The sequence below is a fragment of the Streptomyces sp. R11 genome (assembly GCF_041051905.1).
Classification (GTDB): domain Bacteria; phylum Actinomycetota; class Actinomycetes; order Streptomycetales; family Streptomycetaceae; genus Streptomyces.
Window position 1 is genome coordinate 3250084 of record NZ_CP163432.1, and the last position, 113495, is coordinate 3363578.

The following is a 113495-nucleotide window of genomic DNA, read 5'->3' on the forward strand; positions in this document are numbered from 1 at the left end:
TCGAAAACGAGTGCCGGAGCCGGTCCGAGGCGGCGGCGAGGTCGAAGGCGTCCTGTCCGGGGCGAAGCTTGAGCCGCAGGACCAGGCCGGTACGAGTCGGTCGGAGCCGGAGGATACGCGGTGAACGGGACTCCGGAAACGGTCGGTTGGTGGCACGAGCCAGGGCGAGCCGCCACCGCGCCGGTGGAACGGTCAGCCCGCACGCGTCCATGACCGAGCCGTACCGGACCAGGACCCGCACCACGGCCAGCAGGACCCCGAAGGTCAACCAGTACCAGGCGGGGCGCCGCCACCGCAGGAGACCCACGGCGGCGACGACCAGCACCAGAGTGACCGTGAAGGCGGTCATGATCAGGCCGCCTTAGGCCCTGCGGCGGCGTCGGCGAGCGAGGTGACCGCGACCGCGCGGAACGCGATGCCGTGCCGCTTCTGGCCGTTGAAGTCGTTCTCCCAGGGCCGCGCGATCAGACCGGTGAGCGCGACCGGCGTGCCCATGGACAGCTCACCGGTGATGCCGGGCTCCGGGACGGTGACGGACAGGATCTCCACCTCCTCGTTGGCCGCGAACATCACGTCGACCGTCATCAGCTTCGCCCCGGTCTCCATGTCGGTCGCGACCTCACCGGTCCGACGGTCACGGACCTTGACCTGCGGGGACTTGGCGACCATCACGACCGCACCGGCGGTGTCGACAGGGATCTGACGCACAGAGATCACTCCTCTATAGATGCTGAACTCCGTCACTCATGTACATGAGTGACATGAAGAAGAGTGCATCACTCCTGTACATGAGTCAACCCGCCGCGAAGAAGAACTCGCGACGGGTTGCGGGAAGTTGAGAGGGCGTCAGTCGGAGGCAGGGATCCGATACTCGAAAACGAACTGGTCAGCGGCCATTAGCGTGTCGCACACCTCGACCACGAGACCCTCGGTCGTACGGGCCTCACGGATCAGGTGAACCACCGGCGCACCCGGGCTCAACGCCAGCTCCGAGGCTTCCGCCTTGGAGGCCGGCCGCGCTTGCAGCGTCTCGACGAACTCCGCGAACTCATGCCCGTGGTCTTCGAGTCGGGCGTAGATGCCACCACCGCCGGGGTTCTCGGCGAACAGCTCCGGGATCTCCTTCACGACTTCCCAGGGGAGGTAGGAGGTGGCGGTCTCGACCGGAGTGCCGTTGCGGAAGTAGAGGCGCCGGCGGGCCAGCACCTGCGAGCCGGCGGGGACGCCCAGGCGTTCGGCGGCATCGTCGGGCGCCTCCATGGGCCCGATGTAGAGGACGCTGACCTTGGCGGTGGCGCCGGACTGAGCGGATTCGGCGATGTAAGCCGCCTGTCCTCCCTGCCGGAGCGAGCGCCGGAAGCGGTCAGAGGACCGGTGCCGCACGGGAGGCCGGTTCTTCACGATCGAGCCCTTGCCGTGCCGGGTCTCGACCAGCCCACTCGCCCGCACCTCGACCATGGCCTTACGGATCGTCCCGCCGGACACGCCGTAGCGGTCCACCAGCTCAGACTCACTCGGCACCATGTCACCAGGCTTCAGGACACCTGTCCGGATCTGCTGCACGATCTCGTCCGCGATCTGCACATACCGAGGCCCGGACCCGCCCCCGCCAGCCACAGTTCCCATAGTCCTTCTCTGCCTCCTAAGCTCCTCTACATGAGTCAACCACAGGAAGCGACGCCGTCTCCCCTGCACTCCGTGTCCGTGGCCGGAGTGGTGGTGCGCGAGGACGGGCGCCTCCTGGCGATCCGTCGGGCCGACAACGGCACCTGGGAGCTCCCCGGCGGTATCCTCGAACTCGACGAGACCCCCGAGGCCGGCGTAGCCCGCGAGGTCCTGGAGGAGACGGGTATCCGCGTCGAGGTGGACGAACTAACCGGTGTCTACAAGAACTTGACCCGCGGCATCGTGGCCCTGGTCTTCCGCTGCAAGCCCTCCGGTGGCACCGAACGCACCTCAAGCGAGTCCACGGCCGTCTCCTGGCTCACGCCCGAGGAAGTCAGCGCGCGCATGTCCGAGGTCTTCGCAGTCAGGCTCTTGGACGCCTTGGACGGCAACGGCCCCCACGTACGCAGCCACGACGGGAAGCACCTCATCCCAGCGGGATAAAACCTTCTCTCCTTCATCAAGGCGGCTCGCTCCGCTCACCGCGCGGCCCGGCCCCCGGCCGGGCCTGCGCTCCTGCCTTCGTCCCGCTCCAGCCCGGCCGGCGCCCGTACCGCGCGCACAGCAATCAGCCGCCGCTTGCCGGAGAGGAGATACGTCGTGGCTGGGGCGGTCGGCTCCACGGCTTTAGCCACCTCCCCGGTCCGGGTCCCGCGTCGAGCAAGACCAGGGGGCCACTCGTGCACATTGCGGGCAGGTCCAAAGCCTGCCCGAGTTGCCAACCAGCGTACGGCCCCTGATCATGCTCGACCCCAGACCGGGCAGGCCACCGGCCAAACCCATTCCGCCGACCTACAGCACCGGGCCTACCTCATATAGCCGTCCGTTCCTCCAGGGCTATGCACGCGGCGTCCAGTTGCGATCTCCACATTGCAGTCGTGTAGTGGAAGGTGAGGTACTCAGCACATACTCAGCGTGGTGAGGAAAGTGTCGACGACTCCAGCAGTATCCGTCCTCTGGGGGATTCCTGGAACGGCAGAGTCAGAGCGCCTGCTGCCGTCCACTACGCCAGAGTTCGTGGGCTTCCTCAGACAAAAGGGTGTGACGACGCTGGCACCCGACTTTAGCCCCGCACAGCTCGCCGCCCCTAAGGGCGTCTGGGTTCTGCCTATTCTGGAAGCCGCGAACCATCTCTCAATTGCCGTTCTAGGTGGCTTCATAGTCGAATTCATCAAGCAATCAGTGAAGACCGCCAGGCAGCCGAAAGCAATTCAAACCGTCAGAATAGCGATCAATCGACAAAGGGCCGACGGTACCATACAGCAGATACGTATTGAGAAGCCTCCCGACGACGCTATTACTTGGCTAGCCGAACTGGACAAGATACTTGACGATTGACGAGCCGCTGAGAATCAATGCACTGCTTGTCGGAGTTTCCGGACCAGGCCTAAGCGGTGCACAAGAGGATGTCGCATCGATTGAAACAGTCATCACGGGCGCGGCGCCAGAGGTTGAAATTAAGCACCTTACAGAAGATGACGCAAAGATACCTGCAATAAACCGCAACATTCGATCCCTCTCCGAGAATATCTCCGGATTGAACCTCTTCTACTTTAGCGGACACGGCACCAAGACAAGGGCGGAGATATTCCTGGAAACTTGGGATGGAGAGCCAGGAAATGAGGGAATCCCGCTTTATCTTCTCGTGCGTGAGATGTCGACAGCTACCGGGGCGTGGCTAGCTATTCTGGATTGCTGCCACTCCACCCCGAAAGTGTTGTTTGGTCGGGATGACCTTCGCGCGGAAATCGAGACTGCGCTGGCTCAGTATGGCGGTAGCCGCGCTGTTCTCGCCGCGTGTGGCCCTCAGGGCGAAGCACTAGAACTGGGCGGACAAAGCCCATTCACCGAAGCCATTGTGCAGGGCCTCCGCGGATCCGCCGCAAATGCACGTGGGGCCGTCACGCTTGGCGCTCTATACGAATACGTTGAAGCCGATCTAAAGAGTCACGAACTGCCGCGCCCCGTTCTTAGGGGCGACCTAGCTGACAGCTTCATTATCGGAGTTGGACTTCCACCGCGTGGCACAGAGCCCCTGCATACCGAATCGAAGGAAAAGCTCCTGGAAGAGGCCACCAGGTACGCCTCCGCATTGCGATCACACTTGACGGTGCCCGCGAGTAAGTGGAAGCAAGAAGGCTGGCTTGCAGCTGAGCGCGGCCTGAAACCTATAGCACGATGGTTCAAGAGGCAGTCATCGGAACACGGTGAGCTTCTGGGTGAGGAGGCGTTCATCCAGGCAAGGACAGAAGTGAAACAAGCTGTGGCTCAACTTGCGCGGGTTTATTCCGGGGTCAGGACGCCACATGGAACCATTGGAGAACAAATCGGCAAGGGCGGCTTCGGCACCGTATGGACTTTGACTACAGAAGAAGAGAGCACAGCCTCACGCGCTATAAAGATTTACCATGCGGATGAAATAGCCGAGATGGGTAAATCTGTCGAAAATAGCAAGGTTCAGCGCTTCCATCGCGGGTTCCGCGCCATGGAGCAACTCAAGCATGATGGCATAGTTCACGTTGTCACTTACACTGAAATCCCGCCGGCCATCATAATGGAGCTTATCGACGGGATGAATTTGCGCACCCATTTGCGGGAATATGGGACGTTTGGCCCCGTCGAGGAACGCATACGGATACTCTCCAGTATCTCGGATATTCTGCAATACGCTCATTCGCAGGGCATAGTGCACCGCGACATTAAGCCAGAGAACGTTCTCCTTGCCCAGCGGGATGGCGCTTTTGTCCCAGTGCTGACAGATTTCGATTTGGCATGGTTCCCAACGGCTACGGAGCTTACTGGCGATGCCGTGATCGGCCACAAGGAGTACGCCGCTCCAGAGCAGATAAATGTTGCCGATACAGGACGTGCGCGCGACGAACGAGTCGATGTCTATGCGTTCGGGCAGCTGCTTTATTTCCTGCTCACAGAAGCCGACCCTAAACAGCGCAACACTCTAGGGAACGTCCGCTATATGGCTGATAAACTATCAAGAGATGGCATATCGGAGGGTGCACGTGCTTCGATAGTCGAAATATATTCGACAGCCACCCATATGGAGAAAAAGGCTCGCTTCGGACACATGTGGGAGATAAGCAAGAGGTTGCGTGAACTGTCACTAGAGCGAGAAGAGGGGTCGGCGAGTATTAGTTTCAGAACCTTCTGTGGTCAAGTCTGCGCGCGTGCAAAGATCAAGGTGCTGGACATGCCTGAAGCGTGGAAAGTGATGGGCGAGAGCTCTACTGGTCGAACGACAGTAGAAATGATTTCCCGTTGCGATCGAGAGGCTCCGCAACCCTGTGTTGTGCAAGCTCGATTCAAGGTTTTCGATCTTCCTGGACAAGTCGTTGCACGCAACTCTCACGTAGCAAAGAAGAAGGCCAACATGCGCAGAGTAGAAGCCATGGAAGCAGCGGACCCTGAAGTGTCTTCAGTGGTCATCGGCAAGGGGTACCGCCTCGCTGAGTTGCGGACCGAGGTCCCAGAATTGTCGCTTACCGAGGCCGAGAAACTAGGCAGGAGAATGCAAGCGGTCGTCTCGGCCGGCGAGCGGGTGTGAGCTTGGAGGCCACCTTGATCATGGGCCTGCGATGGCCGGCTCTCGGTGGCTGTCCGGGCGAGCCGTCCGTACTAGCCGCGATGGGACACTTTCTGACATCTGCCGTCCCCGCCGCCTGACGGCCCTGCCTGCCTTGCGGCAGGGGGGCACTCGACCTTACGTGCGAGCGGGGCACCGGGGTAGTGCCCACCGCGGTCAGCCCGAGCCTTCCTGCGCTCCACTAGTTGGTGTCTCGGGCGGCGACGCCGGATCACTCGCGCTTTCTTCGGCTGGTGTCTGCGGAGATAGCGACGGAGCCACACCAAAGGCTGCTCGGATTTTTGTTCCAACTCCGGCGGCTGTGGCATTACCAGCTTCGGCAACTACTGGGGTAACGAACTTAACGAGAAAAATCCCCCCGATGTAAGCTCCAAGCAGCGCTGGAATACTACTGCCGCCCCACGTGACCCCAATGCCGATAGCGGAGGCCTGCTCCGCGGCATTTCTCAAGGGCACCCATGCCGAGGGCGGGGAATTGAAGCTCGGCACCAAGGCCTCGCCGCTATACAACAGATCAACGAGTTGGCGCTCCCGGTCTGACGAAAGGCCACCGTGCACGTCTGAAGTCAGCGAGATGAAGAAGTCGATTGCTTCGCTCGTACTCTCGAATACACGAACACTATTCTGAATAGAGGTAGCCGATTCCCTAGGGAACGGCAAACGGCCCGCGTCGGCCGCGATCCTCGCACGCTGAATCTTTTCCGCTTCTGCATGGGATAGTCGACCATCCGAGCCACTTATCTCCAGGACGCCCGAGAAATGATCACCAAAGCTTGGGAAATCAACGTCGACACGTAGTGTCACAGATCGGCGAGGTGCGACGACTCCTCGCCAACCCAGAACGGCTGCGGCTCGCCGCAAAGCCTCCCGATCGGATACGCCACGAGCGGGTCCGGGCACTGCACGAGAGGTCGCCTCTCGTTCTGCTCGGCTAGACCGCCCGAAAAACGGTTCCGACATGCATCCCCCTTGCCTGACACAGCGCAGAGCTGCGAGCTCCCCATCAGGAGCGCCCTCGTGCTGGGAGGAACATCATGCCCATCCATTCCTGACGCCACCAGGTACCCGCTGACTGCGCGCGGGCATACCGGATGCCGGAGCCCATTGTGACGCGCAGGCCGTCACTCGTACATGCCTTCCATGACCTCTCCGTACGCGTGCTCTACTCGCCGAGCCCAGGCCATGCCGCCCTCTTCCGCTGGCAGCGGCTCGTCCCGTACGAAGGCCCCCAAGCAGTCCAAGGCGTGATCACAAAGCGCGCTCAGGATAGTGACCGATCCTCCGAGCTGCGGCTCAGTGACGTCGGACCACGCCAGGAACTCGGCGACCTGGGTGAGCCGGAGCCGGAACTCACGGTCCCGAATCCGTAGCAGGATCGGTTCCAGCTTGCTGACCTGATCCTGGAGGGACTTCTCCCATCGCTGGATGCGCTGATGCCCTTCGGTCTCACCCTCAGGCGGTCGCCCCCGCACATGCTGCTTGATCTGGAAGAACATCTGGATAACTGAGTCTGCTGCAGCGTCCACCCGCTGTGACACCACGAGCTCGCGGGCCGCCTTAGCCTGGTGCCTCTGTGCCGAGATCGACGCCCAAATGGAGAGCCCACCGCCGAGCGCGGTGCCACCCAGTCCGAAGATTGCCCCGACCCATACCCCCGCATCCACGGCGCCATCATGCCTCTGGGACCAGCCCTCATGACGCTGATCCCGTCAACTGCCTCGTAAACGCAGCCAAGCTTGGTCAACCGCGAGATGAAGAGGTCGTGCCAGACCCGTGCCAGGTTGTGCGGGGAACCACGGGGAACACTGGGGTATCGAGCGGCAGTTCACTAGGGCGCCAGCGCCCTTGGACGCAGGTCAGCAGAGGGACCCGGGCCAGAAGAGCCGAGCTTCCCAAGCTGCCGTCTCCAGAAAGTCCTGCCCACCGCCCTCAGAGTGTCCTACCGTTGTCGATCATGGATCCGATCAGCTGTGGGAACCCGCTGGGCCGCAGCAGCTGCCCCGGCTGCTTGCCGTGCTGTCGGCCTGGATATGACCCCTGCAACAGATGCTGGCGAGTTACGGAGTCGCGCACATGACCGAGCGGACTATCTATCTTGACCCTGATCCACGTAACTGGCGCTCCAGGAAGATCCATGTCCGGGCTTCCCGTTGGTACGCCGCCGTCGAGCTCAACCGTGATGGATACGTCGGCGCAGCGAACTCGCTGGGATACGACCCTGAGTTGCCCACCGCTTACGTAGAGGCCGTCGACAGAGCACGTGACGCTTTTATCGACCGCATCTGGTACGACGGCTACCCGGGCGACTTCTCTTGGGGAAGCGGCCCGAGTTGGGTCACCTTGTTCGTTCCGTTCCCACATGTCGAGGCCACCATCGAGGCCCTGCGTGTCGCCGAGTTGGACAATAAATACAGCAGACTTCACGCACTCGCCGACCGACTGGCACTCCCCGTCGATGACTGGCTCGCGCCTGGTGAGCGGGAGCTGATCCGTGGCATCGACTTTGACGCGCCGCCTGGCGCATTTCTGAGGTTTCTGCGGGGCAAAGCCAAAGGCCGTGGAGTGCGTCTCAATGGTCGGGCGACCGCCGGAAGCGTGTGGGTTCGTCCGACGCTGTCGCCCGTCGAAAAGCAGATACGGGAGCGGTATCCCGACAGGTACCCAGGGTGGGTGGACCGCTGGACGGGGTATGTCGAGCCGGAGGATGCGCCCATCCGGCCCTGGGTGGGAGGCCAAGACCAGGACCTCAGTTACGGCGCAACACCTGTTCAGTTCCGCACGGTGGAGTTGGCGAGCCGCGAAAAGTGCCCCTGTGGGATGAGCCTGCGAGAGACCTGGGGCAACGGTAAGGGGCACACCACCCACCACGCGGCGTGGGCTTTCGGCGTCACGGTCCCCAAGAACCTGGAGTGGTGGGGCGACCTGGCCGTCGTGACATCGCAGTCCCCCATCGTGTGGCGGAGGCTCGCTTACCAAGTGGGGCGGATACCCCAGAAGGAGAACGGCTACGACTTCAACTCCTGGTCCCACCTTGGTGAGCCTGAATCGACCCCGGACAACGTGCGGGCGTACCTGTTGAAGGCGAACGGGTACGTCATCGGCTACCTCAACGCCCACGACACCAGCCAGCACCGCCGCTGGGATCTCATCGACGGGTCGCGGTACGGCAACGAGGACGACACTCTGCGCCCGCGTATCGGCCTCGTCTGGGTTGCGGATGTCTATCGCCGGCAGGGCATCGGCGCCAAGCTCGTGCAGAATCTCGCCGACGACTTCGGATGCCAGGTTGCCGATGTGTCCTGGTCGACCCCAATCAGCGACGCCGGCCAGCGCCTCGCACGGCGGCTCTCGCCCGAGGGCATCTGGGTCAGTTGACCCGCCGGGAGCCTTCCGCACCGCCAATCGGCCGGGAGCATCTGTCAGACGTCATGTCTGCTGGCGAGCCACCGCCGTCCGTCTCAGTTTCCGTCTCATTCAAGGCCGTTCACGACCGTTCAGCCGAGAATCCGAGCCATGACCATGCCGACTCCCAGCCGCCCATGAACGCAGGTGAACGCCCCCCAACAACGCCCATCACCCCACCACCTCAGTTGGAAAGCGTGTTGGCGGGTGTGCAGGAGCGCGAAGCACGGCGACCTGCAGTACTCCGCGAGAGGCTTGGAGGAGTCGCACCCAATGCCGGCGATGAAGCCCACCACAGCCCTTCGCTGCGCTAGAAGTCTTCCGTGCGTAGTCTCCTGCAAGGGCTCATCGAGAGCCGAGCGTGGCGGGTCGCTCGGGTCGTGGCCTACGCCCTGGCGGGCCTTATCGGCGTGGGGATCTTCGTCGTCCTCCCGGTCATAGCCCAACTCAGTGGGTGGAACGATGATGACGAAGATCTGCCCGTCAGTTCTGCAACTCCAACCGCCACGTACAGGCCAGTGCGCTGGACTTATCAGGGCTACGAATGCGCAGACGGGTGGCCGTCAGACTCCATCGGCCGCCGAGGAGCTTGTAGCCATCACGGGGGTGTCGTCTCCGTGTTTGAAGGAGACGACGGAACTGTCCTCCGGTGCGGGAACGACGAGCACGCACCTCGCCCAGACGAACAACAGCAGCAGCTCGAAGACTATGGGCGCGTGGTCTGTGTGTTCAGGTGACACGGGGTTCTAACGCGTGCGGTTACGGCCGCACCACAAGCGCACCAGATCCAGCGGGGAACAGCGGGGAATCACGGTGAAAGCAGCCCGGCCTGAGGAGACTGCCCCCTGACCGTTCGCCCAGGTCAGCGCCCAAGCGAGCTTCAAATGCCCGCAGCTTCCCAGGCTGATGGCTCAGGCAGTATGCTCACGGACCGGCCGTCCTGGCTTCTCCCGCCGACGACACCGCGACAGCATGGCTGAGGTCTGTGGGAATGCGGCGAGGCACACGCGCGCCTGCTCGGTCGGCAAACTCGCCATCGTGGCTGACTGTCGTCGGTTCAGGTGTCCACGGTGCACACCGTGCAGTCCGACTGAGGCCACGACTCTGCGCTGCGTGATTCTGCAATCTACTTCTTGATCAGAAGAGTGGCCGTTGGATAGGCTCCCCCGATACGGTGTGTGACGCTTGGGGAACATCCTGTGTGCAGCCACCGGTGCAGGGGGTGGGTTGTGCCTGACTCGATAGCCGTGCCGACGGGTGTCCAGCCAATCAGCTTCGACGTGCACGCAGTCCGCGGGGGAAGCCCCGGCGGAGCTCGCGACGACTTCGAAACGATGATCGCTCAGCTTGCCGCCGCGACGACTCCAAACGTACGATCCGTCGCTGCCAACCCGGGCGACTGGGGTATCGACGCTTTCGCCGGAAACCTCGGCGGAGCAATCACAGTGTGGCAGTCCAAGTACTTCATGCCGGTCACCACCAAGAAGCACGTACAGCAGGTCGAAGACTCACTCGACAACGTGCTGAAGGCAGCCGTGAAGAACGGCCACACCATCGCCAGCTGGATTCTGTGCATCCCCTCCAGCATGGACGGCCCCATGACGGCATGGTGGGACACGTGGACGAAAGCGAGGGAGAAGGAACACAGCCTCGTCATCCAGCTCTGGGACGAGACCGCCCTCCGGAAGAAGCTGCTTAGCCCCGAGGGCGACGACGTGCGTCGCGGCTTCTACGAGACGTACGCTCAGGCCGCCCCCGCCCCTGTGGAGCAGCTTCGGCTGGTACTCGAAGTCGAGGACGACAAGGCAGCCGCCCTTGGCTCCGCCTTGTTCATTCGGCAGATGACCGAGGCCGGCCACGTGGAGCTGGACTCGGCCAAGAGGCAGTTCTTCAACGCCGATCTGGTGGCTCGCGAGATCGCGCACAAGGATGTTCCGGCGGAGGTGGCGGCGCTCAGTTCCGCCGATGCGACGCTCCACGGGCTATGGGAGATGCAATTCAACGAATGCGCGGCCGAGGACGCGCTTCGGGTTCTCCATACCCGTGTCTGGCGGGATGTCCGCAACGAGCACGACAAACTGCCGAAGTCGCTCCGCCTGGAGCTGGTGCACAGCTGGGGGCTGGTCCACCGGCTCGTGGACAACCGCAAGGCGGGCTGGGTCAAACACTGGCGGCAGATCGCCGCCGAGCACTCCGACGGCTGACCGCCGTTGCCTGTCCTGTCAGACCTACGAGGAGTTCGCTGTGGAAGCACACCGGCCGGTGATGATGCCGGAGGACGAGGTGACCTTCCGGTTGGCGCAGCTGCTGCTTCTTCTCGACGCTGTCGCCGGACAGGATGCGAAGGGGGCGAGCCTGGAGCGCATCGGCTACTACGATTTCCTGTCGGCGAATCCCTTCCTCGTCGTCGATTCCGACGGTCGGGAGGGCAATATGCTCAGGCTGGCCGGGTTCGATCCGCAGGTGCTTTCGTACGCGTCCTCCTCGCAGCGCTTCACCAGCCGACGCGAGCGGATCCAGCACGACCTCGGACTGCTCGTGGCTTACGGGTGTTGCGAGGTCCACAACCGCAACGGCGCCTTCGCCTATTCGATCAGCAACCGCGGTCGGGAACTCGGGGCTCGCTTCACCGCCACCTACGCCGCGTCGTTCACCACTGCGGCGTCCATCGTCGTGCGTAGCCTCCGCAAGCTCAGCGACAAGGCGCTGCGGGAACAGACCGCACGGTGGCTGAGGCCGGATGGAGAGGGCGGTCCCGGTGCCGCGCTCCTCAGCGTGCTGGGTCCGGGACCGCAGGCACCTGACGTGCCCTGGGAGGGATGACCACCATGCAGCCTCTGCCTGGCATCCGGGTCCGGCGTCTGCGCCTTGCTGGCGTCAGCCGGAACTACGACGTCGATTTCACGCAGGACCAGCGGGTGCGGGGCCTCTCTGTGGTGGCCGGGGCATTCAGCTCGGGTAAGACCGCAGTGTTGGAGTTCATCGCCTACGGCCTCGGGGGGAAGCGCCATCCACGGCATCCTGAGGTGCTGCGGAAGGTCCGTTCCTGCCTTCTGGAAGTCGAGCTGTCCGGCGAACCGCACGTCATCGAGCGGCCCGTCGGGGAGCCGTCGAAGGTCGCCTACGTACGCCGGGGGACGCTGGACAGCCCGCCGCTCTCCAAGCCTGAGAGCAGGACCATCGAGCCGGCGGGAGCGCCCGAGAGCCTCTCCGCTCTGCTGCTGGGGCACTGCAAGCTCGAAGGCGTCCAGCTGCGGGAGGCCCCCTCCAGCCGTGAGTCCCGGACCGACCCCTTGAGCATCCGCGACCTCATGAACCTCGCGTTCCTGCCCAACGAGCGCATTGCCTCCAAGAACTTCCTGTTCGAGAACGAGTACATGAAGAAGCACAAGCTGAAGCAGGTTGTCGACGTCGTCTTCGGCGTTCACGACGACCGCGCGGTCGAGCTTGGGCAACGCATCAAGGAATTGGGTGCCCGACTCACCCAGGCACGCTCCGAACTCGCCGCAGCACGGGCGTTCGTCGACGAGCAGGACGTTCCCGCGGTTGGCGCGCTGATCGCTGAGCAGTACGAAGGCGAGCTGCGGGAGCTGACCGAGCAGCTACGGGCACTTGACGAGGCAGCGCAAGCCGGCACCACGTTCGCCGGGCGTCTGCGCCGCGAGCACCAGCAAGCTGCCCAGCGCGCCCGGCGCGCCGCTGGCGTGGTACGTGACTGCGAGACGCAACTCGCTCGGATGATGCCGCTGCGGGCGCAGTACGCGGACGACCTCGTCAAGCTCAATATGCTGGCCGAAGCGCAGCGCTTGTTCGACCCTCTCAGCGTCACGACCTGCCCGGCGTGCCTGAATCGGCTGCCCGCTCCCCCGTCGGTGGAGAACGGCTCGTGCAGTCTGTGCAGCCACGAGCTGCCCCAGGACAACGGGTACCTGACGCTCGGCACCGCCGCAGCCGAACACTCGTCGGATGAAGGGCGGCTGAATGTCGCGGCGGAGATCAGAGCCACCAAGGCCCGTTTGAAGGAGATCACTGCCTACGTTGAGGGCCTGGACAGCTCGCTCGCCACGTTGAAGCTCCAGGCAGAAGACGCCGCCATCGACGAAGAACGCGCCGCGGCCGCGGTCGACGAAGCCACTTCGCCCAGCGTCACCCCGTTCCTCGCCGCTCGCGACAGCCTCCAGCGCCGGCGCGAGGAAGTCCTCCGTCATCTCCAGCACGCCGAGAACGCGACGAAGCTTCAGGCTGGCCTGGAGAAGCGCGCCGCGCTCGTGGAGCGGCAGGAGGCACAGATCGAACGCCTGCGGGAGGAACGCGACCGGCTGGGAGATGCCGCACAGGACCGGGACCTGGTCGTCGGCCGAATCAGCGGCCGGTACAGCGAACTCTTGCGGCAGTGGCGCTACCCGAAACTCAGCCAGCCGATGATCGACACGAATCTGGTTCCTCACGTACGCGGCGACTCCTACCGCGAGGCGTCATCCGGCGCTCGAACGCTTCTGACCCTGGCCTGGCAGCTGGCCGTCTTCGAGGTGGCCGTCGAAACATCGGCCGCCCACCCCGGCTTCCTCATGATCGACAGCCCGCAGAAGAACCTGGGCCACGGCGCTACCCGGGACGCGGTAATCGCAGACGCGATCGCCATCGACGACTTCTACCGCCACCTGAGCAGCTGGCTGGCTGAACAGGGGGCGGGTGCCCAGGTGATCATCGTCGACAACAGTCCGCCCGTGCTCGTGGAAGAGAACGTCGTGGTCCGGTACAGCCGCAACGAGGACCGGCCCCCCTACGGGCTGATCGACGACGAGACCACTACAGACGAAGGCAGTCCCGAATAACCTCACCCCACCGGCGCGGGTCTGGCGCTGACCGGCCTCGTCGTGGCCGCCGCCAGGTACGTCGCCCACCTCACCGCCCAGCACCTCAACGCCTGCGCGAAGTTCGAGCACGCCGTGACCATGTGGTTCCTGGACCTGGACACGGACCTCTCCTCCCCGCTGTATCTGAACAGGGACGGGGATGAATGAGCCACGCAGGGCGACGGGGACGTCTTCGACGCCGAGCAGCCCAAGCCTTAGCCGTGGACTACTTGTGGACTAGCGAAGCGCAATCTCTCCGCTTCGAACCTCTGACCTGCCCGCACGTCTCGTGACGAAGGGGCCTCCGGAGCCGTTGCAGCGTCCGGCAAATGTTGTGGCACCACTGAGTACAGGTGAGCACCATAGGCGCATGACAGAAGAGTACGATCTGGGCGAACTCCCCGATGACGTAGTACACATGGGGCGCTTCTTCGAAGCCTCGTCCGCCTGGCCTGAGAGCGCCTGGTTCGGGCGCGCCATGGCGCTCCTTCACTTCGGCACGTACCGCGTTGATCGCTTTCCGTTCGAGGAGACCTTCGAGAATGATCTCGCTGCCGCAGCGGCACTGGCTCGAAGCTTCACCCAGCTGCGGGCGGCTTGGGTGGTCACGAGCCACGGCTTTCTAGCAGAGATGCGCAACTTGCTACGTTCGGTGTATGAGTCTGCCGGCCTTGCCAGAGTGTTGGCCAAGGACCCCAAGATGGCCGATCAGTGGCTTCGTGACGGCAAGTGGTTCCCTGACGTGCGTGTACGACAGTGGCTCAGCGACGTACGAGGGGACTCCGCGCATGAGGTTGAAAAGTACAAGAACTTTTACGCGGAAGCTTCGGCTTGGGCCCACCCGACGGCTGAGTCCTGCATGGGGCAGTTCACGGTAGAGGAAGATCATTTCTTCCTGAACTCCGCGATCGCATTCGACGAAGAGGCCTGTCGGCAAGCGGTCAGTCTGCTCGCATCCACAGCACTCTTCGCGTGCTTCGCCTTCCGTAACGCGGTTGTCAACGAGCGGGCCATCGACCCGGCCTGGCGAAGGGATCTGTATGACCTCGCCCGCGAGATGTCGGACGAGGCGATGCCCCACCTCGACCGAGACTGGGCCGCTGAGCAGGCTCACTACGACGCTGTCATGACTAACCTGCGTGATCGGCGCTACCTCAAAGGGCAGTTGCGCACCCATCCCAGGGCGTACGACAACCTCAAGCCTCAGGAGTCGAACCACCGTAGCTAGGGGCGTGTTCCCTCTTAATTGTCACGCCTGTGCGGTACTGCGGGCCAGATGCCTCTTGCAGCCGCCACTGCCGGGCAGGCCTGCCGGGTCAGCTGCGGAAACGGGAGAGCCAGGTGCCGCCGGCCCTCTGCTCGGGCACGGCCTGCTCCTGCTCCTGGTGCCCGTGCTCGGCCTGCTCAATTTGGACAACCGTGACGACCTCGCAGCAGGTCACCGCGTTGATCGCTTACAGAGTCGCAGGTCTGTAAGCCAGTCAACCACAGCCCTCCACAGTGGAGACATAGGTTAGGCGGCGGCCTTTTTGTCGGTAGGGGTTGTTCCTACGGAGGGCTAAGTCCCACACTCGCATGACGTGGGGGACAGCGGACTATGGGTTGCAGTGCTGACAGCTGCCACGGCGGTGCTCGCCAGCTGGGTTACGAGCCGCGGACATACGCGAGCTGCCCGATTACAGGCTGAGATTTCAGCGTCAGCTGAGGAGGGGATACGTCGGCGGGAAGTTCGGCGATCTTCTTACCTTGCCTTCCTCGAGCAAGCACACCTCATGGGTGTCGAGTATCGCCAGACTCCAGACATCCTGAGCGCTGAAGACCCGGAGCAGCGCCGGGCACGCCTCCAAGAACACCGAGCACGCTTACGTGAAGCCTTCGGTCCCTTCCGCCACACTTGTCAGGTTGCCACCGTCCACGCCTTGAGTGCTGAGGCGAGAATGGCATGCGACCGCGTCTTTGCCGCGTCCAGAACGGTGTATATGGCGCTGGGCGATATCGCGGAGGGTGTCACTGACGCCTCAGCGTTCCACTCAGCCCTCGATGTCTACTGGAACGCGGTCGACGAGCTGGGCGAAGCCGTGCGCCTCGAAGAGCCGTGATGAGGCGGGGTGTCAACGGCTCTGTCAGCGCAGCTTCGAATCCCACCTGGGGCGCCGATGCACGAGGCGGAGCGCCTCGGATCCGGGCCGAAGTGCCATCACTGTTGTGCTGGGTGAGCCGCCTTACGTCGGTCGATCCTTCTGAGGGTGCCTCTCTCGACGTAGGCACAGTGAACGGGGGGGGAGGGGAGGAACCTGGTACGAAACCGGGCTCCTCCCTCCGTCGGCAAGGAACGGAAGGTCGTTGCTGGCCGCTAAAACGCAGCCATCTCCTCAGAGGCAGTGAGGGTCGCTCACCGCTAGGAGGTCACCGCGGCTGGTCGCAACGCGAAGCACATCGCGCAAGGCCCCGGTCAGGTCCATGGCCAGTCGTCGCATGTCTTCCGAGGCCGTGCCCTGGTCGTCGAGCTTGTTCGACGCTTGCTCCAGCAGCTTGGCGGCCGTTCCCAGTTGCACGGCCTCGATGTTGTCCGCCAGGCGGGACATGTAGCCCTCCCCGTCGTCAGTGCTCAGGTAGCAGGGCTTGCCCTCCGGCCCCGACCATGGGAGGAGTCGAAGTTCGTTCGGTGCCGTCATCCTTGCGTCTGCCTCTCATCGGTCATGTGGTGGGTGGTGAAGACCGCGTCGACGCGGTCCCCCGGGAACACCAGAAGCGCGGCCTCGACGACTCGCCCGATGGCGTTGGTCGCGACGCGTGTGACAGCGAGGACTGCCACGGTGGAGCGGAGCCGGAGGGCCGTCGCTTCGTCCGGTGTCGGTGGGCGGGCACTTACCGTCTCCCGGACGGTTGGCGGCGGCGAGCTCAGGACGGCGAATCGCGTGGCCGTCTCCCGCCACGAGGACTCGTCGTCGAGCACGCCGGCCGGTGCCAGGTCGCGCGGGATGTAGATGCGGGCCAGCCCGTGCGGTGACTCTCCCTCGTGGCTGATGCAGAAGAACTCGGCGAGAGAGCTGCCTGTCGGCACCTTCAGCAAGGTCGCCAGATGCCCCGCTGCCGGAACCGTGCTGGTGCGAACCGTGACACTCAGGGCCGTTTCAGCGGCGGTCCACGGGTCCAGCGTCCCCCATCCCCCGACGTACACGATCTTCCGCGGTGGGCGGCGGACGAAGTTGCCCTTGCCGTGGATCTTCTCGACGAGGCCTTCGCCCTGGAGGAGCGCGAGGGCACTCCGCAGTGTCACCGTGCTTGCCTTGTATCGGTCGGCGAGGCCGGCCTCAGACGGCAGGCGGTCGCCGGGCTTGATGCCGCCTGTCGTGATTTGGTGCCGCAGATCGTCGGCGATCTCGTGATGGCGTGAGGGCACGGACCGGATCACCGCCTTCTCTGCATGCGAACGGCAGCGAGCCGGGTTCGCCTGTGCATGGTCAGCAGCTCGCCCGACTCGAAGAGGAGTTGCTTGGCGCCTTGAGGGAGCTGGAAGAGATCGCTCACCCGGCATGCTTGGCCACCGAGTTGGATGATGTCGCCACGTTGCACGGTGGTCGCGGTGACCTCGATGTTGGATGCCAGCGCGCCGCCGGGTGCCCAGCCGCTCACCGCTCTGCCTCCGTGGGCGTGGAGTGGTGGGACGCCGGGTGACACGGGCAGGCGCATGTCTCGTAGACAATCGGTACGTCTACCGGTGCGGGGGCCGGGGAGGACTCTTCGCAAGCAGGGTGTGTGCCGATACGGCAGGCGGTCGACCGGTAGGGAACGGCCGAGACCTCGACAGTGTAGGGCTGTTGGCGAGAAGGCATCAGCGCACCCCCGCGAGGAACAACCATGCTTCAGCGGGCAACTGAGGAGCGACTACCACCGCGCGCGGTCGTGCTCGTCGCTCCCAAGGGAGCAGGTACGGTCGGATGAGCGCGTTTTCCTCCCCCGCGAGCCGGTGACGGTGGTTCGCGGTATCGAGGGTCCGGCCCAGGACGGCCGTTGACGCGTCAGCAGACGCAGGGACAACGAGGGCGGCCGTCGGCCGGGACGACCGTAAGGGACGGCGGTGCCTGCCCTTAGGGAAGTACCGCGCTCTGGTGAGCGAGGCGGCGCGGCGGATACGGTTGAGCACGCTGCTCAGCTCCTATCGCTGATGGCTCGGTCCCCCGACATCGCCCGTCGTGGGGACCGCTTTGTGTACGACCGCCCAGAGGGTGCGGTCGTTCAGGCTGGTGGCGAGGAGCCCGAACCGATCGGCCTCAGCCACCACTTCCAGGACCTCCCGCCATAAGTCGGCGGAGAGCGATTCCGGCACCTCCGCTTCGACTGACGTGTACCGGTCGTGCTCCTCCACCCGCGTGGGAAGCCCGACGTCGGACAGCCGGGCAGCGATGGCCGCCGCGCTAACTCCCGAAGCGGGCACAGGGCAGCCTCCGTTAACCGGCGATCACTTTGAGTGAAGCTAGTTAACTAGGTTAGAGCTAGTGGACTAGATTTTCCATATGCCTGAGCAGCCGCCCTACCTCCGCATCGCTGACGAACTCCGGCGGCGGATCGCGGAGCACGTGCGGGAACCCGGGGACCGCCTGCCATCCCGCGCCCAGATCGGCCAGGAGTGCGGGGTGGGCGAGAACGTGGTCCGTCGGGCACAGGAGCTGCTGATCTCCCAGGGTGTGCTGGAGGGTCGCGCCGGGTCGGGCACTTACGTCTCCGAGCCCCGGCAACGGGTCCGGGTCGTCCGGTCGTCGGCGCGAGAGCGACCCGACGCTTCACCATTCCAGGCCGACATGAAAGCCGTGGGCAGGCAAGGGGATTGGGAGAGCCGGACCGAGGCCAAGGTGCCGGCTCCGGCAGACATCGCTGCGCGGCTCGGCATCACCGAGGGCGACCTGTGCGTCCGGACGACGTACGAGTTTCTGGCCGACGGCAGGCCGGTGCAGCTGTCGACGAGCTGGGAGCCGTACGACCTCACCGCCGGCACTCTCGTCGTCCTCCCCGAGGGAGGGCCGCACGCCGGGGCGGGTGTCGTGAACCGCATGGCCGCGATCGACATCACCGTCAGCCACGCCGTGGAGCAGCCGGAGCCGAGGCAGGCGACCGCCGAGGAGGCGTCACTTCTCGGTATCCAGAAGGCCGCGCTCGTGACGCACATCCGGCGGACGTACTACAGCGACGAGGGGCGGCCGGTGGAGACGGCAGACATCGTGGTGCCCGCCGCTCACTGCGAGATCGTCTACGAGATCCCTATCAACCGCTAGCAGGACAGCCCCGCGTCAGGTCGTAGCTCCTCCGCTCGTATCGTGACCGCATGCGCAACGAGCGGCACGATGAGCGGCTGTCGGACGAGGAGTTGGAGCTGTTCCTCCAGTACCTCCACAGATTCGCGAACCATGACCTTGATCTCTACGCCCTCATTCAGGTTGGAGACCCTGAGCACCCCGCCTACGTGTCCTTCAGCAGGACGCCTGAAGCGGGTGTCGACCCATCGGCCTACCGGAGGCCGTGAGCCAGCTCCGGGCCGTGTCGAATGTGTGTCGACGGCAGGTGACGAGCTGCCAGCGGAAGGGGTGGCTGCCCAGGTCAGTGGCCGACCCCCGGCGAACACACCAAGCGCCTTCTAAGCGCTTGGCCGCAGGTTCGAGTCCTGCCGGGGGCGCCCATGCTCCGCCCTCCTTCGGGAGGGCTTTTTGCTGTTCAGGGCGAGTGCGGCGACCCTGAAAGATCACCGGGTGCTCCCCCGAGGATCACAGAGAGGGTCCGGCACTGTCCGACTGTCACCGGGCCTCTGCGGGTGGCTGTGGTGAATACGCGGGGAAGTTCTCCAGACCCCGACTGTGCTGCTCGCTCAGGGGGCGTCGCGGAGCCATACCCAATTTGCTGCGCGGCTCCACCCTTGGAAGTGGGCCCCCGTGCGGGTCGGAGAGTCCGTCGCTCACACCGAAGGGAAGGCCAGGGTAGGGATGCGCCAGAGCGGCACGCGCCGGCGTGTCGATTCTGCGCCTGGATCCTCAGTCGGACGACCTCTCACCATGCGCAATGAAGGTGGCTCAGCTGCACTACAGAGCTGGGTACCCCGGATGCCGACCGCCTGCCGCTGAGCGTACTTGTCCGTTGCCAACAACCTCAGGACACAACCCCGCCCGGAACCGTGCTCGGAATCTCCCCTACGTAGGATCGTGCCAGTTAGAAAGGTCTACCCATGCCAGACAACACCTCGCCACTGTGGTGGCTCTTCGCCGTGCTCAGCGCGTTGATCTTCCTCGCCCTCTGGTACCCGGGCATGGTCAACAATCGACAGAAGGCGGTCATCTCGTGCGCTCCGCTGCTGAGCATTGTGGTGCTGTTCGGCTACAGCAGGGCGAACGATGAGTCGATCATCGAATGGCTTCCGATCTACTGCGCGATGATTCTGGGCTTCGCCCTAGCGGCCGTCGGGCACTGGAAGGCGCTGCGTACCTTCATGGCCTGGCGCGCGGAGAACCCCGGAAAGCCGGACAGTGAAGGGCCGAGTACGCCCTGGATGCTGCAGCTAGCCGTCACCCTTCCCGGGCTCTCGATCCCCGCATTTCTCTTGTTCAGGTGAGACGGTGGGCGCCCGGCCTGCGCCAGTCATCGACTGCAAGAACCCCTGCACAGGCTCAGAGGCCAAAGACGAAGGGGGCGCCTTGCGCTCGCAAGGCGCCCCCATCAAAAGCCCGGCTCAGTGGATGTGCATGGGGAGGTCCCCCCGAGCCTCGATTCGCTTCTTGAGGTCCGAAAGCTGCCCCGCGATGCACCGGGCGTAGGTGGCGAGCAGGACTGGGACGCTGTTACCCGCCCACTCCGCCACCTGCGCGGGCGGAATGCCGTCGTTGAGCCAGTTAGTCAGGCAAGTGTGACGTAGGTCGTACACCCGCTTGCCGAGCGGTGACGCGAACTCCTCCGGGTGAGCACTTCCGCGCGAGCGGTCCGCCAGGCCTGGCGGATGACGAGCCCGCGAGCATGATGCTGATCGTCATCGCCGTCGGCTACAGCGTGATCGCCGTCGCCAACAGCATGGCCATGGCCGCCCACGGCCGGCGCCGCGACTTCGGGGTCATGAAGTGCGCCGGCGGCACCGTCCGCCCGCTGCTGCTGGTCTCGGTCGGCGAGACGTCCCTGGTCATCGTCACCGGCGCCGCCCGCGGCATCCTGGTGACCCTGCCCCCGCTGGCGGGCATGCCTCCGGCCTCTCCCAGGCCATCTCGTCCGACGTGAGACTGCACCTCAGCACCGGCTACCCTCACCGTCGCCGTCACCGGCACCCTCGTGGCCGCCGTCCTCGCCGGACTCGCGGTCACCGCGAAGACGCTGCGCAGGCAGGCGGCGTGACAGACACACACCGCTGCTGAGCGGCGCAAGCGCGGTGGGAGGCGATGGCTGTGGCGGTTCCGGGCCTGCACACCCTCAACCTCGTCCCGGCGGTCGGCCAGGCCGCGCGACTCTCCGCGGCGGCCTCAGTCGACGACCGGCAAGTTGCCCAACGCCTCTCCAAGTTCGAGCTCGGTCGCGCCGCGGGACTGGAGGCCCTGCTTGAAGAGCTCAGCCGTACGCTGCGTGGCCTTCTCGCCCCGGACGAGTTGCTGGAACAGAGCGGCGTCTGCGCGCACTTCGGCGGGCGTGGGCAGGCTGATGGCGTTGATGGCCGACTTGGCGGCGATCAGGGCGTCGCGGGGGAAGCCACCGATCCGTGTGGCGATGCCTGCCACGAGCTCGTCGAGTTCGGCGTCGGGGACCGCACGGTTGACCCATCCGTAGCGTTCGGCGAGATCGGCGTCGAAGTCCGATGAGGTCAGTACGGCCTCGAGTGCTCGGCCGCGGCCCAGCAAACGGGTGAGGTGCTGAATCGCGCCCGCGCCCGGAGGTGTTCCGATTCCCACCTCCGGCTGGCTGAGGACGGCGTTCTCCCGCGCGGCGAAGCGCATGTCGCAAGCCAGGAGGAACTCACTGCCCGCTCCCCGGGCGCGGCCCCGCAGCTTGCCGATGGTGACGGCGGGGAGCCGGCTCAGCTTGCGGAACAGCATTCCCAGGGACGCGTCGCCGGGGCCGCCGGCCTTGGCGGCCTCCGCGGTGTACTCGGCGACTTTCGTCAGGTCGACGTGCGGGAAGAAGAAGTCGGCGTCCGCGCTGTCGAAGACCACCACGCGGGGGGCGGTCGGGTGGGACAGTTCGTCGAGCAGTGCGACCAGGTCCCGCACGACCTCGGGACCGATGAGGTTCATCGGCGGTGCGTTGAACGTTGCGGACAGGACGTTGCCGTCCAGCCTGGTGGTGATGGTTTCGTACGACGCGGTCATTCCGACATCCCCGTCCCGTCATCGCTCGTCCTGGCTCGGTAGCCCACAGCAGGTCACAACATATCGGGCTATTACGGTCAGCGCCGGTCACAGATCCGTGCCGCCGCTGACGTCGAGGTACTGGCCGGTGATCCAGCGAGCGGCGTCGGAGGCGAGGAACGCCACCACGTCCGCCACGTCGGCAGGCCGTCCGATCCGGTCGAAGACGGACCGTGCGGCCAGGGCGGCCCGCGCCTCGGGCGTCGTCCTGCGGCGGGCGTTCATGTCCGTCTCGATGAACCCGGGCCCGACCGTGTTGACGGTGATCCCGCGGCCACCGAGCTCCTTGGCAAGGCCCAGGGTCATCGTGGCCAGCGCGCCCTTGGACATCGCGTACGCGAGGGATTCGGGAAAGGCGCGCTGCGAGGCGAGCGAGGAGACGTTGATGATGCGCCCGCCGTCCCGCATCCGCGGCAGCGCGTTCTGCACGAGGAAGAACGGCGCCTTTGCGTTGACGGCGATCATGCGGTCGAAGATCTCGGGAGTGGCCTGACTCACCGGCCCCGAACCGCTGGTGCCCGCGTTGTTCACCAGGATGTCGAGCGAGCCTTCGGCGGCCGGCGCCGATTCACCCTCCTCCCCCTCGCCCTCCTCCCACGCGCCGTACCCCCGGTGCTCCTCCCGCTCCTTGCGCAACCCCGCGTCGAACGCCTCGAAGACGGCGCCGGCGTCCCCCGGCACCCCCAGCTCGGCCCCGAGCGCGAAGGCACGCCCGCCGTTGTGCCGTATCTCCTCGACGAGTTCCAGGGCGGCGGCCTCACTGCGGCCGTAGTGGACGCCGACCAGCGCCCCGTCCTGGGCGAGCCGCCCGGCGATGGCTCTGCCGATGCCCCGGCCGGCGCCGGTGACCAGTGCGATCTTGCCCGTCAATGCGCATGCGATGTTCACGAAGTTCCTGCCCCTACCCCTCAGCGGCCCAGGAACCGCCGATACCACGACGCGTGTTCCGCCATGCCCTGCGCGAAACCCACCCCGGGTTCCACCCCCGCGCCCGCCCAGAAGCCGTCGTCCGCGAACCAGTGGTCCACGGCGAGCATGTCGAGGTGGTGCAGTGCGCGCGGCTGCCCGTCGAGGCGGGCCCGCGCCTCGTCGATGTCGACGGGTACGCCCGGCAGGTGCGGGGCGAGGCGGTCGGCCACCGTGCCCAGCAGTTCCGAACAGGCCACCGGATCCGGGTGGTTGACGTGATGAACGCCGGCCAGGTCCCGGTCCGACAGGCCGGCGGCGACCACCGCGCGTCCCAACGCCCGTACGTCGACGATCGAGTGCCGGGCGGCGCCTCCCTTCAGCGCCGCCGACAGCAGCCCCATCAGGCCGACCAGGCCGGGCACCACCCATCGGTCGCCGGCGCCGAGCACAAGGTGCGGGCGCAGTACGACGCCGCCCGCGTCCAGCACATACCGCTCGGCGGCGGCACGGGCACGGCTGGTCGGCGAGGCCGGTGCGAGCGGCAACTCGCCCGCGAGCGCGCCGGTGAAGGGCCCTCGGCCGTACACGGCGGCCGTACTGACGTAGACGACGCGGGAGACACCGGCGCGGGCCGCTTCCTCGACGAGGGCTCGGCTGCCGTGGTCGTTGACGGCCTCGGTGAGCCGTATGTCGTCGCCTATGTGGGAGGCGCAGTGCAGTACGACGTCGACGCCGTCGCAGACACCCCGCAGCGACGGCGGATCGGCCAGGTCGGCCCGTACGACGTCCACGTCCGGCGCGGGGGCACCGTCAGGGAGGCCGCCCGGCGGCAGGCTCCCCGGGTCGCGCAGCAGGAGCCGGACCGGGGCCGACGTGTCGCGCTGCGACTCCCGGAGGGCGGTGACGACATGGCCTCCGACGAAGCCGCTGCCTCCGGTGACGAGGATGCGTGGTGACAAGGTGGACCCCTCCCGTGTGGACACGACCGCGGACAACGGATCCGCGCGCATGATCGCGTGCGTGATCAACGGTCGGTGACGGACCCGCCGCCGGTCAATCCGCCCTCGCGCCACCCGCCGTAGAGTCGGTCCGGTCCGTGCCCCGGCCATGGAGAGGAACCACCGTGCGGCTGCGCTGTGCTGTGCTCGACGACTTCCAGAACGTCGCGACCGAAGTCGCCGACTGGTCGCCCCTCGCGGACGACGTGGAGGTCGTCCAGTTCACGAGTCACTTCCCCGGCGAGGACGCTTTGGCCGAGGCCCTCGCCGACTTCGACATCGTGGTCACCCTGCGCGAACGCGTCCCCTTCCCCGCGTCCCTGATCGCCCGGCTCCCGCAGTTGAAGCTGCTGATCGCCTCCGGCATGCGCAACACGGTCATCGACTACGCCGCCGCCGAGGCGCACGGCGTCACCGTCTGCGGTACGGCGAGCTCCTCCACGCCGCCCGTCGAGCTCACCTGGGCCCTGCTGCTGGGCCTCGCCCGCGGCCTCGTGCAGGAGAGCAACACCCTGCGCTCGGGCGGCCCCTGGCAGCACACCGTCGGCGCCGACCTGCACGGCCGCCGGCTCGGCGTGCTCGGCCTGGGGAAGATCGGCAGCCGGGTGGCCCAGGTCGGCCTCGCCTTCGGGATGCACGTCAGCGCTTGGAGTCAGAACCTCACCAAGGAGTACGCGGACGAGGTCGGCGTCCACCTGGCCCCCTCCAAGGAGGTCCTGCTCGCCGACAGTGACTTCGTCTCCGTCCACCTCGCCCTGAGCGACCGCACCCGCGGCCTGGTCGGCCCCGACGAGATCGCCCTGCTCAAGCCAACGGCGTATGTGATCAACACCTCACGCGCGGCGATCGTCGACCAAGCCGCGCTGCTCTCCGCCCTGCACGAGGGCCGCATCGCGGGCGCCGGCATCGACGTCTTCGACACCGAGCCGCTCCCCGCCGACCACCCGATGCGCACCGCGCCGCGCCTGCTCGCCACACCCCATCTGGGCTATGTCTCGCAGGCCAACTACGCGACGTACTACGGCCAGGCGGTCGAGGACATCCAGGCGTACCTGGCGGGTTCACCGGTACGACGGCTGCCCTGACGGCCGCGGTCAGGCGATGCCGACCGCCGGGGTCTGCTCGGCCTCGGCCGGGCGCCGGTAGATCCCCTCGCTCCGGCGCAGGTGATGCAGGTCGACCAGGTAGCGCCGGAGCGTCACATGGTCGATGTCGTCGCTGTCCTCGCACCAGGCGCGCAGCTTGTCGTTGACGGTCCGCTCCGGGTATTCGACGCCCGGCTCGAAGGTCTGCTCGGCGATGTGCCGCAGCACCAGCTTCTTGCGGGTCCACCGCGCCGGCAGCCGGACCAGCCGCCCGTCCCGGACGAAGGTCCGCAGGACCATGTCGGTGGGCCCGTCGCCGGAGGCGGGGCCCGTGGCGGCCCCGTCGCCGTTCTCCCGCTGCGCCGCCGCCCGCGCGTACTCCTTGAACAGGCCGTACGCCACGCCCAGTTCCCCGGTGTCCCCGGCCGTCACCACGCCCTGCTCCCGCAGCCGCCGCAGCGACACGGCCGTCTCCTTCGCGGACAGCCCCGCCGCCAGGGCGACCTGCTCGGCGTCCTGCGCGCCCAGCGCCACGGCGGCGAAGGCGCGCACCCGGGTCTCTTCGGCGAACAGTCGGACCAGTTGTTCCGTCGGATCGGTTGCCATGTCCGGAGGCTAGTGGACACGGGCCGCGGGGCTGAGTGATTTTTCGGCGGGCCCGGGCGTCAGGCGTACCGGTAGATCTTGGACACGTCCTCCAGCTCGTCCGGGGTCACGTCCCAGGGCGGCAGCCGTTCGTCCCGGGCGACGATCCGGCGGTACTGCACGCTGTCCCGGCCGGGCGGCTTCGCCGGCAGATAGCGGTGTTTGCGGTGGCGCCGCTGCCAGCGCTGCCACTGCATGTCCACGAAGGCGTGGTGCAGCCAGAAGACGGGGTCGTTGACGGACGCGCCGCCGAGCATCGCGCCCCCGACCCAGCGGTGCACCCGGTTGTGGTTGCGCCAGGAGTCCCTGCCGCTGCCCCACCCCTCCAGCTTGTTGCGGAAGCCCTTGGTGACCGTCGAGTCCCAGGGGGCGACGTCGTAGACCGGGTCGTCGAGGGCCTGCTTCAGGTCGGCCTTGGTGGGCAGGGCCATCGGGTTGCGGGAGCGGCCCAGGTCCCGGGTGAGGAAGTCGCCGTCGGTGACGCTCGCCCGGATGGTCCAGTTCCCGGTCCGGTAGGCGAACGGCCCGGTCATCACCTGCCGGTCCCCGGGCCGCCCGTTGCCGCCGAGCAGTTCGTCGGTCCACGGCAGCGAGGTGGTCTTCCGGTCCCGGGTCCAGTCCCAGTACGGCACGGTCACCGAGGAGTCGACCCGCCGCAGCGCGTTCTCCAGATCCAGCACGAACCTGCGGTGCCAGGGCAGGAAGGAGGGCGCCATGTGAGCGGCGCGCAGACCCCGGTGACCGTCCCCGACGAAGTGCGCGATGTGCAGCCGTACGAACTCGTCGTACTCGCCGCGCCGTTTGATCTCCAGCAACGCCTCGACGAACCGCCGCCGCTCGATGCGCGTCAGCTTGGTCACGTTCTTACGCACGTACGCCATGCTGCGCCTCCCTGTGCGGATGTCCACCGCCGAACGGCCCGGGAGCCAGGTCACGCAGTCGCCCGCCGGACCCGAGTTCGTCGACGGCCGCGCGGGTCGCCTCCAGCGGGGTCCGGTACCAGCCGTAGTGGTCGACCATGCTCAGCCAGGTGCCGTCGGCACGGCGCATCAGGTGCAGCGGCCGGCCGTCCACGGTGACGTGCCAGGCGACGTCGAGGGCGGTGAGGCCGCCGAGCGACATGGGGGCGCCCTTGATATGGCGGCCGCGGTAGGTCTCGTCGAAGGCGGTGTCGGTGTCCGGCGGTCGCTCCGCGGACCGGGAGGGCCGGGAGGCGGTGACGACCGGGGCGAGCGCCACCGCGGCGGAGGCGAACAGCAGCCGCCCCAACTCCCGCCGTGTCCGCCCCTCCGGCCCGCTGCTCACCGCGGTGCCCGCCCCCTGCACCGCACCCACCGAGACCCCGTCTGCGCTGACGGCCATCGCTCACTCCTCGTACGGTTCGGCTGTTCGTACGAGTAACCGCGCAGGTCGCTCCGCGGTCACCACCGAAGCGCCCATACGGTGCAATGGTCAGCTCGTCCAGAAGTCCCACCAGCGGGTCAGGATCAGCATTCCGACGATGCCGATGTGCAGCACCGGAAGGACCCAGGTGAACTCGGCGAAGAAGGTCTTCACCGGGCCCGGCGCGGGCAGGAAGCCGTTGCGCACGGTGAAGGACGCCACGTACCAGAACAGCGGGATCGTCGCGAGCCAGGCCAGACAGCACCACAGGCACAGGGCGTTGATCCGGTACAGGGACTCGAACTGCAGCCAGGAGACGAACCCGACCCCGAAGAGACAGCCGGCCGCGAAGGTCAGCCAGTACCAGCGCGGGAAGGCCGCCCCGGCCAGCAGGCTGACACCGACGCAGATCACGATGGCGTAGGCCGCCAGGCCCAGCATCGGGTTGGGGAACCCGAAGGCCTCGGCCTGGTCGCTCTCCATCACGCTGCCGCAGGAGACGACGGGGTTCAGGCTGCAGCCGGGGACGAAGTCCGGGTTCTCCAGCAGCTTGAACTTGTCGAGGGTGATGACCCAGGAGGCCAGCAGCCCGGCCGCTCCGCAGAGCACCAGCAGCAGGGCGAACGCCCGGCTGCCGCCGACGGTCCGGCGCATCGGCCGCGCAGCGGCGCTTGAGTCAGGGGCCACCGCGCGACCTTATCCACGGCCCCCGCAGCGTTCCGGCGCACGCTCACCCGACCGGCCGACACCGCGCAGGGCCGTCCGCCCGAACGAGGGACGGGGACCGCGTCTCGATGTCGTCAGCGGTGGCCGGTGATCAGCAGGGGACGGTGATCAGCGGTAGACGCGGAGGTAGTCGACGTCGAAGGTGATCGGGGCCGGGTCACAGGGGGCCGCGTGGTACTGGCCGGCGCACAGCGACAGGTTGAGGATCGGATACGCCGACCAGGCGGGGCCGACGCCGGTGCCGTCGGCGAAGACGCGGTCGCCGTTGACGTACCACTCGACGCAGGTCGCGCCGAGGGCGGTGCCGATGGTCACCCACCTGCCGGGGCCGATCGCGTCGACATCGGTGTAGTACGTGGCGGCGTGGTTGACGTGGTTGGACAGCTCCAGCAGGTGCGGGTTGTCCGAGTGGTACTCGAAGCAGTCGACCTCGTTCTCGCCGTCCTTCCACGTCCACAGCGCCGGCCAGGCTCCGGTCCCGCAGGGCAGCCTGACGCGGGTCTCCATGTAGTCCCCGGCTCGCACCCGGAACTCCTCGGCGGAGTACTCGGTGGTGAGCAGGCCGGTGTGCCAGGCCTGTCGGCCGTTCTCCAGGGTGCGGCCGGCCGGTGTGGCGGTGAAGGTGGCCACGCCGTTCGAGACGGTCACGGCGCTGGTGGTGAGCCAGTCGAGCTTGTTGTCGTCGGGGTTGTGATCGCAGTAGCGGTAGGCGCTCGATCTGTCGCCGGTCCATCTGGCGCCCCAGGCGACCGGAGCGGTGAATTCCTCCGCCCAGATGAGCGACCTGCCCAGGGCCGCGGCCGGCGTGAAAACGTCGCTGTCGGTGGTCATGGCGGCGAGGGTAGGCCGCGGGACGTCCCGGACCGGACCGGCTCGACGAAGGTTCCGCTCGACAATTCCGAAATTCATCTTTTTGATAGCGCAGGCGGCCCAACCGGACCGTGGTCACCATACGATGAATTGATTCGCCGACCAGATGCCAATCCATCCGAATCCCGTTGCACATTCCATTCTTCACTCCACCGACTTTCATGCGTATGGAGTAACGCGTCGCTTTTGAAGCGCTGTTGGACTGCTATGTTCTCCAACCGTCGGATCAGAGGTACTTTCAAGCGAGGTGAATGATGAAGAAGGCAGTTTTCACCACTGCGGCTTTGGCCATCGGTGCGGGTCTTGTGGGTGGCTCGGCCGCCGCGGCGGTGGCCGCCGGAGGATCGGGAAGCCCTGCCGGGCCGCTCGGTCTCATGTCCCCGACCAAGGTGACGCCGGCGGTGGTGCCCGCGGCCGACACCGTGGCGCGTCTGGCGCGCGACGGCGGGATCGCCAAGGGCAGCGCATTCGACAAGAAGAACCCGGGTGGCATGTCCGGCGTATACCTGGACGGTATGGACCCGGACGCCGCCAAGCGGCCCACGATTCCGGTGAAGAACCCGGCCGGAAGCGGTACCGTCCAGGTCCGCCCGCTGCAGGCCCCGACCGCCTCCGGGCTCGGCACCTTGCTCCCCAAAAAGTGACGACCCGGCAACCTTACGAGTCGCCCGTACCGGCGAAAGCCGGCCCCGGAATTCTGAGACTCTGATCCGGTTCTCGACAGCCGGAGGCCTTCGGCGGCCCGGACATTCGGTCCGGACCGCAGCTCCATCTCCGCACCCGGCGGGCCCGCAGGCCCCCTGGCGCACGCGGACCAAGCGTCCCGGCCCACCGGCCCACCCCTTGCCGGTGGGCCGGACGCATGTCGGCAGCCCGTTCCGGACGCGCCATTCGGCAAACGATCCGAAGCATTTCACGGAAGACCGTGCGGATTCCCAATCGGCTCCCGGCGGGCACTCGGCATTGCGCCATCCGATGGAATCTAGCCGCGTTTGAATGTTCCCACCGTGACTTATGCGTGCATATACGGGTTTCCTTTTCGTAAGCGTGCGCAACCGTGAATTCAGGAAGGAACCAAGTTGCCCAAGAAGTTCGCGGTCATCACGGCCCTCGCCCTCAGCACCGTCGTCGGCAGCGCCGGCATTGCCTCTGCCGGCGGCTACCCGAGCAGCAACGGCGACACCACCACCGTCAAGGGCGGTAGCGGTTTCTCGTCGTCCCCGGTCGTCGTGAACGAGCCCCAGCAAGGCGTTCTCATCGCCAACGGCACCGTCGTCGACCTTCGCTGCGCCGTGCCGTGGTCCAACGGAGCCGTTCTCGCCGCCACGATCGCGCCGAACTCGAAGTACGTCGGCTGCAACACCGGCAAGATCGAGCAGGCCCGCAACTCCGTCCACAAGGGCGGCCTGCTGTTCTGACCCCTGCTCCGAGCAATTCGCAGCAGGTAAACACCAAGCGCAGCCCGGAAAGGCTCAGCTCATGCTTAACAAGGTTACGGCCATTTCCGCCCTCGCCGCGGGCATCGCCCTCGCGACCGGCGGCACCGCCGCGGCCGACAGCAACACCACCACCGTCAAGGGCGGCACCGGCTTCTCGTCGTCCCCGGTCGTCGTGAACGCGCCGCAGCAGGGTGTGCTCATCGTCAATGGCACTCTCGTCGACGCTCGCTGCGCCGTGCCGTGGTCGAACGGAGCCGTCCTCGCCGCCACGATCGCGCCGAACTCGAAGTACGTCGGCTGCAACACCGGCGAGATCCAGCAGGGCCGCAACGAGATCCACAACGGCGGCCTGCTGTTCTGACCCCTGCCGCGAACCATTCGCAGCAGGTAATCCTCAACGCAGCCCGGAAAGGCTCAATCATGCGTAACAAGGTTACGGCCATTTCCGCCATCGCCGCGGGCATCGTCCTCGCGACCGGTGGCACTGCGGCGGCCGACACTGACACCACCACCGTCAAGGGCGGTAGCGGCTTCTCGTCGTCCCCGGTCGTCGTCAACGACCCGCAGCAGGGTCTTGCCATCGTCAACGGCACCCTGATCGACGGTCGCTGCATCGCCCCGTGGTCGAACGGCGCCGTCCTCGCCGCGACGATCGCGCCGAACTCGAAGTACGTCGGCTGCAACACCGGCAAGGTCGAGCAGGCCCGCAACTCCGCGCACGTCGGCGGCTTCCTGTTCTGATCAGTGCTTCACCCATGGCGGTCCACCGGTGAGCCGGCGGGCCGCCATCGGCTTGCCCGCACCCTTTCCGGCGCAAGACCTTCTGATGCAAAACCGTGGGCCCTGTCTGCGTCAGCGTGCAGACAGGGCCCACGGTCAAGGAGCGCCGGCAAGGAGGAAAGAGCGCCCATTCAATTGGTCCAACGGAGTTGCCACGCCCCAGGTCACCCTGAATCGTCCGTTCGGCCCAATGGGAATTTGCGTTCCCGCGTACATGCCGAAGGGCCGGCTCCGCACTCGGAGCCGGCCCTTCGGCGTAAAGGAACGAATGGTCTACCTGATGCCTACCGGAGCGGAAGTCCACCGAGCAGCTGGCCGTCGACGGGGTTCGGCAGGGCACCGCCGATGACGGGGGTCTTCACGACGCCCTGCGACTTCATGCCCTTCTTGACGTTGTCCGCCGTGCGCTTCACGTTGTTCCCCACGTAGCCCGTCGGCACCTTGGCGGCCGAGGGGAGGCTGCGGGCGACCGTCTTCCCGTTGTCCACGAGGCCCGACGCCGGCATGTTCACCGCGGAAGCGGCGGGCACGGTGGCACCGGCGATGGCGAGGGAGCCGACGACGACGGCAGCAGCCTTCAGGTTCTTCATCATGTTCCTTTCCAGGAAAATCATCTTCGGTAACTCGCGTTCTCCTGGGCTAACGATGGCCACGCCGCAGGGGAAACTCTGCCGCCGCCAACTTCCGGGAACTCATACGAGACGACCGATCGACGACCGCCGCGCAACCGCAGCGGGTCCGAATGGGTGATCCCCTGCGAGAAACAACTCCGAAAACGTCATCATTCCAACACACTTGACTGCTTCTCGGATAAGTATGGATAAGTGGCTGGTGTTGCTCGTCTCTTTGGTCCAGTAAGCCACACGTCGTGTCGCTGGTTCGGACTCTTTTCCTCGGAAGGGCAGCCTCGGTCATGCGCATTACGCCGCACATCCTGCATGTGGCGCAGCCCGTCGAGGGCGGTGTCGCGCGGGTCGTGACGGACCTGGTGGCGGCTCAACTGGCCGCGGGGCTGCGGGTGACCGTGGCCTGTCCGCAGGGCGGCACCCTGACCGACGCCCTGCGCACGCTGGGCTGCACGGTGCGCCGCTGGGACGCGACGCGCTCTCCGGGGTACCGACTCCCGGCCGAGGTACGGCAGTTGGCCCGGCTGTGCCGTGACGTGCGGCCCGACCTGGTGCACGCGCACAGCGCGAAGGCGGGGCTAGCGGCAAGGCTCGCGGTGCGCGGCAGCCTGCCGACCGTATTCCAGCCGCACGCCTGGTCGTTCGAGGCCGCTGAAGGACTCGTCGCGCGCGTGGCGCTGGACTGGGAGCGGTTCGGGGCGCGTTGGGCGGCACGCGTGCTGTGTGTGAGCGAGGCCGAGCGGCTCACCGGGGTGCGGGCCGGCATCACCGCCCCGTGGCGGGTGGTTCCGAACGGGGTCGACACCCTCAGGTTCCGGCCTGAGGGAGACAGCGCACGGTCCGGGGCCGGCCCGCTGGTCGTGTGCGTGGGCCGGCTGTGCCGTCAGAAAGGGCAGGACGTGCTCCTGGCGGCCTGGCCCGAGGTGGTGCGGCAAGTGGCCGGCGCGCGGCTCGTGCTGGTCGGCGACGGCCCGGACGCGGACCGGCTGCGTGCAGCTGCGCCCGCGTCGGTGGAGTTCGCCGGCACGACGAGCGACACCGCGCTGTGGTACCGGGCCGCCGACGTCGTGGTCCTGCCGTCGCGCTGGGAGGGCATGGCGCTCGCCCCGCTGGAGGCGATGGCGTGTGCCCGGCCGGTCCTCGTCACGGACGTGGACGGAGCCGGCGAGAGCCTTCCGCCCGGACATCTGCCGTCCTGCCTGGTGCCGCCGGACGACCCGGCCGCACTGGCACGGGCGCTCACCGCGCTGCTGCTCGACGAGCCGCTGCGCGCGGCGCTGGGCGCCCAGGGCCGCGCGCATGTGCTCGCCGGCCACGATCTGCGGCACGCCACGGACGCCGTGAGCGACGTCTACCGCGAGCTGCTCGACCTCGTCACCGCGCAGGTCGTCGGACCCAACGAGGGCAGGAAGTGCATCACCACATGACCGCGGACAGCACCGTTGCCTCACCGGGGCAGCAGCGGGCGCCCGAGGGCGCCGTCACCGTCCTTGCCCCGCGCGGCTTCTCCGCCGGACGCCGGGGGCCCGCCGGACGGGAAGCCCGTAGTCCGCGCCGGACCTCCCGGGTGTCCCTGGGGCTCGTCGACGGCGGCGGCGTCCTGCTGGGGGCGCTGGTCCTGCCCGTGTCCCACAGGTCCCCGCTGGTCATCGCTCTGCTCGCCCTCGGTGTGGTCGTGCTGAACCGGCGGGCCGCACTGTACGACACCCTCGTCGTCCCCGGCGCGCTCGACGAACTGCCCGCCGTCTGTGGCCGGATCGCCGTCGGCTGGGCGGCCGTCGTCGCGCTCTCCCCGCTGCGCTCGCTCGCGCCTGCCGTACTGGTCACCGCCGTGGTCGTGCACTGCGCGGCGGCCTGTGCGGGCCGGGCGGCGGTGCACGGGTTCCGGCGCCGGGCACTGCGGCGCCGGCCCTCCCCCGCTCTGGTGGTCGGCCCCTTCGCGACGGCCCGACGGGTCTCGGCCGCGCTGCTGCGCCAACCCGACTGCGGAGTACGGCCGGTGGGTCTCGTCGCCGACGACCCGGAGTTCCTCGGCGAGACCGACGGCGAGCCCGAACTGCCGGTGCTGACCACGGCGCTGGAGGCGCGCCGGGCGGCGATCCAGAACGGGGTGGAGGAGGTGCTCGTGGTGGGCGCCGGCACCCGGGAGGAGAAGGCCGCCGTGCTGCGGGCGCTGGCCGCGTACGGATGCGTGCTGTGGGAGCTCGACGCGGACCCGGCGTCGTACGGACTCGGCGGACACCGCCCGGGGGCCGGGCAGTTGGCCGGGTTCTCGCGCAGGTTGCTGGGCTCGGGGCACGGGCCGCGGCGCGGGAGCGTGGGCAAGCGGGTGCTCGACGTGGTGCTGTCGGGGGCGCTGCTCGTACTGGCCGGACCGGTGCTGCTGGTGTGCGCGGTCGTGCTGCGGGTGATGGACGGTCCCGGCGTGGTGTTCCGGCAGGAGCGGATCGGCAAGGACGGGCGGCCCTTCACGATGCTGAAGCTGCGCACCCACCGGCCCGCGAGCGACCACGAGGCGGCGACGCGCTGGAGCGTGGCGAACGAGCAGGACATGAGCCCGTTCTGTCACTTCCTGCGCCGCACCTCGCTGGACGAGCTGCTGCAGCTGTGGAACGTGTTCCGCGGGGACATGAGCCTGGTCGGGCCCAGACCCGAACGGCCCTTCTTCGTGGCCAAGTTCAGCCAGGCCCACCCGGGCTATCCGGCCCGCCACCGGATGCGGACCGGCATCACCGGGCTCGCGCAGATCCACGGGCTGCGCGGGGACACCTCGATCGAGGACCGGTGCCGCTACGACAACGCCTACATCGACAACTGGTCGCTGTGGCAGGACGTCTGCATCCTGCTGCGCACGGCGGCACAGTTCGTCCGGCCGACGGGGAGCTGAGCACCGGTGACCACTTCCGCGGCACCTTCACCCGCATTCGCGCTGCCGTGGCCGGCGGTGCGCCGGGTCCGGTCCGTCCTGCCCGTGCTGCCGGTCGTGGCGGTCGTCGTCCTGCTGGGGCTTCCCGTCACGCCGGGCAGGGCCGCGACGCCCGCCGACGCCGCCTCCGCACTGGCCGTGCTGTGTGCCGTCGTCCACGCCGTGCGGCAGGCACGGGCGCCGCTGACACGGACGGCCGCGGTGGTGTTCGGGCTGCCCGTGGTGGGCATCGCGGTCGCCGCGGCGGGGGCGGTGACCACCGGCGACGCGGTCGCCGGACTGGCGCGCTATCTGCAGGTGTTCGTACTGGTCCCGATCGCCGTGCTGCTGCTGGTGCGCGACCGGCAGGGCGCCCGGCTGGTGCTGTGGTCGCTGCTCGGCCTCGCGCTGTGGCAGGGCGGGATCGGCGTGCGCCAGTACCTCACCGGGACCGGGGCGTCGTATCAGGGAGCCGACATCCGGGCGGTGGGCACGTTCGGGCCGTCCGACGTGATGGGCATGGCGACCGTCGTGTCGCTCGGGATGGTGGCCGCGATCGGGCTCGCCCTCGGGACGAGGGCGCGGCGGCAGCAGGTCCTGGCAACCGCGTGCGCGCTCGCGCTGCTCCTGCCGCTCGCGCTGTCCTTCAGCCGGGGGGCCTGGATCGCGACCGCGCTGACCTGCGGGGCGCTGCTGTTGATGGCCGGGGTGCGGCGGGCGGCGCAGGTGTTCGCGGCGGTGGCCGCGGTCTGCGTGGTGCTGGTGGGCGGGTTCGGTCTGGGCGCCACGGCGTTGGAGGAGCGGCTGACCAGCATCACCCAGGTCGCCGACGCGCCGGACCAGTCGGTCGTCGACCGCTACACCATGTGGGCTGCGGCGGGCGACATGTGGAGCGGGCACCCGGTGACGGGCGTGGGGCTGAAGGCCTTTCCCGCACACCGGGACGGCCACGCCTCGCTCGCGCTGTCGTCCGGCAGCGAGACGGGGGGCGCGGGCCAGGCCTACCGGCGCCAGCCGCTGCTCTCCCCGCACAACATGTACCTGCTGATCCTCAGCGAACAGGGCCTGCTGGGCCTGCTCACGGTCGCGGGCAGCTGGCTGGCCCTGCTGCTGTACGCGCTGCGCCGCCTGCGCCGCACCGTTCGCGCCCGTGACTGCGCGCTCCCGGCCTGCGGCCTCCTGCTCTGGCAGCTCGTCAACTTCCTGTACTCCGACATCGGCGGCCCCGCGACCATCCTGACGGGGGTCTGCCTGGGCCTCGCGGCGTGGTGGGCCCTGGCACGGGACGGGGCGCCGACAGCCGAAGCGGGACCGCGATGACCGCCCACCCGGCGACTACCGGAGGCGCCCCCGACCGCGCGCCCGACGCCGAGGGCGCACTTGCGCCGGACGGCCGCGGCGGCGACCCCACCGACATCAGCGATCCCCCACCCGCGATGACCGCGCACGCCACCGACCCCGCGGTCGGCGCCGATGCGCCGGCCATTCCCGAGGGCCGCCGTGAAGCCCCGCCGGCCGGCCGGGTCAGTGCTCCCTCGGGGCGGTTTCTCGCCGGGGCGACCTTGTTGTCGGCCGGGTTGGCGATGGCCGCGGCGCTCCTGGGGCTCGGGCGGGATCAGGCGCTTGCGCATCTGTTCGGGGCCGGGGCGGAGACCGACGCGTTTCTGGTGGCCTGGACGTTGCCGGAGATGGCGTCGACGCTGCTGATCGAGGACGGCATGGCGTTCGTGCTGGTGCCGGCGTTCAGCATGGCGTTGGCGCGGCGGGCGCGCGGGAGCGCCGGGCCCGACCCCGTGCAGGCCCTGATCGCCGCCTCGTTGCCGCGGCTGTGCCTCGTCCTCGCCGGTACGGCCGCCGCGCTCGCGGCCGGGGCGCCGCTGCTGGTCTCCGTCCTCGCGCCCGGCCTGCCCGACCCGTCCCTGGCCGTGTCCTGCACCCGGCTGACCGCTACCTGCGTCCTGAGCTTCGGGCTCGCCGGGTACTGCAGTGCGGCGCTGCGGGCCCACCGCAACTACCTCGCGCCGGGCGCGATCTACATCGCGTACAACATCGCGATCATCACCACGATGCTCGTCATCGGCGAGAGCTGGGGCGTACGGTCCGCCGCGCTCGGTGTCGCGATCGGCGGGTGCCTCATGGCCGTCGTACAGGCACCGTCCCTGTGGCGGCGGATCGCCGGGCGCAACGAGCGGCCCGCGATCGCGTCCGGGGCCGGGTACGACGGGGACCGTGGCCGGTCGATCGTGCCGGCCCTCGTCTGTGCCGTCCTGCTCTTCGCGCTGTGCCGGCAGTCGCAGGTGCTCATCGAGCGGTACTTCGCCTCCGGGCTGCCCGCCGGTGCCATCTCGCACCTCAACTACGCCCAGAAGATCGCCCAGTTGCCGATGTCGCTGTCGATGATGGTGTGCGTCGTCACCTTCCCGGTGGTGGCGCGGGCCATCGCCGAGGGCGACACAAGGCGGGCCGCGGACCGGGTCGAGCGGGACCTGGCGCTGATGGCCTGCATCGTGCTGCTCGGCGCCGCCGTGGTCGTGGCCTGCGCGCCGCAGATCGTCCAACTGCTCTTCCAGCGCGGCGCGTTCACGGCGCAGGACACCGCGGCGACCGGCGCCGTCATGCGGGTGTACGCGGTCGGACTGCTCGGGCACACGCTGGTGGGGGCGCTGGTGCGGTCGTACTTCTCGACCGGCCGGATCACCTGGTTCCCGCTGGGCGCGATGGGCGCGGGCGCGCTCGCCACCGTCGTCCTCAGCGCCTGGGCCGTCAACCCGTGGGGTGCGCGCGGCATCGCCGCGGCCAACGCCGCCGGCATCACCCTCACCGCGCTGCTCCTGCTGCACGGGCTGGGGGCCCGCGCCGTGCCCGTGCACGTGCGACGGGTCGTCGCCGAACTGGCCCGGCTGGTGTACGCGGCCATGTCCGCAGGCGGGGCGGGACTGCTCTGCGCGGAGCTGTTCGACTCGCCCGCGGCGGCCGTCGCCGCCTGCTGCATGTGCGTGACCGTCGTGTTCCTGCTGCTGGCCCGGCTCCTCGACGCGGCCGGCGTCCGGCCCCTCCTGCTTCCCGTCACGCACTTCGTCCGTAGCTCCGTCACACGAAAGCCTCGCCATGGTCGCTGACATCTCCGCCGCGCCCCGCGCGGACGCACCCGACACCGAAACAGCCGTGGGGGGACGCCCGAGACGGCGGGCCGCCGCCTGGGTGGCCATGTACCACTCGGTCTCGGACTGCCCGGACGACCCGTACAACATCACCGTCACACCGGAGCGACTGGACAGACAGCTCGCCTGGCTGGCCGGCCGCGGCCTGCGCGGGGTGAGCGTGCGCGAGTTGCTCGCGGCGCGCGCCCGGGGCACGGAGCGCGGCCTGGTGGGGCTCACCTTCGACGACGGGTACACCGACTTCGTCACCACGGCCATGCCGTTGCTGCGCCGCCGGGGTTTCACCGCCACCGTGTTCGTGCTGTCCGGGCTGCTCGGCGGCGAGAACAGCTGGGAGCGCACCGGCCCGCGCAAGCCGCTGCTAGACGTGGACGACATCCGACGCGCCGCTGCCGCAGGCATGGAGGTCGCCTCGCACGGGCTGACCCACGTCGATCTGACCATGGCCACGGACGCGGTGCTGCACAGCGAGGTCAACGACAGCCGGCACCGGCTCGCCGCCGTCACCGGCGCCGACGTCGAGGGCTTCTGCTACCCGTACGGCTTCCTCGACCAGCGTGCCGCCGACGCCGTGCGCCGGGCCGGCTACCGCTACGCCTGCGCCATCGCCCCCGGCCCGGCCGGCTCCGGCGACTTCGCGCTGCCCCGCATCCACATGGGGCAGGCGGACACCTCGGTGCGGCTGGAGCTGAAGCGACGGCTGGCCCGGGTCCGCGGCCGCGCCCTGGAGGCCGTGTGAGGGCCCTGCACGTCATCACCGGCCTCGGCGTGGGCGGAGCGGAGCAGCAGCTGCGTCTGCTGCTGCGGCATCTCCCCGCGCAGTGCGACGTGGTGGCACTGACCAACCCCGGCCCGGTCGCCGCGGGTCTGGCCGCCGACGGGGTCCGCGTCACCCACCTCGGGATGGACGGCAACCGCGACCTCGGCGCGCTGCCGCGGCTCGCCCGGCTGATCCGCGCCGGCCGCTACGACCTGGTGCACACCCACCTGTACCGGGCCTGTCTCTACGGCCGGATCGCGGCGCGGCTCGCGGGAGTCGGGACCGTCGTGGCCACCGAGCACTCGATCGGCGACACCCGCCTGGAGGGCCGCCCGCTGACCGCCGGCGTCCGCGCGCTGTACCTGGCGGGCGAGCGCCTCGGCCACACCACCGTGGCCGTCTCGCCGACGGTGGCCGAACGGCTGCGGCACTGGGGCGTGCCCGGGCCGCGCATCCGGGTCATCCCGAACGGCATCGACGCGCCCCGGTTCCGCTACGACGAGGTGCGCCGCAAGGAGGCCCGGGCGTTCCACGGGCTGCCGCCGGACGCGTACGTCGTCGGCGGGGTGGGCCGCCTGACGCCGGGCAAGCGCTTCGACCTGCTCGTGCAGGCGCTGCCCCAACTGCCCCGGGACGTACGGCTGTTGCTGGTGGGCGGCGGCCCCGAGGAGGCGGCGCTGCTGCGTACCGCGCGGGCGCTGGGCGTCGTGGACCGGGTGGTGCTGGCGGGCGAGCGGCCGTATCTGCCCGGCCCCGGCGACGAAGCGCCCGGACTGGTCGCCCTGCTGTCCGCCATGGACGTGCTCGCCTCGCCGTCGCCGCAGGAGTCCTTCGGCCTGGCCGTGGTGGAGGCGCTGGCGGCCGGACTGCCCGTGCTGTACGCGAGCTGCCCCGCGGTCGAGGACCTGCCGCCGGACGCGGCACCCGGCGCCCGGCGGGTCCGGGGCGGCGCCGAGGCGTACGCGCGGGAACTGCTGCGGCTGCGGGCGGCGGGACCGGCCGAGCGGACCGTCCCGGACGTGGTCCACCACTACGACATCGAGCGCACCGCACGCCAACTGATGGATCTGTACACGGACGCTCTGTCCGGCTCGAACCTGGAAGTGAGTTCCTCATGACTGACAACCCCGAAGAGGGTGCCCGGCCGTTCGACCGCACGCGCGCACGCGTGACGCGGCTGTCCTCGTGGTGGTGGCTGCCGGCCGCCGCGCTGCTCGGTGCCGCGGCAGGTGGCGCGTACGGCCAGCTCAGGCCGCCGCAGTACACGGCCACGAGCTCCGTCGTCGCCGTGCCGAACGGCACCACCGAGGCCGACTGCACCGACGCGCTCGGCTTCGCCCAGGCGTACGGCCGGGTGGCCACCCAGCTCGCCGTGCTCTCGGACGCGCAGATGTGGGCGGGCGTGCCGGTCTCGACGCTGCGCGAGAACGTGGAGGTGGCGACCTCGCCGGACGCGCCGATGGTGGCGATCTCGGCGACCTCGTCGAAGCCCGGCCAGGCCGTCGACATCGCCAACGCCGTGTCCCGCGCGCTGATCACCGAGGCGGACCACACCAAGGCCCGCACCGGCATCCGGCTGGAGCGCCTCTCCCGTGCGCTGAAGCCCACCGATCCGTCCTCCGCGTCACCGGCGCTGACCTCGCTCGTGGGCGCGAGCGCCGGGGGCCTGCTGGGCGGCCTCGCGCTGCTGGCCCGGCCGCGGCGGACGCCCGACGGGGACGACGACGACCACAGCCGCGCCTCCGTACCCGGACCGGCCGGTGCCGCCGACGCTCGCGGGACCCTTGGATGACCGGGCACGGGCGCGCGCTGTCGGTGGACGTCTGCACCGACGAGCGCGCCTTCGGAGAGCTGGCCAAGGACTGGGAACGACTGCGCGGGGCATGTCCGTCCGCGACGGCGTTCCAGAGCCACGCCTGGCTGCACTCGTGGTGGCTGTCGTACGGCAGACCGGGCCGGCTGCGGGTCGTCCTGGTCCGCCGGCACGGTGAACTGGTGGCGGCGGCCCCGCTGATGCGGGTGCACCACCCGCTGCCGGCGCTGGTGCCGATCGGCGGCACCATCACCGACTTCTGCGATGTGCTCATCGACGAGGAGGAGGCCGCAGCGGGCGCCGGGGCACTGGCCGACGCCCTGGCCGGTCTGGCGCGCACCGCCCTGATCGACTTCGGTGAGGTGCGGCCGGGCGGTGCGATGGAGCGGGTCTACCTGTGCTGGCGCGGCCCGCGGCACCGGATGAGCGACTCGGTGTGCCTGGACCTGCCCGCCGTCCCCATGACCGACCTGATCGGGCGGCTGCCGACGGGGCGCGCCCGGCGGATCCGCAGCAAGGTGAACCAGTTCACCCGGCTCGGCATCGAATGGCGCGTAGCGCGCCACGACGAGACCGAGGCCGCGCTGCGCCGGCTCCTCGAACTGCACCGCAAGCAATGGCAGGGCAGACAGGTGACGTCGGAGCACCTGCGGCCGAGGTTCCTGGAGCACCTGGTCCGGGCGGCGGTTCCGATGGCCCGCTCAGGTGCGGCCGTGGCGACGGAGTTCCTGCTCGAAGGCACGGTCGTGGCGGTCAATCTGACGCTGCTTTCGAGCCGTCTGACGGGCATGTACATGTACGGCTTCGATCCGCTGCTGCGAGAGCGCAGGGTGGACGTGGCGACGATGCTGCTGCACGCGGCCACCCGGGACCTGGAGTCGGGAGGGCAGCTCGCGCCCGACTCCATGCCGAAACTGAGCCTGCTGCGCGGGGAGGAGGCGTACAAGTACCGCTGGTGTCCCGAGACGGTCGTCAACCAGCGGTTCCTGCTGGCCCGGCGCCGCACGGCCCCCCTGCTGGCGGCGGCCGTGGCCGAGGCGGCGACGCGGCGCCGGGCCAAGCGGCTCCTGCGGCGCGACGCCGCTCCGGCGGAGGCGGGTGGCGCCGCGGCCGGTTGAGGCGCGGGGCGGCTCGTGCCGGTCAGCTTCCGTACAGCGCCTCGATCTCGGCCGCGTACGCCGTCGTCACCGCGTGCCGTTTGACCTTCAGGGACGGGGTGAGCATGCCGTTGTCCTCGTTGAACTCGCCCTCGATCAGGGCGAAGGCGCGAATCGACTCGGCGCGGGAGACGGCCTCGTTGGCGTAGTCGACGGCCTTTTGGACGTCGGCGCGCATCCGGGGGTCCTGGACGACCTCGGACATCGGGGTGTCGGCGGGCATCTTGCGTACGGCGAGCCAGTGGCTCACCGCGTCCGGGTCGAGGGTGATCAGGGCGCCGATGAAGGGGCGGTTGTCGCCGACGACGAGGCACTGGCCGATCGGCGCGCGGCTGCGCAGGCGGTCCTCCAGGACGGCCGGGGAGACGTTCTTGCCGCCGGAGGTGACGAGGATGTCCTTCTTGCGGCCGGTGATCTTGAGGTAGCCGTCCTCGTCGAGGGCGCCGAGGTCACCGGTGGCGAACCAGTCGTCCTGGAGTACGGCGTCGGTGGCGGCCGGGTTGTTCCAGTACGAGCCGAAGACGATGCCGCCCCTGATGAGCACCTCGCCGTCGTCGGCGATGCGGACGGCGGTGCCGGGGACGGGCTGCCCGACCGTGCCGGGGCGGGGCCTCAGGGGCGGGACGATGGTGGCGGCGGCGGTCGTCTCCGTCAGGCCGTAGCCCTCGTAGACGAGGATTCCGGTGGCGTAGAAGAACAGGTTGAGGTTGCGGTCGAGGGGGGAGCCGCCGCTGATGGCGTAGCGCATGCGGCCGCCGAGTTCCTTGCGGACCCGGCGGTAGACCAGGAGGTCGTACAGGGCCCAGGCGGCGTAGAGGCCGAGGCCGGGGCCCTTGCCCGTGCCGAGGAACTTGTGCAGGTAAGCCTCGCCGAAGCGGACGGCGGTGCGGTCGGCGCGGTCGAAGGAGGCGGCGCGGCCCATCTTCTCCGCCGTGGCGCGACCGGTGTCGTGGATCTTCTCGAAGAGGTACGGGACGCCTACGAGGAAGGTGGGGCGGAACTGCCTGAGTGCCGGGCGGAGTTCGTCGGGCTTGATGCTCGGGCAGTGGCCGATCTCGATGCGGGCCATCAGGCAGGCGATCTGGAGGGTGCGGCCGAGGATGTGGGCGAGGGGCAGGAAGAGGAGGGTCGAGGCGGTCTGGCGGGTGACCTCCTTGAAGATGGGGTGCAGCAGTTCGACCGTGTTGGCGGCTTCCGCGTGCAGGTTGGCGTGCGTGAGGACGCAGCCCTTCGGTTTGCCTGTGGTGCCGGACGTGTAGCAGACGGTGGCGATGCTGTCCGGGGTCAGGGCCGTGCGGCGCTTGGTGACCTCCTCGTCGGGGACGTCGCGGCCGAGCGTGATGAGGTCGGCGAGGCCGTCCGCGTCCAACTCCCAGGTGTGCGGGGGGTGGGGGTGGGCGGCCGTGCCTGTGGTCACCGTGGTGGTGTTCTCGGCGGTCTCCGTGACGATGTGGCGGACGCCGGAGTCGCGGACGATCCACTCCACCTGCTCGGCGGAGGAGGTGGCGTAGATGGGGACGGTGTGCGCGCCGGCGGCCCAGATGGCGAAGTCCAGGACGGTCCACTCGTAGCGGGTGCGGGACATCACGGCTACGCGGTCGGCCTGTTCCACGCCTGCGGCTATCAGGCCCTTGGCGACGGCGGTGACTTCGCGGGCGAAGGCGGTGGCGGTTACGGGGTGCCAGGTGCCGTCGGGCTGGGGGCGGCGGAGGACTGTCGCGTCGGGGTCCTCGGTTGCGTTGGTGAAAGGGACGTCGGCGATGCTGCCGGATTGCGCCTGCGGCGCGAGGGGCGGCGTGCTCGCCTCGCGGACCACGCCCTCGGCGTCCTTGACGACCTCGACCCTGGTGCGGTCCATCAGGTCGGTGCGCTGTTTCGCCCGCTTCAGGTCCTTGCGTACGCCCATGTCGGCTCCCGGTGCCAGGTGGACTTACTGGGGGGTCAACTTACTCGTGCGTAACGGAAGGTCAATGCCTTCGGCGGCCTGTTGCTGCGTGGTGGGTCGGGGCGGCGCCGCGCGGGGCGCGCCACCGCCAGGGCCACTGCGCGGCGCCGGTCCGGGTAATCCAGCCCGTCCGGCGTTTGAGGACGAGGCCGTTCAGGCCGGTGGGGGTCCAGGGGGCGGAGCCCCCTGGCGGGGGCGAGGAACCCTGAGCCGGGTCAGTCGGTGGGGGTCAGGTTGGTGGCCTGGTGGATGGCTGTCGCGAGGTGGCGGACCGCCGAGTCCTCCGTCGTGGTGGCCAACTCGTCGGCCCGATCGGCCAGTTCGGGCAGACGGGTGGCGCCGGGCAAAGAGGGCCGGTCGTCGCCCAGGCGGAGGGCGTCGGCGAAGTAGGCCGCCGTGGCCGTGACCTGGAAGCGGGGGCTCGCGTTCCAGACGGAGTCCTCCAGGGAACCGGTCTCCAGTTGGCCGGACTCCTCGTGTGGGGCACGGGACTTCGGGTCGAGCCAGCGCACGCTCGCCGTGGCGAGGTGCCCCTGCGTACCGGGCTCGGTGCGCACCGCGTAGAGGGCGGTGACCGTGTGCCCCGGACCGATCTCGCCGCCGTCGACGCTGTCGTCACGGAAGTCCTCGTCGGCGACCTGGCGGTTGTCGTAGCCGACGAGCCGGAACTCCCGCACCGTCTCGGGGTCGAAGGCGACCTGGGCCTTGGCGTCCCGGGCGGTGAGGTCGATGTTCCGCGGGAGTTGGCGGCTGAAGACCTCGTGGGCGTCGTCCTCGTCCGAGACGTACACCGTGTGGCCGTCGCCCTTGTCGGCGAGGCGTTCCATCAGGGCGTCGCCGTAGTCGCTGCCGACGCCGACACCGAAGAGGGTGATGCCGTGCTCGCGGCGCTCGGTGGAGATGCGTTCGAGGATGGTGTCCGCGTCGGTGTCGCCCGTGTTGGCCAGGGCGTCGGAGACGAGGACCACACGGTTGGTGGCGCCCTTGCGGAGGCCTTCGACGGCCGTTTCGTAGCCGGTCTCCATACCCGCGCCCAGGTTGGTGGAGTCCGTCGGTTCGAGGGTGTCGATGGCTTCGTGGATCTCGGCGCGGTTGTCGTTGACGCGGGTCATCGGCAGTACCGTCTCGGCCTCGTCGCTGAAGGTGACGATGGCCACCGAGTCGTCGTCGCGCAGCCGGTTCGTCATGACGCCGAGGGAGTCCTTGGCGAGGTCCAGGCGGCCCGGTTCGGCCATGGAACCGGAGATGTCGATGACGAAGGTGAGGGCGGCGGGCGGGCGTTCGCCGGGGTCGGAGGCGGGGCGGGTGGCCAGGCCCACGCGGACCAGGGACCAGTCCTCGCGGTCGGTGCGGGCACCGTCGACGGTGACCGAGAAGCCGTTGCCGTCGGGGCGGTCGTAGTCCTGGCGGAAGCTGTTGACGAACTCCTCGGGGCGGACCGTCGACGGGTCGGGCAGCCGGCCCTCGGCGAGGGTGCGGCGGGCGTAGCCGTAGGAGGCGGTGTCGACGTCGAGGGCGAAGGTGGACAGGAGGTCGGGCTCGGGCGCGAAGTCGCGGGAGGTGTCGCCCTGGTCGCCGTCGTGCCGGTCGTCCCCGTTGTATTCGGGGGCGGGGAAGGCGCCCCGGCTGTCGCCGCCTCCCTTGTTGGCGTCGTCCGCCGAGTAACCCCCGCTGTCGCTCCCGCCGCATCCGGTGAGCAGCAGGGCGCCCGCCGTGGTGAGCGCGAGCAGGGTGACGTTCAGCCTGCGTGTTCGGTACCGCTTCATCGTCCGTGCCCCCTTGGTCCGTTGACGTCGACTTCTGCGACTGTGACGGGCCAAGGGGCCGGAACGTGCGCTACGGAGCGTTGCGGATGAGTCTCGAAGAGGGCACGGGGACGGCCCGTCGAGACCGGTGGGTGATCTTCCGGTGACCTACGACACCACGTCCTTGCGGGCGAAACCGCGGAAGGCCAGGGCGAACAGGATGAGGGCGTACGTTACGGAAATCGCGGTGCCCTGGATCATGCCGGACCACTCGGGGCGGGGCTGGACGGCGTCCGCCCAGGCGAACTGCCAGTGCGCGGGCAGGAAGTGGCGCCAGTCGCCGAGGGCGGTCACGGCGTCGAGGACGTTGCCGACGATGGTCAGGCCGACCGCGCCGCCGACCGCGCCGAGCGGGGCGTCCGTCTTGGTCGACAGCCAGAACGCCAGGCCCGCCGTCACCAGTTGGGACACGAAGATGTACGCCACCACCACCAGCAGGCGCTGCGCCGCCGTGGCCGTGTCCAGCGAGCCGCCGGTCGGGATCTGCAGCGGGCCCCAGCCGTACGCCGCCGTGCCGACGGCCAGTGCGACCAGGGGCAGCAGCACCATCGCGGCCAGGCTCAGGCCGAGGGCGACCACGAGCTTGGACCACAGGAGGCGGGCCCGGGGCACGGGGGCCGCGAGGAGGTAGCGCAGGGAGGACCAGCTGGCCTCGGAGGCCACCGTGTCCCCGCAGAACAGCGCGACGGGGATGACCAGCAGGAAGCCCGCGGAGACGAACAGGTTCACGGCGGCGAAGTTGGCGCCGGACGCCGTGGCCGTGTCCATCAGGGTGATGCGGTTGCCGCCGCCGTCCGGTTCGCCGCCGATCGCGAACGCGGCCACCAGCACGAACGGCAGCACGGCCAGGATGCCGAACATCACCAGCGTGCGGCGGCGCTTGAGCTGGCGGACCAGTTCGACCCGGAGGGGCAGCGTACGGCCCGCCCGGTAGCCGGAGGCGACCTCGGTGCGCTCGGTGAGCGTGCTCATGCGGAGCCTCCGATCAGGGTGAGGAAGGCGTCTTCCAGACGGCGGTGCGGGCCCACCGACTGGACGGGCACCTCGAGTCGGACCAGTTCGGTGACCAGGCGCTGTGCGCTGCCGTCCGCGTCGAGCCGGACCAGGATCCCGTCGTCGGTGCGCACGGCCGAGGCGACGCCCGCGAGGGCGGCGACCTTCTCGACGACCGGCTCCTCCACGGCCGTGGCAGTGCCGACGAGGAGCGTGTCGCCCGAGCCGATGATCTCGGCGACCGGGCCCGCCTGTACGAGGCGGCCGCGGTCCATCACCACGAGGTGGGTGCAGGACTGTTCGACCTCCGCCAGCAGGTGGCTGGAGACGATCACCGTGCGGCCCGCGGCCGCGTAGCGGATCATCACCTGGCGCATCTCGCGGATCTGGGGCGGGTCGAGGCCGTTGGTCGGTTCGTCGAGGATCAGCAGGTCCGGGAGGCCGAGCATGGCCTGGGCGATGGCCAGACGCTGGCGCATGCCCTGGGAGTACGTGCGCACCGCGCGGGCCAGCGCGTCGCCGAGGCCGGCGATCTCCAGGGCCTCGTCGAGGTGGGCATCCTCGGCCGGGCGGCCGGTGGCCTGCCAGTACAGCTCCAGGTTCTCCCGGCCCGACAGGTGCGGCAGGAAGCCCGCGCCCTCGACGAAGGCGCCGACCCTGGACAGGACGGGCGCGCCGGGACGGATGGCGTGGCCGAAGACGCGGGTCTCGCCGGCGTCCGGCTTGATCAGGCCCATCAGCATGCGCAGTGTCGTCGTCTTGCCGGCGCCGTTCGGGCCGAGGAGGCCGAGGACCTGGCCCTTCTCGACGCGGAAGGACAGGTCCCGTACCGCGAAACGGTCCTGCGAGCCCGCGTACCGCTTGCTCAAGTCGGTGATCTGGAGCGGGACTTCGGCCAGCTCCGGGTCGGGCGCGGGGGTGGCGGTGCGGCGGCGGGCCGTCAGCAGCAGGGCCAGGGCGACGCCGGCGCCCGCGAGCGGCAGCCACCACACCCAGGACGGCAGCGGGGCGGCGGCGGTGCTCACGCCGGGGGCGGTCGGGACCGACAGGTCGCCCTTCAGGGAGACCGTGTACGTCGCCGGGGAGGCCGGGGAGGCGTAGCCGAGGTCCGTGGAGGACAGGACCAGGCGCAGGCTGTGGCCCTTCTCGATGTCGTGGTCGATGGCGGGGAGCGTGACCGTCACGTCCTTGCCGGCCTTGGCGCCTTCGACGCGCAGGGGCGTGACCAGCTGGGACGGCAGCACCTGCTGGGTGCCGTCGGGGCCGACGTCGTAGACCTTGCCGAAGAGCACCGCGTCCTCGCTGGTCGACCTGACGTGGACGGTCGCCGTCGGGGAGCCGGTGATGTGCAGGTTGTCGGCGACCGGCGCCGACTCGAACGCGGCGAACTGGCCAGGGAAGTCCAGCGACACCCCGACGCCGAGCGAGGACAGCTGGGCGAGGCCGCCGGAGCCGCCGAGGCCGGGCAGGGCGGAGACGGCGGGCGGGTTGGCGCCGGCCGGGTTGGCGAAGCTCTGCTCGCGGCCGGTGAGGGCGATGGACTTCCGCCCGCTCTCCAGGCCGGGGTAGGAGTCGGCACTCGCGCCCCGCAACAGGGCCTGACCGTCGGTGGAGTCGACACCTCCGGTGCGAGTGACGCGGAAGGCCGGGCCGGTGTCGGCGCTCTTGTCGTCCTTGAGGTAGCGGTCGAACCAGGACTGCACGCGCCCCTGGATACGGCTCGTCTCCATGTCGCCGCCGTCATGGCCGCCGGAGATCCAGTCGACGTCGACGGGGGCGCCGTTGGCGCGGATCGCCTTCGCCGCCCGGTCGGCCTGGCCGAGCGTGAAGAGGGAGTCGGACTGGCCCTGCATGAGCAGGGTCGGCACGTCGATGCGGTCGCCGACCGCGGACGGTGAGCGCTCCTCCAGCATGGTGCGGGCCGGTGCGTCCGGGGTGCCGGACTCGGCGACCCGTTCGTACATCTCGCAGATCTGCGTCTCGAACTTGTCGCAGCCGCCCGCCGTGTTGACGAAGATGCCCGCCCAGAGCTTCTTGAAGACGCCGTTCGGGAACAGGGCGTCCGCGAGGTTCCAGTACGTGATCGCCGGGGCGATGGCGTCCACCCGGTCGTCGTGGCCGGCGGCCAGCAGCGAGATGGCGCCGCCGTAGGAGGCGCCGGCCATGCCCACACGCGGGTCGCCGGCCTTGTCGAGCTCGACCTGGGGCTGCTTCGCCAGCCAGTCGAGCAGTCGGGAGACGTCGGCGACCTCGCCCTTCGGGTCGTTCAGGCCGACCTTGCCGGTCGACTTCCCGAAGCCGCGGGCCGACCACGTCAGGACCGCGTATCCGTCCCGGGCGAGGTCCTCGGCCTGCTGCCGTACGTCGTCCTTGCTGCCGCCGAAGCCGTGCGCGAGGAGGACGGCCGGGCGGCGGCCGCCGGACCCCGCCGTGAAGTACGAGGTGTCGATGCGCACCCCGTCGCCCATGTCCATGACCCGGACGGTGCTGCGCACCGGCGGCACGTCGTCGTCGGCGACGGCCGTCCATGTACCGGCGCCGGCGAGGACGACGACGGAGGCCGCGACGGCGATCCACCGTCGCGGCCTCCGCACGCGCCCACGCAGTCCGGGCAGTCGAAGATCCATGCTTCAACGGTACGGGGTGAACCTGTCGGCAAGTTATCGACCGAGGGCTGAATCGCGGGACCTTCCCTGGAGGTACGGCGGGGATTTTGTCTACCGCGTTCGTGGTACGACGGCGCCTTCCCCGCGCCCCTTCAGGTCTGTTGGTCTTCCGGAATTGTCACGAGCCACCGTGTCTCCCTGCGGGGGCGCAGGTACAGCGCCCAGTACAGGGTGGCCACCGCCGTGATGCCGCCCGTCCAGAGCAGGTGACTCGTCTCCTGCTGGCTGAGGATGTACACGAGAACCACGATCAACAGCACCGGCATCGCCGGCCACAGCGGCATCCGCCATGCCGGTGTGTGCTTGTGCGGGGTGCGGCGGGCCGCCAGCGCGGCGACCGCGACGAGGAGGTACATGCCGGTCACCGAGACGCCCGTCACGCCGTACAGGGTGTCGAGGTTGACGAAACACAGCGCGGCGCCTGGCACTCCGACGGCGAGGGTGGCGACCCACGGGGAGCCGAAGCGGCCGAGCCTCGCGAGGACGTTGTTGACCGGCTCGGGCCAGGCCTTGTCGCGGGCGGAGGCGAACAGCACGCGGGAGTTCTGGATGACCATGACGATGCCCGCGTTGATGATCGCCAGGGCCACGCAGAGGCTGACGAAGGTGCCGACCGCGGAGTTGGACCAGGCGGTGACCATGGTGCCGATGTCGCCGCCGGTCAGTTCCCCGATGTCCGAGGCGCCCAGGGTGATGGCGGCGACCGGGACCAGGATGATCACGGCGGAGATGGCGAGGGTGGCCAGCACCGTGCGGGCGACGTTGCGGCGCGGGTTCTCCAGCTCCTCGGAGAGGTAGACGGCGGTCGAGAAGCCCTGGGTGACGAAGAGGGCGATCGCGAGCCCGGAGACGACCAGCAGGCCCGTCACGGTGTCCGTACGGCCGTCCGCGCCGGCCACCTCCATCGAGACCAGGCTCGCGGGGCCGCGCTCGGCGTGGGCGAAGCCCAGCACCGCCACCACGGCGGCGGCGATGACCTCCAGGACCAGGAAGACGCCGGTGATCCAGGCGTTGGCACGCAGGTCGAGCAGCCCGGCGAGGGTGGCGAGCAGCATGACGCCGGCGCCGGCCATCGACGGGTCGAGGTCGACGATCGGGGCGAGGTAGTCGGCCGTGCCCATCGCGATCACCGGCGGGACGACCATGACGACCAGCAGCGACAGCACGAAGACCAGCCAGCCCGCCAGCCGTCCGGCCAGCGTGGACACCATCGCGTACTCGCCGCCCGCGCTGGGGATGAGGGTGCCCAGCTCCGAGTAGCAGAACGCCACGGCGATGCAGAGCAGGGAGCCGATGGCGATCGTCAGGGCGGTGGCGGTGCCGAGCGAGCCGAACAGGTCGGGGACGACCACGAAGAGGGTGGACGCCGGGGTCACGCAGGAGAGCGTGAGGAGCGTGCCGCCGACGACGCCGATGGAGCGCTTGAGCTTCTTGGGGCTGTGGGACGCCTCGACGACGGCGCCCTCGACAGGGGTGAGGGTGTCGGTCACGAGGGGGATGCAACATCGACGGAAACCATCGCGTCAATGGGTGTTCACCTACGGAATCCGTGGCCGCGTGACGCCATTTCACGCGTTAACGTTGCGCAAGGCCGTGCACAGCGCGACTTCCGGGCGTGCGGGAATCGCAGCGCGGGTCCGCAAAAAAATGGGGCCGTCCGCGATGCGGACGGCCCCGAAGACAGGCGTCGGTGGTTGCGCTCGGCGTCAGTGGTTGCGCGGGAACCCGAGGTCGACGCCGGAGGGGGCGTCGGCCGGGTCGGGCCAGCGGGTGGTGACGACCTTGCCGCGGGTGTAGAAGTGCGTGCCGTCGTTGCCGTAGATGTGGTGGTCGCCGAAGAGCGAGTCCTTCCAGCCGCCGAAGCTGTGGTAGCCGACGGGGACCGGGATCGGGACGTTCACGCCGACCATGCCGGCCTCGATCTCCAGCTGGAAGCGGCGGGCGGCGCCGCCGTCCCGGGTGAAGATCGCGGTGCCGTTGCCGAAGGGCGAGGCGTTGATCAGCGCCACGCCGTCCTCGTACGTCTCGGCGCGCAGCACGCACAGGACGGGGCCGAAGATCTCGTCCTGGTACGCCTTCGCGGTGGTCGGCACCTTGTCGAGCAGGGAGATGCCGATCCAGTGGCCGTCCTCGAAGCCGTCGACGGTGTAGCCGGTGCCGTCGAGCACGACCTCGCAGCCCTCGGCCGCCGCGCCCTCGACGTAGGACGCCACCTTGTCGCGGTGCACGGCCGTGATCAGCGGGCCCATCTCGGAGGCCGGGTCGTTGCCGGGGCCGATCTTGATCTTCTCGGCGCGCTCGCGGATCTTCTCGACCAGCTCGTCGCCGATGGAGCCGACGGCGACGACGGCGGAGATGGCCATGCAGCGCTCGCCCGCGGAGCCGTAGGCGGCGCTCACGGCCGCGTCGGCGGCCGCGTCGAGGTCGGCGTCCGGGAGGACCAGCATGTGGTTCTTGGCGCCGCCGAGGGCCTGGACGCGCTTGTGGTTGGCGGCGGCGGTGGTGTGGATGTAGCGGGCGATCGGGGTCGAGCCGACGAAGGACACGGCCTTGACGTCCGGGTGCTCCAGAAGGCGGTCGACGGCCACCTTGTCGCCGTGCACGACGTTGAAGACGCCGTCCGGCAGACCCGCCTCGGCCAGCAGCTCGGCGATCTTGATCGACGCCGACGGGTCCTTCTCGGACGGCTTCAGCACGAAGGTGTTGCCGCACGCGATGGCCATCGGGAACATCCACATCGGGACCATCGCCGGGAAGTTGAACGGCGTGATGCCGGCGACGACACCGAGCGGCTGGCGGATCGACGAGACGTCCACGCGGCTGGCGACCTGCGTCGACAGCTCGCCCTTCAGCTGCACGTTGATGCCGCACGCGAGGTCGACGATCTCCAGGCCGCGCGCCACCTCACCGAGGGCGTCGGAGTGCACCTTGCCGTGCTCGGCGGTGATCAGCTCGGCGATCGCGTCGCGGTTGGCGTCCAGCAGGGCGCGGAACTTGAACAGGATCGAGGTGCGCTGCGCCAGCGACGACTGGCCCCAGGTCTCGTAGGCCTCCTTGGCGGCCGCGACCGCGGCGTCCACCTCATCGACCGAGGCGAACGCGACCTTCGTGGTGACCGCGCCGGTCGCCGGGTCGGTGACCGGCCCGAACGTGCCCGACGCGCCTTCGGCGGTCTTGCCGCCGATCCAGTGGTTGACGATCTTCGTCATGCCCAGTAACTCCTTCACAGATGGCGGCGTCGGGTCGAGACGTGCCGTTCGTACAGCTCCCGTGCCTTGACCGCCGACGGTCGGGTCGCGGTCTCGGCCACAGGAACATCCCACCAGGCATGCGCGGGCGGCGCGCCCGACACAGTGTCTGCCGTTTCGGTCTCGACGTAGACACATGTGGGAGTGTCCGCCGCGCGGGCCTCGGCGAGCGCCTCGCGCAGGTCACGTACGGTCTTCGCGCGCAGCACCCGCATGCCCAGGCCGGCCACGTTGGCGGCCAGGTCGACGGGGAGCAGGGCGCCCGTGAAGGTGCCGTCGGCCGCGCGGTGGCGGTACGCGGTGCCGAAGCGCTCGGCACCCGTCTCCTGCGACAGGCCGCCGATGGACGCGTACCCGTGGTTCTGCACCAGCAACACCTTGATCGCGACGCCCTCCTGCACGGCGGTCACGATCTCCGTCGGCATCATCAGATAGGTGCCGTCGCCGACCAGCGCCCAGACATTGCGCTCGGGCGCGGCCATCTTCACGCCGATCGCGGCCGGGATCTCGTAGCCCATGCAGGAGTAGCCGTACTCCACGTGGTACTGGTCCCGGGAGCGGGCCCGCCACAGTTTGTGCAGGTCGCCGGGGAGGGAACCGGCCGCGTTGATGATCACGTCCGACTCGTCGACGATCGCGTCCAGCGCGCCCAGGACCTGCGGCTGCGTCGGGCGTACGTCCGGCTCGTCGGCCTCGTAGCAGGCGTCGACCCGCTGCTCCCAGCGTTCCTTGTCCTCGGTGTACTCGGTGGCGTAGGAGTCGGCTACCCGGTGGTCGTGCATCTCCAGCCTCTCCGTCAGCTCCTCCAGGCCGGTGCGGGCGTCGGCGATCAGCGGCATGCCGGCGAGCTTGTGGCCGTCGTAGGGCGCGACGTTGAGGTTGAGGAAGCGCACGCCCTCGCCGGTGAAGAGGGTGCCGGAGGCGGTGGTGAAGTCGGTGTAGCGGGTGCCGACGCCGATCACCAGGTCCGCGGTGCGGGCGAGTTCGTCGGCGGTGGCGGTGCCGGTGTGGCCGATTCCACCGACGTCCTGGGGGTGGTCGTGGCGCAGGGAGCCCTTGCCGGCCTGCGTGGAGGCGACCGGGATGCGGGTGACCTCCGCGAACTCTGCGAGGGCCTCCTCCGCACGGCTGTGGTGGACGCCGCCGCCGGCGATGACGAGCGGACGCCGGGCGTCACGGATCATCCGTACGGCCTCGGCGAGTTCGGTGGGGTCGGCGCCCGGACGCCGTACGGCCCAGACGCGCTCGGCGAAGAACTCGTCCGGCCAGTCGTACGCCTCGGCCTGGACGTCCTGGGGCAGTGCGAGGGTGACCGCGCCCGTCTCGACCGGGTCCGTGAGCACCCGCATGGCATTCAGGGCCGACGGGATCAGGGCCTCCGGCCTGGTGATCCGGTCGAAGTACTTCGACACCGGGCGCAGACAGTCGTTCACCGACATGTCGCCCGCGTACGGCACTTCGAGCTGCTGGAGGACCGGATCGGCGGGGCGGGTGGCGAAGATGTCGCCGGGGAGGAGCAGGACCGGGAGGTGGTTGATGGTCGCGAGGGCGGCGCCGGTGACGAGGTTGGTCGCGCCGGGGCCGATGGACGTGGTCACGGCGTGTGTGGAGAGGCGGTTCGACTGACGGGCGTAACCGACCGCCGCGTGCACCATCGCCTGTTCGTTGCGGCCCTGGCGGTACGGCATGACCTCGCCGTACTCGACGAGCGCCTGGCCGATCCCGGCGACGTTGCCGTGGCCGAAGATGCCCCAGGTGGCGCCGATCAGGCGCTGCCGTACGCCGTCACGCTCGGTGTACTGGGCGGACAGGAAGCGGACGAGCGCCTGTGCGACCGTGAGCCTCGTCGTTGAGGTCATCGGTAACCCCCTGTGCCTTCTACGTGGTCCGGATGGAAGCAGATCCGCCCCTCCTGTACGGCTCCGCCGCCCCCTGTGACTCGACGGCCTGCACCGCACCTCAGGTGATCAACGCCGTTGGGAAGCCGTCTCCTTTGGCCGTCAGGCCGAGTTCGCGCCTCCGGGGCTCGGCGCCGGACGCACACGGCACGCCACAGCCGGTGGCGACCGCGCTGCGGGCCCGAAGCTCTGCCATAGGTCGGGTGACGTAGGGCATGTCGTGGCCGCAAAGGCTCTTCGACGGAAACCTCCGGCGCGGGGCCGTAGCGGGCGGGGAGTCTTCGCTCGCACTTCGCTCCTGCCAAAGCAAAGCGGCCACCCGCGCCGGAGGCGATCTGTGCCCGGGCGTCACGGGGCACGTAGGCGAAGTCGGTGACTTCACTGAATACGCTGTCCCGGCCCAGGAATTGGTACTTCTCGTTCTCGATGTCCACGGTGCATCCGCCGTTCAGCGGAAGCACGATCCATTCACCGTCCCCGGTGGTGAACATGTGCGTGCCACATGGCTCCAACTCGACGATCGGCAGGCTGCCGTGGGTCCACCCGGCCCGTTTGGGGCCGACGTCGAGCACGTGGTTCGCGTCGGCGGTGGTGCCCGTCGGGACGTACAGCCCGTTGCCCGTCCCGGCATGCGGCCCGTTGCCCGTCCCGGCATGCGGCCCGTTGCCCGTCCCGGTGTGCGGCCCGTTGCCCGTCCCGGTGTGCGGCTCGTGGTTCGTCATAAGGCCCTCACAGCAGTCCTACGGCCGTGTCGACGGCGCCTGCCACGTCCCCGTCCGCCGGGTAGAGCAGCGACCGTCCGACCACCAGACCGCGCACGGTGGGCAGTTGGAGTGCGCCGCGCCACTTCTCGTACGCCCCGTCCTGGTCGTCGCCGACCTCGCCGCCGAGCAGAACGGCCGGCAGCGTGGAGGTCTGCATGACCTCGGCCATGTCGTCGGGGTTCTCGGTGACCGGGAGCTTCAGCCAGGTGTAGGCGGAGGTGCCGCCGAGACCCGAGGCGATGGCGATGGACTTGGTGACGGCCTCGGCGGACAGGTCGTTGGCGACCTTGCCCTCGGGGGTGCGGTGACTGATGAACGGTTCGACGAAGACCGGGAGTTGACGCGCCGCCATCTCGTCGACGGCGCGGGCGGTGGACTCCAGGGTGGTGAGGGAACCCGGGTCGTCGTAGTCGATCCGCAGGAGCAGCTTGCCGGCGTCGAAGCCGAGGCGCCGGAGGTCCTCGGGGCGGTGGCCGGTGAAGCGGTCGTCAAGTTCGAAACTCGCGCCCTGCAGGCCGCCGCGGTTCATGGACCCCATGACGACCTTGCCGTCGAGGGCGCCGAGCAGCAGCAGGTCGTCCAGGATGTCGGCGGTCGCGAGGACGCCGTCGACGCCGGGGCGGCCGAGCGCAAGGCACAGGCGTTCCAGCAGGTCGGCGCGGTTGGCCATGGCGAGTCTGCGGTCGCCGACACCGAGGGCGCCACGGGCCGGGTGGTCGGCGGCGACGATCATCAGCCGGCCGGAGTCGCCGAGCAGCGGGCGGCGGGCGCGACGAGCGGCCGCCTCGGCGATCGCCTCGGGGCGCTGGGTGCGCAGGCGGACGAGTTCCCCGATGTCTACGGTCACTTGACGGCCCCCGCGGCGATCGCGGCCTCGATCTCGTCCGGCGTCGGCATCGCGGAGGAGCACTCCAGACGGGAGGCCACGATGGCGCCGGCCGCGTTGGCGTGCCGCATGATCTTCTCCAGGTCCCAGCCTTCGAGCAGGCCGTGGCAGAGCGAACCGCCGAAGGCGTCACCGGCGCCGAGCCCGTTGAGCACGTTCACGGGCAGCGGCGGCACCTCGGCCTGGTCGCCCTTGCTGTTGACGGCGAGGACGCCCTTGGGGCCCTGCTTGACGACAGCGACCTCGACACCGGCGTCCAGCAGCGCGCGGGCCGCGGCATGCGGTTCACGCACGCCGGTCGCGACCTCCACCTCGTCGAGATTGCCGACGGCGACGGTGGTGTGTTTCAGGGCCTCGGCGTAGAAGGGGCGGGCCGCTTCGGGGTCGCTCCAGAACATGGGGCGCCAGTCGAGGTCGAAGACCGTCGTACCGGACTTGGCGCGATGGGCGAGCGCCGCCAGCGTCGCCGTACGGCTGGGCTCCTCGCTCAGGCCGGTGCCGGTGACCCAGAAGATACGGGCGTCGCGGATGGCGTCGAGGTCCAGCTCGTGGGCGTCGATCTCCAGGTCCGGGGCCTTGGGCTGCCGGTAGAAGTACAGCGGGAAGTCGTCCGGCGGGAAGATCTCGCAGAAGGTGACCGGAGTGGGCAGGCCGGGGACCGGGGCGACCCAGCGGTCGTCGACGCCGAAGCCTTGGAGGGCCTCGTGGAGGTAGGTGCCGAAGGGGTCGTCGCCGGTGCGGGTGATCACCGCGGTACGGCGTCCCAGGCGGGCCGCGGCGACCGCGACGTTGCTCGCCGAGCCGCCGAGGAACTTGCCGAAGGACGTGACCTGCGGCAGCGGGACGCCGGTCTGCAGGGGGTATAGGTCCACTCCGATCCGCCCCATGGTGATCAAGTCGTAGGCCATCGGCTTCCCTCGGTCTCCCTTGTGGCGGCGCTTCCGTCAGCGTTGCGCTTCGGCTCTCTTCGGCTTTCTAGCCTGCCCGGCGAGGGCTGTCAATATTTTGTCCGGACATTCGAACCAGGCCCTCCGGGGAGAGGCGGGGCGCCTGGGCCCTGTCGTTTGGATCATCTCGGCGTCGCGGGTCAACACAGCCCCGCGCCCCTTGGGGGGTGCGGCAGGCGTTGGCTGTCAATGCGCCGCGCCCTGTACGACTCTGGTGCCTTTGCAGCACTCGTGTCACAAAGGCACCTTCCGTGTCACACATGTCGCATGTACGCAGGCCTTGCGTCACACCCGGTGCACAGGCACTGTCCCCTTCTCACGGTGCGTCGTTGACGGGGCACAGGCTTTGTGATCGCCAGCGCAGCGCACGGTCCCCCCGACGACCGCCCCCGGTCGCCGCCGCGGCGCGCGCAGGGAGGTGCAACCGATGACCGACCGAAGGCTCTGGTCCTACAAGGAGATCGCGGCTCACATCAAGGTGCAGCCGGACACCGTACGGTCCTACCGCAAGCACGGCTTGCTGCCGCCGCCCGACCATGTGGAGGGCGGCAAGCCCTTCTGGTACGCCGACACCGTCCGGGCCTGGGTCGCGTCCCGCCCGGGCAACCGCGGGCGCAGATCGGATTGACCTCCCGGAAAATCGGCTGTGCCCCCACCGGCCTGTGGGGCACAGTCGCCCCATGAGTCTCTCCGTCAAACCCACCCTGACCGGCGACAGAACCGTGCTCCGCCCGTTCACCGAGGCTGACGCCGACGGCATGTGGGAGATCATCGGCGACCCGGAGGTCCAACGCTTCACCGGGGATTCGCCCGGCGAGCTCACCCCTCGACGACTGCGCTCCTGGTACGGCACCCGCTCCGACCAGCCGGACCGCCTCGACCTCGCCGTCATCGACCGCGCCACCGGCGAACTCGTCGGTGAGGTCGTGCTGTACGAGTGGGATCCCGACGCCCGCAGCTGCACCTTCCGCACCCTGATCGGACCGCGCGGCCGGGGCCGGGGCCTGGGCACCGAGGCCACCCGGCTCATGGTCGGCCACGGCTTCGAGCAACTCGGGCTGCACCGGATCCAGTTGGAGGCGTATGCCTACAACCTCCGCGCCCTGCACGTCTACGAGAAGGTCGGATTCGCGGTCAAGGGGATCCGCCGGGAGATCGAGCTGCGGGACGGCGAATGGGTCGACGAGGTGCTGATGGCCCTCCTCGACCACGAGTGGGCCGCGCTCAACTCCACGGCTCGATGACCGTCACTCCCGCCCCCGGCGCCGTCCCGAGCGCCGTCAGTGCCGACGGCACCGCGTCCAGCGTGATCGTCGACGTCACCAGCAGATCCGGCCGCAACGCACCCGCCCGCACCAGCTCCAGCATCGGCGGATAGGTGTGCGCGGCCATGCCGTGGCTGCCCAGCAGTTCGAGTTCGAGGGCGATCGCGCGGGCCATGGGGACCGGGGTCGTGCCGGACTCCGAGGGCAGCAGGCCCACCTGGATGTGCCGGCCCCGGCGGCGCAGGCTGTTGACGGAGGCGGCGCAGGTGGTGGGTGAGCCGAGGGCGTCCAGGGAGAGGTGGACCCCGCCGCCGGTCAGGGAGTGGATCGCGGCCGCCGTGTCCGGTGTGCTCAACGCGTCCACGCACTCCGCCGCCCCGAACTTCCGCGCCAGGTCCAGGGCCTGCGGGGACACGTCCACCGCCACGACCCTCGCGCCCGACGCCGCCGCGATCATCACCGCCGACAGGCCGACCCCGCCGCAGCCGTGCACGGCGACCCACTCCCCCGCGGCCACCCGGCCCTGCTGCACGACCGCCCGGAACGCCGTGGCGAACCGGCAGCCCAGCGAGGCCGCCGTCGCGAACGACATCTCCTCGGGTACGGCGACGAGGTTGACGTCGGCGTGGTCCAGCGCCACGTACTGGGCGAAGGAGCCCCAGTGGGTGAAGCCGGGCTGAGTCTGGCGCTCGCAGACCTGCTGGTCGCCGGCTGCACACGCCGCACAGCTGCCGCAGGCGCACACGAAGGGCACGGTGACCCGGTCGCCGGGGCGCCAGGCGGTCACCCGGTCACCCACCGCCTCGACCACGCCGGCGAGTTCATGGCCCGGCACATGCGGCAGCCGGATGTCGGGGTCGTGGCCCTGCCAGCCGTGCCAGTCACTGCGGCACAGTCCCGTCGCCTCGACCCGCACGGTCACTCCGTGGGGGGCCGGGTGCGGGTCGGGCACCTCGCGCACCTCGGCCGCTTCGCCGTACCGCTCGAACACCACTGCCCGCATGCCGGTCTCCTTTCGGCCGCGCCCCTTGCACGGAGATCATCAGGAACGCTAGACGCTCCACCGGGTTTGCGGTACGACACCCGCGCCCCCTCGCAGGTCAGCGGTGCGCGCTCACCTTGTCCCGCTCCTGAGTGGGCTCGGTCGCCGGGGCCGGCGTCGCTTCGTCGCCGGACTCGCTGACTCCGAACCGCTCGTGGAAGCGCCGCAGCGGTCCCGGGGCCCACCAGGTCGCCCGGCCCGTGAGGCGCATGACGGCCGGGACCAGGAGGCTGCGGACGATCATCGCGTCCATCAGCACCGCCAGGGCGATGCCGAGGCCGAGCATCTTGGTGTTGGTCACCCGCGAGGTGCCTATCGCGACCATCACCACCGCGAGGATCACGGCGGCCGCGGTAATCAGTCCTCCGGTGCGCTGCAGACCGTGGCGGACCGCCTGGTCGTGGTCGCCCGTCTTGGCGTACTCCTCCTTGATGCGGGACAGCAGGAACACGCCGTAGTCCATCGACAGGCCGAAGGCGACGCAGAACATCAGCACCGGAAGGGTCGTCTCGATCGAGCCGGGGGTGGTGAAGCCGAGCAGGCCGGACAGATGGCCGTCCTGGAAGATCCAGACCACGGCGCCGAACATCGCCGTCAGGCTCAGCGCGTTGAGCACCACCGCCTGGATCGGGATCAGCACGCTGCCCGTCAGCAGGAACACCAGCAGCAGGGTGACGATCGCGATGAAGGCGGCCGCCAGGGGCAGGCGCTCGGCTATCGCGTCCTTGGAGTCGACCAGGACCGCGGCCGCGCCGGTCACCTTGGTGTCGAACGGCGCCTGCGTGGCGCGCAGTTCGTCCACCAGGCGCTGAGCCGGGTCGTCCACCGCCTCGCCCTTGGGGAGCACCGTGAAGTACGCCGAGTCACCCTGCACCAGCGGCCCGTCGACCCGGAGCACCTCCGGGAGGGCGGCGATCCGCTCCTTGTAGTCGGCGTACTGCGTCTGCGTCGCGCGTCCCTCGGCGAGCACCTCCAGGCCGCCGCCGGGGCTGCCCGGGAAGCCGTCGCGGATGTGCTGCTGCACGACATGGGACTCGGCACTCGACGGCAGCTGGCGGTCGTCCGCGGTGCCGAACTTCACGCCCAGGAAGGGCAGTCCGAGCAGGACCAGGACGGCGGTGGTGCCCAGGGCGAAGAAGGGGGCGCGGCGCATGACGAGGTTCGCCGTGCGGGCCCAGGCCTTGCCTTGCGAGGCGCTGGACGGGCCGGTCGCGCCTGAGGTGCCGGACGTACCGGATGTGCCGGACGTACCGGGCTCCTGAGCGGACGTCTTCGGGGCCTGCGGCCCGCTCGCGCGCCGTCCGCGCCGGAACAGGCGGCGCAGGTCCAGGGAGTTGACCCGGTGGCCGAGCAGGACCAGTGCCGCCGGGAGGAGGATCAACGCGGCCGCCGCGGCCAGCAGCACCACCGCGATACCGGCGTAGGCGAAGGACCGCAGGAAGTACTGCGGGAAGAGCAGCATCGCCGCGAGGGACACCGCGACCGTGAGGGCCGAGAAGAGGACCGTGCGGCCGGCCGTGCGCAGGGTCGCGCCGACCGCGGTCAACGGTTCGGTGTCGGCGGTGAGTTCCTCACGGAAGCGCCGGACGATGAAGAGGGCGTAGTCGACGGCCAGGCCCAGGCCCAGGGCCGTGGTGAGGTTCATCGCGAAGACCGAGACGTCGGTGACCTCGGTGAGGCCGCGCAGCACCGCGTTCGTGCCGAGGATGGCGACGATGCCGATGCCGAGCGGCAGCAGGGCCGCGACCGCACTGCCGAAGACCATCACCAGCAGCACCAGGGTGACCGGCAGGGCGATCACCTCGGCCCGGATCAGGTCCTCCTGGATGATGGTCTGCATCTCGTGGCGCACCGCGACCGGGCCGCCGACCCTGACCTCCACCGGGCCGTGCGCCCCCCGGAACTCGGGCGCGATGCGGTCCAGGGTCTCCCCCGCCGCCTTCTCCTCGCCGGTGATGCGGGCGGCGATCAGCGCCTCATGGCCGTCCTCGGCACGCAGGGCAGCAGCAGCCGAGGGGTCCGCCTGCCAGTAGGAACCGACCCCCGTGATCCCCTTCTCGCCGGCCAGACGCGCGGCTATCCGCCGGGCCTCCGCGGCGACCGCGGGGTCGTCCACCGAGGCGTCGCCCGCGTCCACGAGAAGCAGGAGGTTGGGCTGGGAGGCGGGGAACTCGCGCTCCAGCGCCTTGGTCGCGTACGTCGACTCGGCGTTCGGGTCCTCCCAGCCGCCGCTGCCCAGCCGGTCGGCGACGCCGCTGCCGGCGAGCACGGCGAGCGCGGTGATCACCAAGGCAGCGAGCAGCGACAACCGGGGGCGGGCCGTCACGAAACGGGTCCAGCCCCCGACACGGGGCGGCCTGTTGACTTCGGTCATTGTGCGGTGTCCCCTTCACCCTGATCCATGCTGAGCGCAGCCCGGGCTGCATGAAGCCGTCACTGCCATAGACTGGCAAACACGAGAGATCACTCGCGTTTCTCCAGAATGCGAGCGACCGCTCGCGTTTGTCAATCGCGTTCGGAGAACTGGGGATAACGCGTGTCCGCCAACCGGGAGAAGGACGACCAGGTCCACCAGGACAAGGAGCAGCCGCGCCGCCGCCAGGCCCGCGGCGAGCGCCGCATCGCCCAGCTGCTCGAAGCCGCGGCCACCGTCTTCACCACCACCGGCTACACGGCCGCCAGCACCAACGCCATCGCCCGCGAGGCAGGCGTGTCACCGGGCACGCTGTACCAGTTCTTCCCGAACAAGGAAGCGATCGCGATCGAGCTGGGCGACCGCCTCATGCACGAGATGCGCGAGACGTACGGCGAGGCACTCGCCCCGGTCGACCCCGCGACACCCCTGGACGAGGCGGTCGGCTCGGCCGTCGACCGGTTCATCGCCTTCAACTGCGAGCACCCGGTGTTCTTCGCGCTGATGCACGGCCCCGACATCCCCGGCCGCATCACCGAGGAACACGACGCCCTGCACGCGACCCTGCTCTCCCGGATCGAAAACCTGCTCTCCTCGTTCCTGCCCGACGCCGTCCCGGCCGACCTCACCCGGACCGCCCATATGTGCCTGGGCATGTACAAGGCGGGCTTGGAGCTGGTCCTCGGCCACGAGGGCGCCGAGCGCGACGCCTACGTCCAGGAACTGAAGAACGCCCTGATCCGCTACCTCGACCCGCTGGTGGGCGATCTCCCCGGCCGCCCCGACCCGGCCCGAACGGCGACGTGACGCAGCACTGCCACAAGGTGCGCATAGATCAGCTCCGGAGTACGAAAGCCCCCCGCCTCGACCCGCTCCCCGTCGCCCGGCGTCGCCCCGCGTCCCCGGCGAAGACGCCGCAGGCACGCATGTTCGGCCGCACCTCGGGCGGTTCGCACCGCCCCCACGGACGTTGCACGCCGTACCGTCAGGCGCCGACCCCCCTTGGGGAAATACCCCACAGGGGTATAACTTGGAGATGAGGGGCCCCTGGGTCCCGTCAGCCCCACATGCCTCGACGAGGAGAACCACATGACCGCCCACACCGACACCCCGGGTTCCGTCACCGCCGTCTACAAGGTGAGCGGCATGAGCTGCGGGCACTGCGAGGGCGCCGTCTCCGGCGAGCTCTCCGAACTCCCCGGTGTCAGCTCGGTGAAGGCCGTCGCGTCCACCGGCGAGGTCACGGTCGTCTCCGCGGCCCCGCTGGACGAGGAGGCCGTACGCGCGGCCGTCGACGAGGCGGGCTTCGAACTGGCCGGCAAGGCCTGAGCCTGGCCATGACCCGCGCCACCGACCAACCTCCGATAACCGAGGCACCGGGCGCGCCCGCGACGGCCGCCCCCTCGGAGATCGAGCTGCTCATCGGCGGGATGACCTGCGCTTCCTGCGCGGCCCGCGTCGAGAAGAAGCTCAACCGCATGGACGGCGTGACCGCCACGGTGAACTACGCGACGGAGAAGGCGAAGGTCAGCTTCCCCGCGGGCATCCAGGTCGCCGACCTGATCGCCACCGTGGAGAGGACGGGGTACACGGCCGAGGAGCCGGCTCCCCCGGAACCGGCGCCCGAGGAGTCCCCTGAGGACCCCGAACTGATCGGCTACCGCCGACGTCTGACCGTCTCCGCCCTGCTCGCCGTACCCGTCATCCTGCTGTCGATGATCCCGGCCCTGCAGTTCGACAACTGGCAGTGGCTCGCGCTCACCCTCGCCTCGCCGGTCGCCGTCTGGGGCGGACTGCCCTTCCACCGGGCGGCGTTCACGAACGCCCGGCACGGCGCGGCGACCATGGACACGTTGATCTCGATGGGCACCCTGGCGGCGTACGGCTGGTCGCTGTGGGCGCTGTTCCTCGGCGACGCGGGCATGCCCGGCATGCACGACACCTTCGAGTTCACCGTCTCGCGTGTGGACGGCGCCTCGCAGATCTACCTCGAAGTGGCTTCCGGGGTCGTCACCTTCATCCTCCTCGGCCGCTATCTGGAGGCCCGCTCCAAGCGCCGCGCGGGAGCGGCCCTGCGCGCCCTGATGGAGCTCGGCGCGAAGGACGTCGCCGTACTGCGCGACGGGCGCGAGGTCCGCGTCCCGGTCGGCCGGCTGGCGGTCGGCGACCGGTTCGTCGTACGGCCCGGCGAGAAGATCGCCACCGACGGCACCGTCGCCGAGGGCGCCTCCGCGGTGGACGCGTCCATGCTGACCGGCGAGTCCGTACCGGTCGACGTGACGGTCGGGGACCCGGTCACCGGTGCGACGGTCAACGCGGGCGGGCGGCTGGTCGTCGAGGCGACCCGGATCGGCGGCGACACGCAGCTCGCACGGATGGCGAAGCTGGTGGAGGACGCACAGAACGGCAAGGCCGAGGTGCAGCGGCTCGCCGACCGGATCTCCGCGGTGTTCGTACCGGCGGTCATCCTCCTCGCGGTAGCCACCTTCGGAGCGTGGCTCGGCCTCACCGACGACACGGTCGCCGCCTTCACCGCGGCCGTCGCCGTACTGATCATCGCCTGCCCGTGCGCACTGGGCCTGGCCACGCCCACGGCCCTCATGGTCGGCACGGGACGCGGCGCGCAGCTCGGCATCCTGATCAAGGGCCCCGAGGTGCTGGAGTCCACCCGCCGGGTCGACACCGTCGTCCTGGACAAGACCGGCACGGTCACCACCGGCCGCATGACCCTCCAGAAGGTGTACGCAGCCGAGGGCACCGACGAGGACGAGGTGCTGCGGCTCGCGGGCGCCGTGGAGCACGCCTCCGAGCATCCCGTCGCGCGGGCTGTGGCCGTGGGCGCGGAGCAGCGGGTCGGGCGGCTGCCGCAGGTCGAGGGGTTCGAGAACGTGCCCGGGCGTGGCGTACGCGGGCGCGTGGAGGGCCGTGACGTGGTCGTGGGGCGCCTCTACGACGTCCTGCCCATCGGGCTGGCCCGCGCCAAGGAAGCGGCCGAGAGGAGCGGCCGTACGGCCGTCGTGGTCGGGTGGGACGGGGCGGCCCGCGGTGTCGTCGCCGTCGCGGACGCGGTGAAGGAGACCAGCGCCGAGGCGGTGCGCGAGCTGCGCGCGCTCGGGCTCACTCCGATGCTGCTGACCGGGGACAACCGGGCGGTCGCCGAGGCGGTGGCGAACGCGGTCGGCATCGGTACCGATCAGGTGATCGCGGAGGTCCTGCCCGAGGACAAGGTCGAGGCCGTACGCCGGCTGCGGCGCGAGGGGCGGTGCGTGGCCATGGTGGGCGACGGCGTCAACGACGCGGCCGCGCTTGCCACCGCCGATCTGGGTCTTGCCATGGGGACGGGGACGGACGCGGCGATCGAGGCGAGCGATCTGACGCTGGTGCGCGGTGATCTGCGAGTGGCGGCGGACGCCATCCGGCTGTCGCGGCGGACGCTCGCCACGATCAGGGGCAACCTCGTGTGGGCCTTCGGGTACAACGTCGCCGCGCTGCCGCTGGCCGCGGCGGGGTTGCTGAACCCGATGATCGCGGGGGCGGCGATGGCCTTTTCGTCGGTTTTCGTGGTGTCGAACAGCCTGCGACTTCGGGCTTTTCGGTGAAGGCTACGGACTTTTCGGCGAAGTCCGAGTAAGAACCCCTCTGGAGTCCGGCGCCAGGCTCACATAAGCTCTTCACAAGACTCGCGCATCGTCCTTACGCTTGGGTCCCGATCGCCATATCGGGGCTCTTGCGTATCTAACGGACATATGCAAGAGACGCAGATCACAGTGATGTGAACGTAACCATCGAAGGGGTTCGAAGGTCTAAGTTGACGATGTCAGGCAGCGTCTTGGGGGGCGTTGGTTGGCATCTGAGGATGTCTTGGGGGACTTCCTCAGAGTTGCGTTGCCGGGGCACGTACGTCGGGAAGCTTTGAGCGGCCCTCCCGCCCGTGCGCTGTCCCGGCAGACCGCACACAGCAGTAGTACGGCGAGTTCTGCTCGTTTTGCTCAACTGCACGGCAGTAACACAGCGATTCAGGCGCTGTTCTCTCAGACGCCCGGCCGGATCCCGTGGGGGGAATCCGCACCGGGACATGGGAAGGCGCCCTGGACGTCGGCCCGTGGGGGGACCGCCGCCAGGGCGCCTTCTGCTGTCCGCACCCGCCCGGAACGAGTCGCGCTCCACGACGCCCGTGGCCATGCCGACCACCCGGCGGCCGGCCTCCGGCCAACCCGCCCGGCACCGACCCTGCCGACGCTGCGGACCCCCGGGGCACACCACCGGCGAGACACCGAAGAAGTCGGCCTCCCATCGGCATCCACCGGCACGCCCCGCGAGGACCGGCCCCCGTACTCGCCACCCGCCATGAGGCACCCCGCGCCCGACGCGGGGCACCGAGAAACACACCGCACGCGCGAGGGCACCACGCCCGACCGATGCCGCGCGTTGGGCTCCGCATACGAGACCCGAGTTGACCAGGGCGACGAGAAGCGCCGCGCCCCTCGCCGGCAGATGCTGACACTCCCGGCCCGCAACTCAGCCACGCCCGCCCAGCCGCAACCGACCGTGACCACGCCACCGCCCGTCGGCCAGGCACCAGAGGACGGGCGCCCGAACCCGTCGGCAACCAGCCACCGACGGCACGCTGGCGGGCGGCACCGAGAGGCGCACCGCCAGGGGCCTTCCGCCGCACGCGCCCCCAGAGCCCCACCGACCGAAGTCGTGCGCCGGTCTCCGCATGCGCCATCCGAACGACCGTGCCGCGCCACTGACCGGCAGGCGCCGCCCTTCCCCGCCCACACCCCAGCCCTGGCCGCAACCGACCGTGACCCCGCCGCCGACCGCGCAGAGGACCGGCTCGCGCACGCGCCCCCGCCCACACGCCACCCGAGACGCCCCACACCCAGACCGGACACCGCTAACCGCCCCGCACGCACAAGAGCCCCACGCCCGACCGAAGCCGCGCGCAGGGCTCTGCATACGAGATCCGTGTGACGGCGCCGTCCGACACGGCGCCCCACCGGCAGGTGTCAGCGCTCCTCGACCGGAACGAAGTCGCGCTCGACCACGCCCGTGTAGATCTGGCGCGGGCGGCCGATGCGGGAGCCCGGCTCCTTGATCATCTCGTGCCACTGGGCGATCCAGCCCGGGAGGCGGCCGAGGGCGAACAGGACCGTGAACATCTCGGTCGGGAAGCCCATGGCCCGGTAGATCAGGCCGGTGTAGAAGTCGACGTTCGGGTAGAGGTTGCGCGAGACGAAGTACTCGTCGGAGAGCGCGTGCTCCTCCAGCTTCAGGGCGATGTCCAGCAGCTCGTCGGACTTGCCGAGGGCGGAGAGGACGTCGTGCGCCGCAGCCTTGATGATCTTCGCGCGCGGGTCGAAGGACTTGTACACCCGGTGGCCGAAGCCCATCAGGCGGACGCCGTCCTCCTTGTTCTTCACCTTGCGGATGAAGGAGTCGACATCGCCGCCGTTGGCCTGGATGCCCTCGAGCATCTCCAGGACGGACTGGTTGGCGCCGCCGTGCAGCGGGCCCCAGAGGGCCGAGATGCCGGCCGAGATCGACGCGAACATGTTCGCCTGCGACGAGCCCACCAGGCGGACCGTCGACGTGGAGCAGTTCTGCTCGTGGTCGGCGTGCAGGATGAGGAGCTTGTCGAGGGCGGAGACCACGACCGGGTCCAGCTCGAACTCCTGGGCCGGGACCGAGAAGGTCATGCGCAGGAAGTTCTCGACGTAACCGAGGTCGTTGCGCGGGTAGACGAACGGGTGACCGATCGACTTCTTGTACGCGTACGCCGCGATCGTCGGAAGCTTGGCGAGCAGGCGGATCGTGGAGAGGTTGCGCTGACGCTCGTCGAAGGGGTTGTGGCTGTCCTGGTAGAACGTGGACAGCGCCGAGACCACCGACGACAGCATGGCCATCGGGTGGGCGTCGCGCGGGAAGCCCTTGTAGAAGTTCTTGACGTCCTCGTGCAGCAGCGTGTGCTGCGTGATCTCGTTCTTGAACGTCGAGAGCTCGTCGACGGTGGGCAGCTCACCGTTGATCAGCAGGTAGGCCACCTCAAGGAAGGTGGAGCGCTCGGCCAGCTGCTCGATCGGGTAGCCGCGGTACCGGAGGATCCCCTGCTCGCCGTCGAGGTAGGTGATGGCGGATTTATAGGCGGCGGTGTTGCCGTATCCGCTGTCCAGCGTCACCAGACCGGTCTGGGCGCGGAGTTTGCCGATGTCAAAGCCCTTGTCGCCGACGGTGCTGTCAATCACCGGGTAGGTGTACTCGCCGTCGCCGTACCGCAGTACTACAGAGTTGTCGCTCACGTCTTCCCTCACCGACGTTGTGCCTCATCTTCGAGGTTGCCCTGACTGTCTCTACCCTCCCCCATTCGGCTCAGGAGAGTGCACTCGGGGTCGACCATTGGGCCTATTGACGGCACTGAGTGCCGCCAACCTGTCATCCTGCCCCTTGTTTTCCTCATCTGGAAGTGCTCTGTGACCTTCACGACTCGTTTGATCGATCATTTTTTTGAAAACCTCACGAATCGCCAGGTCAGAAGGGTGTCCGACGGCGACCCGAAAACAGGTTCAGGAGCCCGCCAACCGGAAGTCGAGCGCCGTGCAGCGCCGCCCCGCCGACACCGTGCGCACCGCCTGGCCGATCGCCTTGCGCGAACCGACGAGGACGACCAGCTGCTTGGCCCGGGTCACCGCCGTGTACAGCAGGTTCCGCTGGAGCATCATCCATGCTCCCGTGGTGACGGGGATCACCACTGCGGGATATTCACTTCCCTGTGAACGGTGGATGGTCACCGCGTACGCATGCGCCAGCTCGTCCAGTTCGTCGAATTCGTACGGAACCTCCTCGTCCTCGTCCGTCAGCACCGTGAGGCGCTGGTCGACCGGGTCGAGCGAGGTGACCACGCCGACGGTGCCGTTGAAGACGCCGTTCTTCCCTTTCTCGTAATTGTTGCGAATCTGGGTGACCTTGTCGCCGACGCGGAAGACCCGGCCGCCGAACCGCTTCTCCGCGAGATCGGGGCGCCCGGGGGTGATGGCCTGCTGGAGCAGGCCGTTCAGCGTGCCCGCGCCTGCCGGCCCGCGGTGCATGGGGGCCAGGACCTGGACGTCCCGGCGTGGATCGAGGCCGAACTTGGCCGGAACTCGACGGGCCGCCACGTCCACCGTGAGCCGTCCGGCCTCCTCCGTGTCGTCCTCGACGAAGAGGAAGAAGTCCTTCATGCCGTCGGTGACGGGGTGCTGCCCGGCGTTGATCCGGTGGGCGTTCGTCACCACACCCGACTGCTGGGCCTGACGGAACACGCGCGTGAGGCGGACGGCCGGGATGGGGCTGCCGTCGGCGAGCAGGTCTCTGAGGACCTCTCCCGCCCCGACACTGGGCAACTGGTCGACGTCGCCCACGAAGAGCAGATGGGCACCCGGCGGTACGGCCTTCACCAGCTTGTTGGCGAGCAGCAGGTCCAGCATGGACGCCTCGTCGACCACCACCAGGTCGGCCTGGAGCGGGCGGTCCTTGTCGTACGCCGCGTCGCCGCCGGGCTTGAGCTCCAGGAGGCGATGGACGGTGGAGGCCTCGGCGCCGGTCAGCTCGGCCAGGCGCTTGGCGGCGCGGCCGGTGGGGGCGGCCAGCACGACCCTGGCCTTCTTCGCGCGGGCCAGCTCCACGATCGAGCGGACCGTGAAGGACTTGCCGCATCCGGGGCCGCCGGTGAGGACGGCGACCTTCTTCGTCAGCGCCAGCTTGACGGCGGCCTCCTGCTCGGGGGCGAGGTCCGCGCCCGTACGGCCCTTCAGCCAGCCGAGCGCCTTGTCCCAGGCCACGTCGTGGAAGCCCGGCATCCGGTCGTCGTCGGTGCGCAGCAGGCGCAACAGCTGGGCGGAGAGGGCGAGTTCGGCCCGGTGGAAGGGGACGAGGTAGACGGCCGTCACGGGCTCCGAGTGGCCGTCGGGACCGGGCACCTTCTCCCGTACGACACCGGGGTCGCCGCCGTCCTCCGGGACCTGGGCGAGTTCGGCCAGGCACTCGATGACGAGCCCCGTGTCGACCTGGAGCAGCTTCACCGCGTCCGCGATCAGGCGCTCCTCGGGGAGGTAGCAGTTGCCCTGGTCGGTGGCCTGCGACAGCGCGTACTGCAGGCCTGCCTTGACCCGCTCCGGGCTGTCGTGCGGGATGCCGACGGACTGGGCGATCTTGTCGGCGGTGAGGAAGCCGATGCCCCAGACGTCGGCCGCCAGCCGGTACGGCTGGTTCTTCACGACCGAGATCGAGGCGTCGCCGTACTTCTTGTAGATCCGCACGGCGATGGAGGTGGACACCTCGACGGTCTGGAGGAAGAGCATGACCTCCTTGATCGCCTTCTGTTCCTCCCAGGCGTCGGCGATCTTCCTGGTCCGCTTCGGTCCGAGGCCGGGGACCTCGATGAGCCGCTTCGGCTCCTCCTCGATGATCTTCAGGGTGTCCAGGCCGAAGTGCTGGGTGATGCGGTCGGCGAAGACCGGGCCGATGCCCTTGACCAGGCCGGAGCCGAGATAGCGGCGGATGCCCTGGACGGTGGCCGGGAGGACGGTCGTGTAGTTCTCGACGGTGAACTGCTTGCCGTACTGCGGGTGGGAGCCCCAACGGCCCTCCATCCGCAGGGACTCGCCGACCTGGGCGCCGAGCAGCGCGCCGACGACCGTGAGGAGGTCGCCGCCGCCCCTGCCGGTGTCCACGCGGGCGACCGTGTAGCCGTTCTCCTCGTTGGCGTACGTGATCCGCTCCAGGACGCCTTCGAGCACCGCCAGTCGCCGCTCGCCCGTGGAACTCCCTGCCTGATTGGACATGATCCGACGCTACCGGTCGGGTACGACAACGCGGGACGACTGTGGACACGGCGGCCGGCAGCCGTCAGCCCGCCTGCGACCTCACGTGGTCGATGACCCGCTGGAAGTCCTCGTCCGGCGAGAACTCGACCAACTCGCAGTCCTGCAGGGCGATCGGGACATGGCCGGGTCCCCAGTAGTACGCCTGGCCCGCCTCGTAGTGCTCCTCGCCCTCGGGCGTCAGCATCCGCAGCCGGCCCTTGAGCAGGTAGCCCCAGTGCGGGCACGGGCAGGCGTCGCCTTCGAGGCCCTTGAGGGCCGGGCCCATGTCCGTGCCCTCCGGCAGGCTGATGTAGCCGACGGACATGCCGCCGCCGATCGTCTTGGAGCGCACCTCCACGCCGTCGCCGCCGAGGACGACGGGCACGTCGTCGCGAGTCGCTGCCGTCATGATCCCTCCGCTCCGGCCCGCACGGGGCCTGGGAAACACCCCCGCACTTCCAGCCTGAACCGCCCCGGAGCCCGCCGCGACATCACCGGGCCGACATCACGATCCGGTTTCGGGATGTGGTTGAGGGGTTGATTAACGGGCGTGTAATCGATTCCAATCCTCCGTACACGTCGATGTAATCGATTCCACGACCATCGGCGACGAACGATCCACGAGGAGGTGGAGCGGCGATGGCGAGCATCAAGGACGTCGCTGCCGAGGCGGGCGTGTCCGTCGCCACGGTCTCGCGCGTCCTGAACGACCATCCGTCGGTCAGTGCCGAGGCACGCGCACGCGTACTGGCCGCCGTCGAGACCCTGGGCTACCGCCCGAACGCCGTCGCCCGCTCCCTGCGCACGGACCAGACCCACACCCTCGGCCTGGTCATCAGCGACGTGATGAACCCCTACTTCACCGAACTGGCCCGCTCCGTCGAGGAGGAGGCCCGCGCGCTCGGCTACAGCGTCATCATCGGCAACGCCGACGAGCGGCCCGACCTGCAGGACCATCACGTACGGAACCTGCTGGACCGGCGCATCGACGGACTCCTCGTCTCCCCCACCGACGGCGGCTCGCCGCTGATGCTGGACGCCGCCCGCGCGGGGACGCCGATGGTGTTCGTGGACCGGTGGATCCCGGGAGTGGACGTGCCGGTGGTGCGGTCGGACGGGCGCACTGCCGTACGGGATCTCGTGGCGCATCTGCACGGGCTCGGCCACCGGCGGCTCGCGATCATCGCCGGCCCGGCGGCGACCACGACCGGCCGCGAGCGCGTGGAGGCCTTCCGCGAGGCGCTCGGCGCCTACGGCCTCGAACTCCCCGACGCCTACATAGGCCAGGGCGACTTCCAGGCCGAGAGCGGGCGCCGGGTCACCGAGGGCTTCCTCGACCTGCCCGAGCCGCCCGAGGTGGTCTTCGCGGCCGACAACCTGATGGCGCTCGGCGCGCTCGACGCCGTACGCGCGCGCGGCTTGCGCGTGCCCGACGACCTCGCGCTGGCCGCCTTCGACGACATCCGGTGGTTCGTGCACACCGATCCGCCGATCACCGCGATCGCCCAGCCGACGGGCGAACTGGGCCGAGCCGCCGTACGGGCCCTGGTCGACCGCGTCGAGGGACGGCCCGGCGAGTCCGTCACCCTCCCCGCCCGTCTCGTCGTACGCCGCTCGTGCGGCGAGCAACCGGCTTCACCGGAGCCGTCCCCCGTAACGAACAGGAGCCAGTCGTGAGCAACGCGGACGAGTTGCTGCGCATCGAGGGCATACGGAAGACTTTCCCGGGCGTGGTGGCCCTGGACGGTGTCGACTTCGACCTGCGCCGCGGCGAGGTGCATGTGCTGCTCGGTGAGAACGGCGCGGGCAAGAGCACCCTCATCAAGATGCTCTCCGGCGCCTATACGCCCGACGCCGGGCTGATCCTGGTCGGCGGCGAGGAGACGCGCATCCACGGCGCGCAGGACTCCGAGCGCCTCGGGATCGCCACCATCTACCAGGAGTTCAACCTCGTCCCCGATCTGACGGTCGCCGAGAACATCTTCCTGGGGAGGCAGCCGCGCCGCTTCGGGATGATCGACCGCAAGCGGATGGAGGCCGACGCCGAGGTCCTGCTCAAGCGCGTCGGCGTCAACGTGTCCCCACGCGCGCGGGTGCGTGAACTCGGCATCGCGCGGCTGCAGATGGTCGAGATCGCGAAGGCGCTCAGCCTGGACGCGCGCGTGCTGATCATGGACGAGCCGACGGCCGTGCTGACCTCCGAGGAGGTCGAGAAGCTCTTCGCGATCGTGCGCAGGCTGCGCGAGGACGGCGTCGGGATCGTCTTCATCACGCATCACCTGGAGGAGATCGCCGCCCTGGGCGACCGGGTGACGGTCATCCGGGACGGCAGGAGCGTCGGGCAGGTCCCGGCCGCCACGCCCGAGGACGAGCTCGTACGGCTCATGGTGGGCCGCTCGATCGAGCAGCAGTACCCGCGTGAACGCGCCGACCGGGGCGCCGCGTTGCTCACCGTCGAGGGACTGACCAGGGACGGCGTCTTCCACGACGTCAGCTTCGAGGTGCACGCCGGAGAGGTGGTCGGCATCGCGGGGCTGGTCGGCGCCGGACGTACCGAGGTCGTGCGGGCGGTGTTCGGAGCGGACCCGTACGACAAGGGGGCCGTGAAGGTCGCCGGGTCCTCCGTCCCGAAGCACGACGTCAACGCGGCGATGACCGCGGGCATCGGTCTCATCCCCGAGGACCGCAAGGGCCAGGGCCTGGTGCTGGACGCGTCCGTCGAGGAGAACCTCGGCCTGGTGACGCTGCGGTCCGCCACGCGCGCGGGTCTCGTCGACCTCAAGGGCCAGCGTGCGGCGGCCGCGCGGATCGCGGGGCAGCTCGGTGTGCGGATGGCGGGGCTCGGGCAGCACGTGCGCACGCTCTCCGGCGGCAACCAGCAGAAGGTCGTCATCGGCAAGTGGCTGCTCGCCGACACCAGGGTGCTGATCCTCGACGAGCCCACGCGCGGCATCGACGTCGGCGCCAAGGTCGAGATCTACCAGCTCATCAACGAACTGACCACGGCCGGCGCCGCCGTCCTGATGATCTCCAGCGATCTGCCCGAGGTCCTCGGCATGAGCGACCGGGTCCTGGTGATGGCCCAGGGCCGGATCGCCGGCGAACTCACGGCCGACGAGGCCACCCAGGACTCCGTGATGGCACTCGCCGTCAGCAACCCCACCACCGACAAGACCGGAACGGAGGCCCCCCGTGGCCACTGACACGCTCAAGAGCACGCCGGGCGCGAGTGGCGCCTCGGGGCTTCGCCGACTCCTGCTCGACAACGGCGCGCTGACCGCGCTGATCGTCCTCGTCATCGCCATGTCGGCGCTGTCCGGCGACTTCCTGACCACCGACAACCTCCTCAACGTCGGCGTCCAGGCGGCCGTGACCGCCATCCTCGCCTTCGGCGTCACGTTCGTGATCGTCTCGGCGGGCATCGACCTGTCGGTCGGCTCGGTGGCGGCGCTGTCGGCCACCGTCCTCGCGTGGACCGCGACCTCGCACGGGGTGCCGGTCTTCATAGCGGTACTGCTGGCCGTCGCGACCGGCATCGCGGCCGGTCTCGTCAACGGCTTCCTCATCGCGTACGGCAAACTCCCGCCGTTCATCGCGACACTGGCGATGCTCTCGGTGGCCCGCGGTCTGTCGCTGGTGATCTCCGAGGGCTCCCCCATCGCTCTCCCCGACTCCGTCTCGCACCTGGGTGACACGCTCGGCGGCTGGCTGCCGGTGCCGGTGCTCGTGATGATCGTGATGGGTCTGATCGCCGCCTTCGTGCTCGGCCGGACCTACATCGGCCGCTCGATGTACGCGATCGGCGGCAACGAGGAGGCCGCGCGCCTGTCGGGGCTGCGCGTGAAGAAGCAGAAGCTCGCCATCTACGCCCTGTCCGGCGTCTTCGCCGCCGTCGCGGGCGTCGTCCTCGCCGCCCGGCTGTCCTCCGCGCAGCCGCAGGCCGCCGACGGCTACGAGCTGGACGCGATCGCCGCGGTCGTCATCGGCGGTGCCTCGCTCGCGGGCGGCACCGGCAAGGCGTCCGGCACCCTGATCGGCGCGCTGATCCTGGCGGTGCTGCGCAATGGCCTGAACCTGCTGAACGTGTCCGCCTTCTGGCAGCAGGTCGTCATCGGCGTCGTGATCGCGCTGGCGGTCCTCTTCGACACGCTGCGCCGCAAGGCCGGGGCCACCCCGGTGGCGTCCGGCACGGGCGGCGGCAAGGGCAAGCAGGCGGGGACGTACGCGCTCGCGGCGGTCGTCACCGTGGCGATCGTGGGGGCGACCTCCTTCCTGCACAACGGCTCGTCCTCGTCGTCGAACCCGAAGATGGGGCTGTCCCTGTCCACCCTCAACAACCCCTTCTTCGTGCAGATCCGGGCGGGCGCCCAGGCCGAGGCGAAGAAGCTCGGCATCGACCTGACCGTCACGGACGCCCAGAACGACGCCTCCCAGCAGGCCAACCAGTTGCAGAACTTCACCAGTTCGAGCGTCGACGCGATCATCGTCAACCCGGTGGACTCGGACGCGGCCAGCAACTCCGTGAAGGCCGCCGACAAGGCGAAGATCCCGGTCATCGCCGTCGACCGGGGGGTCAACAACGCGCAGACCGAGGCCCTGGTCGCCTCCGACAACGTCGCCGGCGGTGAGCTCGCCGCCAAGACGGTAGCCGAGAAGCTCGGCGGCAAGGGCAAGATCGTGATCCTCCAGGGCCAGGCGGGCACCTCCGCCGCCCGTGAGCGCGCGCAGGGCTTCGCGAACGGGCTCAAGGCCTACCCGGGCATCCAGGTCGTCGCCCAGCAGCCCGCCGACTTCGACCGCACCAAGGGACTCGACGTGATGTCCAACCTGCTCCAGGCCCACCCGGACGTCCAGGGCGTCATCGCCGCCAACGACGAGATGGCGCTGGGCGCGATCAAGGCCCTGGGCTCCAAGGCCGGCAATTCGGTCTCCGTGGTCGGCTTCGACGGCACGCCGGACGGTCTGAAGGCGGTGGAGGGCGGCTCGCTGTACGCGTCCGTGGCACAGCAGCCCACCCAGCTCGGCGAGATCGCGGTGGACAACGCGCTCAAGGCACTTCAGGGCAAGAAGGTCGAGCAGATGGTGAAGGTGCCGGTGAAGGTGGTCACGAAGGAGAACGTGGCCGGCTTCGGCGGCTGACGTCCGGCCGGGATCCGGCCGACATCGGGGAACGGCGAACGGGCGGGCGGTCGTTGCAGGAGCATGGACCTGGTGACGACCGCCCGCCGCACGTCACCACGGGGACCTATCAGGGGAGCAACCTCATGTACGACTACGACCTCCTGGTCGTAGGGTCGGCCAACGCCGACCTGGTGATCGGCGTCGAGCGTCGGCCGGGGGCCGGCGAGACCGTGCTCGGCTCCGATCTTGCCGTCCACCCTGGCGGCAAGGGCGCCAACCAGGCCGTCGCGGCCGCCCGGCTCGGGGCCCGTACGGCCCTGCTGGCCCGGGTCGGCGACGACGCGCACGGCCGGCTGCTGCTCGACTCGCAGCGGGAGTCCGGCGTCGACACGGTGGGCGTCCTGGTCGGCGGCGCGCCGACCGGCGTCGCGCTGATCACGGTGGACCCGTCCGGGGACAACAGCATCGTCGTCTCGCCGGGGGCCAACGGCAGGCTCGCCCCGCAGGACGTACGGGCCGCCGCGAGCCTCTTCCAGGCGTCGCGGGTGGTGTCGGTCCAGCTGGAGATCCCGCTGGAGACGGTCGTCGAGGTGGTCCGCAGCCTGGCGGACGGCAGCCGCTTCGTGCTGAACCCCTCGCCGCCCCGTCCGCTGCCGATCGAGGTGCTGGCGGCCTGCGACCCGCTGATCGTGAACGAGCACGAGGCGAAGGTGATCCTCGGCGACTCCGCGGTGGGCGACACCCCCGAGGACTGGGCGCGGATCCTGCTCGCGAAAGGGCCCCGCTCGGTCGTCGTGACCCTGGGCGCCGAGGGCGCTCTGGTCGCCTCCGCCAAGGGCGTGACGCGGGTTCCGTCCGTGAAGGTGGACGCGGTGGACACGACGGGGGCGGGCGACGCCTTCACGGCGGCGCTGGCGTGGCGGCTCGGCACGGGCGCGTCCCTTGCGGCGGCGGCGGCGTACGCGGCCCGGGTCGGCGCGGTGGCCGTGACGCGGGAGGGCGCGCAGGTGTCCTTCCCGACGGCGGCGGAGGTCGAGGCCCTGTGAAGCGTGCCGGAATCCTGAACCGCCACCTCTCCGGCGCCCTCGCCGAACTGGGCCACGGCGACGGCGTGCTGGTGTGCGACGCGGGCATGCCGATACCCGACGGCCCCCGGGTCGTGGACCTGGCCTTCCGTGCCGGGGTGCCGTCGTTCGCCGAGGTCCTGGAGGGCCTGCTGGCCGAGCTGGTGGTGGAGGGCGCGACGGCGGCAAAGGAGATCCGCGAGGCGAACCCCGCGGCGGCCGCGCTGCTGGACGGGGAGTTTCCCGAGCTGCGGCTGGTCACGCACGAGCGGCTCAAGGAGCTGTCGGCCGGGGCGCGGCTGGTCGTACGGACCGGCGAGGCGCGGCCGTACGCGAATGTGCTGCTGCGCTGCGGGGTCTTCTTCTAGGAAGGCTGCGAGTTCCGGAGATCCCAGGAACGTTTCGAGGGGCCCGGTCCGTCGACCGGGCCCCTCGGGTTTCCCCTCCCCATCAGAACCCCCGCGATCCCCCCAGATCCCCCTCCAAGAGTCCTGATGCCAAGTACGACCGGCGAGGTGCGGGAAGGGTTGCACGGTCTCCGCGGAATTTTTTTCGGACTGTCTTCAGCGCGCCCGGAAACCGGGACAGTCGTAGCGTTTCAGACATGTCAGAAGTAGATGCAAACCCCCTCACATCCCTCCAGGACGACGTGCTCGACGAGCTCGGCGACCACCGGATCGGGGACATCGCGGGGCTGCTGGGCACGGACGAGGCGGGGGCCCGGCAGATGGTCGGTACGACGGTGGCGGCGCTGTCCGGCGAGGCGGAGGCCGTCGCCACGCCGCACGACGCCCCGCTCACCGGCGTGGTCACGGTGGGCGGCTTCGCGACCGGCGGCCTCGTGGCCGGGCTGCTGGCGGAGGAGGCCGAGCCGGTCGCGGACGCGGTGGCGCGCAGGACGGGGCTGCCTCGGGGTGCCGTGTCCCGGGTGGTCGAGATCCTGGTTCCGGTGGTGCCGGCGGTGCTCACGAAGCGGGCGGCCGGCAGGTAGCGGTGGAGAGGTGGCGTGGGCTGTCCGAGAAGCCGATGATTGAGAAGTCAGGCGAGAAGGTGAATGATCACGAGCGATCGCGAGCCGCGGAAGGCGCGTTCCTCATCACGGCAGGCGTCCGCGGGGGCGCGGATCTCCCTCGCCGATGCGATGCGGTCCGCGGTGGAACAGCTCAGTGAGTTGCTGGGGAGGGTTCCCGAGTCGGTTTCCGCGGTGAAGCCGACGGATGAGGGCTGGGAAGCCGACGTTGAGGTCGTGGAGCTGGAACGCATCCCGGAGACGACCAGCGTGATGGCCAGCTACCAGGTGGTTCTGGACCCGGAGGGGAAGCTGCTGGCCTACAAGCGCGGGCGTCGCTACACGCGCGCGCAGGTGGACAGGACGGATCGCCGCTAGGTCATGACCCTTTCGTCAGAAATTCTCCGATAAGCCGGTTTTGTAAGTGATTCTCCGGGAAGTCGGGTCTCGCTGGCTTCACCGTGAGTCGGGCCGGAAGGGAACACACCGTGACTGTGGTGCCACAGGGCAACGGCGGTGGTGGTGTCCCCGGCGCCGCCGGAGGCGGCTCGGGGAACCTCTACGACGTGCTGGAACTCGTCCTCGACAGGGGCCTGGTCATCGACGCGTTCGTGCGGGTGTCCCTGGTGGGCATCGAGATCCTGAAGATCGACGCTCGGGTGGTCGTGGCCAGTGTCGACACGTATCTGCGCTTCGCCGAGGCGACCAACAGGCTGGATCTGGAGTCGGGCAGCAAGTCGCCCGCGCAGCTGACCGACCTCGTCGGAGGTTCCGTCGAGAGCGGGGCACGCGGCAAGAGCAAGGGGGCGCTGTCGGGCGCGGTCGAGGCGGTCACCGATTCGTTCAAGGGCGACGGTGACGAGGACGAAGCGGCAGACGAGGACGCGGATACGGAGGGCGAGCGGGAGCGCCGGCCGGCGCGCGGAAAACGGCGTGAGCGTTCCGAACGCCGTTCGGAGCGCCGCTCCGCACGGGACCGGGAGGAGTGAGCGAGCCGATGTCCGTGTATGTGTACGCGATCACCAAGGACTCGCACCCCCTCGATCTGAGCGATGTAAAGGGCGTGGGCGAGCCGCCCGGCGAGGTGCGCGTGGTGCGCGGCGACTCCCTGTGTGCCGTCGTCAGCGAGGCCCCGGACGACCTCTCGGTCGCCCGCCGGGACCTGCAGGCGCACAACGACGTGCAGGAGCGGTTGTGGGCCGCCGGCCCCACCCTGCCGCTCAGCTTCGGGTTCGTCGCCGCGGACGAGGAGGCCGTACGCGGCGTCCTGGAGGAGCGGGCGCAGTTGTTCGCGCAGCGGCTGGACGAGCTTGCCGGGCAGGCGGAGTTCAACGTCAAGGGCGTCCTCGACGAGGACAGCTCGCTGCGTGCCGTCCTGGAGCAGAGCCCGCAGGCCCGTGAGCTGAACGAGCGGACCCGCGAGGGCGGCGGGACGTACGAGGACCGGCTGGCGCTCGGCCAGGTGGTGGCCCAGGAGGTGCAGGCCCGCGAGAACGCCATCGCCGAGGACATTCTCGCCGCGCTGCGGCCGCTCGCCTCGGCAGAGCAGATCGCGCCGGCGTCGAAGCAGTACTTCGTGAGCGCGTCCTTCCTCGTGGCCGACGAGCAGTTCGAGGAGTTCGGCCGGACCTGCCGGGAGCTGGCCGAACGCTACGGCGCGGGCATGGAGTTGCGGCTGCGGGGGCCCCTGCCGCCGTACAGCTTCGTCTGACGTGAGGCGCGAGGAGGTGCCGTGGGACTGGTCACCGGGATTCTGACGCTGCCGTTCGCTCCCGTCAGGGGCGTCGGCTGGGTGCTCGACAAGGTGGTCCGGACCGCCGAGGACGAGTACTACGACCCGACCCCCGTGCAGGAGGCGCTCGTGAATCTGGAGCGGGCGCTCGACGAGGGCCGTATCGACGACGAGGAGTTCGCACGGCAGGAGGAGGCACTGCTGCACCGCCTGGAGGAGATCAGGGCCTATCAGCTGCGAAAGAGCGGACAGCCTCCTGGGCTGTGACGCGTGGGTCGCGGGCTGCCGCCCGGGGGAGGAAAGGATCTGCCGGGCCGACGAACGCGCCGAGGAACGACTGGGAGGACCAGGAAAAGGACGAAGACCGAGAGCCTGACGACCGCAACGACGACACCGACGAGCAACCCCGCCCCAAGCGCCACCGCCGTGTCTGGCCGTGGCCGAGCGCGCGGCCGGGAGTGACCGTGGGTGCTTCCGGGAAGCGAGGTCGAGTACGCCGTGACCGAGCCCGTCCCCAGCCGCTCCACCTCCCCGGCGCTGTCTCCGTACGGCGGCGGCGGAGGATCCAGCGCGAACCTCGCCGACATCCTTGAACGCGTGCTCGACAAGGGCATCGTCATCGTCGGCGACATCAAGATCAACCTGCTCGACATCGAGCTGCTCACCATCAAGCTCCGTCTCCTGGTGGCCTCGGTCGACAAGGCCAAGGAGATCGGCATCGACTGGTGGGAGCACGACCCCGCGCTGTCCTCCCGAGCCGACCAGCGGCACGACCTGAAGGAGCAGAACGAGCGCCTGCGCGAGGAGGTGGAGGAGCTGCGCCGCAAGGTGGAGAAGGCGGAAAAGGCCGAGAAGGTCGAGAAGGCGGAGTCCGCGGGCGAGTTGCCCGAACGCGGCTCGGGCGGTCGCCGCCGGTCGCGTGCGGCGGAGCGCGAGTCCACCGCCGAACCTCGACGCACCCGGCGCAGGAAGGACGACTCCGAGGACCGGGAGTCATGACCGGGCAGCGGCTGAGCTACGCGTACGCCGTGGTCCGCTCGCCCGGCGCGGAGACGCGGGCTCAACTGGCCGGTCTGCGCGGGGTGACCGGCGCCCCCGTCACCCTGGTCAGCTCGGGCGCGCTGGCCGCCGCGGTCAGCGAGGTGCCCGGGGAGGAGTTCTCGGAGTCGGCCCTGAAGTCGCGCCTGGAGGACCTCGACTGGCTGGAGTCGACGGCCCGCGCCCACCACCTCGTCATCGAGACGCTGGCCGCCCGAGTGACCGTCCTCCCCCTGCGGCTGGCCACGGTGTACCTCGACGACAGCCGGGTCGAGCGGATGCTGAGCGAGCGTCAGGAGGCCTTCGCCGAACTGCTCGACCGGTTCGACGCCCACGTGGAGTGGGGCGTGAAGGTGTACGCCGAGGCCCCGCCCGCCTCCGAGTCGGCGACCCCGTCCGCGGCACCGGGCTCGTCCACCGCCGACGGGGCGCCGGGACGCGCGTATCTGCGCACCCGCAGACAGCACCGCCAGGCGCACGAGGACACCCGGCGCGCCGCCGAGGAGGCCGTGCGCCGCACGGAGGAACGGGCGCGCGGTCTCGCGGTGGAGCGCTCCCGGCACCGCCCGCAGCAGGGGACCCTGGCCGACGCCCGCGGCGAGAACCTGGCCAATGACGCCTACCTCGTACCGCGCCACCTGGCCGCGGAGTTCCGCGAGCGGATGCTGCACGCCGCGGACGACCTGCCCGGCGTACGGGTGGAGGTCACCGGCCCCTGGGCGCCGTACTCCTTCGCGACTCCCGCCGAAGGGACGCGACCACGGTGACCGGGTACTACGACGACGACCGCCCCCTGGCCGGACGCCAGGTCGCGCTGATCGACCTGCTCGACCGCCTGCTGAGCGGCGGGGTGGTGCTCACCGGCGATGTCGTGCTGTCCATCGCGGACATCGACCTGGTACGGATCTCGCTGCGCGCGGTGGTGATCGCCATCCGCGAGCAGATGGAGGAGCAGTGGGCGCCCGTGCTGCAGGACCGGACGCCCACGGAGCACGGCGGCCACGATGTCGAGCCCGGCTGACCGCCCGTCCCCCGACCGGCTGCGCGAGGTCGCGCAGGCCGCTCACCGGGCGTTCTCGCTGCTGCCCGCGAGCCCGGACGACATAGCGTCACCGCCCGCGGGACGGTCCGCCGCCCGCCGCCTCCACGCCGACCCCGACACCGTGGAGCGCGACCTGGTCAAGCTGGTCCTGACCATCGTCGAACTCCTGCGCCAGCTGATGGAGCGCCAGGCCCTGCACCGCGTCGACGAGGGCAACCTGACCGAGGACCAGGAGGAACGCCTCGGCCTCACCCTGATGCTGCTCCACGACCGCATGACCGAACTCTGCGACCGCTACGACCTCACCCTGGAGGACCTCAACCTCGACCTGGGGCCCCTGGGCACCCTGCTCCCTCCGCCGTGAGGCGCCCTCGTCACCGCGAGGCCGGTTCGGGGTCGGGAGCGTCGAGGACCGCTCCCCAGCTGTCGTCGTCCCCGATGCGGACGGTGAGGTCCTGGGTGCGGCGGGGTCCGGCGAAGTGCAGCACCACGTCCTGGCGCACAGAGCCCTCGTCGAGGAAGTCCGCGGTCACCTCCCCGTGGGCCGCCTTGCCGTACGCCTCGACCCAGTCGCGGGCCGCGGAACGGGCGTCGCCGCCCTCCGTGTCCAGCGCGGCCAGCCCGTCGACGTCCCCGTCCGCGAGCTGCCAGACAACCTGCTGCACCGTCTCCAGGCTCCCCGTCGACGGGTACCCGGTGACGCGCAGGGGCGGGTGATCGGCATAGTCGGCCTGGTAGCCCAGCCGTGCCCCGTCGTCGGAGCATGCCGTCAGCGGGGCACCCGCGGCCAGGGTGAGGAGGGCGGCCAGGGCGGCCCTCGGGATCTTCCTGCTCATGGTCAGCTCGTCGGGGAGTCTCGGGCGATGCGACGGCAAAGCCTAGGAGCTGCGGCCGGGGCGCACGTTCCGCAGATGGTCGGTACAGCCCGATCTGCCCGGCTTTTGCCCAAGTGATATCGATCATCACGGCCATACGGAACGCCGACGACCCGAAAGCCGTCGGCGTTCCGCCGAATCCCGTCTGCGCTACCCCACGTGCGCCACGAACCGCGCCGCCGTCTCCGCCAGCACCTCACGGCCGTCGCGTGCCCACAGGCCGTCGTTGAACAGCTCGACCTCGATGGCGCCGGTGTAGCCCGCCGCCGCCACGTACCCGAGCCACGCCCGCATGTCGATCGCCCCGTCCCCGATCTGCCCGCGGCCGTTGAGCACGCCCTGCGGCAACGGGGTGGTCCAGTCGGCGAGTTGGAAGGTGTGGATACGCCCGCCCGCGCCCGCGCGGGCGATCTGTGCGGGCGCGTTGTCGTCCCACCAGATGTGGTACGTGTCGACCGTGACGCCGACCTGGTGGGCAGGGAAGCGTTCCGCGAGGTCCAGGGCCTGCGTCAGGGTCGAGACGACGCAGCGGTCCGAGGCGTACATCGGGTGCAGCGGCTCGATGGCCAGCTGCACGCCGTGGTCCTCGGCGTAGGGGCCGAGCACGGCCAGCGCGTCCGCGATCCGTTCCCGGGCGCCGTGCAGGTCCTTGGAGCCGGCCGGCAGGCCGCCGGACACCAGGACCAGTACGTCCGTGCCGAGCGTCGCCGCCTCGTCGACCGCGCGGCGGTTGTCGTCCAGGGCCGCCGCACGCTCCGCCGGGTCGATCGCCGTGAAGAAGCCGCCGCGGCACAGGGTGGTGACGGTGAGGCCGGCGTCCCGGACCAGTTTGGCCGTCGCCTCCAGGCCGTACGCCTGGACGGGCTCCCGCCACAGGCCGACGTTGGCGACGCCCAACTCGCGGCAGCTGTGGACCAGTTCCGGCATCGACAGCTGCTTGACCGTCATCTGGTTGATGGAGAAACGCGCGAGCTCTGTCACTGGTTCACCCCGTACAGGGACAGCAGGTTCTTCATCCGCTCCTCGGCGACCTTGGGGTCGGGGAACAGGCCCAGTCCGTCGGCGAGTTCGTAGGCGCGGGCGAAGTGCGGCAGGGAGCGGGCCGACTGGAGGCCACCGACCATGGTGAAGTGGGACTGGTGGCCGGCCAGCCAGGCCAGGAAGACCACACCCGTCTTGTAGAAGCGGGTGGGTGCCTGGAAGAGGTGGCGGGACAACTCGACCGTGGGGTCGAGGAGTTCGCGGTAGCCCGCTACGTTGCCCGTGTCCAGGACCCGGACCGCCTGGGCCGCCAGCGGTCCCAGCGGGTCGAAGATGCCGAGCAGGGCGTGGCTGAATCCCTGCTCGTCGCCCGCGATCAGCTCGGGGTAGTTGAAGTCGTCGCCGGTGTAGCAACGGACGCCCTGCGGGAGGCGGCGCCGCAGGTCGATCTCGCGCTGGGCGTCCAGCAGGGAGACCTTGATGCCGTCGACCTTGTCGGGGTGGGCCGAGATCACCTCCAGGAAGGTGTCGGTCGCCGCGTCCAGGTCGGACGAGCCCCAGTAGCCCTCCAGCGCCGGGTCGAACATCGGGCCCAGCCAGTGCAGGATCACCGGCTCGGCGGACTGCCGGAGCAGTTGGCCGTAGACCTCCAGATAGTCCTCCGGGCCCTTCGCCGCGCCGGCCAGCGCGCGCGAGGCCATCAGGATCGCCTGCGCGCCCGACTCCTCCACGACCGCGAGCTGTTCCTCGTACGCCGCCCGGACCTCCTCAAGAGTGCCCGCGGCGATCTGGTCGGTGCCGACACCGCAGGCGATACGGCCGCCCACGGCACGGGCCTCGGCGGCCGACCGGCGGATCAGCTCGGCCGCGCCCGCCCAGTCCAGGCCCATCCCGCGCTGGGCGGTGTCCATGGCCTCGGCGACGCCGAGCCCGTGGGACCACAGGTGGCGGCGGAAGGCGAGGGTGGCGTCCCAGTCGACGGCGGCGGGCGAGTCGGGCGACACATCGGCGTACGGGTCGGCGACGACATGCGCCGCGGAGAAGACCGTACGGGAGGTGAAGGGGGTGCCGGGGGTCACCACCAAGGGTTCCGGGCGGGGATCGTACGCCCGCAACCCGCCCTTGAGGTCGGGCAGTCGGATCGTCACGGCTGGATCTCCGGTACGTCGATGCGGCGGCCCTCGGCCGAGGACTTCAGGCCCAGCTCGGCGAGTTGCACGCCGCGGGCGCCGGCGAGGAGGTCCCAGTGGTAGGGGGCGTCGGCGTAGACGTGCTTGAGGAACAGCTCCCACTGGGCCTTGAAGCCGTTGTCGAACTCGGTGTTGTCCGGGACCTCCTGCCACTGGTCGCGGAAGGAGTAGGTGGCCGGGATGTCCGGGTTCCAGACCGGCTTCGGGGTGAGGGAGCGGTGCTGGACGCGGCAGTTGCGCAGGCCCGCGACCGCGGAGCCCTCGGTGCCGTCGACCTGGAACTCGACCAGTTCGTCGCGGTTGACGCGTACGGCCCAGGAGGAGTTGATCTGGGCGATGGCGCCGCCGTCGAGCTCGAAGATGCCGTAGGCGGCGTCGTCGGCCGTGGCGTCGTACGGCTTGGCGTTCTCGTCCCAGCGCTGCGGGATGTGGGTGGTGGCGATGGCCTGCACGGACTTCACGCGCCCGAAGAGCTCGTGCAGCACGTACTCCCAGTGCGGGAACATGTCGACGACGATGCCGCCGCCGTCCTCCGCGCGGTAGTTCCAGGACGGGCGCTGCGCGGCCTGCCAGTCGCCCTCGAAGACCCAGTAGCCGAACTCGCCGCGGATGGAGAGGATCCGCCCGAAGAAGCCCCCGTCGATGAGGCGCTTGAGCTTCAGCAGGCCCGGGAGGAAGAGCTTGTCCTGGACGACGCCGTGCTTGATGCCGGCCTCGCCCGCGAGACGGGCCAGTTCCAGGGCACCTTCCAGACCGGTGGCGGTGGGCTTCTCGGTGTAGATGTGCTTGCCGGCCGCGATCGCCTTCCTGATCGCCTCCTCGCGGGCCGAGGTGACCTGGGCGTCGAAGTAGATCTCGACAGCCGGGTCGGCGAGCACCGCGTCCAGGTCCGTCGAGACGTTTTCCGCGTCCAGGCCGTGCTGCTCGGCGAGCGCCTTCAGGGCGTACTCGCGGCGGCCGACCAGGATCGGCTCCGGCCACAGCACGGTGCCGTCGCCGAGGTCGAGCCCGCCCTGCTCACGGATGGCCAGGATGGAGCGGACCAGGTGCTGGCGGTAGCCCATGCGCCCTGTCACACCGTTCATAGCGATACGCACCGTCTTGCGTGTCACGTCGTTCCCTTCGTACGCGGGGTCTGCGCCGCGTACGCCCCGTCTTTCACTGGTGAGCGTCGCAGCAAGCGCTTTCTACATGGTGAGAAGCTAGCCTCTGAGCAGCGCTCCGGACAAGACCGTGACCGGGTTGAGTTGTTCGAGGGGACGAACAACGGGGGTTTCTGGCCGTAAGGTCTGCTCGACATACACGGAACCGTGACCGCGGATGACCTGTCTACGAGGAGGCAGGCCTGTCTGTGAGCACGTACGAGGTGGTACGACGAGATGCGCGACCGGAGGACGACGAGATGACGGTGACCCTGGCGGACGTGGCGGCCCGCGCCCAGGTCTCCCCCGCGACGGTGTCGCGCGTGCTGAACGGCAACTACCCCGTGGCCGCTTCCACCCGGGAACGGGTGCTGCGGGCGGTGGACGAGTTGGACTACGTGCTCAACGGTCCCGCGAGCGCGTTGGCCGCCGCCACCTCCGACCTGGTCGGCATCCTGGTCAACGACATCGCCGACCCCTTCTTCGGGATCATGGCGAGCGCGATCCAGTCCGAGATCGGGGGTCCGGGCGGCCGGGCCGGCGGTGAGCGGCTGGCGGTCGTCTGCAACACGGGGGGTTCGCCGGAGCGCGAACTGACGTACCTGACACTGCTGCAGCGGCAGCGGGCCGCGGCGGTCGTCCTGACCGGCGGCGCCGTCGAGGACGCACCGCACGCGGCCGCGGTCGCGGCGAAGCTGCGGAAGCTGACGGACGCCGGGACGCGGGTCGTGCTCTGCGGCCGACCGCCGGCGCCGGACACCGGGGCGATCGCGCTGACCTTCGACAACCGCGGGGGCGGGCGTGAACTGACCGAGCACCTGATCGGGCTGGGGCACCGGCGGCTCGGCTACATCGCGGGGCCGGAGGAGCGGACGACGACCCGGCACCGGCTGGAGGGTCACCGGGCGGCGCTGGAGGCGCACGGCATACAGGAGGACCCCCGGTGGACGGTGCACGGCCGCTATGACCGGCAGTCGGGCTACGAGGCGACACTGGAACTGCTGCGCCGGGACCCCTCACTGACCGCCGTGGTCGCGGCGAACGACTCCGTCGCCCTGGGCGCCTGTGCGGCACTGCGCGACTCCGGGCTGCGGATCCCGGAGGACGTCTCGGTGGCGGGATTCGACGACCTGCCGTTCAGCCTCGACACGGTGCCTTCCCTCACGACCGTGCGGCTGCCGCTGTCGGAGGCGGGGGCGCGGGCCGGACGGATCGCGATGGGGCGGGAGGAGCCGCCGCTGGGGGAGATCGCCACGATCCGGGGGGAGTTGATGGTTCGGGGGTCTTCCGGGGGGCCTCGGGAGGCCTGAGGCCCCCGTGCGAGCACCTGGGCAGCATCGGGAATCAGGTGCAGGGCGAACTGCTCAACGTGCGGGCACCACAGCCGGGGCCGTGACGTCGTCGATCTCCTGGTCGTGGTCGTCGTAGTCCACGGTGCTGCTGACGACATGGCCGGCCAGGCCGAGCAGCAGGAAGAGCACGACGAGGACCTTGGCCGCGGTGTCCAGGAGCAGCGGCCGGGTGCCGGAGCGGACCGCGTCCTGAGGAACCGGCTCATCGCCGAACAACCGCTTGGGATAGGCGGGGGTCAGCATCGTGACGTACGCGGTGAAACGCATCTGGTAGCGGGCGACGGCGGCCGTGGCGGCGAAGACCGGTGCGGGCAGCCGCCCCAGCACGATTGCGATGAGCCAGAACACCCAGCCCACCGCGAACCAACCCGCCTGCGCGAGGTTGTTGATGATCGCTGCCGGGATCATCAGGATCAGGCGGAAGAACACCGCGAGCCGATTCAGCGGCGTGGCGCGCAGTTCGATCTGCACGGGATGTCCGGGAGCCGAGAACGAGAACGGCGGATAGCGGTCGACCAGCAGCATCGCGCTCGCGCCGACCCGCGTCCGGTAGGCGAGGACCGAGCCGAGGAAGCGGAAGATCCCGTCGGGCAGCCGTCCCGTGAACAGGGCGGCGAACCATCCGACGATGGTCACGAAGAACGCCGCGACGGAGAGCAGCCAGACCACCACGAACTGCGGCAGGAGCAGCAGCCAGCGCAGCAGGACGGTCCAGCGCCGCTGCCGTGCGACAGCGGGGATGTCGAGGACGGGCAGCCACTCACCGCCCTCGTCACCGTGAGCGGCCCGCGGATCCCAGCCCGTCGCCATGAAGACTCCCAGTCGTGCCGATGATGCCGCCTGACACGACCATGCTGCGGCGGCGAAGCGGCCCCCGCGCCCTGCGCAGGCCCAAACGGAGGTAGCCCGCCCCGACCCCTGCCGAATGCCCGGTTCCGCGTCTTGACTCGACCCACCGATGATTTCCGGGCTCCACCCCGGTCTTCCATGCCGTGAAGACCGGCTCGCCCGAGCCCCAGCGGACCACAGGAGCGAATCCCATGCGCATCGCCATCACCGAGTTCATCAGCCTCGACGGTGTCGTCCAGGCCCCCGGCGGTCCCAAGGAGGACACCGACGGCGGCTTCGCGCACGGTGGCTGGTCGCATCCGTACTTCGACGCCGAGGTCCTCGGCGGGGCCTTCGACGCGGGGATGCAGAACGCCGAGGCACTGCTCTTCGGGCGCCGGACGTGGCAGACCATGGCTGCGGCGTGGCCGGAGCGGGCCGGGGACCCCTTCGCCGACCGGATGAACTCGATCAAGAAGTACGTCGTCTCCGGCACTCTCACCGATGCCGACCTGACCTGGAACAACACCACCCTCATCCCCGGCGCCGAGGCCGTCGCCCGGGTGCGGGAGCTGCGCGAGGCGGAGGGCGGCGACCTGGCGATGATGGGCAGCCCGACCCTCGTGCGGACCCTCATCCAGGAGGGGCTGGTCGACGAGCTGCAGCTCATCGTGATGCCGGTGCTGCTCGGTGGCGGGAAGTCGATCTTTCCGCAGGACGGGGGGAAGCGGCCGCTGGAACTCGTCTCCACCACCGCCGCCAAGACCGGCGCGCAGGTCTGCGTCTTCCGGCCCGCCAACGAGGGCTAGCGACGAGGGCGCGGACGTCCTAGGCTCGACTCAGCGAAAACCTCTGACTGAGTCAAACATCCGGAACCGGGGGCCCAGCGGCCCCGCGGGGAGCCTTCGGGATCGACCATGACCGTGCATGACATCCGCGCCTTCAACCGCTTCTACACCAACGTCATCGGCGCCCTCGACTACAGCCGCCACCTGTACGCCCCGTACACCCTCACCGAGTCCCGCGTCCTGTACGAGCTCGCGCACTCCCCGCGTACGGACGCGGCCGACCTGCGGGCCGAACTCTCCCTGGACGCGGGGTATCTGAGCCGGATCCTGAACAAGTTCGAGCAGGACGGGCTCATCGAGCGCACCCCCTCCCGGGAGGACCCGCGTCGCCGGCGCGTCACGCTCACCGCGCGCGGCCGGGAGACCGGCAAGCTGCTGGAGGAACGGGCGACCGAATCGGTCGGCTCGCTGCTGGCGACCGTGCCGGCCGCCGAACGGCCGCGCCTCGCCGAAGCGATGACGACGGTCCGTACGATCCTGTCCGACGGCCGCCCTCCCCGCCGCGAGGACGTCCTGCTGCGCGAGCCCGGCCCCGGCGACCTGGGCTGGATCGTGCAGCGCAACGCCGCGCTGTATGCCGCCGAGTACGGCTGGAACGCCGACTACGAGGGGCTGGTGGCGAGGATCGTCGCGGACTTCGCGGAGGATCACGATCCGCATCTGGAGCGGGTGTGGATCGCCGAGCTGGACGGCCGGCCGGTCGGCTGCGTGATGTGCGTACGCGACGAGGCGCCCGCCACGGCCCGGCTGCGGCTGCTGCTGGTCGAGCCCTACGCGCGCGGCCTCGGCATCGGCGACCGGCTCGTCTCGGCCGTCGTCGACTTCACGCGCGGCGTCGGCTATCGCGACCTCGTCCTGTGGACCAACGACGTGCTGGCCGCCGCCCGCCGCCTCTACCAGCGCCACGGCTTCGTCCTGTCCGCCGAGAAACCCCACCGCTCCTTCGGCAAGGACCTGACCGGGCAGGACTGGCGACTGAATCTCCACGGCACGCAGGAGTGAGGTGCCGTGCGGCGGGCAGGAGGTGACAGATCCGGAGCGTCCCCCGGCCCGCCTGCCGGATGGGCGCACCCCCTTTTCCCTGGCAAGGTGGGATGCATGAAACTGGCGTTCTCCACCCTCGGCGTCCCCGGTCTCCCCGTCCCCGACGTGCTGCGGCTCGCGGCCGCGCACGGTTATCACGGCGTCGAGTTGCGCACGCACGCCGAGGAGCCGGTGCACACGGGTCTCGGTCCCGCCGAACGGGCCGACGTGGCGGCCGAGTTCAAGGCCGCCGGCATCGAGCTCCTGGGCCTGGCCGGGTACGCCCGGGTCGCCGCGCCCGGTGACGACGGGCCCGTGATCGAGGAGATCCGCACCCTCGTCGACCTCGCCCACGACCTCGGCGCTCCTTACGTCCGCGTCTTCCCCGGCGCCGACCCCGAGCAGAGCCCCGAGTCGGCGGACGCGATCGCCGCGCGGCGGCTGGGTACGGCCGCGCAGTACGCCGCCGACATGGGCGTGCGGATCCTGCTGGAGACCCACGACTCGCACCGCACCGCCGCCGACTCGATCCGCGTCCTCGGCCTGGTCGGCCACCGCCACGTCGGCTCGCTGTGGGACGTCATGCACACCTGGCTGGGCGGCGAGCAGCCCTCGGAGAGCTACGCGGCCCTCTCCCCGTACCTCGGCTACGTCCAGGTCAAGGACATCGCTTCCGTCGACGACACCACCCCGCTGCCGCTGGGCACCGGGGTGCTGCCGCTCGCCGAATGCGTGGAGGTGCTCTCCCGGCACGGCTGGGACGGCTGGCTGTGCTGGGAGTACGAGAAGCGGTGGTACGAGGAGGCCGCACCCCTTCCCGAACTGCTCGGCGCGGGACGGGACCACCTGGCGCGGCTGCTCAACGAGTCGGCGTAGCGGCCGGCGCCGGCGCTACTCGGGACGGGCCATGATCGGCGCCGTGGGGTCGAGGCACCAGCCCAGTACGGCGGGCCACGGCCCGTACCCGGCGTCCAGGTCGAGGTGGGCGGCGCCCGGGAGGATGTCGGTCGGGACGGCGAGGGGGGTGCCGTAGACGGTGTCGGCGCCTTCCTCGCAGTACGGGTCGTCGTCGCCGGCGACCAGGCGGGTCTGGCCGGGGAGGGTGAACTCCAGGGACGGCAGGGCGAATCGGGCGACCTCCGGGTGCCGGGCGAGCACGGCGCCGGACGGCGGGGCGACGAGCAGCACCCGGTCCACGTCGAGCCCCGGCATCGCGCGCGCGGCAGCGTGCAGCCACAGCACCGCGGACAGACTGTGCGCGACCACGACCCGCTCCGCCCCGCCGTCGAGCCCACCGAGATGCCGCCCCAGCTCCCCGAGCCAGACCTCCAGGTCGGGGTCGTCCGGCTCGGGGAGCTGCGGATATTCGACCTGATGCCCGAACTCACCGAGCCGGTCGGCGAGCCAGTGCTGCCAGTGGTCCTTGGGGCGGCGGTTCTGCCAGCCGTGGAGGATGAGGTAGGCGGTCATGAGGCCGATGGTTTCCGATCACTGCCGTGACGGTCCAGTACCGGCGTCTGCCGGGGAGACGACGCCCAGCTCTCCACCAGGAAGAACGCCGGCCCTACGGCAAGAACCCGGCGACTCTCTCCTCCAACCGCCCCCGGCACTCCGGCCACTCCTCCGCCGTGATGGAGAAGATCGCGGAATCCCGCAACCGCCCCTCCTCCCCCGGCGCCCAGGAGCGCGACCAGTTCCGCAGCACGCCCTCGAAGCGGGCTCCCACGCTCTCGATCGCCGCACGCGAGCGCTCGTTGCGGGCGTCCGTCTTCAGATCCACACGGGACACGTCCCACTCCTCGAAGGCATGCCGGAAGAGCAGCAGCTTGGCCTCGGCGTTGATGCCCGTGCCCTGGGCCGAGCGGGCGAGCCAGGTGAACCCGACCTCGACGGCGTCGAGACGATCGTCGGAGCGCCAAAAGCGCGGCTCCCAGTACGAGGTGGCGCCGACGGCCCGGCCCGATACGACGGACACCTGCGCGTACGGCGCCAGTCGCCCCGTCGCGGCACGGACGAGCTGCGCGTCGATGTAGTCCCCCACCTCATGGGCCCTCGGCACCCACGTGAACGAGTAGCTCCCGCGGCCCTCCTCCACCGCGACCGCCAGATCGGCCGCGTGCCGGTGATCCAGCGGCTCCAGCCGCACCAGAGCACCCTCGAGGACCGGCCCCTCCAGCTTGAGACCCACCCGGCGACCCCCGTCACAACCTCGCGCTCAGCGCCCCGAACTCCTCATGGAAACCCGGGAAAGTCTTCCGTACGCACCCTGGGTCGTCGAACGAAATACCCGGCACCCGGAGCCCGGTCACCGCGAAGGACATGACGATGCGGTGGTCGCCGTACGACTTGATCTCCGTCCCCGCGAGACCCGAGGCGGTGGCGCCGGGCCGGATCTCGATCCAGTCCGGGCCGGTAGTCACTCCCGCCCCCAGCCGCCGCAGGTTCTCCGCGCAGGCCTCCAGCCGGTCGCACTCCTTGACCCGCGTGTTCGCCACGTCCTCGATCCGCACCGGCCCGGAGGCGAACGGCGCGATGGCCGCGAGGGTCGGCATGGTGTCGGAGATGTCCCGCATGTTGACGGTGACGCCCCGCAGTTCACCGGTCCCCCGGACCGTCGTCGACTGCGTGCACACCTCCACCTGCGCCCCCATTCGCCGCAGTACGTCGACGAAACCCAGGTCGCCCTGGAGCGCCCCCTCGCCCAGGCCCGGAACCGTCACCTCGCCGCCCGTGACGGCCGCCGCCGCGAAGAAGTAGCTCGCGGTCGAGGCGTCCGGCTCCACCGCGTACGTCGTGGCGCGGTAGCCGCCGGGCGGGACCAGGAAGGCGTTGCCCTCCCGGCTCACCTCCACCCCGAAGGCCCGCATCATCGCGATCGTGATCTCGACGTACGGCACCGAGACCAGGTCGGTGACCGTGATGCGCAGGCCCCTGCGGGTCAGCGGCCCGAGCAGCAGCAGCGCCGTCAGGTACTGCGAGGACTGGCCCGCGTCCAGCGTCACCTCCCCGCCCTCGACGCCGGCCGCCGTCACGGTCAGCGGGTGGTGGCCCTCCTTCTCCTCGTGCCGCAGGTCCACGCCCAGGTCGCGCAGGGCCCGGGTCAACGGCAGCAGGGGCCGGCGGCGCATCTGGGGCGAGGCGTCGAAGCGGTACGTGCCGGTGCCGGTAGCGGCCAGGGTCGGCAGGAAGCGGGCCGTCGTCGCGCCGTCCCGGCACTGGACGTCCGCCTCGGTGACCACGGGACCCTGCGGCCGGCCGTCGACCTGCCAGGTGTCCGGAGTCCGCCCCACCCGATAGCCCAGCCGCCCCAACCCCTCGGCGAAGCCCTCCGTGTCGTCCGAACGGAGCGGGCGTACGAGGGTGGTGACACCGTCGGCGGCGGCCGCGAGGAAGAGAGCGCGGGCGGTGACGGACTTGGAACCGGGGATGTCGACTACGGGCATGCCCACATGATCGCCCGGTCGGCGGCTGCGACGCGGGGGTGTCCATGGGGTGGACCTGCCTGGACCTGTCACCGGGGGCTTACTCGGGCCCGTGGCCCGTGGCCCGTGGACCGCAGCCCGTGGACCGCAGCCCGCAGCCCGCAGCCCGCAGCCCGCAGCCGCCACGGTCCCGCCCGTCGGCCGCCACCAGCACGCTCCCTCGCTCCGGCCGCCCCTCGCCTCTGCCCGTCCTACTGTGGCCCATTCGGCCGCTCGCCCGTCGGCCACAGCCTTCGCCTGCCCACCCCTCACCCCCACCCGCCACCCGCCGTCGGCCGTCCGCCGTCCGCCGTCCGCCGTCCGCCGTCCGCACGACCTTTCACCCGCTACCCGTCGCCCCCGGCGGCCCAGCCAGACCCTCACCCGCCGCCCGGCGCACCCGCGCCGGCGCGCACCCACCCCGCACGCCCTCCGAGCCCCTCCCCCTCCCCCACCCGCCCCACCACCCCCCACCTCACCAACTTCCCGATTTCCGGTCATCCCGGGAACCCAGCCCCACCCCGCTCGTCCAACCCGCAAGCTGCCGGAGAGTCACCGTGGTGCGGTGTCGGCCCTCGCTGCTGGCTGCGATCGCTGACCAACCCTCTCCGCCGTGCCGCGGCCGGCAGCACGCCGTCATCGGCGCGCCCCCCTCCAACTGCGCCGATGGCGGCCCCTCCTTGGTTACCGGATACCGTGCACTCCCTTGACTGGCAGAAACTTCCCGGTTATTGGTGACTTCTCGGAAGTTTCCTTCAGCGCACCACCTCCGGAAGGAGCGCACGTGCCCGACACCAGCACGGGAAGCATGGGAAACACGTCGGTCCCCTCCAGACGTACCGTCCTCGCCGCCACCGCCGGCATGACCTCCGCCCTCGCCCTCGGCGGCACCGCCCACGCCGGCCCCGACGGCAAGCACGACGACAGGAAACTGCGGGCCCTCATCGCCCGGATGACCCTGCCGGAGAAGGTCGGCCAGCTCTTCGTCATGCGGGTCTACGGCCACTCCGCCACCGCCCCCGACCAGGCCGACGTCGACGCCAACCTCAAGGAGATCGGCGTCCGTACGGCAGCCGAGCTGATCGCCAAGTACCGGGTGGGCGGCATCATCTACTTCACCTGGGCGCACAACACCCGCGACCCGCACCAGATCGCCGATCTGTCCAACGGCATCCAGCGGGCCTCCCTCACCCAGCCCCGCGGCCTGCCCGTCCTCGTCTCCACCGACCAGGAGCACGGCATCGTCTGCCGCGTCGGCGAGCCCGCCACCCTCTTCCCGGGTGCCATGGCCGTGGGGGCCGGCGGCTCCCGTGCCGACGCCCGCACCCTCGGGCGCATCGCCGGACAGGAACTCAGGGCGCTCGGCATCCGGCAGAACTACTCCCCCGTCGCCGACGTGAACGTCAACCCGGCCAACCCCGTCATCGGCGTCCGCTCCTTCGGCGCCGAACCGGCCGCGGTGGCCGGCATGGTCGCCGCCGAGGTGGCCGGGTACCAGCACTCCCGGCAACTCGCTGCCACCGCCAAGCACTTCCCCGGCCACGGCGACACCGCCGTCGACAGCCACTACGGCTTCCCGGTCATCACCCACACCCGCGAGCAGTGGAACCAGCTCGACGCGCCACCCTTCCGGGCCGCCATCCGGGCCGGCATCGACTCGATCATGACCGCGCACATCATGGTCCCGGCCCTCGACGACTCCGGCGACCCGGCCACCCTCTCCCGCCCCATCCTCACCGGCATCCTGCGCGAGGAGCTCGGCTACGACGGGCTCGTGGTGACGGACTCGCTCGGCATGGAGGGCGTACGGACGAAGTACGGCGACGACCGCGTCCCCGTCCTGGCGCTCAAGGCAGGCGTGGACCAGCTCCTCAACCCGCCCTCCCTCGACATCGCGTGGAACGCGGTGCTGAAGGCCGTCCAGGACGGCGAGTTGACCGAGGCGCGGCTCGACGAATCGATCCTGCGGATCCTGCGGCTGAAGGCGAAGCTGCGGCTGTTCGACGCGCCGTACGTCAGCCAGGGCGGGGTCGACCGGAACGTCGGCACCGCGTCCCACCTCAGGACGGCCGACCGTATCGCCGAGCGGACGACGACCCTGCTCGTCAACGAGGGCTCGCTCCTTCCGCTGTCCCGGCGCAGGCACCCCAAGGTCCTCGTCGTCGGCGCCGACCCGGCCTCCCCGTCCGGTACGACGGGACCGCCGACCGGCGTGCTCGCCGCCGCGCTCACCGAGCTGGGCTTCACGGCGACCGCCCTGTCGACGGGTACGGCGCCCTCCTCCGCCGCCATCGCCAAGGCCGTCGAGGCGGCTCGGGCGGCGGACGCGGTGGTGGTCGGGACGTACAACGTCACGGCGAGCAGTACACAGAAGGCGCTGGTCGAGCAGCTCCTCGCGACGGGGAGGCCGGTGGTGGCTGTCGCGGTCCGCAACCCGTACGACGTGGCCCATCTGCCCGCCGTGCAGGCCTGCTTGGCGTCCTACTCCTGGACCGACGTCGAGCTGCGGGCCGCAGCGCGAGTGATCGCCGGGCGGGTGGCACCGCGCGGGAAGCTGCCGGTGCCGGTGCAGCGGGCGGACGATCCGACGCGGGTGCTGTATCCGATCGGCCACGGGCTGACGTACGGGCGCGGTTAGCGCCGTGTAGCGCTCTGGACGTAGCACCCGTACGCCACACAACGGGCGCACTTACCCCCAATCGACGCAAAGGACCCCACACGTCTGGCGTGTGCCCGCTGCGGCGGGTCACGCTGGTCGGGGGTACCCGGGGGGAGTGCGATGCGTGGGAGAAGTGCTGTAGGGGTCGCCTGTGCGTTGCTTGCGCTGCTCAGCGCGTTGTTGACGGGGTGCCAGAGTCCGTCGGGGGCTGCGGAGCAAAGCGGGCGGCTCGGCCAGAGCGAGGGCCAGAGCAGGAGCCGGAGCGAGGGCTCCGGGGCCGGGACCGGCGAGCAGCTGGTGACACCGCCGACGCGGCCCGCCGGCTACGGCGCGGTGTTCCTCGGCGTCGACGAGTGCAGTTCCTTCGGGACGACGAGCTTCACCGAGGTGTCCTGCACCGGTGAGCGCGCGGCGGCGCGGGCCGTGGCCCGGCACGACGGCAAGGTCGGCGACGGGCCGCTGTGCCCGGGAACCACGGACTTCGTCCTGCACATCAGCGAGCAGAGCAAGACGTCCGACGAGGACGGCGACGGCGCGATCCCGCAGGGCTACGCCTGCATGCGCAACCTGGCGCCGCCCCACCCCGGCGATCCCGGCAGCGGAGGCGGTCCCCGCACGATCGTCGGCGACTGCGTCTACAGCTCCGGCGACGGACAGGTGCGCGAGACGGCGTGCGACGGCAAGGGCCGGCAGAAGCCGCAGTACAAGGTGACCAAGTCCGTGGACAAGCGCGCGAAGTGCCCCCTGTCGACGGCCCTGTACGTCCAGCTGGGCGGCGAGAAACCGGTGGGCTGCGCGCGGCCGGTGTGAGGCGTACTGCCCACCGCGTGCCCCACGAACTGACGCGACCCGACGGCGGGCCACCCGCACCCGCCGTCGGTCACCGGCCGAGGGAAGTCACGGGCGCAGCCCGAACTCCCGTTCCACGCCCCGTGCGTCGAGCTTCGCGTCGTACGCCGCAAGCGGCCTCTGCTGGGCCGTTGGTGACGCGACGCCCGCCCAGTTCAGGATGCGGGCCGTGGCCAGCTCGCGTTCGGTGGGCAGGAGGCCTGCCACGAGCGCCCCGTGGTTGGCTCCAGGTGCCGTGAAGACGTAGGCGTCACGCGCGCCCTTGTCGACTCGGAAGCGTTCCGCGCCCCAGGGGTCGTTCTCGCCGTAGACGAAGATCATGTGCCGGGCGTTGTGGCGGACCCAGCTGTCCACGTCACGCATGGCCCTTGGCTGGAATCGCGTCGGGATCTCACGTGGGACGAATTCGCGTGGCGGGAGGTAGCCGTAGCGGATCAACTCGCGCTCTATGTGCGGGAACCCGATCGCCGGTGCCCCCAGCTGCGTAGCCGCCTGGTAGTAGTACGGCGTGTACGGTTCCAGGCCCTGGTCCGTGTAGAAGGAGAAACCCCCGACCTGGTCGATGGAGTTCCAGATCGCCTCGTCGGTGGCGTTTGCCGCGTCCGCCGGGATCGTGTCGCAGTCGGAGAGCCGGCTGTACTGCCAAAAGCCCCAGACGTAGTCCAGGACGACCGCCTCGTACGCCTTGTCCAGGCCACCGAGGGTGTCGAAGCTGTAGCCGTTCTCGGCCGCGTACGCCGCGTACCGCTGCTTCAGCGGCTCCCGGCGCACCAGCGCCTCCCGCTGCACCGCGTTCAGCCGGTCCCGGCATGCCTTGGTGCCGACGTGGGCGAAGTGGCGGTCGTACGCCGAGTCCTCGTTGTCCACGACGTCGTTGGGGGCGACGTAGGCGACGACCCCGTCCATGTCACGGGGGTGGAAGCGCTCGTAGTACGTGGCGGTCATGCCGCCCTTCGAAACGCCGGTGGAGAGCCACTTCCTGTCGTAGATCGGCTTCAGCGCCGTGAAGATGCGGTGCTGGTCGGCCGCCGCCTGCCGGATGTCCAGCTTGGTCCAGTCGGCCGGTTCGGGCCGGGACGGTGTGAAGAAGCGGTACTCCATGGAGACCTGGTTGCCGTCGACGATCCGCGTCGGCTCGCGGCGGCTCGGTGTCGTGGAGACCTCATAGCCGCTGGTGTAGAAGACGGTCGGGCGGGAGACGTCCCGGTGCAGCACGGTGAGGCGCTGCTGGAAGGTGCCCGCGGACGGGTTGCGGTGGTCGACGGGCTGCGTGTACGCGAGGACGAGGAAACGGTAGCCGGGATACGGCTTCTCGTCGACGAAGCTCATGCCCGGTATGGACAGCAGACGTTGCTTGATGTCCGGCTCGGCGGCGGTGGCCGCCCCTGTCGAAGCCGTACCGAGCGCGCCCATGAACAGCGCGAGCGCCAGCAGCCATCTGAGGGTCTTGCGCGCCATGCACCCTCCCCTGAGAAACAGATGTCCGGCGCAAGCTACCGGTCAACTCAGCGGGACAACAGGGGAGATGGAGACATCAGGGGAGGCAGCGCAGAGGGAGGCGTTCGGACAGAGAGGAGCGGCCGGCGTGGCGCGCGGAGGGCGGCGGGCCGACCGGTCAGCACAGAATCCAGCCCTTGCTCACCGACCCCCGCCCCACCTTCCCCTTCACCCACACGCAGCGGTGCCCGGCGTGGACGGTGACCGGGCCGGCCCGGCGGCTGTACTGGCCCTCGTCGACGACCGGCCTTGCCCGGTAGGCTTGCACACTGACCATCATCTTCTGCCGGCGCCCGGGGTCCTTGGGCACGGTGATCGCGCAGATGTGGCCGCCCCGCTTGTAGACGTACAGCGTGCCGGTGGTGAACGGGTACGTCCTGACCTTGCGTCCCTCGCAGCGCGAGGCGGCAGCCTGCGCCTCGGCCGGGACCGCGACCGCGAGCAGTCCGGACGCGGTCAGCAACGCCAGGCCGACGGCCAGTCGTCGGCGTATCGCACCTCTGTCCACTTGGTTGTCCTCCCCGTACACCGGCAATGAGCGTACTGGTGTACGGACGCACGACGTATGCCGGATGGTTGCACGGCCGTCACGGCCACACGCCCCGTGGCGCCTACCGCGCCACCCCGACCGGCTCCTCCGGCTCCGACTGCCCGAGGAAGGTCCGCCACAGCTCGGCATACTGTCCGCCGCGCGCCAGCAGCTCCTCGTGCGTCCCGTCCTCCGCGACCCGCCCGTGGTCCATCACCACCACCCGGTCCGCGCGGGCGGCGGTCGTCAGACGGTGGGCCACCACGAGGGTCGTACGGCGGCCGGCGAGGCGGTCCGTGGCGTGGTTGACCTGGGCCTCCGTGGCCAGGTCCAGCGCTGCCGTCGCCTCGTCGAGGAGCAGGATGTCGGGGTCGACCAGCTCGGCGCGGGCGAGTGCGATCAGCTGGCGCTGCCCGGCGGAGAGGTTGCGGCCGCGCTCGGCCACCTCGTGGAGGTAGCCGCCGTCGAGGGTGGCGATCATCTCGTGGGCGCCGACCGCTCGGGCCGCGGCCTCGACCTCGGCGTCCGTCGCGTCGGGGCGGCCGTAGGCGATGGCGTCGCGGACGGTGCCCTGGAATAGGTACGCCTCCTGAGGGACGACCCCGAGCCGGTGGCGGTACGACGTGATGTCCAGGGAGCGCAGGTCCGTGCCGTCGACCGTGACGCGGCCGCCGGTCGGGTCGTAGAAGCGGGCCACCAGCTTCACGAGCGTCGACTTGCCCGCGCCGGTCTCACCGACGAACGCGACCGTCTGCCCGGCCGGAATCCGCAGGTCGACGTCGCTGAGCGCCGCCTCGTCGTCGCCGTACTTGAAGTGCACGTCCTCGAAGCGGACCTCGCCCCGCAGCGACAGCACCTCCAGCGGCTCCACGGCCGCCTTCGTGGAGGTCGGCTCCCGCAGCAGTTCCTGGATGCGGCCGAGCGAGACCGTGGCCTGCTGGTAGCCGTCGAAGACCTGGGAGAGCTGCTGGACGGGCGCGAAGAACAGGTCGATGTAGAGCAGATACGCCACCAGCGCACCGGTCGTCAGCGTCGCGTCGTCGATCCGGCCGCCGCCCACGATCAGCACCGCCGCCACGGCCCCCGACGACAGGAACTGCACGAAGGGGAAGTAGATCGAGATCAGGAACTGACCCCGGATACGGGCCTGGCGGTAGCTGTCGCTGCGCTCGGCGAACCGTGCGCCGCCGTCCCGCTCGCGCCGGAAGGCCTGCACGATCCGCAGCCCGGAGACCGACTCCTGCAGGTCGGCGTTGACCACCGACACCCGCTCGCGGGCGAGTTCGTACGCCTTCACGCTCGCCCGGCGGAAGTAGTACGTCGCGACGATCAGCGGCGGCAGCGTCGCAAAGACGACGAGGGCGAGCTCGAGGTCGATCACCAGCAGGGCGACCATGATGCCGAAGAAGGTGACCACGGAGACGAAGGCGGTGACCAGGCCCGTCTGGAGGAAGGTCGACAGCGCGTCGACGTCCGTCGTCATCCGGGTCATGATCCGGCCGGTGAGCTCCCGCTCGTAGTAGTCGAGCCCGAGCCGCTGGAGCTGGGCGAAGATCTTCAGCCGCAGCGAGTACAGGACGCGCTCGCCGGTGCGTCCGGTCATCCGCGTCTCGCCGATCTGCGCCACCCACTGGACGGTCACGGCGAGCAGGGCCAGCAGGGATGCCGCCCAGACCGCGCCGAGGGCGACCTGTGTGACACCCGAGTCGATGCCGTGCCGGATCAGGATGGGCAGCAGCAGCCCCATGCCGGCGTCCATGGCGACGAGCCCGAGGCTGATCAGCAGGGGCAGCGCGAAGCCGCGCAGCAGCCGTTTCAGGCCGTACGACTCCTCCGGCCGGACCGCGTCGGCCTCGTCGATGTCGGGTCTGTCGACGGCCGGGGGCAGTGCCTCCACCTGGGCGAGGAGTTCGGGCGTGGCCGGGGACTCGGCGAGCGCCAGGTCCCTGCGCTCGCGGTCACCGCTCCACAGCCTCGGGGTCACCCCGCGCTCGGCGTCGAACTCGGCGTCCAGCTCGTCGCGTACGGAGGTGTCCTCCTGGGGGCAGGCGGGCTGGGCGTGGCCGGGTGAGACGCCGCCGAGCTCGTCGGGGTCGGTGAGGAGGCGGCGGTAGAGGGCGGAGCGCTGCTGGAGCTCCTCGTGGGTGCCGATGTCGGCGAGGCGGCCGGCGTCGAGGACGGCGATGCGGTCGGCGAGGCCGAGGGTGGAGCGGCGGTGCGCGATGAGGAGGGTGGTGCGGCCCTCCATGACGTGCTTGAGCGCCTCGTGGATCTCGTGCTCGACACGGGCGTCCACCGCCGAGGTCGCGTCGTCGAGGACGAGGAGCCGGGGGTCGGTGAGGATCGCGCGGGCGAGCGCCACACGCTGACGCTGGCCTCCGGAGAGGGTGAGGCCGTGCTCGCCGACCGTGGTCTCGTAGCCGTCGGGCAGCTCGGCGATGAAGCGGTCCGCCTGGGCGGCGTGTGCGGCGGCCTCGATCTGCTCGTCGGTCGCGTCGGGACGGCCGTAGGCAATGTTGTTGCGGACGGTGTCCGAGAAGAGGAAGGAGTCCTCGGGGACCAGTCCGATCGCGGCCCGCAGCGAGTCGGAGGTCAGTTCGCGCACGTCGTGGCCGCCGACGAGGACGGCGCCGCGCGTGACGTCGTAGAAGCGCGGGAGGAGGAGCGAGACGGTGGACTTGCCGGAGCCGGAGGAGCCGACGACGGCGAGGGTCTCGCCGGGCTGGATCTCGAAGGACAGCCCGTCCAGCACCGGCCGCTCGTGGTCGTAGCCGAACGACACGTCGTCGAACTCGACGGTCGCCGGGGCGTCGGCGGGCAGCGTCTTGGTGCCGTCCTTGATCGACGGCTCGGTGTCGATCAGCTCCAGTACGCGCTCGCTGCCGGCGCGGGCCTGCTGCCCGACCGTGAGGACCATGGCGAGCATCCGGACCGGGCCGACCAGCTGGGCGAGGTAGGTGGAGAACGCCACGAACGTCCCCAGCGTGATGTGTCCGCGCACCGCCAGCCAGCCGCCGACCGCGAGCATGGCGACCTGCCCGAGAGCGGGGACGGCCTGCAGTGCCGGGGTGTACTTGGAGTTGAACCGGATGGTGCGCAGCCGCCCCGCGAAGAGCCGCCGGCTGACCTCCCGGAGCTTCCCGGTCTCCTGCTCCTCCTGCCCGAACCCCTTCACGACGCGTACGCCGCTGACAGCCCCGTCGACCACGCCGGCGACGGCGGCGGCCTGGGCCTGGGCGTACCAGGTGGAGGGGTGCAGCTTGGTCCGGCTGCGCTTGGCGATCCACCACAGGGTCGGCGCCACGGCGAGCGCGACCAGGGTGAGCGGCAGCGACAGCCACGCCATGACGATCAGGGAGATCAGGAAGAGCGCGAAGTTCCCGATGGTCATCGGGAGCATGAAGAGCAGGCCCTGGATCAGCTGGAGGTCGCTGGTGGCCCGCCCGACGACCTGCCCGGTGGACAGCTCGTCCTGCCGTCGCCCGTCGAGCCGGGTGATCGTCCCGAACATGTCCGTCCGCAGATCGTGCTGGACGTCGAGGGCGAGGCGGCCGCCGTAGTAGCGGCGGATGTAGGTGAGGACGTAGACGACGAAGGCCGCGGCTATGAGCAGCCCGGCCCAGACGGCCATGCTGCGGGTGTGGTCGCCGATGACGTCATCGATGATCACCTTTGTGATCAGCGGGACGACCGCCATGACGGCCATTCCGACGAGGGAGGAGCCGAGGGCGAGGATCACGTCCTTGCGGTAGCGCCACGCATAGCCCCACAGCCGTCGTGCCCATCCCCGTTGCACTGCCACGCCGGTGCCCTCCGTCCGTCCTGATCTACCGGAAGGCACCAACGCCGACGAGCCCCGATTTCATCCCGCCGCAACAAAGCCGGGGCGGTGCGCTCAGATGCGTACGCGCAGGTAATAGAACCGGGTCGTCTGTACGGCGTTCTGGTTGTCGTCGCTGACCAGCAGCACCTTCAGGCGGTCGCTCGTACGGCCCGTGATCGCCATGCCCTCGATGTTGTCGAGAAGCGGGTTCGCCTGTGGCTGCTTGGCGGTCGCTCCCAGTGACGGGCAGTTCACGATGTCGGCGAGGAGCGTCTTCTTGATCAGGCGTACGCCGTCCTGGCCCGTGAGCTTCTCGACACCGCTGGTGTCCGTGGCGCGGCGCGGGTCGGCCAGGTAGAGGCGGACCGTGTTGCCGACACCGGCGGTGAAGCCGCGCTCCAGGACGAGAAGGCGGCCGTCGGGGGTCGCCTGGACCTCGGGGACGCCGAGGCCGGTGTCGGCACGGTAGGCGTACTGGCGGCCCGGCTCGACGTGGCCGCCCTTGATCCGGTTCCAGGTCTGGAAGCGGACGATGTCCGCGCTGTCGCCGGTCAGGGCGTACTCCATCGACGCGAGCAGGGTGCGGCCGCCGGACAGGAGGGTCAGGCCCTCGAAGGTGCCGTTGGAGACGGCTCGGCCGGCCGGGGCGACCCTCAGCGCGTCCGGCACGGGGAGGCGGTCGAGGATCCGGCCGTCTCGGGAGTGGCGGCGGATGGAGGGCTCGGTCTCGGAGGAGATCAGCCGGGTGCCGTCCCGGTCGATGACGAGGCCCTCGGAGTCGAGGGCGGCGCCGTTCTCGTCGGCGAGCGGGACGGCCTTCTTCGGCGCGAGCGTCCTGCCGTTCAGGTCGAAGAGGGAGGAGCGGTCGGAGAGGGCCGCGAGAGAGCCGTCGCGGTCCACGGCGAGCGCGGAGAAGTTGCCGACGAAGGTGCCCTCGAACGTCGTCTTGTCGAGCGCGTCGGAGTAGCGGTCGATGGAGACGGAGGGCGAGCAGGCGTGGCGGCCCGGCGAGGTGACGTGGGCGTTCGCGGGGCCGGCGGCGGTGAGGCAGGTGGCCGCCGCCAGGCCCGCGGTGGCGGTCGCGAGTACGGTTCTCAGGCGCATGGGGGCCACCGTAGGGCGGGTGGGTGACGCGAGGTAGGCCGCCTCGTTAAGGCTCAGCTCGCGGCCAGGTCCTTGTGGATGACCTTGGCGACGCCCTGAATGGTCGTGATGCCGTAGTTCATGGTGCTGTTGCCATGGGTGAGCACCGTGATCACGTAGTCGTGGCCGCGCCCCTTGAAGGCGCCGACGCTGTGCACCCGCCAGCCCTGGGTGGCGCGTTGCAGCCAGCCGTTCTTGACCGCCACCGTGACGCCGGACGGCACTCCGTACGGTGTGCCCCAGCGCTGCGAGGAGACGACCTGGCCCATCAACTGCAGGATGTAGGCACGGGAGTTGTCGCTGAGCACCGCGTTCTTGGCCGTGATGAGCTTCAGCAGCTTCTGCTCGTCGGTGACGGTGATCTGGGTCAGGCCCCAATAGCCGTTCGCGCCGGGCTTGGTCTGGGTCATGCCGGCGGCCGTGAGGAAGCCCTTGATCTTCGTCAGGCCGAGCTGCTTCCAGAGCGTGCTGGTCGCGGCGTTGTCCGACTTGGTGATCATGGCTTTGGCGAGGGACGTCTCACGATCGGTGAGGTAACGGTTGTGCTTCTTCGCGTCCCACAGCAGCGCGGCCAGCACGGTGACCTTGACGACACTGGCGGAGTCGAAGGCGCTGGAGGCCCGCAGGGCGCAGGTGGTGTTGGTGGAACGGTCGTAGAGGCCGACCGCGATGGTGCCCTTGCGGTTGGCCAGGGCGGCGGTGATGTCCTTCGTCAGCTTGGCGGCGAGGCCGGCCTTGGCGGACGTACAGCTGACGGTGGGCGAGGGCGCCGCGACGGCGGGGGTGGCGACGGCTATGGACGCCATGACGACGCCGACGCCCACACCTGCCGCGACGCCCGCTCTCGCGCGTCCGGAAACGCGCCTTGCCTTCTTGCTCGTTGTCCCGTGGGTCATGTCCTTCAGACCAACGAGCACGTATGAAGGGTTGTACGCAGGATGACCGCTGACGGCGTACTGTCCGTCGCCTGATCGGGGAGCGGACCCGCGATCACCGCGACCCTGCGCCGGGCGTCAGCTCAGAGCGCTTTCCATAGCCGGAATCAGCAGCCGGAGCAGGTCGGTACCGATGTCGCCCTGCTCGTATCTCGGGTAGTCCCCGTCGCGTGACGGAACCACGGTCAGGCGGTAGTAGGCCGACCCAACGGTGAAAGCGAACCACATCGGCTCGTCATCGGCGGCCGGGTAAACCGCGAAGGAATCTCCCTCGCCGATGTTCTGGGGAATCACGTCCCCGCCAGGTGCCTTGATGTCGGGCGGCGGGAGCGGCCAACTGCCCGGTGGACAGGGCGGACAGGCCTCTGGTGGCAACGCCGAGACGGGCGGTACGCCACCGGGGGGGGCACCGGAGGCACCAACGGCACCGCGGGTACGGCCGACGGCGGCACCGGAACCGGCAACGACACGGGCGGCCGGCCCGGTGCCACGGCCGGTGGCGGGGGCATGGGCGGCGGCCCCGGCCGTATGGGCGGCGCCGCGAGCAGCGAGCTCATCACCTACCTCAGGAAGCACCAGAACGGCGCCAAGTGACTGCTGGCGGTGTCGAGTTCGCAGAGCGCGGCCCAGCTGATCGTCAGCAGCGGTGAGCCCGTCATCTCCATGTGGGGCTGGTCCGGCAGCGACAAGGCGATGACCCTGGCCAAGCTCAAGGAGCTGGTGAAGAAGGGCGAGTTGCACTGCATCCAGCTCGGTGGCGGCGGTATGGGCGGCGGCGGCAGCGACGTCAGCACCGAGGTCACTCAGTGGGTGCAGAGGAACGGGACGGCGGTGAAGGAGAGCGACTACGGCTCAACGTCCGGCTCCAGTTCCAGCTCCGGCTCCGGCTCCGGCTCCGGCGCGGACACCCCCTCGCAGAGCAACCAGTCGACGCTCTACCGTCTGGACCCCTCGGACGTCGGCTGACCCCGGCCCGCTCCACACCCAACGGGCCCCCGGCCCACCCGCCGGGGGCCGTTCCGTTGTGTCAACTCGCGTGGACAAGCCCCGTTTTGCCGTTTCCCGTCACCCAATGGACACGTGCAAACCCTCGACACGACCACATGTCCATGTCACTCTCCCGTTTGCCGCCTCCATTCAACCCGCGTAGATGGGAACCCCCACATGCTGGCGACACGAATACGCAGCTGGAAGTCAGTGGCGCTCACCACGGCCGCCGTTCTGGTCGGCCTCACCACCCCGGCGCTCACCGCGACCCCGGCCGCCGCGACGACGACGGAGTACGACGACACGTACTACGCCGACGCGATCGGCAAGACCGGCACGGCCCTGAAGGACTCGCTGCACGAGATCATCAGCGACCAGACCGAGCTCTCGTACTCGGCCGTCTGGAACGCCCTGAAGGTCACCGACCAGGACCCGAACAACAGCAGCAACGTGGTCCTGCTCTACAGCGGCATCTCCCGCAGCAAGTCCCTCAACGGCGGCAACACCGGCAACTGGAACCGCGAGCACGTGTGGGCCCAGTCCCACGGCGACTTCGGTACCTCCGCCGGCCCGGGCACCGACCTGCACCATCTGCGTCCCGAGGACGTGCAGGTCAACAGCATCCGCGGCAACAAGGACTTCGACAACGGCGGCAGCAGCTTCACCAACTCCGGCGGCAGCCTCACCGACTCCAACTCCTTCGAGCCGCGCGACGCCGTCAAGGGCGACGTGGCCCGCATGATCCTCTACATGGCCGTCCGCTACGAGGGCGACGACAGCTGGCCCGACCTGGAGGCCAACGACTCCATCAACGGCAGCGTCCCGTACCACGGGCGACTCTCGGTCCTGAAGCAGTGGAACGACGAGGACCCGCCGAACGCCTTCGAGGAGCGCCGCAACGAGGTCATCTACGACAGCTACCAGGGCAACCGCAACCCGTTCATCGACCACCCGGAGTGGGTCGAGGCGATCTGGTAGACCACCGGGCCCTGTTCGGTCGCCGTGACGCGCCAGGGGCCTCGCCGGCCCCCGGCGCGCTCGGTCACCACCTGTACAGCGGAATGACCTGCGCCGATCTGATGCCGTTGACCCGACCATGAAGAAGATCAGCGCGCTCGCCGCGCTCACCATGGCAGCCCTCGTACTCGCCGCCCCGGCCCACGCCGACGACGGCGACCGGGGTCGTATCAACATCGCCGGCTACACCACCGCCAACCTCTGCAGGGAGGCACTCGCGCTCGTCCCACTGGCCGCACCGTGGACCGGCGCCGCGGTGGACGACGCCTGCCGCAACCGCGACCACGTCGACGACACGCGCGACCAGGCGGCTGAGCCGGCCGTCAGGCCGTGAGGTGGGTGGGCGCGAACATCCGTAGCACCGCCGGGAGTACGACCACCGACGGGCCAGGGGTCTGAAGCGCCTTCGCCAGATCCGCCTCCAGTGTCTCCGGGGTCGTACGGACCCCGGGGACGCCGAAGGACTCGGCCAGGGCCACGTAGTCGGGACGGGTCAGCTCCGTCGCCGTGGCCTCGCCGAAGGCGTCCGTCATGTACTCGCGCAGGATGCCGTAGCCGCCGTCGTCGACGATCAGCCAGGTGACCGGCAGGTCGTACTGCCTGGCCGTCGCCAGCTCGGCGATCGAGTACAGGGCCCCGCCGTCGCCGGACACCGCGAGCACCGGGCGCGTCGGGTCCGCGGCGGCCGCGCCGAGCGCCGCCGGGAAGCCGTAGCCGAGGCCGCCGGCGCCCTGGGCGGTGTGCATGTGGTTGGGGCCCTTGGCGTCGAAGGCCGACCAGGCCCAGTAGGCCAGGATCGTCATGTCCCAGAAGGACGGCGAGTCGGCGGGGAGCGCCTTGCGGACGGACGCCAGCACGTCCTGCTCCAGGGTGAGTTCCTGGGCGGCGATGCGGTCGGCGACCTTCGCGAGGACGGCTCGTACCCGCTCGGACGCGGTGGGGTCCGTGCGCTCCGTCACCGTCTCCAGCAGCGCCTGCAACGCGAGCCGCGCGTCCGCGTGGATGCCCAGTGCCGGGTGGTTGGACTCCAGCTTGCCGAGGTCCGCCTCGATCTGGATGACCCGGCCCCGCGGCTTGAACGTGTGGTAGTTCGAGGAGAGTTCGCCCAGGCCCGAGCCGACGACCAGGAGGACGTCGGCGTCCTCCAGGAAGTCCGTCGTGTGCCGGTCCTCGATCCAGGACTGGAGGGACAGCGGGTGCGTCCAGGGGAACGCGCCCTTGCCGCCGGGGGTCGCGACGACCGGCGCCCGCAGCGTCTCCGCCAGCTGCCTCAGCTTGCCCGAGGCGTCCGCCCGTACCACTCCCCCGCCCGCGATGATCGCCGGACGCTCGGCGTGGGAGAGCAGGTGGGCGGCCACCGCCGTCAGTTCGGGGCGGGGCGGCAGCTCCTCGGGGAAGGCGTCGCCGCCCGTCACCACCGGGATCGACGTCTCGGCGAGCAGCACGTCCTGCGGGATCTCCACCCACACCGGGCCGTGCGGGGCCGTCAGCGCCGACTTCCAGGCCGCCTCGATGGCGGAGGGGATCTGGGACTGGGTGCGGACCGTGTGGACCGACTTCACCACGCCTCTGAAGGAGGCCGCCTGGTCCGGGAGTTCGTGCAGGTAGCCGTGCCTGCCGCCGCCCAGCCCCGCCGTCGGGATCTGGCTGCTGATCGCCAGCACGGGCGCCGACGCCGCGGCCGCCTCCTGCAGCGCGGCCAGCGAGGTCAGCGCCCCCGGGCCGGTCGACAGCAGCAGCGGGGCCGCCTCACCGGTGATACGGCCGTAGGCGTCCGCCGCGAAGCCCGCGTTGTTCTCCACGCGCAGGCCGATGTAGCGCAGATCGCTGCGGCGCAGGGCGTCGAACATGCCGAGGGCGTGCTGGCCGGGGAGGCCGAAGACCGTCGTCGTGCCGAGCGCCGCCAGCGTCTCCACGACCAGGTCCCCGCCGTTGCGCCCGGCGGGAGGATTCAGTGCAGCGTCGATCTGCGCCTGAGTCGGGCGGAGTACCAGGTCGTGGTCGTGAGTCACTTCGCTTCCGAGTCCTTCCGGGCCGCCGCGATCTGGCGGGACATGATCGTGGTGAGCTCGTACGCCGTGTGGGACGCGGCCACCGACGTGATCTCGGCGTGATCGTACGCGGGCGCCACCTCGACGACGTCCGCCGAGACCAGGTTGCAGGACGCCAGGCCCCGCAGGATCTCCAGCAGCTCGCGCGACGTCATGCCGCCCGCCTCGGGGGTGCCGGTGCCGGGCGCGTGAGCCGGGTCGAGGCAGTCGATGTCGATGGAGATGTACAGGGGGCGGTCGCCGATGCGCTGGCGCAGCTGGTCGGCCACCTCGTCGGCGCCGCGACGGTAGACGTCCGCCGAGGTGACGATGCCGAAGCCCATCTTCTCGTCGTCGGTCAGGTCCTGCTTGCCGTACAACGGGCCGCGGATGCCGACGTGGGAGAGCGCCTCGGTGTCGAGGATGCCCTCCTCCACCGCCCGCCGGAAGGGCGTGCCGTGGGTGTACTCCGCGCCGAAGTACGTGTCCCAGGTGTCGAGGTGGGCGTCGAAGTGGAGCAGGGCGACCGGGCCGTGCTTCTTGGCGACCGAGCGCAGCAGCGGCAGCGCGATGGTGTGGTCGCCGCCCAGGGTCATCAGGCGGGCGCCGGTGCCGAGCAGGTCGTCGGCGGCCGCCTCGACGGTCTCCACGGCCTCGTTGATGTTGAACGGGTTCACGGCGATGTCGCCGCCGTCCGCCACCTGCGCGAGGGCGAAGGGGGAGGCGTCCTGCGCCGGGTTGTACGGGCGCAGCAGCCGGGACGCCTCGCGGATCGCGTTGCCGCCGAAGCGGGCGCCCGGCCGGTACGAGACGCCCGAGTCGAACGGCACGCCGACCACGGCGACGTCGGCGCGGCCGACCTCGTCGAGGCGCGGGAGCCGGGCGAAGGTCGCGGGCCCGGCGTACCGCGGGATGCGGGAGGAGTCGACGGGGCCGCGGGGCGTCTCGTTGCTGCTCATGAGGAAATGCCTTCTTTCCTACGCTTCATCGCGTATGCGGGATATGTTCCTATGACTCTACTGGTGAGCGGGCACCGGTTCGGACACGAGTTCGGGAGCTCGCCCGGCAAGGCGCTCACGCCAGGCGTCGAGTACGGCCGCATCGGTCGGCCTCGTCATCAAGGAGACGGCGATGTACGCGGCGAGGGAAGACAGCAGGCCGTAGTAGACGGGCTCGTTGGCGAGAATGCCGTAGGTCGCCATCAGGGCGATGACGGCGAGACCGCCGACCGCGACGGAGGCGAGCGCGCCCTGGGCCGTGCCCCGCTTCCACAGCAGTCCGCCGAGGATCGGGACGAGGAGTCCGCCGACGAGCAGGTTGTACGCCACCGTCAGCGCCTCGACGACGTTGTTGAGCGCGATGGCCGTACCGATCACGGCGAGGCCCATGATGAGGATGAAGACGCGGTTGCCCTGCACCTCGTCCCGCTCACCGGTCGTGATTCTCCCCCGCAGCCGTGACCAGATGTCGTTGTTGGCGACGGTCGCGCAGGCGATGAGCGCGCCGGAGGAGGTGGACATCACGGCGGCGAGGGCGGCGGCCAGCACCAGCCCGCGCACGCCGACCGGGAGTTCGTCCTTGACGATGGTCGCGAAGGCGTCGTCCGGGCTGCCCAGCTTGGGGTAGAGCACCTTGGCCGCCGTACCGATGACGGCGCCGGCGAGGGCGTAGGCGAGACAGTAGGTGCCCGCCACGGTGCCGCCCCACTTGGCGGTCTTGTCGCTGCGCGCGGTGAACACGCGCTGCCAGATGTCCTGCCCGATCAGCATGCCGAAGGTGTAGATCAGGACGTAGGTGAAGATCGTCTCGCCACCGATGCCCAGCGGGTCGAAGTACTCGGTGGGCAGTTGCGCCTTCATCTCGCTGAACCCGCCGGCCTTGACGACGGCGATCGGCAGGAGCAGCAGGAGCACGCCGACGGTCTTCACCACGAACTGCACCATGTCGGTGAGGGTGATCGACCACATGCCGCCGAGCGTCGAGTAGGCGACGACGATCGAGCCGCCCAGGATGATCGCGACGGTGCGGTTCATGTCGAACAGGACGTCGAAGATCGTGGCGTACGCGATGGTCGAGGTGGTCGCGAGCATGAGGGTGTACGCCCACATGACGAGACCGGAGATGACGCCGGCCCGGCCGCCGTAGCGCAGGTCCAGCATCTCGGAGACGGTGTAGACCTTCAGGCGGGCGATGCGCGCCGAGAAGAAGACGGAGAGCGCGAGGAGCCCGAGGCCGATGGTGAACACCATCCAGGCACCGGAAAGGCCGTACTGGTAGCCGAGCCCGACACCGCCGATGGTGGACGCGCCGCCGAGGACGATCGCGGCCATGGTGCCGGAGTACATCGTCGGCCCGAGCCGGCGGCCGGCGACCAGGAACTCGCTCTTGGACTTGGCACGGCGCATCCCCCACCAGCCCATGGCCAGCATGCCGGCCAGATAGACGACGATGACTGCGTAGTCGACGGCCACAGAGACCTCCCTCAATCGGACACTCGAAATTCGGACACTCGAAGTCGCCGGCGGGTGACAGGGGTCGACACTAGGTGGCCGGAAAGCGACTGCGAAGTGTACGTTTCATCCATCCGCGGTCGTGCGACTGAAGGAAACATCCACATGCCGGAGCCGGCCGTTCCGCCCACCCCACCCGTGCCGCTCTCCGCGCTGCTGGCCAGAGAGGATCTGGCCCTGCGCCGGATCGCCGGCCCGGCCGACGCGGACACGGTGATCCACTGGGCGCACACCTCGGAAATGGCCGATCCGTTTCCCTATCTCCTGGGCGGCGAGCTGCTGCTGACGGCCGGCGTCCACGTACCGGAGGCGGCGGGGTCGGGCACGTACTTCGACGACTACGTGTCGAGGATCGTCGCGGCGGGCGGCGCGGCCCTCGGCTTCGGGCTCGCCCCGGTGCACGACACGGTGCCGCGCGCCCTGGTGGCGGCGTGCGACGCCTACGAACTGCCGCTCCTGGAGGTCCCGCCCCAGACCACCTTCTCGGGTGTGGCCCGCGCGGTCTGGCAGCTCATGGCCCAGGCCCGCCACGCCGAACTGCGCCGCGTGACGGAGGCCCAGCAGAGCCTGGCGGCAGCGGCGTCCCGCCCGGACCCGGTGCCCGCCGTCCTGCGTCAGCTGGCCCAGCGTCTGGGCGGCTGGGCGGTGCTGTACGGGCCGGAGGGAGCGGTGATCGGTGAGGCGGGGCGGGCGGCGCCGGCGGGTGCGGTGCGGGGGGCGTTGGCGGAGCTGGCGGGGGTGGTGCGGCCGGGGGTGCCGGCGGCGGGCGGCGAGACCGCACGGCAGCCGTCCGGCGCGCAGGGCACGCGAGCGCCGGCGTACCCGCAGCCCACGGTCACCGGCCCGGAGTCCGCGCGACCAACCAGCGGCGCGCAAGCCACCACCGGCCCGCAGCCCACCCGGCCGACCGGCGCCCCGGGCGCGGCACGAGCGGGCAGCAGCCCGCAAGCCGCCCGAGCAACGACATACCCGCAACCCGCGACCACCGACCCGGACTCCGCCCGGACGTCCAGCGGCCCGCAAACCACCCGACCGGCCACCGGCGCGCAGCCCGCGCGAGCCACCACCGGCGTCCAGGCCACCCGGCCGACCGGCACCCCGGGCGCGGCACGAGCGGGCAGTCGCATCCCCGCAGGGCAGAGCACCCGCGTCGAAGCCCCGCGCCCGGGTGCCGGGGCGCCCGCCACCCCCTCCTCCGCCTCCGACACCATCGCCGGCACCCACCTCTCCGCCTACGCCCTCGGTACCGGCCAGGGCTTCGTCCTCGGTGTCGCCACCCCGCGCCGCGACTCCGGCGACCACACCATCGCCTCCGTCGCCGCCGTACTCCTCTCCCTCCTCACCGGCGAGCACCAGAGCGGCTCGGGAGCGGCCCGCTCGTCCGCGCTCGTGCGGCTGTTGCTGGGGGCCGAGCCGGAGGCGGTGGCTCCGCTGCTGGGCGCCGAGCGTTGGCTGGTGGTCCACGGCAGCCCCGACACCCAGCCCTGCGACCCCATGGCCGCCTCCGCGCTGGGCGCGGCCCTGGGCTCCCCGCTGGTCGACCTGGCGCAGGACGTCGTACGCGTCCTCGCCCCGGCGGACCGCGAACCGGCCCCGCAGCCGGGCTGGACCCTGGGCGTCAGCGCCCCGGCGACCGCGCGGGACTGGCCGGCGGCCGACGCCCAGGCGGCGCGGGCCCTGTCCAGGGCGAGGGCCACCCGTACGCCCCTGTTCCGGCACGGCACCCAACGCCCGGCCCTCACCGACCTGCTCGCCCCGGACGAGGCGGAGGCCCACGCCCGCGACCTCCTCGCGCCGCTCACCGCCCCGCTCACGGAGACCCTTCGCACCTGGCTCTCCCTGCACGGCAGCTGGGACCGCACGGCCGTCGCCCTGTCCGTCCACCGCAACACCGTCCGGCAGCGGATCGCCCGGTGCGCGGCGCTGCTCGAGACGGACCTGGACGACCCGGACGTACGGATGGAACTGTGGTTCGCCCTGCGCCGGATCGAGCCGTGACCGGCAAGTGACCCGCGTCGCACGCGCCCCGGACGCGGCCGTTCCAGCAGTTGTCTGCCTCACAATGGGAACCATGCCGATACCCGGGACACCCAGCCGCGCCGAGCTTGTCGACCACCTCGTCAGAACCCGTATCGCGGGCGACGTCGCCACTCCCCGCGAGAACAACCTCTCCCACTACCGCAAGCTGGCGAACGGCGACCGCCACTACTGGCTCGGCCTGGAGCTCGGCGACCGCTGGACCGACGAGCAGGACGTGCTCGCGGTGATGGCGGAGCGCGTCGGCGTGAACGACGACGCGGAGCACCGCCACGGCCAGGACACCATCGACCCCGAGCTGACGGTGGCCGCGCTGGAGCGCATGGCGGCCCGGCTGCGCAAGGCGGCGGACGGCGGTCAGCGGGTCCTGTTCGCGACCGGCCACCCGGGCGGCCTGCTGGACGTGCACCGAGCGACGGCGGACGCCCTGCGCACGGCGGGCTGCGAGATCGTCGTGATCCCGGACGGCCTGCAGACCGACGAGGGTTACGTCATGCAGTTCGCGGACGTCGCGGTCCTGGAACACGGCGCCACCCTCTGGCACACCCACTCCGGCGACCCGATGAGGGCCATCCTTACGGGACTTGAGCGCGAGGGCCGTCCGCTGCCGGACCTGGTCGTCGCCGACCACGGCTGGGCGGGCTACGCCGGACAGCACGGGGTGGACTCCGTGGGCTACGCGGACTGCAACGACCCGGCGCTGTTCCTCGCCGAGGCGGAGGGGACGGTCCAGGTGGTGGTACCGCTGGACGACCACGTGGTGAGCCCGCGCCACTACGACCCGATGACGGCGTTCCTGCTGGCGGAGGCGGGGCTCGGCTAGAACGGGCAGGGGGCCCCGTGCTGTTGCGCAACGTCTCACCGGACGACGTCGACGCCTACGTCCGTATGCGCTGCGATCCCGTCATGAT

Annotated in this window: 108 protein-coding genes, 1 tRNA gene and 3 pseudogenes (2 of these 112 only partly in view); 59 read left to right on the forward strand and 53 right to left on the reverse strand. The window is 70.0% G+C overall.

All coding sequences use genetic code 11. From position 1 onward, the window contains the following. The 3 genes from AB5J55_RS14720 to AB5J55_RS14730 all read right to left on the reverse strand — a co-directional run. A protein-coding gene (locus AB5J55_RS14720) for an FtsK/SpoIIIE domain-containing protein (RefSeq protein WP_369271115.1) crosses the window boundary here: on the reverse strand, positions 1-349 show its beginning. 1007 nt of this gene lie to the left of the window's left edge; 349 of the gene's 1356 nt are visible here — the first part of the coding sequence; it begins with the start codon at positions 347-349; the stop codon falls past the left edge of the window. Between the two features lie 2 nt (positions 350-351). Beyond that, complete coding sequence (locus AB5J55_RS14725; protein WP_369271116.1) at positions 352-708, reverse strand: hypothetical protein; 357 nt, start codon at positions 706-708, stop codon at positions 352-354. Positions 709-846: 138 nt separating this feature from the next. Then, on the reverse strand, positions 847-1626 hold the full coding sequence (locus AB5J55_RS14730) for a GntR family transcriptional regulator (RefSeq protein WP_369271117.1): 780 nt from the start codon (positions 1624-1626) through the stop codon (positions 847-849). Between the two features lie 30 nt (positions 1627-1656). Between AB5J55_RS14730 and AB5J55_RS14735 the strand changes: the two genes are divergently transcribed. Next, entirely contained in the window at positions 1657-2109 is a 453-nt protein-coding gene (locus AB5J55_RS14735; RefSeq protein ID WP_369271118.1) for an NUDIX hydrolase, read from the forward strand. 35 nt (positions 2110-2144) lie between these two features. Here AB5J55_RS14735 and AB5J55_RS14740 read toward each other — a convergent pair whose 3' ends face one another. After that, positions 2145-2288: a hypothetical protein gene (locus AB5J55_RS14740; RefSeq protein WP_369271119.1), complete on the reverse strand. Its 144-nt coding sequence runs from the start codon at positions 2286-2288 to the stop codon at positions 2145-2147. A 295-nt stretch (positions 2289-2583) separates the two neighbouring features. Between AB5J55_RS14740 and AB5J55_RS14745 the strand changes: the two genes are divergently transcribed. Both AB5J55_RS14745 and AB5J55_RS14750 read left to right on the forward strand, forming a co-directional pair. After that, the gene (locus AB5J55_RS14745; RefSeq protein ID WP_369271120.1) at positions 2584-3003 is read left to right on the forward strand and encodes a hypothetical protein; all 420 of its coding nucleotides are present in this window, start codon (positions 2584-2586) and stop codon (positions 3001-3003) included. Continuing rightward, on the forward strand, positions 2993-5224 hold the full coding sequence (locus tag AB5J55_RS14750; protein WP_369271121.1) for a protein kinase: 2232 nt from the start codon (positions 2993-2995) through the stop codon (positions 5222-5224). The genes AB5J55_RS14745 and AB5J55_RS14750 overlap by 11 nt, the downstream gene beginning before the upstream one ends. 195 nt (positions 5225-5419) lie before the next feature. Here the strand turns inward: AB5J55_RS14750 and AB5J55_RS14755 are convergent, their stop codons facing one another. Both AB5J55_RS14755 and AB5J55_RS14760 read right to left on the reverse strand, forming a co-directional pair. Further along, positions 5420-6067 (reverse strand): hypothetical protein, encoded by a 648-nt coding sequence (locus AB5J55_RS14755; protein WP_369271122.1) that lies wholly within the window; start codon positions 6065-6067, stop codon positions 5420-5422. 317 nt (positions 6068-6384) lie between these two features. After that, positions 6385-6927, reverse strand: coding sequence for a hypothetical protein (locus tag AB5J55_RS14760; protein ID WP_369271123.1), 543 nt, complete (start codon positions 6925-6927; stop codon positions 6385-6387). A 409-nt stretch (positions 6928-7336) separates the two neighbouring features. Here AB5J55_RS14760 and AB5J55_RS14765 point away from each other — a divergent pair, with 409 nt between their 5' ends. The 6 genes from AB5J55_RS14765 (at position 7337) to AB5J55_RS14790 (ending at position 14749) form a co-directional block, all read left to right on the forward strand. Continuing rightward, positions 7337-8638, forward strand: coding sequence for a GNAT family N-acetyltransferase (locus tag AB5J55_RS14765; protein ID WP_369271124.1), 1302 nt, complete (start codon positions 7337-7339; stop codon positions 8636-8638). Between the two features lie 1256 nt (positions 8639-9894). Beyond that, complete coding sequence (locus AB5J55_RS14770) at positions 9895-10869, forward strand: serine/threonine protein kinase (RefSeq protein WP_369271125.1); 975 nt, start codon at positions 9895-9897, stop codon at positions 10867-10869. 40 nt (positions 10870-10909) lie between these two features. Beyond that, positions 10910-11488 (forward strand): ABC-three component system middle component 2, encoded by a 579-nt coding sequence (locus tag AB5J55_RS14775; RefSeq protein ID WP_369271126.1) that lies wholly within the window; start codon positions 10910-10912, stop codon positions 11486-11488. Beyond that, positions 11485-13500 carry a DNA recombination protein RecN gene (locus AB5J55_RS14780; RefSeq protein ID WP_369271127.1) on the forward strand — a complete coding sequence of 672 codons (2016 nt, stop codon included), beginning with the start codon at positions 11485-11487 and terminating at the stop codon, positions 13498-13500. The genes AB5J55_RS14775 and AB5J55_RS14780 overlap by 4 nt, the downstream gene beginning before the upstream one ends. Positions 13501-13542: 42 nt before the next feature. Continuing rightward, a complete protein-coding gene (locus AB5J55_RS14785) occupies positions 13543-13689 on the forward strand; it encodes a hypothetical protein (RefSeq protein WP_369271128.1) in 147 nt (48 codons plus the stop codon). A 202-nt stretch (positions 13690-13891) separates the two neighbouring features. Next, complete coding sequence (locus AB5J55_RS14790) at positions 13892-14749, forward strand: hypothetical protein (RefSeq protein ID WP_369271129.1); 858 nt, start codon at positions 13892-13894, stop codon at positions 14747-14749. Between the two features lie 88 nt (positions 14750-14837). Here the strand turns inward: AB5J55_RS14790 and AB5J55_RS14795 are convergent, their stop codons facing one another. Continuing rightward, on the reverse strand, positions 14838-14963 hold the full coding sequence (locus tag AB5J55_RS14795) for a hypothetical protein (RefSeq protein ID WP_369271130.1): 126 nt from the start codon (positions 14961-14963) through the stop codon (positions 14838-14840). Between the two features lie 330 nt (positions 14964-15293). Here AB5J55_RS14795 and AB5J55_RS14800 point away from each other — a divergent pair, with 330 nt between their 5' ends. Then, a complete protein-coding gene (locus tag AB5J55_RS14800) occupies positions 15294-15620 on the forward strand; it encodes a hypothetical protein (RefSeq protein ID WP_369271131.1) in 327 nt (108 codons plus the stop codon). Positions 15621-15893: 273 nt separating this feature from the next. Here AB5J55_RS14800 and AB5J55_RS14805 read toward each other — a convergent pair whose 3' ends face one another. The 4 genes from AB5J55_RS14805 to AB5J55_RS14820 all read right to left on the reverse strand — a co-directional run bounded on the left by AB5J55_RS14805 (position 15894) and on the right by AB5J55_RS14820 (position 17959). After that, positions 15894-16196 (reverse strand): hypothetical protein, encoded by a 303-nt coding sequence (locus tag AB5J55_RS14805; RefSeq protein WP_369271132.1) that lies wholly within the window; start codon positions 16194-16196, stop codon positions 15894-15896. Beyond that, positions 16193-16936 (reverse strand): GntR family transcriptional regulator, encoded by a 744-nt coding sequence (locus tag AB5J55_RS14810; RefSeq protein WP_369271133.1) that lies wholly within the window; start codon positions 16934-16936, stop codon positions 16193-16195. Before AB5J55_RS14810 ends, AB5J55_RS14805 begins: the two co-directional genes overlap by 4 nt. Next, entirely contained in the window at positions 16933-17157 is a 225-nt protein-coding gene (locus AB5J55_RS14815; RefSeq protein WP_359443101.1) for a hypothetical protein, read from the reverse strand. Before AB5J55_RS14815 ends, AB5J55_RS14810 begins: the two co-directional genes overlap by 4 nt. A gap of 523 nt (positions 17158-17680) precedes the next feature. Continuing rightward, positions 17681-17959: a hypothetical protein gene (locus AB5J55_RS14820; protein WP_369271134.1), complete on the reverse strand. Its 279-nt coding sequence runs from the start codon at positions 17957-17959 to the stop codon at positions 17681-17683. A gap of 79 nt (positions 17960-18038) precedes the next feature. Here AB5J55_RS14820 and AB5J55_RS14825 point away from each other — a divergent pair, with 79 nt between their 5' ends. From AB5J55_RS14825 to AB5J55_RS14840, 4 genes are all read left to right on the forward strand, one after another. Next, positions 18039-18794: a GntR family transcriptional regulator gene (locus tag AB5J55_RS14825; RefSeq protein ID WP_369271135.1), complete on the forward strand. Its 756-nt coding sequence runs from the start codon at positions 18039-18041 to the stop codon at positions 18792-18794. A 50-nt stretch (positions 18795-18844) separates the two neighbouring features. Then, entirely contained in the window at positions 18845-19042 is a 198-nt protein-coding gene (locus tag AB5J55_RS14830; protein ID WP_093746073.1) for a hypothetical protein, read from the forward strand. 67 nt (positions 19043-19109) lie between these two features. Next, a tRNA-Arg gene (locus tag AB5J55_RS14835) sits at positions 19110-19192 on the forward strand. Between the two features lie 543 nt (positions 19193-19735). Continuing rightward, positions 19736-20119 carry a hypothetical protein gene (locus AB5J55_RS14840; RefSeq protein WP_369271136.1) on the forward strand — a complete coding sequence of 128 codons (384 nt, stop codon included), beginning with the start codon at positions 19736-19738 and terminating at the stop codon, positions 20117-20119. A gap of 117 nt (positions 20120-20236) precedes the next feature. Here AB5J55_RS14840 and AB5J55_RS14845 read toward each other — a convergent pair. Then, a pseudogene (locus AB5J55_RS14845) lies at positions 20237-20511 on the reverse strand (site-specific integrase); the annotation flags it as partial. Between the two features lie 6 nt (positions 20512-20517). On the opposite strand from AB5J55_RS14845, the gene AB5J55_RS14850 reads away from it, so the two are divergent. After that, positions 20518-20772, forward strand: a complete 255-nt coding sequence (locus AB5J55_RS14850) for an FtsX-like permease family protein (protein WP_369271137.1) — start codon at positions 20518-20520, stop codon at positions 20770-20772. Between the two features lie 239 nt (positions 20773-21011). Here the strand turns inward: AB5J55_RS14850 and AB5J55_RS14855 are convergent, their stop codons facing one another. The 3 genes from AB5J55_RS14855 to AB5J55_RS14865 all read right to left on the reverse strand — a co-directional run bounded on the left by AB5J55_RS14855 (position 21012) and on the right by AB5J55_RS14865 (position 23758). Beyond that, on the reverse strand, positions 21012-21851 hold the full coding sequence (locus tag AB5J55_RS14855) for an enoyl-CoA hydratase/isomerase family protein (protein WP_369271138.1): 840 nt from the start codon (positions 21849-21851) through the stop codon (positions 21012-21014). Positions 21852-21938: 87 nt separating this feature from the next. Next, positions 21939-22778, reverse strand: coding sequence for an SDR family NAD(P)-dependent oxidoreductase (locus AB5J55_RS14860; RefSeq protein ID WP_369271139.1), 840 nt, complete (start codon positions 22776-22778; stop codon positions 21939-21941). 20 nt (positions 22779-22798) lie between these two features. Continuing rightward, on the reverse strand, positions 22799-23758 hold the full coding sequence (locus AB5J55_RS14865) for an NAD-dependent epimerase/dehydratase family protein (protein WP_369271140.1): 960 nt from the start codon (positions 23756-23758) through the stop codon (positions 22799-22801). Positions 23759-23922: 164 nt separating this feature from the next. Here AB5J55_RS14865 and AB5J55_RS14870 point away from each other — a divergent pair, with 164 nt between their 5' ends. Next, entirely contained in the window at positions 23923-24882 is a 960-nt protein-coding gene (locus AB5J55_RS14870) for a D-2-hydroxyacid dehydrogenase family protein (protein ID WP_369271141.1), read from the forward strand. A 9-nt stretch (positions 24883-24891) separates the two neighbouring features. Here AB5J55_RS14870 and AB5J55_RS14875 read toward each other — a convergent pair whose 3' ends face one another. The 5 genes from AB5J55_RS14875 to AB5J55_RS14895 all read right to left on the reverse strand — a co-directional run bounded on the left by AB5J55_RS14875 (position 24892) and on the right by AB5J55_RS14895 (position 28467). Beyond that, positions 24892-25488, reverse strand: coding sequence for a DUF2087 domain-containing protein (locus AB5J55_RS14875; RefSeq protein WP_369271142.1), 597 nt, complete (start codon positions 25486-25488; stop codon positions 24892-24894). Positions 25489-25547: 59 nt separating this feature from the next. Then, complete coding sequence (locus AB5J55_RS14880; RefSeq protein WP_369271143.1) at positions 25548-26408, reverse strand: tyrosinase family protein; 861 nt, start codon at positions 26406-26408, stop codon at positions 25548-25550. Continuing rightward, on the reverse strand, positions 26392-26889 hold the full coding sequence (locus AB5J55_RS14885) for a tyrosinase family oxidase copper chaperone (protein WP_369271144.1): 498 nt from the start codon (positions 26887-26889) through the stop codon (positions 26392-26394). Before AB5J55_RS14885 ends, AB5J55_RS14880 begins: the two co-directional genes overlap by 17 nt. Positions 26890-26979: 90 nt before the next feature. Beyond that, positions 26980-27564 (reverse strand): vitamin K epoxide reductase family protein, encoded by a 585-nt coding sequence (locus AB5J55_RS14890; protein WP_369276186.1) that lies wholly within the window; start codon positions 27562-27564, stop codon positions 26980-26982. A 180-nt stretch (positions 27565-27744) separates the two neighbouring features. Further along, a complete protein-coding gene (locus AB5J55_RS14895; protein WP_369271145.1) occupies positions 27745-28467 on the reverse strand; it encodes a beta-glucanase in 723 nt (240 codons plus the stop codon). Between the two features lie 413 nt (positions 28468-28880). Between AB5J55_RS14895 and AB5J55_RS14900 the strand changes: the two genes are divergently transcribed. The 4 genes from AB5J55_RS14900 to AB5J55_RS14915 all read left to right on the forward strand — a co-directional run bounded on the left by AB5J55_RS14900 (position 28881) and on the right by AB5J55_RS14915 (position 30686). Next, the gene (locus tag AB5J55_RS14900) at positions 28881-29150 is read left to right on the forward strand and encodes a hypothetical protein (RefSeq protein ID WP_369271146.1); all 270 of its coding nucleotides are present in this window, start codon (positions 28881-28883) and stop codon (positions 29148-29150) included. A 435-nt stretch (positions 29151-29585) separates the two neighbouring features. Then, on the forward strand, positions 29586-29924 hold the full coding sequence (locus AB5J55_RS14905) for a hypothetical protein (RefSeq protein WP_369271147.1): 339 nt from the start codon (positions 29586-29588) through the stop codon (positions 29922-29924). A gap of 61 nt (positions 29925-29985) precedes the next feature. Continuing rightward, positions 29986-30306 (forward strand): hypothetical protein, encoded by a 321-nt coding sequence (locus tag AB5J55_RS14910; RefSeq protein ID WP_369271148.1) that lies wholly within the window; start codon positions 29986-29988, stop codon positions 30304-30306. Between the two features lie 59 nt (positions 30307-30365). Then, on the forward strand, positions 30366-30686 hold the full coding sequence (locus tag AB5J55_RS14915) for a hypothetical protein (protein WP_369271149.1): 321 nt from the start codon (positions 30366-30368) through the stop codon (positions 30684-30686). A 323-nt stretch (positions 30687-31009) separates the two neighbouring features. Here the strand turns inward: AB5J55_RS14915 and AB5J55_RS14920 are convergent, their stop codons facing one another. After that, a complete protein-coding gene (locus tag AB5J55_RS14920; protein ID WP_362382700.1) occupies positions 31010-31318 on the reverse strand; it encodes a hypothetical protein in 309 nt (102 codons plus the stop codon). A 320-nt stretch (positions 31319-31638) separates the two neighbouring features. On the opposite strand from AB5J55_RS14920, the gene AB5J55_RS14925 reads away from it, so the two are divergent. Genes AB5J55_RS14925 through AB5J55_RS14960 form a run of 8 tightly spaced genes read left to right on the forward strand, consistent with a single transcriptional unit; the run spans position 31639 to position 41108 of the window. Next, the gene (locus AB5J55_RS14925) at positions 31639-32778 is read left to right on the forward strand and encodes a glycosyltransferase (protein ID WP_369271150.1); all 1140 of its coding nucleotides are present in this window, start codon (positions 31639-31641) and stop codon (positions 32776-32778) included. Further along, complete coding sequence (locus tag AB5J55_RS14930) at positions 32775-34238, forward strand: sugar transferase (protein WP_369271151.1); 1464 nt, start codon at positions 32775-32777, stop codon at positions 34236-34238. Before AB5J55_RS14925 ends, AB5J55_RS14930 begins: the two co-directional genes overlap by 4 nt. A 42-nt stretch (positions 34239-34280) precedes the next feature. Continuing rightward, positions 34281-35576: an O-antigen ligase family protein gene (locus AB5J55_RS14935; protein ID WP_369276187.1), complete on the forward strand. Its 1296-nt coding sequence runs from the start codon at positions 34281-34283 to the stop codon at positions 35574-35576. Then, positions 35573-37375, forward strand: a complete 1803-nt coding sequence (locus tag AB5J55_RS14940) for a lipid II flippase MurJ (protein ID WP_369271152.1) — start codon at positions 35573-35575, stop codon at positions 37373-37375. The genes AB5J55_RS14935 and AB5J55_RS14940 overlap by 4 nt, the downstream gene beginning before the upstream one ends. Further along, positions 37365-38156, forward strand: a complete 792-nt coding sequence (locus AB5J55_RS14945) for a polysaccharide deacetylase family protein (RefSeq protein ID WP_369271153.1) — start codon at positions 37365-37367, stop codon at positions 38154-38156. Before AB5J55_RS14940 ends, AB5J55_RS14945 begins: the two co-directional genes overlap by 11 nt. Then, a complete protein-coding gene (locus tag AB5J55_RS14950; RefSeq protein ID WP_369271154.1) occupies positions 38153-39295 on the forward strand; it encodes a glycosyltransferase in 1143 nt (380 codons plus the stop codon). Before AB5J55_RS14945 ends, AB5J55_RS14950 begins: the two co-directional genes overlap by 4 nt. Beyond that, complete coding sequence (locus AB5J55_RS14955) at positions 39292-39969, forward strand: lipopolysaccharide biosynthesis protein (RefSeq protein WP_369271155.1); 678 nt, start codon at positions 39292-39294, stop codon at positions 39967-39969. The genes AB5J55_RS14950 and AB5J55_RS14955 overlap by 4 nt, the downstream gene beginning before the upstream one ends. Then, positions 39966-41108 (forward strand): GNAT family N-acetyltransferase, encoded by a 1143-nt coding sequence (locus AB5J55_RS14960; protein WP_369271156.1) that lies wholly within the window; start codon positions 39966-39968, stop codon positions 41106-41108. The genes AB5J55_RS14955 and AB5J55_RS14960 overlap by 4 nt, the downstream gene beginning before the upstream one ends. Before the next feature lie 22 nt (positions 41109-41130). Here AB5J55_RS14960 and AB5J55_RS14965 read toward each other — a convergent pair whose 3' ends face one another. The 10 genes and pseudogenes from AB5J55_RS14965 to iolC form a co-directional block, all read right to left on the reverse strand. Beyond that, positions 41131-43053, reverse strand: coding sequence for a long-chain fatty acid--CoA ligase (locus tag AB5J55_RS14965; protein ID WP_369271157.1), 1923 nt, complete (start codon positions 43051-43053; stop codon positions 41131-41133). 254 nt (positions 43054-43307) lie between these two features. Continuing rightward, complete coding sequence (locus AB5J55_RS14970; protein ID WP_369271158.1) at positions 43308-44858, reverse strand: von Willebrand factor type A domain-containing protein; 1551 nt, start codon at positions 44856-44858, stop codon at positions 43308-43310. 147 nt (positions 44859-45005) lie between these two features. After that, positions 45006-45869 (reverse strand): ABC transporter permease, encoded by an 864-nt coding sequence (locus tag AB5J55_RS14975; RefSeq protein WP_369271159.1) that lies wholly within the window; start codon positions 45867-45869, stop codon positions 45006-45008. Further along, positions 45866-48517 (reverse strand): CocE/NonD family hydrolase, encoded by a 2652-nt coding sequence (locus AB5J55_RS14980; protein ID WP_369271160.1) that lies wholly within the window; start codon positions 48515-48517, stop codon positions 45866-45868. Before AB5J55_RS14980 ends, AB5J55_RS14975 begins: the two co-directional genes overlap by 4 nt. A 131-nt stretch (positions 48518-48648) precedes the next feature. Then, positions 48649-50046 carry an APC family permease gene (locus AB5J55_RS14985; protein ID WP_369271161.1) on the reverse strand — a complete coding sequence of 466 codons (1398 nt, stop codon included), beginning with the start codon at positions 50044-50046 and terminating at the stop codon, positions 48649-48651. 216 nt (positions 50047-50262) lie between these two features. Then, complete coding sequence (mmsA, locus tag AB5J55_RS14990; protein ID WP_369271162.1) at positions 50263-51765, reverse strand: CoA-acylating methylmalonate-semialdehyde dehydrogenase; 1503 nt, start codon at positions 51763-51765, stop codon at positions 50263-50265. Positions 51766-51779: 14 nt separating this feature from the next. Beyond that, positions 51780-53663 carry a 3D-(3,5/4)-trihydroxycyclohexane-1,2-dione acylhydrolase (decyclizing) gene (gene iolD / locus AB5J55_RS14995; RefSeq protein WP_369271163.1) on the reverse strand — a complete coding sequence of 628 codons (1884 nt, stop codon included), beginning with the start codon at positions 53661-53663 and terminating at the stop codon, positions 51780-51782. Between the two features lie 272 nt (positions 53664-53935). After that, a pseudogene (locus AB5J55_RS15000) lies at positions 53936-54313 on the reverse strand (5-deoxy-glucuronate isomerase); the annotation flags it as partial. A 118-nt stretch (positions 54314-54431) separates the two neighbouring features. Further along, positions 54432-55313: a deoxyribose-phosphate aldolase gene (locus tag AB5J55_RS15005; protein ID WP_369271164.1), complete on the reverse strand. Its 882-nt coding sequence runs from the start codon at positions 55311-55313 to the stop codon at positions 54432-54434. Then, positions 55310-56260: a 5-dehydro-2-deoxygluconokinase gene (iolC, locus tag AB5J55_RS15010; protein WP_369271165.1), complete on the reverse strand. Its 951-nt coding sequence runs from the start codon at positions 56258-56260 to the stop codon at positions 55310-55312. Before iolC ends, AB5J55_RS15005 begins: the two co-directional genes overlap by 4 nt. A 466-nt stretch (positions 56261-56726) precedes the next feature. Here iolC and AB5J55_RS15015 point away from each other — a divergent pair, with 466 nt between their 5' ends. Next, positions 56727-56927, forward strand: a complete 201-nt coding sequence (locus AB5J55_RS15015) for an AlpA family transcriptional regulator (protein ID WP_302000589.1) — start codon at positions 56727-56729, stop codon at positions 56925-56927. 52 nt (positions 56928-56979) lie between these two features. Continuing rightward, on the forward strand, positions 56980-57543 hold the full coding sequence (locus AB5J55_RS15020) for a GNAT family N-acetyltransferase (protein WP_369271166.1): 564 nt from the start codon (positions 56980-56982) through the stop codon (positions 57541-57543). Here the strand turns inward: AB5J55_RS15020 and AB5J55_RS15025 are convergent. Next, on the reverse strand, positions 57524-58567 hold the full coding sequence (locus AB5J55_RS15025; RefSeq protein WP_369271167.1) for a zinc-dependent alcohol dehydrogenase family protein: 1044 nt from the start codon (positions 58565-58567) through the stop codon (positions 57524-57526). The genes AB5J55_RS15020 and AB5J55_RS15025 overlap by 20 nt on opposite strands. A gap of 97 nt (positions 58568-58664) precedes the next feature. Continuing rightward, a complete protein-coding gene (locus AB5J55_RS15030; RefSeq protein ID WP_369271168.1) occupies positions 58665-60980 on the reverse strand; it encodes an MMPL family transporter in 2316 nt (771 codons plus the stop codon). A 162-nt stretch (positions 60981-61142) separates the two neighbouring features. Here AB5J55_RS15030 and AB5J55_RS15035 point away from each other — a divergent pair, with 162 nt between their 5' ends. From AB5J55_RS15035 to AB5J55_RS15045, 3 genes are all read left to right on the forward strand, one after another. Then, positions 61143-61826, forward strand: a complete 684-nt coding sequence (locus AB5J55_RS15035; RefSeq protein WP_369271169.1) for a TetR/AcrR family transcriptional regulator — start codon at positions 61143-61145, stop codon at positions 61824-61826. A 282-nt stretch (positions 61827-62108) separates the two neighbouring features. Then, entirely contained in the window at positions 62109-62348 is a 240-nt protein-coding gene (locus AB5J55_RS15040; RefSeq protein ID WP_369271170.1) for a heavy-metal-associated domain-containing protein, read from the forward strand. Positions 62349-62356: 8 nt separating this feature from the next. Beyond that, positions 62357-64618 (forward strand): heavy metal translocating P-type ATPase, encoded by a 2262-nt coding sequence (locus AB5J55_RS15045; protein ID WP_369271171.1) that lies wholly within the window; start codon positions 62357-62359, stop codon positions 64616-64618. A gap of 1413 nt (positions 64619-66031) precedes the next feature. Here AB5J55_RS15045 and AB5J55_RS15050 read toward each other — a convergent pair. From AB5J55_RS15050 to AB5J55_RS15060, 3 genes are all read right to left on the reverse strand, one after another. Beyond that, positions 66032-67321: a citrate synthase gene (locus tag AB5J55_RS15050; protein ID WP_214335589.1), complete on the reverse strand. Its 1290-nt coding sequence runs from the start codon at positions 67319-67321 to the stop codon at positions 66032-66034. A 264-nt stretch (positions 67322-67585) separates the two neighbouring features. Continuing rightward, positions 67586-69841 (reverse strand): ATP-dependent RecD-like DNA helicase, encoded by a 2256-nt coding sequence (locus AB5J55_RS15055; RefSeq protein ID WP_369271172.1) that lies wholly within the window; start codon positions 69839-69841, stop codon positions 67586-67588. Between the two features lie 64 nt (positions 69842-69905). After that, complete coding sequence (locus AB5J55_RS15060) at positions 69906-70271, reverse strand: hypothetical protein (protein ID WP_369271173.1); 366 nt, start codon at positions 70269-70271, stop codon at positions 69906-69908. 230 nt (positions 70272-70501) lie between these two features. On the opposite strand from AB5J55_RS15060, the gene AB5J55_RS15065 reads away from it, so the two are divergent. From AB5J55_RS15065 to AB5J55_RS15130, 14 genes are all read left to right on the forward strand, one after another. Next, a complete protein-coding gene (locus AB5J55_RS15065) occupies positions 70502-71539 on the forward strand; it encodes a LacI family DNA-binding transcriptional regulator (protein ID WP_369271174.1) in 1038 nt (345 codons plus the stop codon). Further along, complete coding sequence (locus AB5J55_RS15070; protein ID WP_369271175.1) at positions 71536-73065, forward strand: sugar ABC transporter ATP-binding protein; 1530 nt, start codon at positions 71536-71538, stop codon at positions 73063-73065. The genes AB5J55_RS15065 and AB5J55_RS15070 overlap by 4 nt, the downstream gene beginning before the upstream one ends. Further along, on the forward strand, positions 73055-75001 hold the full coding sequence (locus AB5J55_RS15075) for a substrate-binding domain-containing protein (RefSeq protein ID WP_369271176.1): 1947 nt from the start codon (positions 73055-73057) through the stop codon (positions 74999-75001). Before AB5J55_RS15070 ends, AB5J55_RS15075 begins: the two co-directional genes overlap by 11 nt. A gap of 125 nt (positions 75002-75126) precedes the next feature. Next, positions 75127-76029 (forward strand): ribokinase, encoded by a 903-nt coding sequence (locus AB5J55_RS15080; RefSeq protein WP_369271177.1) that lies wholly within the window; start codon positions 75127-75129, stop codon positions 76027-76029. Further along, positions 76026-76415 carry a D-ribose pyranase gene (gene rbsD / locus AB5J55_RS15085; protein ID WP_369271178.1) on the forward strand — a complete coding sequence of 130 codons (390 nt, stop codon included), beginning with the start codon at positions 76026-76028 and terminating at the stop codon, positions 76413-76415. Before AB5J55_RS15080 ends, rbsD begins: the two co-directional genes overlap by 4 nt. Positions 76416-76651: 236 nt before the next feature. After that, positions 76652-77038, forward strand: coding sequence for a DUF937 domain-containing protein (locus tag AB5J55_RS15090; protein ID WP_369271179.1), 387 nt, complete (start codon positions 76652-76654; stop codon positions 77036-77038). A gap of 63 nt (positions 77039-77101) precedes the next feature. Continuing rightward, entirely contained in the window at positions 77102-77434 is a 333-nt protein-coding gene (locus AB5J55_RS15095) for a gas vesicle protein (RefSeq protein WP_369271180.1), read from the forward strand. A gap of 110 nt (positions 77435-77544) precedes the next feature. After that, positions 77545-78045: a gas vesicle protein GvpJ gene (gvpJ, locus tag AB5J55_RS15100; protein WP_369271181.1), complete on the forward strand. Its 501-nt coding sequence runs from the start codon at positions 77545-77547 to the stop codon at positions 78043-78045. Between the two features lie 8 nt (positions 78046-78053). Continuing rightward, entirely contained in the window at positions 78054-78767 is a 714-nt protein-coding gene (locus tag AB5J55_RS15105) for a GvpL/GvpF family gas vesicle protein (RefSeq protein WP_369271182.1), read from the forward strand. A 21-nt stretch (positions 78768-78788) separates the two neighbouring features. Beyond that, a complete protein-coding gene (locus tag AB5J55_RS15110) occupies positions 78789-79055 on the forward strand; it encodes a gas vesicle protein GvpG (protein ID WP_369271183.1) in 267 nt (88 codons plus the stop codon). 231 nt (positions 79056-79286) lie between these two features. Continuing rightward, a complete protein-coding gene (locus tag AB5J55_RS15115) occupies positions 79287-79787 on the forward strand; it encodes a gas vesicle protein (RefSeq protein ID WP_369276188.1) in 501 nt (166 codons plus the stop codon). After that, the gene (locus AB5J55_RS15120) at positions 79784-80593 is read left to right on the forward strand and encodes a GvpL/GvpF family gas vesicle protein (RefSeq protein ID WP_369271184.1); all 810 of its coding nucleotides are present in this window, start codon (positions 79784-79786) and stop codon (positions 80591-80593) included. The genes AB5J55_RS15115 and AB5J55_RS15120 overlap by 4 nt, the downstream gene beginning before the upstream one ends. Further along, on the forward strand, positions 80590-80847 hold the full coding sequence (locus AB5J55_RS15125; protein WP_369271185.1) for a gas vesicle protein: 258 nt from the start codon (positions 80590-80592) through the stop codon (positions 80845-80847). Before AB5J55_RS15120 ends, AB5J55_RS15125 begins: the two co-directional genes overlap by 4 nt. Continuing rightward, positions 80831-81232, forward strand: coding sequence for a gas vesicle protein K (locus AB5J55_RS15130; RefSeq protein WP_369271186.1), 402 nt, complete (start codon positions 80831-80833; stop codon positions 81230-81232). Before AB5J55_RS15125 ends, AB5J55_RS15130 begins: the two co-directional genes overlap by 17 nt. 10 nt (positions 81233-81242) lie before the next feature. Here the strand turns inward: AB5J55_RS15130 and AB5J55_RS15135 are convergent, their stop codons facing one another. The 4 genes from AB5J55_RS15135 to AB5J55_RS15150 all read right to left on the reverse strand — a co-directional run bounded on the left by AB5J55_RS15135 (position 81243) and on the right by AB5J55_RS15150 (position 85026). Continuing rightward, positions 81243-81704, reverse strand: a complete 462-nt coding sequence (locus AB5J55_RS15135) for a hypothetical protein (RefSeq protein ID WP_369271187.1) — start codon at positions 81702-81704, stop codon at positions 81243-81245. A 189-nt stretch (positions 81705-81893) separates the two neighbouring features. Then, positions 81894-82724 (reverse strand): sugar phosphate isomerase/epimerase family protein, encoded by an 831-nt coding sequence (locus AB5J55_RS15140; RefSeq protein ID WP_369271188.1) that lies wholly within the window; start codon positions 82722-82724, stop codon positions 81894-81896. Continuing rightward, on the reverse strand, positions 82721-83872 hold the full coding sequence (locus AB5J55_RS15145; protein WP_369271189.1) for a dihydrodipicolinate synthase family protein: 1152 nt from the start codon (positions 83870-83872) through the stop codon (positions 82721-82723). Before AB5J55_RS15145 ends, AB5J55_RS15140 begins: the two co-directional genes overlap by 4 nt. Next, positions 83869-85026: a Gfo/Idh/MocA family protein gene (locus AB5J55_RS15150; protein WP_369271190.1), complete on the reverse strand. Its 1158-nt coding sequence runs from the start codon at positions 85024-85026 to the stop codon at positions 83869-83871. Before AB5J55_RS15150 ends, AB5J55_RS15145 begins: the two co-directional genes overlap by 4 nt. A 290-nt stretch (positions 85027-85316) precedes the next feature. Here AB5J55_RS15150 and AB5J55_RS15155 point away from each other — a divergent pair, with 290 nt between their 5' ends. Then, on the forward strand, positions 85317-86366 hold the full coding sequence (locus AB5J55_RS15155) for a LacI family DNA-binding transcriptional regulator (protein ID WP_369276189.1): 1050 nt from the start codon (positions 85317-85319) through the stop codon (positions 86364-86366). A gap of 54 nt (positions 86367-86420) precedes the next feature. Here the strand turns inward: AB5J55_RS15155 and AB5J55_RS15160 are convergent, their stop codons facing one another. Continuing rightward, positions 86421-87218 carry a DUF4389 domain-containing protein gene (locus AB5J55_RS15160; RefSeq protein ID WP_369271191.1) on the reverse strand — a complete coding sequence of 266 codons (798 nt, stop codon included), beginning with the start codon at positions 87216-87218 and terminating at the stop codon, positions 86421-86423. Positions 87219-87448: 230 nt separating this feature from the next. Between AB5J55_RS15160 and AB5J55_RS15165 the strand changes: the two genes are divergently transcribed. The 3 genes from AB5J55_RS15165 to AB5J55_RS15175 all read left to right on the forward strand — a co-directional run bounded on the left by AB5J55_RS15165 (position 87449) and on the right by AB5J55_RS15175 (position 89983). Beyond that, the gene (locus AB5J55_RS15165; RefSeq protein ID WP_369271192.1) at positions 87449-88045 is read left to right on the forward strand and encodes a dihydrofolate reductase family protein; all 597 of its coding nucleotides are present in this window, start codon (positions 87449-87451) and stop codon (positions 88043-88045) included. Positions 88046-88153: 108 nt separating this feature from the next. Next, on the forward strand, positions 88154-89086 hold the full coding sequence (locus AB5J55_RS15170; protein ID WP_369271193.1) for a GNAT family N-acetyltransferase: 933 nt from the start codon (positions 88154-88156) through the stop codon (positions 89084-89086). 96 nt (positions 89087-89182) lie between these two features. Continuing rightward, the gene (locus tag AB5J55_RS15175) at positions 89183-89983 is read left to right on the forward strand and encodes a sugar phosphate isomerase/epimerase family protein (protein ID WP_369271194.1); all 801 of its coding nucleotides are present in this window, start codon (positions 89183-89185) and stop codon (positions 89981-89983) included. 15 nt (positions 89984-89998) lie between these two features. On the opposite strand, the gene AB5J55_RS15180 is transcribed toward AB5J55_RS15175, so the two are convergent. The 3 genes from AB5J55_RS15180 to aroA all read right to left on the reverse strand — a co-directional run bounded on the left by AB5J55_RS15180 (position 89999) and on the right by aroA (position 92550). Further along, entirely contained in the window at positions 89999-90577 is a 579-nt protein-coding gene (locus AB5J55_RS15180) for an RBBP9/YdeN family alpha/beta hydrolase (RefSeq protein WP_369271195.1), read from the reverse strand. A 94-nt stretch (positions 90578-90671) separates the two neighbouring features. Then, positions 90672-91295 (reverse strand): GNAT family N-acetyltransferase, encoded by a 624-nt coding sequence (locus tag AB5J55_RS15185; protein WP_369271196.1) that lies wholly within the window; start codon positions 91293-91295, stop codon positions 90672-90674. 13 nt (positions 91296-91308) lie between these two features. Then, a complete protein-coding gene (gene aroA / locus AB5J55_RS15190) occupies positions 91309-92550 on the reverse strand; it encodes a 3-phosphoshikimate 1-carboxyvinyltransferase (protein ID WP_369271197.1) in 1242 nt (413 codons plus the stop codon). Positions 92551-93352: 802 nt separating this feature from the next. Between aroA and AB5J55_RS15195 the strand changes: the two genes are divergently transcribed. Then, complete coding sequence (locus AB5J55_RS15195) at positions 93353-95206, forward strand: glycoside hydrolase family 3 protein (protein ID WP_369271198.1); 1854 nt, start codon at positions 93353-93355, stop codon at positions 95204-95206. Positions 95207-95347: 141 nt separating this feature from the next. Continuing rightward, complete coding sequence (locus AB5J55_RS15200) at positions 95348-96037, forward strand: hypothetical protein (protein WP_369271199.1); 690 nt, start codon at positions 95348-95350, stop codon at positions 96035-96037. Positions 96038-96124: 87 nt separating this feature from the next. Here AB5J55_RS15200 and AB5J55_RS15205 read toward each other — a convergent pair whose 3' ends face one another. From AB5J55_RS15205 to AB5J55_RS15230, 6 genes are all read right to left on the reverse strand, one after another. After that, the gene (locus AB5J55_RS15205) at positions 96125-97534 is read right to left on the reverse strand and encodes an aminopeptidase (RefSeq protein ID WP_369271200.1); all 1410 of its coding nucleotides are present in this window, start codon (positions 97532-97534) and stop codon (positions 96125-96127) included. Between the two features lie 157 nt (positions 97535-97691). Beyond that, on the reverse strand, positions 97692-98081 hold the full coding sequence (locus AB5J55_RS15210; protein WP_369271201.1) for a hypothetical protein: 390 nt from the start codon (positions 98079-98081) through the stop codon (positions 97692-97694). 103 nt (positions 98082-98184) lie between these two features. Next, positions 98185-101904 (reverse strand): ABC transporter ATP-binding protein, encoded by a 3720-nt coding sequence (locus AB5J55_RS15215; protein WP_369271202.1) that lies wholly within the window; start codon positions 101902-101904, stop codon positions 98185-98187. A 93-nt stretch (positions 101905-101997) separates the two neighbouring features. Next, a complete protein-coding gene (locus AB5J55_RS15220; protein ID WP_369271203.1) occupies positions 101998-103029 on the reverse strand; it encodes an esterase-like activity of phytase family protein in 1032 nt (343 codons plus the stop codon). 53 nt (positions 103030-103082) lie between these two features. Further along, on the reverse strand, positions 103083-103874 hold the full coding sequence (locus AB5J55_RS15225) for a serine hydrolase (RefSeq protein WP_369276190.1): 792 nt from the start codon (positions 103872-103874) through the stop codon (positions 103083-103085). A 207-nt stretch (positions 103875-104081) separates the two neighbouring features. Continuing rightward, positions 104082-104297 carry a hypothetical protein gene (locus AB5J55_RS15230; protein WP_369271204.1) on the reverse strand — a complete coding sequence of 72 codons (216 nt, stop codon included), beginning with the start codon at positions 104295-104297 and terminating at the stop codon, positions 104082-104084. A gap of 25 nt (positions 104298-104322) precedes the next feature. On the opposite strand from AB5J55_RS15230, the pseudogene AB5J55_RS15235 reads away from it, so the two are divergent. From AB5J55_RS15235 to AB5J55_RS15245, 3 genes and pseudogenes are all read left to right on the forward strand, one after another. After that, a pseudogene (locus AB5J55_RS15235) lies at positions 104323-104969 on the forward strand (hypothetical protein); the annotation flags it as partial. Between the two features lie 198 nt (positions 104970-105167). After that, positions 105168-105968, forward strand: a complete 801-nt coding sequence (locus tag AB5J55_RS15240) for an endonuclease I family protein (RefSeq protein WP_369271205.1) — start codon at positions 105168-105170, stop codon at positions 105966-105968. Between the two features lie 118 nt (positions 105969-106086). Then, on the forward strand, positions 106087-106341 hold the full coding sequence (locus AB5J55_RS15245) for a hypothetical protein (RefSeq protein ID WP_369271206.1): 255 nt from the start codon (positions 106087-106089) through the stop codon (positions 106339-106341). Here the strand turns inward: AB5J55_RS15245 and AB5J55_RS15250 are convergent. Genes AB5J55_RS15250 through AB5J55_RS15260 form a run of 3 tightly spaced genes read right to left on the reverse strand, consistent with a single transcriptional unit; the run spans position 106331 to position 110508 of the window. Next, positions 106331-108019, reverse strand: coding sequence for a thiamine pyrophosphate-binding protein (locus AB5J55_RS15250; RefSeq protein WP_369271207.1), 1689 nt, complete (start codon positions 108017-108019; stop codon positions 106331-106333). The two genes, AB5J55_RS15245 and AB5J55_RS15250, sit on opposite strands and share 11 nt — an antisense overlap. After that, positions 108016-108996 carry an agmatinase gene (gene speB / locus AB5J55_RS15255; protein WP_031114210.1) on the reverse strand — a complete coding sequence of 327 codons (981 nt, stop codon included), beginning with the start codon at positions 108994-108996 and terminating at the stop codon, positions 108016-108018. Before speB ends, AB5J55_RS15250 begins: the two co-directional genes overlap by 4 nt. Before the next feature lie 57 nt (positions 108997-109053). After that, on the reverse strand, positions 109054-110508 hold the full coding sequence (locus AB5J55_RS15260; protein WP_369271208.1) for a sodium:solute symporter: 1455 nt from the start codon (positions 110506-110508) through the stop codon (positions 109054-109056). A gap of 144 nt (positions 110509-110652) precedes the next feature. On the opposite strand from AB5J55_RS15260, the gene AB5J55_RS15265 reads away from it, so the two are divergent. The 3 genes from AB5J55_RS15265 to AB5J55_RS15275 form a co-directional block, all read left to right on the forward strand. After that, positions 110653-112545 carry a PucR family transcriptional regulator ligand-binding domain-containing protein gene (locus AB5J55_RS15265; RefSeq protein WP_369271209.1) on the forward strand — a complete coding sequence of 631 codons (1893 nt, stop codon included), beginning with the start codon at positions 110653-110655 and terminating at the stop codon, positions 112543-112545. A gap of 73 nt (positions 112546-112618) precedes the next feature. Beyond that, entirely contained in the window at positions 112619-113407 is a 789-nt protein-coding gene (locus AB5J55_RS15270) for a phosphatase (protein WP_369271210.1), read from the forward strand. Positions 113408-113424: 17 nt separating this feature from the next. Continuing rightward, positions 113425-113495, forward strand: the beginning of a protein-coding gene (locus AB5J55_RS15275) for a GNAT family N-acetyltransferase (RefSeq protein WP_369271211.1). It continues 439 nt past the right edge of the window; only the first 71 of its 510 coding nucleotides appear in the window; its start codon is at positions 113425-113427; the stop codon falls past the right edge of the window.

Coding starts and splice junctions, on each gene's coding strand:
- AB5J55_RS14730 (WP_369271117.1), bottom strand. CDS start 1,626: ATGGGAACTGTGGCTGGCGGGGGCGGGTCCGGGCCTCGGTATGTGCAG.
- AB5J55_RS14735 (WP_369271118.1), top strand. CDS start 1,657: ATGAGTCAACCACAGGAAGCGACGCCGTCTCCCCTGCACTCCGTGTCC.
- AB5J55_RS14765 (WP_369271124.1), top strand. CDS start 7,337: ATGACCGAGCGGACTATCTATCTTGACCCTGATCCACGTAACTGGCGC.
- AB5J55_RS14780 (WP_369271127.1), top strand. CDS start 11,485: ATGACCACCATGCAGCCTCTGCCTGGCATCCGGGTCCGGCGTCTGCGC.
- AB5J55_RS14790 (WP_369271129.1), top strand. CDS start 13,892: ATGACAGAAGAGTACGATCTGGGCGAACTCCCCGATGACGTAGTACAC.
- AB5J55_RS14800 (WP_369271131.1), top strand. CDS start 15,294: ATGGGTGTCGAGTATCGCCAGACTCCAGACATCCTGAGCGCTGAAGAC.
- AB5J55_RS14805 (WP_369271132.1), bottom strand. CDS start 16,196: ATGACGGCACCGAACGAACTTCGACTCCTCCCATGGTCGGGGCCGGAG.
- AB5J55_RS14825 (WP_369271135.1), top strand. CDS start 18,039: ATGCCTGAGCAGCCGCCCTACCTCCGCATCGCTGACGAACTCCGGCGG.
- AB5J55_RS14830 (WP_093746073.1), top strand. CDS start 18,845: ATGCGCAACGAGCGGCACGATGAGCGGCTGTCGGACGAGGAGTTGGAG.
- AB5J55_RS14840 (WP_369271136.1), top strand. CDS start 19,736: ATGCCAGACAACACCTCGCCACTGTGGTGGCTCTTCGCCGTGCTCAGC.
- AB5J55_RS14850 (WP_369271137.1), top strand. CDS start 20,518: ATGATGCTGATCGTCATCGCCGTCGGCTACAGCGTGATCGCCGTCGCC.
- AB5J55_RS14855 (WP_369271138.1), bottom strand. CDS start 21,851: ATGACCGCGTCGTACGAAACCATCACCACCAGGCTGGACGGCAACGTC.
- AB5J55_RS14875 (WP_369271142.1), bottom strand. CDS start 25,488: ATGGCAACCGATCCGACGGAACAACTGGTCCGACTGTTCGCCGAAGAG.
- AB5J55_RS14880 (WP_369271143.1), bottom strand. CDS start 26,408: ATGGCGTACGTGCGTAAGAACGTGACCAAGCTGACGCGCATCGAGCGG.
- AB5J55_RS14885 (WP_369271144.1), bottom strand. CDS start 26,889: ATGGCCGTCAGCGCAGACGGGGTCTCGGTGGGTGCGGTGCAGGGGGCG.
- AB5J55_RS14890 (WP_369276186.1), bottom strand. CDS start 27,564: ATGCGCCGGACCGTCGGCGGCAGCCGGGCGTTCGCCCTGCTGCTGGTG.
- AB5J55_RS14895 (WP_369271145.1), bottom strand. CDS start 28,467: ATGACCACCGACAGCGACGTTTTCACGCCGGCCGCGGCCCTGGGCAGG.
- AB5J55_RS14900 (WP_369271146.1), top strand. CDS start 28,881: ATGTCCCCGACCAAGGTGACGCCGGCGGTGGTGCCCGCGGCCGACACC.
- AB5J55_RS14910 (WP_369271148.1), top strand. CDS start 29,986: ATGCTTAACAAGGTTACGGCCATTTCCGCCCTCGCCGCGGGCATCGCC.
- AB5J55_RS14915 (WP_369271149.1), top strand. CDS start 30,366: ATGCGTAACAAGGTTACGGCCATTTCCGCCATCGCCGCGGGCATCGTC.
- AB5J55_RS14920 (WP_362382700.1), bottom strand. CDS start 31,318: ATGATGAAGAACCTGAAGGCTGCTGCCGTCGTCGTCGGCTCCCTCGCC.
- AB5J55_RS14925 (WP_369271150.1), top strand. CDS start 31,639: ATGCGCATTACGCCGCACATCCTGCATGTGGCGCAGCCCGTCGAGGGC.
- AB5J55_RS14930 (WP_369271151.1), top strand. CDS start 32,775: ATGACCGCGGACAGCACCGTTGCCTCACCGGGGCAGCAGCGGGCGCCC.
- AB5J55_RS14940 (WP_369271152.1), top strand. CDS start 35,573: ATGACCGCCCACCCGGCGACTACCGGAGGCGCCCCCGACCGCGCGCCC.
- AB5J55_RS14945 (WP_369271153.1), top strand. CDS start 37,365: ATGGTCGCTGACATCTCCGCCGCGCCCCGCGCGGACGCACCCGACACC.
- AB5J55_RS14955 (WP_369271155.1), top strand. CDS start 39,292: ATGACTGACAACCCCGAAGAGGGTGCCCGGCCGTTCGACCGCACGCGC.
- AB5J55_RS14960 (WP_369271156.1), top strand. CDS start 39,966: ATGACCGGGCACGGGCGCGCGCTGTCGGTGGACGTCTGCACCGACGAG.
- AB5J55_RS14965 (WP_369271157.1), bottom strand. CDS start 43,053: ATGGGCGTACGCAAGGACCTGAAGCGGGCGAAACAGCGCACCGACCTG.
- AB5J55_RS14970 (WP_369271158.1), bottom strand. CDS start 44,858: ATGAAGCGGTACCGAACACGCAGGCTGAACGTCACCCTGCTCGCGCTC.
- AB5J55_RS14975 (WP_369271159.1), bottom strand. CDS start 45,869: ATGAGCACGCTCACCGAGCGCACCGAGGTCGCCTCCGGCTACCGGGCG.
- AB5J55_RS14980 (WP_369271160.1), bottom strand. CDS start 48,517: ATGGATCTTCGACTGCCCGGACTGCGTGGGCGCGTGCGGAGGCCGCGA.
- mmsA (WP_369271162.1), bottom strand. CDS start 51,765: ATGACGAAGATCGTCAACCACTGGATCGGCGGCAAGACCGCCGAAGGC.
- iolD (WP_369271163.1), bottom strand. CDS start 53,663: ATGACCTCAACGACGAGGCTCACGGTCGCACAGGCGCTCGTCCGCTTC.
- iolC (WP_369271165.1), bottom strand. CDS start 56,260: ATGGCCTACGACTTGATCACCATGGGGCGGATCGGAGTGGACCTATAC.
- AB5J55_RS15015 (WP_302000589.1), top strand. CDS start 56,727: ATGACCGACCGAAGGCTCTGGTCCTACAAGGAGATCGCGGCTCACATC.
- AB5J55_RS15020 (WP_369271166.1), top strand. CDS start 56,980: ATGAGTCTCTCCGTCAAACCCACCCTGACCGGCGACAGAACCGTGCTC.
- AB5J55_RS15025 (WP_369271167.1), bottom strand. CDS start 58,567: ATGCGGGCAGTGGTGTTCGAGCGGTACGGCGAAGCGGCCGAGGTGCGC.
- AB5J55_RS15030 (WP_369271168.1), bottom strand. CDS start 60,980: ATGACCGAAGTCAACAGGCCGCCCCGTGTCGGGGGCTGGACCCGTTTC.
- AB5J55_RS15040 (WP_369271170.1), top strand. CDS start 62,109: ATGACCGCCCACACCGACACCCCGGGTTCCGTCACCGCCGTCTACAAG.
- AB5J55_RS15045 (WP_369271171.1), top strand. CDS start 62,357: ATGACCCGCGCCACCGACCAACCTCCGATAACCGAGGCACCGGGCGCG.
- AB5J55_RS15055 (WP_369271172.1), bottom strand. CDS start 69,841: ATGTCCAATCAGGCAGGGAGTTCCACGGGCGAGCGGCGACTGGCGGTG.
- AB5J55_RS15060 (WP_369271173.1), bottom strand. CDS start 70,271: ATGACGGCAGCGACTCGCGACGACGTGCCCGTCGTCCTCGGCGGCGAC.
- AB5J55_RS15065 (WP_369271174.1), top strand. CDS start 70,502: ATGGCGAGCATCAAGGACGTCGCTGCCGAGGCGGGCGTGTCCGTCGCC.
- AB5J55_RS15080 (WP_369271177.1), top strand. CDS start 75,127: ATGTACGACTACGACCTCCTGGTCGTAGGGTCGGCCAACGCCGACCTG.
- AB5J55_RS15090 (WP_369271179.1), top strand. CDS start 76,652: ATGTCAGAAGTAGATGCAAACCCCCTCACATCCCTCCAGGACGACGTG.
- AB5J55_RS15095 (WP_369271180.1), top strand. CDS start 77,102: ATGATCACGAGCGATCGCGAGCCGCGGAAGGCGCGTTCCTCATCACGG.
- AB5J55_RS15105 (WP_369271182.1), top strand. CDS start 78,054: ATGTCCGTGTATGTGTACGCGATCACCAAGGACTCGCACCCCCTCGAT.
- AB5J55_RS15120 (WP_369271184.1), top strand. CDS start 79,784: ATGACCGGGCAGCGGCTGAGCTACGCGTACGCCGTGGTCCGCTCGCCC.
- AB5J55_RS15130 (WP_369271186.1), top strand. CDS start 80,831: ATGTCGAGCCCGGCTGACCGCCCGTCCCCCGACCGGCTGCGCGAGGTC.
- AB5J55_RS15135 (WP_369271187.1), bottom strand. CDS start 81,704: ATGAGCAGGAAGATCCCGAGGGCCGCCCTGGCCGCCCTCCTCACCCTG.
- AB5J55_RS15155 (WP_369276189.1), top strand. CDS start 85,317: ATGACGGTGACCCTGGCGGACGTGGCGGCCCGCGCCCAGGTCTCCCCC.
- AB5J55_RS15160 (WP_369271191.1), bottom strand. CDS start 87,218: ATGGCGACGGGCTGGGATCCGCGGGCCGCTCACGGTGACGAGGGCGGT.
- AB5J55_RS15165 (WP_369271192.1), top strand. CDS start 87,449: ATGCGCATCGCCATCACCGAGTTCATCAGCCTCGACGGTGTCGTCCAG.
- AB5J55_RS15170 (WP_369271193.1), top strand. CDS start 88,154: ATGACCGTGCATGACATCCGCGCCTTCAACCGCTTCTACACCAACGTC.
- AB5J55_RS15175 (WP_369271194.1), top strand. CDS start 89,183: ATGAAACTGGCGTTCTCCACCCTCGGCGTCCCCGGTCTCCCCGTCCCC.
- AB5J55_RS15180 (WP_369271195.1), bottom strand. CDS start 90,577: ATGACCGCCTACCTCATCCTCCACGGCTGGCAGAACCGCCGCCCCAAG.
- aroA (WP_369271197.1), bottom strand. CDS start 92,550: ATGCCCGTAGTCGACATCCCCGGTTCCAAGTCCGTCACCGCCCGCGCT.
- AB5J55_RS15200 (WP_369271199.1), top strand. CDS start 95,348: ATGCGTGGGAGAAGTGCTGTAGGGGTCGCCTGTGCGTTGCTTGCGCTG.
- AB5J55_RS15205 (WP_369271200.1), bottom strand. CDS start 97,534: ATGGCGCGCAAGACCCTCAGATGGCTGCTGGCGCTCGCGCTGTTCATG.
- AB5J55_RS15220 (WP_369271203.1), bottom strand. CDS start 103,029: ATGCGCCTGAGAACCGTACTCGCGACCGCCACCGCGGGCCTGGCGGCG.
- AB5J55_RS15225 (WP_369276190.1), bottom strand. CDS start 103,874: ATGGCGTCCATAGCCGTCGCCACCCCCGCCGTCGCGGCGCCCTCGCCC.
- AB5J55_RS15240 (WP_369271205.1), top strand. CDS start 105,168: ATGCTGGCGACACGAATACGCAGCTGGAAGTCAGTGGCGCTCACCACG.
- AB5J55_RS15245 (WP_369271206.1), top strand. CDS start 106,087: ATGAAGAAGATCAGCGCGCTCGCCGCGCTCACCATGGCAGCCCTCGTA.
- speB (WP_031114210.1), bottom strand. CDS start 108,996: ATGAGCAGCAACGAGACGCCCCGCGGCCCCGTCGACTCCTCCCGCATC.
- AB5J55_RS15265 (WP_369271209.1), top strand. CDS start 110,653: ATGCCGGAGCCGGCCGTTCCGCCCACCCCACCCGTGCCGCTCTCCGCG.
- AB5J55_RS15270 (WP_369271210.1), top strand. CDS start 112,619: ATGCCGATACCCGGGACACCCAGCCGCGCCGAGCTTGTCGACCACCTC.